The sequence below is a fragment of the Serratia sp. JSRIV002 genome, from assembly GCF_019968725.1.
Taxonomy (GTDB): domain Bacteria; phylum Pseudomonadota; class Gammaproteobacteria; order Enterobacterales; family Enterobacteriaceae; genus Chania; species Chania fonticola_B.
Genome location: NZ_CP074143.1, coordinates 5,402,572 through 5,517,914, shown reverse-complemented (window position 1 = coordinate 5,517,914; position 115,343 = coordinate 5,402,572). Strand labels below are relative to the sequence as shown.

Genomic DNA, 115,343 nt, shown 5'->3' with positions numbered 1-115,343 from the left:
AATCCACTGAATAAAATCATCGTGGAGGAGACCATCAAGCAGGGTGGTTCGATGGTGCATCACCATGGTATAGGTAAGCACCGTGTGCACTGGACCAAGGATGAACACGGCAGTGCCTACTATATCCTCAAGGCGCTGAAAGAGGTGTACGACCCGAATGGCATCATGAATACCGGCACCATTTATCCGATTGAAAAATAATGTTCCTGTCTGGCCCGGCTTGCCGGGCCTTTTGCGCTGGAATAGGGGGTAACGATGACAACACGGCTGCCTCGGCAAGTGCGCATGGATGATATTCCGCTCAACGCTTTTCACTACAAAATGGCGGGGCTGACCTTTGGCGCTCACCTCACCGATGGCTATGTACTGGGCGTGATAGGCTTTGCTCTGGCCCAGCTCAAGCCGCAGATGGGGTTGACGCCGTTTTGGGAAGGAATGATTGGCAGCTCGGCGCTGATTGGCCTGTTCCTGGGCAGCCTGGTATTGGGTTGGGTTTCCGACCATATTGGCCGTCAGAAAATTTTCAGCTTCAGTTTTGTCATCATTACGTTGGCTTCCGTGATGCAATTTTTCGCCACTACGCCGGAACAGCTGTTCTGGCTACGGGTATTGGTCGGGATCGGGCTAGGGGGCGATTACGCCGTAGGCCATACCATGCTGGCCGAGTTTGCTCCGCGTAAACATCGCGGCATCCTGCTGGGATCCTTTAGCGTGATCTGGACGTTAGGCTACGTCGCCGCTGGCTTTGCTGGCCATTTCCTTGCCGATCTGGGGCCGGAGTCCTGGCGCTGGCTGTTGACTTCCAGCGCCGTGCCTGCGTTGATGATTATGCTTTTACGCATCGGTACGCCAGAGTCGCCACGCTGGCTGATGCGCAAAGGGAGGATCGCCGAGGCTCATCTGGTAGTGCTGCGCTGTTTTGGCCCGCAGGTGATCCTCAATGACGAAATCCCGGTAGAAACCGCACGCCATATGCACACCTTATTTTCACCGCGTTACTGGCGGCGTACCGCGTTCAACAGCCTGTTCTTTGTCTGCCTGGTGATCCCTTATTTCGCCATCTATACCTTCCTCCCTTCGATCCTGACCACCCTGGGGCAGAGCCAAAGCTTTGCTACCGATCTGCTGCTTAATGGTTTGCTGATGGTGGGGGCGGTGATGGGAATTGCCCTTACCCAATGGCTGCCGCGCCGTCGCTTCCTGATCGGCGCGTTCTGGATCCTGGCTGTCAGCCTGGGGGCATTGGCCTTTGTGCCTCCAGGTCAGGGAGCCATGTTAATGCTGTTTGCTCTGTTTACGCTGACGATTTCGGCGGTCAGTAACCTGGTCGGGGTATTCCCGGCGGAAAGCTTCCCGACCGATATTCGTTCACTGGGGGTCGGTTTTGCCACCTCGATGAGCCGGCTTGGCTCGGCCATCGGCACCGCTTTGCTACCGCTGTCGATGCTTTCACTGGGTCTGCAAGGCACCATGCTGATCCTGACTGGCGTATTGGTGCTGGGGGCGGTGGTCTCGATCATGTGGGCGCCGGAAACCAAGGATATGACGCTGGTGGGCGCCTCCTCGGTAAAGCCGTTAATCGCCCACTGACAGGAGAAACGGATGAATCTGCTGTTGGCGATTAAGGTCGCACCGGATCTGGGCATGTTGGTAAAAAGCGATTGGCAACCCGATGGGCGGTTGCAGATTGATACCCGCTTTGCCCGACGTCTGTTAAGCGGCTATGACGAAAGCGCGGCGGAAATGGCGCTGATGCTGCGTGATGAGAGGGAACTTAATCTGAGCGTCGTGACGGTGGCCGATGCTATGGCCGAACCGGCGCTGAAGCAACTGATGGCGCTGGAATACCAGCAGGCGGTACGCATTGAACCTCCTGCAGAGTGGGATCTGCGTTTTAACCCTGCAACGGTTGCCGCCCTGATCGCGGCCTATCAGCAGCATATGGGATCCCAACAGGTGATCGTCATGGGCGCGCAAAGCCTGGAAGGGCAAAATAGCCAAACGCCCTTGCTGTTGGCTGAGCGCCTTGGCTGGCCCTGTATCACCGGCGTTTGCCAATTAGCTGCGGCAGAAGAAGTGGGGGCCTTAAGGGTTACCCGGCAAACCGCTTACGGGCAGGAGGTGATGACGGTGATGCCTCCTTTGGTGCTGGTGGTGGGGAACTCGCAACAGGCGAGTGCATTACGTGTTCCTACGTTGCAGCAGAAGCTGGCGGCGGGTAAACGGCAGATCCAACGTCTGTCACCTGCCGAGCTGGCGATGACCGAACAGCTTGCCGGTGATGTGCGGCTGTGTGGTTTAAGCTATCTGGAGCATCGTCGCGCCGGGATAGTGATTGAGGGGGACAGCGTGGAGCAGAAAGTGCAGCGGTTGTGCCGGGATTATCTCGGTGAAAGGTGGCCATGATGACTATTGCACTGATATTGGATGCAGATGCCCCTAACTTTGCTACGCAGGCCAGTCAGATTAATCAGTTCTTGCGGCTGAGCGAGCTTACTGCAGAGAGCCTGGAGCTGTGGTTATTCAGCAACGGGGTACCGCAGAGTCTGCCACGCCTGGGCGGTGAGGTAGTAGAAATACGTTGGGTTAGCGCTCCCCGGCTGGCAGAGACGCGATTAGCGGTATTGGAGCAGATGCGGCAAGCTTTCACACCCCGATTACTGCTGTTTGCTGGAGATGAAGGCGGCGAGTTGGCCACGCGACTGGCCTGCCGGAGTGGTGGTTCTGCCTGTTGTGCGGTAGAACAGGCGCACATTAACGGCAGCGAATGCCGGGTAACCAAAGCCGTCTATGGCAATCATCTCACCGCCAAGCTGGTGATGATGCGGGAGCCTTGGTGCCTGAGCGTGGCCCGCAGCGGTGCGGTAAGCATGAAAATACTGCCAGGCCCGGTGGTAGCCAAACGCTTTGAGCCAACCAATATTCCTGATGCCGAGTGGATACTGGCCTCGGCGTGTTCACCACAACCCGCAGCGTCACCGCTGAACCAGGCGCGCTACGTGCTGGCCATCGGGGAAGGGGTTGGCAGTGCCGGGCAGGTTGCCCATATGCAGCAGTTAGCTACCCACATAGGTGCGGAGCTGGCAGCCAGCAGACCAGTAGTAATGAACGCCTGGTGCGAGATGGATCGCTTACTGGGCATGTCCGGTGCCATCATTGCCCCTGAGGTGTGCATTGCTGCCGGGATTTCCGGTGCTCCGGCGTTCGCCATCGGTATTCGCCATAGCAAGCTGATTGTGGCGATCAACCAGGATCCACAGGCGGCTATTTTTGCCCAGGCAGACGTAGGGATTGTGGGGGACATGCACGAGGTGCTAGAGGCTCTGGCAAACGCCCTTTAACCGAAGCGGAACTCAATTCCGTTACCCGCATGCGGATAGCGCCAGCGGGTGATGGTCTCTTCCCCACACAGCAGGCGGCAGGTACCACATTCCAGGCACCCCTGTACGTCGAAACGCAGGCTGCCGTCCGGCTGGAACTGGTACAGCCCGGCGGGGCAGGCGATCACCAAACGTATCAGCATCGTACGATCCTGTGCGTCGGCCAGGATGATGTGTGGATTGGCATGATCCCCCTGATAATGGTTGTGGCTGAGATCGGGCTGGTTCATAGGCTGCGCATTCCATTGACGGTATCTTTCAGTAATTGCTTCAGGCCGATGCGGCGCGCGTGGCGCCATAGTAGCTTGTGCAACGGCGTAGGGGCATTTCCATTGACCTCAAACATCTCTTGCAGCACGTCGGCAGCCAACTGCGGGTAACGGCTAAACCAATGGGGCGACTGCAACATCATCTCCGGCAGACGCCGATACTGCTGGATCAGCGCCCAGAGCGAACTTTGCTGTAACCGCAGGGGGTAATGCTGCAACTCTTGCCCGGCAATCAAGGTTTCCGCTGCCGCCTGTGCCGATAGCATCGCCAGATCCATACCCCGCACGGTATGCCCGGTATTAATACATAACCTCGCGGCATCGCCGACCAGCAGATAGCCAGGACCAAACAGCGGTGGCATGCTTTCCACCCCGCCTTCGGGGATCAGATGGGCGCTGTATTCCCGTAACTCGGTATTTTTCAGCAATGGCCGCACGGCAGGGTGTTGTTTGAACTGTTGCAACATCTGCGGCAGGGCGATTTTACTCTCAGTGAGGCTGGAAAGATTACATACTACGCCGAGCGACAGGCTATCGCGGTTGGTGTACAGGAAACCACCGCCGACTTTCCCCTGCGTGGGCTGGCCAGCGAACAGCCAGGCGCAACCTTGGTTATCCTCCAGTGCGAAACGATCTTCCAACCGCTCGCGCGGCAGTGCCAACACCTCTTTCACGCCGATCGCCATCGTTGCTGCTGGTGGTTTTGGCTGCAATCCGGCATGCTCACCAAGCAGCGTATTGGCCCCTTCTGCCAGGATCACCGTATTGGCGTATAACGCTTCACCCGCCGCCATAACGCCGACCACCCGGCCTTGCTGCACGATCAGCTCATCGACCAAGGCACCGGTCAGGCATTGTGCCCCGGCGGCTTCCGCCTGTGCCATCAGCCAGGGATCGAAACGGGCGCGCAGCAGGCTGTAGGAACAGGGCAAGGTATGGCGATAATCTAGCGTCACCGCGCTATTGCCGCTCACCATTGAGAGCCTTTCCTGGGTGATATGGCGTTCCAGAGGGGCGGTAGCGGCAAAATTTGGCAGCAGATTGGCCAAAACATGGGTGTATAACCTGCCACCGCTAACGTTTTTACTGCCCGCCTGAGTACCCCGTTCCAGTAACAAAGTATTGATGCCCGCGCGTGCCAACAACAGCGCCGCGGTGCAGCCCGCAACGCCGCCGCCAACAATAATGGCTGCAAAACCAGGATGTTCCATCAGCTCTGTTTACCAAGGGGTGAAGTGTGACGATTAGAATAACACTCGTGTGCCAGAGTTCATTGATATTGCACAGTTTTTGCGCGCTCGTGGCCGATTTTCGCCCGAGAGCAGCCAAATTAGGCTACAATTGGAAACTGTTATATTCCGGGTAGTTGCATGATTTCACTGTCGCATTGATTGATAATGTATGGTGCGCTCTCCCTCTAGAGTATTCCTTCTTGATAGCAATAAGCGATTTGCCGCTGTCCTGCTTAACTGGCGTCTGGCAGGCGGGATAGCCTGTGGTGCCTGCCGGGCGTCAATGGAGCGAGCCTTCCGTGTTGACCCTTCTTAATCTGCTTTCCGCCATTGCCATGCTGGTGTGGGGAACCCATATCGTCCGGACCGGCATCATGCGGGTCTATGGCGCCAATTTGCGCCAGGTTCTGAGCAGCAGCATAGAGAAAAAGCCGCTGGCCTTTGTGGCAGGTATCGGTGTAACCGCGTTGGTGCAAAGCAGCAATGCGACGGCGTTGCTGGTTTCTTCTTTTGTGGCGCAAGGGCTGGTGGGCCTTGGGCCTGCGCTGGTGATTATGCTGGGGGCCGATGTTGGCACGGCGATCATGGCGCGGGTGCTGACGTTCAATCTCTCCTGGCTTTCGCCGCTGCTGATTTTTGTCGGCGTGATTTTATTCCTCAGCCGTAAGCAAACCCGCGTAGGCCAGATGGGGCGCGTCGCCATTGGTCTTGGCCTGATTGTATTGGCGCTGGAACTGATTGTGGCCGCCGCTACGCCGATCACTCAGGGCTATGGCGTCAAAGTGATCTTCTCGTCGCTGACCGGCGATGTCATGCTTGATGCGTTGATCGGCGCCCTGTTTGCCATTATCAGCTATTCCAGCCTGGCAGCTGTACTGTTGACCGCGACGTTGACCGCCTCGGGAGTGATTTCTCTACAGGTGGCGCTGTGCCTGGTGATTGGTGCCAACCTGGGCAGCGGCCTGTTGGTGATGTTGAACACCAGCGGCCAGAATGCCGCAGGCCGTCGCGTGGCGCTGGGTAGCCTGTTGTTCAAACTGCTGGGTAGTGCGCTGGTGCTGCCGTTTGTTTCCCTGATTGCGCACGGCATTGAGCGGCTGCCTGGTAATACAGAAGAGTTGGTGATCTATTTCCACATGTTCTACAACCTGGTGCGTTGTCTGCTACAGGTGCCGTTGTCAGGGCCGATGGCGCGCCTGTGCGAAACGTGGATTGTCGATGCTCCGACAGAGGATCCCCGTTTGCGGCCACGCCACCTCGACGTCAGCGCGCTGGATACGCCAAGTTTGGCACTGGCCAATGCGGCGCGGGAAACCCTGCGGATGGGGGATGTGATAGAGCATATGATGATCCTGCACCATGAGGTATTGCATGGTAAGCGCATCCAGGCCAAAGAAGTTCGTCGTCTGGACGATGACGTTCACGTGCTATACACCGCGATCAAACTTTACCTGGCGCAGATCCAGAAGGAAGACCTGGGAGAGGCGGATTCGCGCCGCTGGGCGGAGATCATCGAAATGGCCCTCAACCTGGAGCAGGCTGGCGACATCATCGAACGTATGGCTAGTGATGTGGCGGATCAATCGCATGGCGCGCGCAGTTCGTTCTCCGCCGAAGGTCTGGCTGAACTGGACCAATTGCATGAAAAGTTGACTGACAATCTGCGCCTTAGCCTATCGGTATTCCTCTCTGGGGATATCACCAGCGCCAAGCGGTTACGCCGTTCCAAACACCGTTTCCGTATTCTGGATCGTCGCTATGCCCATGCGCACGTCGATCGTCTGCATCAGCAAAACGTGCAAAGTATTGAAACCAGTTCGCTGCACCTGGCCCTGTTGGGGGATATGAAGCGGCTTAACTCGCTGTTCTGCGCGGTTGCTTATAACGCGCTGGATCAAGATGAGAAAGATGACGACCGTGATTGGGAGGAAAGCCCTAGAACGCCGTAATGAATGAAGAACAATACCTGCGTAGGGGCGCTGCACATGCCGCGCCCCTTATGAACCTATTTGCTGTTAATCCACTTTCTTGATCGGGCGGCCAGACCAATAGCCTGCCAGCAGTGAACCGGACAGATTGTGCCAAACCGAGAACAGCGCACCCGGCAGTGCGGCCAGCGGTGAGAAGTAAATCTTGCCCAGCGTTGCCGCCAGACCGGAGTTTTGCATACCGACTTCAATAGCCAGCGTACGGCAGGTAGATTCGTCGAAGCCGAGCATTTTTCCTCCCCAGTAGCCCCCGAGCAGCCCGATCCCGTTGTGCAGGATCACCGCAATAATCACCACAAACCCGACCGAAGCAATATGGCTCTGGCTACCCGCGACCACCGCACTGATGATAGCCACAATACACACCATCGACAGGGCTGGCAGATAGGGCTCAACCCGCTTGACGGTTTTGGTAAAGCTGTGGTGGACGATCAGGCCCAGCCCAATAGGGATCACCACGATCTGCAGAATGCTGAATAACATCCCCATGATATCCACGCTGATCTCGGCATCGACATACAGGCGTGTCAGCAACGGGGTGGCAAAGACACCAACCAGAGTCGAAACGGCGGAAATAGTCACCGACAGGGCAACATCGCCTTTAGCCAGATAGATCATCACGTTGGAGGCAGTGCCGCTGGCTACGCTGCCAACGAGTACCATACCGGCGGAGAGATCCGGCGGCATACGGAACAGCATCGCCAGCAGCCAGGCGGCCAGCGGCATAATCAGGTAATGCAGGAAGATCCCCGCCGCTACCGGGCCGGGGCGCGACAGCACGCGCTTGAAGTCATCCAGGCGCAGGGTGACGCCCATGGCAAACATGATCAGCATCAGCAGCGTACTGACGTAAGGGCTGATACCGGTAAAGGTCGACGGGGTGTAATAGGCCGCAATAGACAGCAGCACGGCCCATAATGGGAATAAGCGTGTGATTTTTGCCAGCATGAGAGAGGTTATCCTTTGCCAATATTGAACGGGTGTGGTGGTGTGTGTTGTGGTGGGCTCAGTTTGCTGAGCCTCTGTAGATTCAGTTAAGGCCAATCAATTTCCCTTCACCCCAGCCCTCTCCCGATATGGCGTCCAGGGATGCCTGTTGAACTGTGGTGGGGAGAGGGGGCGAGTCCGGAGCTACAGGTAGGTGCAGATAGTAACCTGTGGCACGTTCAGTCCCCTCTCCCTGTGGGAGAGGGTTAGGGTGAGGGGCTTACTCAAACAGATTGTGATGCAGCGTTTGTACCACGCGCTCCGCATCATCACCCGGTACCAGGAAGCACAGGTTATAGCTGCTGGCTCCGTAACAGATCATGCGGATATTGAACGGATCCAGCACGCCGAACACCTCTTTACCGACGCCGCAAGCTTGGGAGAGCTTGTTGCCGATCAGGGCGACCAGCGCCAGATTTTCTTCCACTTCTACCCGGCACAGCGAGGACAATTCGGTAAGTAGGGAGGTGGTTAACAGACTGCCGCCGGTGGTGGTGGAACCGGTGGTATCCATGGTTAATGCCACGCTGACTTCGGAAGTGGTGATCAGATCGACCGAGATATTATGCCGGGCCAGAATGTTGAACACTTCGGCCAGGAAGCCGCGTGCATGCAACATGTTCAGGCTGTGCAGCGTCAGTAGGGTTTGCTTGCGACGTAAGGCCAGCGCGCGGAACAGCGGCGGGTTTTCCGTGGTATTGCACACCAGCGTGCCACCCGCAGCAGGATCTTTGCTTGAGCCGACGAAGACCGGGATGTTGCTGCGCACGGCAGGTAGCAGAGTGGCCGGGTGCAGCACTTTGGCACCGAAGGTGGCCATTTCCGCCGCCTCTTCAAAGGCAATTTTATCGATACGTTTGGCGGCAGGCACCACGCGTGGGTCGGTGGTATAAATACCCGGAACATCAGTCCAGATATCCACGCGGCTGACGTTTAACGCTTCACCCAGCAGGGCCGCAGTAAAGTCACTGCCGCCACGGCCCAGCGTAGTGGTGCGGCCTTTGGGTTCGCAGCCGATAAAGCCCTGAGTGATCACCAACGCATGTTGCAAGCGGGGCTTCAACAGGGTTTGAGCCAACTCGGTCAGCGCAGCGCTATCCGGTACGGCGCGGCCGAAATGGTCGTCGGTACGCATCACTTTACGCACATCGAACCATTCTGCCTGAACCTTACGGTCGCGCAGAATTTCCACAAACAGCAGGGTAGACATCAGCTCGCCATGGCTGACCAGTTCATCGGTCAGTGCGGCAGAGGTGGCCAGCGCAGCGGCTTCCGACAGCGTGGTGATATTTTCCAGCATGCGGTCAATTTCTTCGCGGATCACCATCGGGTTATCGAGGCGATCGAGAATGGCGTATTGAATGCGGCGGATTTCGGCCAGCTGTTCGTTGCGCTTGTCGGCGTCGCAACCCTCAGCCAGGGCTACCAACAGGTTGGTGATGCCGGCAGAGGCGGACAAAACCACCAAGCGAACTTCAGGATTAGAAAGTACCACGTCGGCGCTGCGGTTCATCGCCTCGAAATCGGCCACGCTGGTGCCGCCGAATTTGGCTACTACGGTTGCGTTTTGGGGTGCTGCTTGAGTCATGTAAAACCTCGTGTCAGGGACGCCATTCAAATTGGCATTTAATTTCCATAAGCCTTGGCACAAGGGAAGAGCGGTAAACAGGGAGCAGGCGTAGAGGTTGAGGCTACGATACACCCAGAAGCGCCCCACCTTGCTGACTGCTCATACGGAGCAGCCCATGGTGACAACTCAGGGGATTCAGCCCCTGTAGCCGACGTGATGATTGCCGTAAGCATCTCGCCTCGGCGTCGCTCCCCCTCCTGTGCCGTCATCGGATAATGGCTCCTCTGACACTCTACCTGGGCGACGCGCCTCTTCTGGCTTGCACAATGGATATGCAAGTAGGCTGTTAGGAATAACGGGTTTATTGGCTACTGTCAACGGGTAGACGCTGAGGGATTTTCATCTGCGCTCTGGAAGAAGCAGAGCGACCGAATATTGCGGACTGCGCATGAAGAGAAAAGCGTGATGAGAAGGACGTTTCAGCGTCGTGATAACAGGCTGTTAGGTGAAATATCAGCAGATTGTTGTGGAAAGGTAAAAATGGAGTGCGGCGGCCTGAGAGTTAACGCCTATCGCAAGAAAAGAGATCATAATCACAGTCGAACAGGCTACAATCGGTCCATTACCTCCTATTCATTCTCAAGCATAAGAGCGCGCTATGAAAAATATCAATCCTAGTCAAACCGCTGCTTGGCAAGCCCTGCAGCAACATTTCGAACAAATCAAAGACGTCCAGATCCGTGACCTGTTTGCTCAGGATAGTGAGCGTTTCTCCAAGTTCTCTGCCACTTTCAACGATCAGATGCTGGTGGATTACTCCAAAAACCGCATCACCGCAGAAACCCTGGAGAAGCTGCAGGCACTGGCGAAAGAAACCGATCTGCAAAGTGCGATCAAATCGATGTTCTCCGGTGAGAAAATCAACCGTACTGAAGATCGCGCCGTGCTGCATGTTGCCCTGCGTAACCGCAGTAACACGCCAATCATTGTTGATGGCAAGGACGTGATGCCAGAAGTCAATGCGGTGCTGGCGAAGATGAAACAGTTCTGCGACCGTGTCATCGGTGGTGACTGGAAAGGTTATACCGGTAAACCGATTACCGACGTGGTCAACATCGGCATCGGCGGCTCAGACCTCGGCCCTTATATGGCAACCGAAGCGCTACGCCCGTATAAAAACCACCTGAACATGCACTTTGTTTCCAACGTAGACGGCACCCATATTGCCGAAACGCTAAAACCGTTGGATCCGGCGACGACCCTGTTCCTGGTGGCGTCTAAAACCTTCACGACCCAGGAAACCATGACTAACGCCCTCAGCGCGCGCGACTGGTTCCTGAGCACTGCTGGCGATCAGCAGCACGTCGCGAAACACTTCGCCGCGCTGTCTACCAATGGTAAAGCGGTAGCCGAGTTTGGTATCGACACTGACAATATGTTCGAATTCTGGGACTGGGTGGGTGGCCGTTACTCTCTGTGGTCGGCAATCGGCCTGTCTATCGCGCTGTCTCTGGGCTTTGAAAACTTCGAGCAGCTGCTGAGCGGCGCGCATGAGATGGACAAACACTTTGCCCAGACGCCTGCTGAGCAAAACCTGCCGGTGCTGTTGGCGCTGATCGGTATCTGGTACAACAATTTCTTCGGCGCAGAAACAGAAGCGATCCTGCCGTACGACCAGTATATGCACCGTTTTGCCGCTTATTTCCAACAGGGCAACATGGAGTCAAACGGCAAATACGTTGACCGTAACGGCAACCCGGTAGATTACCAGACCGGCCCGATTATCTGGGGTGAACCAGGCACCAACGGCCAGCATGCGTTCTATCAACTGATCCATCAGGGGACCAAACTGGTGCCTTGTGACTTTATCGCTCCGGCCATCAGCCATAATCCACTGAGCGACCACCACGCGAAACTGCTGTCGAACTTCTTCGCACAGACGGAAGCGCTGGCGTTTGGCAAGTCACTGGATGTGGTTGAGGAAGAGTTCGCCGCACAGGGTAAAACGCCGGAAGAGGTCAAGCACGTTGCTCCATTCAAAGTGTTTGAAGGCAACCGTCCAACCAACTCCATCCTGCTGCGCGAAATCACTCCGTTCAGCCTGGGTAGCCTGATTGCCCTGTATGAGCACAAGATCTTCACCCAAGGCGCGATCCTCAACATCTTCACCTTCGACCAATGGGGCGTAGAGCTGGGTAAACAGCTGGCTAATCGTATTCTGCCGGAACTGGCGGGTAAAGAAGCGGTGACCAGCCACGACACCTCAACCAACGGCTTGATCAATCGCTTTAAAGCCTGGCGTTAAGTTGCTCTGAATTGCAGCCAATAAAAAACCCGCCGCGGCGGGTTTTTTGACATCTGCAGGGATTACAGATTGATCGGTACTGCCAGGCTGACACCGGCACCCACGTCATCGGCGGTGCTGTTGTTGTTATCGGTGTACCACAGGCTGGTATCAAATTTCACTTGTGAAGCGAAGTTATAACCCCAACCCAATTGAATGCCTTTCAGCGTGTCAGATTTCGGGAATGCTTGATTAATGTTCTGGTTATTTGGATTCACTTTTGCGTAGACCAAGCGAGTACTCCAACGCTGGCCATCGTCCAGCACCAGCTCTACACGGCCAGATAACATCTGCCCATCACCACCCATGGCATGGCCCAGAGGGTAGCCTTGCTGATAGTAGCCATCTCTGTAAACGTAATGGTTATACATAACGTTATTAGACTTGCCATTGGCGCGAGTATCTGTCCCTTCGATATGCCAGTTAATGGTGGTTGGACCCCATTCAGGATGCCCCTCTAATCCGAGCATAGAAGCGTTGTGTGAAGGCAGCATGCCAGCTTCATCTTCGCCGATTATTTGGCCATACAAGCTGACAGGCATACCAATTAGCGGTTGTAACTTAAGTTTGAAATCGAAACCGCCTAATTGGTTACCTGGGTCATTATATTTGTCGCCGGTATTATCATTGCCTGATAAAGCATCCCAGAATGAGCTCCAGGATTGTGGGCGGCCTTCTCCCCCCCACATCATTACACGCGATGCACCTAATTCCAGAAAATTGGTTGGCATCATGGTAAAACGCCCACCAAACAGTTTTGTATCAGGAACAGCAGTATATTGTGACAGTTGACCTGCGGTGATCTGATATTGCCAACGGCCAATCCAGGACAGCCAAGGCGTTTCAAACGGGGATTGATCGGCACGTTGCAACATAAAGCCAGCCACCGGGCGTGCCGCGTCGGAACGGATCAGGCTGCCGTCATAGCCAGGGCCCCACCATTGAGAGACCTCACCGAATGACAGCCACTGGTTCCACACTTTGATGGCACCGTATGAGCCGTTCAGGTTGAATTTGGAACCATCAGAGACGCGCTGATCGCCTTCCACGGCACCTTGCAGGCGCACGTCCCAGAACTCACCGTTGGCACCGGCGCCGATGGTCAGGCTGCTGTCGGCATAGTGACTTTGGCCGAAGCCCTGCGGCGTGCCCGGTTTGTCGGTAGAGGTATAACCGGTGACGGTAATATTGGCTTTTAAGTCACCCACCCGGCGTTGTACGCGGTCAATGACGGTTTTTTCCGTGTTGGTCACCGGCTTGGCTTGCGCCAGCACCGAGTTGATCTCTTCCTGACTTAGCGGCCAGGTAGACAGGCTGACGTTAATCACACCGCGATCGGATAACCAGGCGAGGTCATTGCGCAGATCGTTATCAGGAGTCACCAGTCCGCCGGCGTAGCTGGCAAACGAACAGGTGAAAAGGCCTGCCGCGACCAGTGCGTGGAGTTTAGCTCGCATGAAAGTTCCTTTCTAGATTACGGGAATTTGGAGGCATAATGCCTGAGATTACGCCCATGATAGAGGACATTTCAATTTGCTACAAATATATACAAGCGTAATCAATTCACATAACTGATTGAAAATAGGGTGATTCGCCTGAAGATAAACCCTCAGGGCAACTTTAGGAAAAAGCCCATTAGGTATTTTCTGCACTAATAACTGGCCGAACGACGGGAGAAGTCATGGCAAAAACATCACGATCATTGATGATCGCCAAAGGGTTACAGCGGGTACTGAACGTAGGGTTGCTGCTGTTGGCGGCGATTCTGGTAGTTTTTTTGGTCAAAGAAACCTTTCATTTGGCGAAAGTATTATTCGTCAGTAACGAGGAGTCTTCTTCGTATCAGCTGATTGAAGGGATTGTGATTTATTTCCTCTACTTCGAATTTATCGCCTTGATTGTTAAATACTTTGAGTCGGGTTATCACTTCCCGCTACGCTACTTTATCTATATTGGCATTACCGCGATTATTCGTTTGATCATCGTTGATCATGAAAACCCTTTCGACACGCTGGTTTATTCCGGCGCCATATTATTACTGGTAGTGACCTTGTATCTGGCCAACACCGATCGGCTGAAGCGGGAGTAAAAATAAAAATGGCGGCCCAGCGAAGGCCGCCAAAGACACAGTTCATAGAGAGAAGCAAAGTACATCAAACGTATTGCAGTGGCATAAATTAACCTTTCACCCCTCCCGCCGTCAGGCCACCGACCAACCAGCGCTGTGCCAGCAGGAATACGGCGGTGATCGGAATGGCGGACAGCACAGCGGCGGCGGCAAAGTCACCCCACAGGTAGTTCTGTGGATTGAGGTATTGCTGCATACCCACGGCCAGCGTGTAGCTGTTCACGTCACGTAACAGCAGTGAAGCCACCGGCACCTCGGTGATCGCCGCGATAAACGACAGAATAAACACCACCGCCAGGATCGGAACTGAAAGGGGCAGCAGCACCAGGCGGAACGCTTGCCAAGGCGTGGCTCCGTCCAGGGCGGCGGCTTCTTCCAACGAGTTATCGATGGTTTCGAAGTAGCCTTTAATGGTCCAGACGTGCAGCGCAATACCGCCCATATAGGCGAATATCACACCGCCATGGGTATTGAGGCCGATAAACGGAATGTACTGCCCCAGGCGATCGAACAGGGCGTACAGCGCGACCAAAGACAGCACCGCCGGAAACATCTGGAAGATCAGCATGCTTTTCAGCAGGGTGCTTTTGCCACGAAAACGCATACGGGCAAAGGCGTAGGCACAGGTGGTAGAGAGCGTCACTATTCCCACGGCGGTGATTGCCGCGACCTTAACCGAGTTCCACAGCCATAACAGCACTGGGAAAGGCGGTGGGGTGATACTGCCATCCGCCTGGGTGACGCTCATCCCCAGCGCCAGCCGCCAGTGGTCCCAGGAGATCTGATCCGGGATCAGACTGCCGGTGGCAAAATTACCGGAGCGTAGCGAAATCGCCACTACCATCAGCAACGGGAACATGATCAGGGCAATAAAGCTCAGCATCAGAATATGGGTGATCCACAGGCGTACGCGCTGGGATTTGGGTTGCACCATGGCCATTGTCGTTCTCCCTTAGTCAAAGTTCATCTTGCTGGCTTTCAGGTTCAGGATCGCCAGTGCGCCAACCAACAGGAAAATCAGCGTGGCAATGGCCGCCGCCAGCCCGAAGTCCTGACCCCCACCGCCTTCAAACGCGATGCGATAGGTGTAGCTCACCAACAGATCGGTATAGCCGGCCGGTGTGGTGGTGCCGATCATGTCTGGCCCGCCGCGGGTCAGCAGTTGGATCAGCACGAAGTTGTTAAAGTTGAAGGCAAAGCTGGCAATCATCAGCGGCGTCAACGGCTTGATCAGCAATGGCAGGGTGATACGGAAGAAATTCTGCATCGGGCTGGCGCCGTCCATTGCCGAGGCTTCATACAGATCGTCGGGAATGGCTTTCAGCAGGCCCATGCACAGGATCATCATGTACGGATAACCCAGCCAGGTATTGACGACCAGGATCATGCTTTTGGCGGTGAGCGGATCGGTAAACCAGGCCGGTTTAATGCCGAACAGCGCGTTGAGCATCAGGTTGATTTCACCGAAGCTCTGGTTAAATAACCCTTTGAAAATCAGAATGGAAATAAACGAAGGCACCGCGTAAGGCAGGATCAGCAACACCCGATACACCGCTTTGCCTTTCAGCGCCTCCCACTGCACCACGCAGGCCAGCACCATGCCTACGGCCACGGTGAGGATCACGGTCATCACCGAGAAAATAATGGTCCAGACAAAGATGGAGATAAACGGCTTCTGGATGCCTTCATCGTTGAGCACCCGTAAGAAGTTTTTCCAGCCGATGGTGACGGTATAACCCGGGCTGAGGGTGTCGGTGGCCCAATTACCCTCGGCATTGATGGCCTGATAGAAACCGATATCCGGGTTAGGGCGATACTGTACCTGTGTCTGGTTATCGGTCAGCGTGCCGTCTTTGCCTAGCGTGTATAACGGGCTGGTGCCGGAGAACTGGCGCAGGGAACTCATGCGCAGCTCACCACCTTCCGGCAGGATGGCGACAATCTGGCTCAGCGTCTGGCGATTCTGGGTGATCACGCGCAGCGTAGCACGCTCACCCGCAGGCTCCGTGCTTTCTACCGCCAATTTCAATGTTTGTGGCTCGGTGGCGTTTAGGCTGAACGGCTCGGAAATCAGTAACTGACCGCTGTCCGGATGAGTTAACTGCAGACGCCACTGCTGGTTTTCTGCCGGATACAGCCCGAAGGTGAAGGTTTTACCGGTCTGGAACTGGCGTTGCATCAATACCGACTGAGCGCGTTCAAAGGTCAGTTGGTTGGTGCTGCTGTAGTTGGTAAAGGCGATAGCGATGGTACAGATCAGCGGGAACAGGACGAACAGCCCCATCCCGGCGACGCCTGGATAGACATAGCGCCAGGCATAGGCACGGCGGTTGGCAAACACGTAGAGCCCGGCACTGACCAGCACCAGCGTCAGGATGGCGAACAGATATTCTCCCTGTGCATACATCACCACAATCAGATAGCAGGTCACCAGGCTGAACAGGCCGACAATCAGCCATTTCAGTAGGTCACTTTGCCACCACTTCGATTTTTTTCGCGCGGGTGTTCCGGCGTGAGCAAGTTGCATAGGGCTTTCCTTTCAGGTGTTACCGCGAGAGGCCAACGGCCTCTCACACAGCAGGGCAAAGGCGGGCATCACAGCCCGCCAATGGCCAGGGTATTACTTGGTGATACGGGTATGAGCATCTTCCAGTGCGGCTTTCACCGTCTGGCGGCCAGTGATGGCGTTGATCACGGCGCTACGCATCGCATACCAGAAGGTACTCATCTGCGGGATGTTTGGCATGATTTCGCCGTTTTGCGAGTTCTGCATGGTGGCGGCAATCTTCGGATCTTTGGCCAACTGTTCCTGGAACGATTTCAGCGCCACGGCACCCAACGGTTTGTCTTTGTTAACGTCAGCCAGGCCCTGATCGGTGATCAGGTAGTTCTCCAGGAACTCGGTCGCCAGCTCTTTGTTCGGGCTGGCGGCGTTGATGCCCGCGGTCAGCACGCCAACGAACGGCTTGGACGGCTTGCCCTGGAAGGTTGGCAGCAGCGTGACGCCATAGTTGATTTTGCTTTGCTCGATGTTGGTCCAGGCCCAAGGCCCGTTGATGGTCATCGCCGTCTGGCCCTTGTTGAAAGCGGCTTCGGCAATCGAGTAATCGGTATCGGCGTTGATGTGCTTGTTCTTCACCAGATCGACGATGAACTGCAGGCCAGCCTGTGAACCGGCGTTGGCTACGCCCACGTCTTTGATGTTGTATTTGCCATCTTCAAACTTGAAGGCATAACCGCCATTGGCGGCAATGACTGGCCAGGTGAAGTAGGGTTCTTGCAGGTTCCACATGATGGCGCTTTTGCCTTTGGCGCGCAGCTCTTTATCCAACGCCGGGATCTCTTCCCAGGTTTTTGGCGCTTCTTTGATCAGGTCTTTGTTATAAATCAGCGACAGGGCTTCCACCGCGATCGGGTAACCGATCAGCTTGCCGTCAAAGCGTACCGCATCCCAGGTGAACGGATAGATTTTTTCCTGGAAGGCTTTGGAAGGGTGGATTTCTGCCAACAGGCCCGATTGCGCGTAGCCCCCGAAACGGTCGTGAGCCCAGAAGATGATGTCCGGACCGTCACCGGTAGCGGCAACCTGCGGGAACTTCTCTTCCAGTTTGTCCGGATGTTCAATGGTCACTTTGATACCGGTGTCTTTCTCAAACTTTTTACCCACCTCGGCCAGGCCGTTATAGCCTTTATCGCCGTTGATCCAGATAACCAGTTTGCCTTCTTCTATTTTGGCGAAAGCGGAGGAGGAGAGCACCAGCGTTGTTAAAGCTGAAAGCGCAAGCCGGCGTACGGTTGTTGTCATTGTGCGATTCATAAATCCAATCCTTCTGTGGGGACTGCGGTAAGGAGAGCGGTTACGCGCTAATAGTGGGTCACAACCCGCTGTGTTCTCATCCTCCCCCCGTCTACGCCCCATGCCTGAGTAGTGTGATCCAGCTAGCAAACCGCCCTATTCTGTGGTGTCGGACACGAAAAGACAGGGCTATTTTTGCAAGGAAGATCACAGATTTGCCTTATGCCGGGAACTTTCGCCGCGCATCGTCGTTCTCTCATCCTCCCATCTCCTCCCCCATGAAAAATCCTGTTACGGATGATTACCCCTTCTTGCCGTTACCCCACTATTGGCAACATTGATTTTTACCGCCTAACGCTGCAGGAACCCGGACCTATGTCACCAGTGCGTACCGCCACTCACCCCACGCTGTACCGGATCCATCCGGTCAGTTTCCGCGATGGAAACGGCGATGGTGTGGGCGACATGCACGGCATGATGGCGGCGCTGCCCTATCTGAAAGCACTGGCGGTGGATGGGCTGTTATTGCCGCAGGCGTTATCGCCAGAGGCTGGAGCGGAAGTCGCCGGGCACGGGCTGGCACTTTGGCACAGTGAAGGCACTCAGCGTATCTGCCGCAGTGCCGCTCCCGAACAGCACTATGTCCGCAGCGCGTTGGCGCTGGAAGTGGTGCCGTTCAGCTGCGAAAAGCTGGTGGAGGTGTTGCATACCCATCGTCACCAACTGGGCGAAAAAGTCTGGAGCACCGGCGAAATCGATCAGCCGCGAGTGGTCAGCCATTGGGGGCAAGGCGATCTGCGTTCTGCACAGGCTTTCCTGACCCTGTTGGCATTACTGCCCGCACCTATCTGCTTGTATCAGGGCGAAGAGCTGGGCTTGCCACACGCGGCGGATCTGCAAGAACCGCAGGGGGCACAAACCCCGATGCCTTGGCATGAAGCGCCGGAGCAGGTCACCGCAGGAGAGATCCATTGGTACCAACAGGTGGCGATAGAACACCGTGCGCTGGCCATCAGCCGCCAGCAACACGACCATCATTCAACCTTACGTTATTGCCAGGCTCTGTTAGCCCTGCGTCAGCACCCGGTGATCCAATGTGGTGTTCTGAACCAGATCAGCCAGGAAAATGGCGTTATTCGCTTACTTATTACCCATCAGGATCAATGCCTTGAAGCGCTGATCAACCTACAGCCTTATACTCAGCCGGCCGCACCGGCTGAGGCGACCAAGCCTATGGCATGGCAGTACGGTGCGCAGCAAGAGGGTCATCAATGGGTCTTGGCGGGCTTCGGTTCCGCCATCTTTACACGAAATGTTAACTGCGAAAGCAGGGGAGTTACGCATGGCTAGCGTCACACTGCGCAGCGTTTATAAGGCCTTCGGCGAGGTCGTGATTTCCAAAGACGTCAATCTGACTATCGATGACGGCGAGTTTGTGGTGTTTGTCGGGCCATCCGGCTGCGGTAAATCAACGCTGCTGCGCATGATCGCCGGGCTTGAGGATATTACCTCTGGCGATCTGTTCATCGGTGAAAAACGGATGAATGAGGTACCGCCTTCTGAGCGCGGTATCGGCATGGTGTTCCAGTCTTACGCGCTGTACCCACATCTGTCCGTGGCCGACAACATGTCGTTTGGCCTGAAGTTGGCTGGTGCTAAAAAAGCGGAAATCAATCAGCGGGTTAATCAGGTGTCTGAAGTGCTGCAATTAGCGCATTTGCTGGACCGACGCCCAAAAGCCCTGTCCGGTGGGCAGCGTCAGCGTGTGGCGATTGGCCGTACGCTGGTGGCTGAGCCGGATGTGTTCCTGCTGGACGAACCGCTTTCCAACCTGGATGCCGCACTGCGGGTGCAGATGCGCATTGAGATCTCACGTCTGCACAAGCGGCTGCAGCGCACCATGATTTACGTCACTCACGATCAGGTCGAAGCGATGACGCTGGCCGACAAAATCGTGGTGCTGGACGCCGGGCGTGTAGCCCAGATCGGTAAGCCGCTGGAACTCTATCACTACCCGGCCAACCGCTTTGTCGCGGGCTTTATCGGCTCGCCAAAAATGAATTTCCTGCCGGTGAAAGTGACCGGTGTGGAAGCACTGCGGGTACAGATCGAACTGCCGATGCCCAATCGCCAATTGGTATGGCTGCCGGTTGAGGGAGAGGGCATTGAGGTTGGGGCCAACCTGTCGTTGGGGATCCGCCCAGAACATCTGTTACCGAGTTCCGAGTCTGAAGTGACATTGATGGGTGAAGTACAGGTGGTGGAGCAGCTCGGCAACGAGACGCAAATCCATATCCAAATTCCGGCAATTCGTCAAAACCTGGTTTACCGCCAGAACGACGTGGTGCTGGTAGAAGAAGGTGCAACATTCGCCATCGGCCTGCCGCCACACCGTTGCCACCTGTTCCGCGAGGACGGGACGGCGTGTAAACGGCTGCATCAGGAACCGGGTGTTTAAAGCATCAAGGTCTGTATAACAGGAGAATAATGATGACTACTCTGCGCAAACTTCCTCTGACTCTGGCTGTCGCCGCCGGTGTCTTATCCTCATCAGCGATGGCGGTGGATTTCCACGGCTACGCACGTTCCGGTATCGGTTGGACCGGGAGCGGCGGTGAGCAACAGTGTTTCCAGACCACCGGTGCCAGCAGTAAGTACCGTCTGGGTAACGAATGTGAAACCTATGCGGAACTGAAACTGGGCCAGGAAGTGTGGAAAGAGGGCGACAAGAGCTTCTACTTCGACACCAACGTGGCCTATTCCGTGTCGCAACAGTCTGATTGGGAATCGACCAATCCGGCCTTCCGTGAAGTGAACGTGCAGGGTAAAAACCTGATCGACGCGTTGCCAGGTGCCAACATGTGGGCCGGTAAGCGCTTCTATCAACGTCATGACGTCCATATGATCGACTTCTACTACTGGGACATCTCAGGTCCTGGTGCCGGTCTGGAAAATATCGACCTGGGCTTCGGCAAGCTGTCTGCTGCCGTGACCCGTAACACCGAATCCGGTGGTTCCTTAGGTTATATCGACAATCAACGTGACGAGCGTCCAACCGTCAACGATACCTACGACCTGCGTTTGGCTGGCCTTGAGCTGAATCCTGGCGGTACGTTGGAACTGGGTGTGGATTATGGCCGTGCCAATGAGCAAGACGGTTACCACCTGGTCGACGGGGCAAGCAAAGACGGTTGGATGTTTACCGCGGAACATACCCAGAGCATCCTGGGCGGCTTCAACAAATTCACGGTACAGTACGCCACCGATTCCATGACTGCGCAGAACAACGGCCGCAGCCAAGGTTCTTCCATTGATAACAACGGCAAGATGATCCGCGTGCTGGATCACGGTGCCATCGACTTCAACGATGATTGGGCAATGATGTATGTTGCCATGTATCAGGACGTTAACCGCGACAATGACAACGGCACCACCTGGTACACCGTGGGCGTGCGCCCAATGTACAAATGGACGCCAATCATGAGCACCTTGATGGAAGTTGGCTACGACAACGTGAAGTCGCAACGTACTGGCGATCGCAACGGCCAATACAAAGTCACCCTGGCACAACAGTGGCAAGCGGGTAACAGCATCTGGTCACGTCCGGCGATCCGTGTCTTCGCGACCTACGCCAACTGGGATGAGAAGTGGGGCTACGCAAACAACGATTCCGGTGCGGGCTACAACGCAGGTACGGCTTATAACGATACCAGCATGCATACCTTCAGCCGTGGTAAAGACAGCGAAGTCACCTTCGGTGCCCAGATGGAAATCTGGTGGTAATACTGGCTTGACGGGAGGGCGCCTGTACGCCCTCCCTCTTACCGTTTAACCGGCAGTAGTGCGCTTGCCTGCCCGCTGCCGGGATACACGCTCAAAGCGAGAGGGTATAACAATGAAAAAAAATCTACTGTCACTCTGCCTGTCTCTGGCGTTGACCGTCGGCGCACCGCTGGCGACCTATGCCGATACTCCGGCCAACGTTTCCGTCGCACCGGCCATCAGTGCCACTACCCTGCAAAGTTTGCCTTGGCAGCCGTTGGTACCGCCGGTGACCCAGGATGTCCAACTCAATAATGTCAGCCCACAGATCAACCAAGGCCAGATCCAAGGAGCCGTTGCTGCGTTTGCGCTGCCGGCCGATCGAGGATCGCTGGAAATCCAACTGAGCAGTCTGGCCAATAAAAACTCAATCTATGCTCCAAGCGTATTGGTGCTGGATGAACATATGCGCCCGGCGGCCTATTACCCGAGCAGCTATTTCGCTTACCAGCCACCGGGCGTGATGTCTGCCGATCGGTTGGAGGGCACATTGAAACTGACCCCTGCGCTGGGGCAAAAACAGATCTATCTGTTGGTGTACACCACCCAGCAGGATCTGGCTAAAACCACCATCCTGACCAACCCGGCCAAAGCCTACGCCCAAGGGGTGGGTAACGCGGTACCGGACATCCCGGATCCGATCGCCAGCCACAGCACTGGCGGCACGTTGAAGCTGAAGGTGACGGCAGAACAAGGGGCCAGCAACATCATGATTGGCATGCTGCAATCGGCTCCGGCAACGCCACCGGTCGTGGTGGGTGCCACCGCTCCGGCAGTTGCGGCTCCAGCACCGGTTGCCAGCGCACCGGCAGAGCCGATGCTCAATGACACCGAGGCTTACTTCAATAACGGCATCAAACAGGCAGTCAAGGCGGGGGATATCGATAAGGCGCTGAAACTGATGAATGAGGCCGAAAAACTGGGTTCCACCACCGCTCGTGAAACGTTTATTGGCAGCGTGAAAGGCAAGGGGTAATCCCCCACGCTACCGATGCTGGCTTGATGATTGGTGCGTTTCGGCGCACCTTTTTTCATCTGCCCACCCGCGTTTCCCCACTGATACCGAGCAGAGGGGGACAGCGTGGCGCCAACAGTACGAACTCTCTCGCGTTATGACATCTTCCACTACGACAGCCTGCCGTTTTACCCCCTGATAATGGGGGATGCGTTACGTCACGAATCTGCCTGCCGCTTTTGCGTTTCTGCGTTACAATGGATTTCTGTTAACAGTTTGTATGGCTTGGCGCGGCACGCAGCCTCCGGCCTGGAGTAGCATAATGTCTGACATTAGGGAGCCTATCCTGCCGCCTATTGAGTGGCTGTCTGAACATTCCTCAATACCTGCCGCCGTTAGCGATTGGCTGATGGAGTTAGGTTCCATGACCCGCCGTTTTGAGCGCCATTGTGGCCGTGTGCAGGTAGAACCACAGCGTGAATGCTTCATCACTCGTGACCAGCTTGCCGAAGAGGCGGTTCATCTGCCACACAGCGAGCGTTATTGGCTGCGTGAAATCGTTTTACTGGGTGACGGCGAGCCTTGGCTGCTGGGGCGTACGGTGATCCCACAGGAAACACTGACCGGGCCGGATCTGGCACTGGTCGATCTGGGGACGTTGCCACTGGGCCGTTATCTGTTCAGCAGTGAAAGCCTGACTCGTGATTATATCCATGTTGGCCAGCAGAAGGATCTGTGGGCGCGGCGTTCTCGCCTCCGTCTGGCGGGAAAACCATTGTTACTGACGGAACTGTTTCTACCGGCCTCTCCACTGTATGCGGTGGAAAAGGGCACTCCGGCATAATTAGGGGAGAAAGAACTTTGGAAGGGAGCGTGATTCAAAGCAAATGGCAGGCCTATTGCCATCTGATGCGCATCGATAAGCCGATTGGCACGCTATTGTTGCTGTGGCCCACCCTGTGGGCATTGTGGTTGGCAGGGGGGGGAATTCCTTCGCCGTCGGTATTGCTGGTATTTGTGCTTGGCGTTTTCCTGATGCGTGCTGCGGGTTGCGTGGTGAATGACTATGCCGATCGCGCTTTCGATGGGCATGTGAAACGCACCGCAGGCCGCCCAATGCCGAGCGGCCGCGTCAGCGAAAAAGAGGCCAAGATCCTGTTTGTCTCGCTGGTGCTGGTTTCCTTTGCGTTGGTGCTGACGTTGAACGCCATGACCATCTGGCTGTCGCTGGCGGCTCTGGCGCTGGCCTGGGTTTACCCGTTTATGAAGCGGGTGACCAATCTGCCTCAGGTGGTGCTGGGGGCGGCGTTTGGCTGGTCGATCCCGATGGCCTATGCCGCTGTCAGCGAGTCGCTGCCACTGAGCTGCTGGTTGCTGTTTCTGGCCAATATCTGCTGGACGGTGGCTTACGATACCCTGTATGCCATGGTCGATCGTGATGACGATGTGAAGATTGGGATAAAATCCACCGCGGTGCTGTTTGGCCGCCATGACAAGCTGATCGTCGGGGTGTTGCAGTTTGCTACGCTGTTGCTGATGTTGTGGGTAGGTTATCTGATGCAACTGGGGGGCGCGTTTTACTGGTCGCTGTTGCTGGCCGGGGCGTTGTTTATCCATCAGCAAAAGCAGGTGGCTGGCCGCGATCGCGATGCCTGCTTCCGTGCCTTCCTGAATAACAACTACGTCGGCTTGGTGTTGTTCATCGGTATTGCGCTTAGCTACGTATGATTTGCCCAACGCAAAAAGTAAAAAGGCATCCATTATCGGATGCCTTTTTCGTGGTAACTGGCTTGTAAGTTACTCGTCTTCTTTTACGACTTCAGCTGTCAGCGCTGGGGTATTGGTTTCTTCCGGCATGCTGACGCTTTCGATGGTCAGCTTGATTTCCGGGGTGATCAGATCGCTCAACATGGTGTAAACCTCCATGGTGTGCTCGCGGATCGCATCGCCAATATCATTGATAAAGCCTTCTTCACGCAGCGTCGCCACCAAGGTGGAGAACACCGCCTTATCGAAGAATTCCGGCGCGTTGATGCCGTGCAGCACCGACAAACGCTGGGCCATAATGCGGCTCTCTTTCTCCAGGGCACCCCGGTTGATACTTGGGTTGGCGCTGAGGATCGACATGGTGATGGCATAGCGTTGCAGGGTTTCACGCACCCCGGCGGCCAACAGCTGCAACGGACGGATGCGCGCAGGGTTCAGCACCAGCTCATCGCCTTTGCTACAAATCAGCTGCTGGCGTATCAACTCTTCGATCAGCGGTTGCAGCACGTCGGCTAGCTGTTCTTTGTCGTAACGCAGGAACAGCTCGGCCTTCAGCATCGGATAGATCAGGCTGACCTGACGCAACAGCTCAACGCGCGACACGCGGCGGTGATGCATCACGATAGAGGCGATCAACGAAGGCAGTACCAACATATGATGGATATTGTTGCGATAGTATGTCATCAGCACCGCCTGCTCGCGCGGCAGAATGATGATGTCGCCGATGTTGTCCTTCTCCACTTCAAACTTGTTCATGTTTAAAGCGTGATCCAGCAACTGGTCTGGCGTTTGCGCTGGTACGGTGGCGTCCGGTGCATACGGCACGTTACGCATTAACTGTAAGTAGCATTCCAACTGCTCAAGCAACTGCTCACGGGTCAGCGAACGTTGGCGTGAGGCCAACAGCGCGGTGGAACACAGGTTCATGGCGTTGGCGGCGGCAGCGTTGTTGATACGCACCATGATCTGAGCCGCCAGATCGTTGACCGCAGGCGTCAGCCAGCTTGGGCGCTGTGCTTCGATCGGGTCGATAGACTCACGCCAATGCGGGACGTTGTGGTTCAGGTACGTAGTCAACGGCAGCGGTTCACCAAAGTTTACGTAGCCCTGGCCGAGGTTGCGTAGCTTGCGCAAGCCACGCACCATTTGCAGCAGGCTCTCTTTCTCTTTGGTCGCGCCACGCAGCTCTTTGGCGTAAGTACCTACTTCCATCACGTGCTCGTAACCGATATAAATCGGCACCAGGGTGATCGGACGTGTACCGCCACGCAGCATGGCCTGAATGGTCATCGACAGGGTGCCGGTTTTCGGTTCCAGCAGGCGGCCGGTACGGGAGCGCCCGCCTTCAACAAAGTATTCTACCGAGTAACCTCGAGTGAACAGCTCACCGAGGTATTCACGAAATACGGTTGAATAGAGTTTGTTGCCCTTGAAGGTGCGGCGAATAAAGAATGCGCCCAGGCGACGGAAGATCGGCCCGGCGGGCCAGAAGTTCAGGTTAATACCTGCTGCGATATGCGGTGGCACCAGCCCCTGATGGTAGAGCACATAGGACAGCAGCAGATAGTCCATATGGCTACGGTGACACGGCACATAGACGATCTCGTGGCCATCCTGCGCCAGCTGACGCACACGCTCGGCGTTGGTGACGTTGATACCCTGATACAGCCGGTTCCAGGTCCAGCTCAACACGCGGTCGGACAGGCGCACCGTTTCATAGGAGAAATCGGCGGCAATCTCTTCCATCAGCGCAATCGCGTTCTGCTGGGCCTTTTCGTGGGAGATCTTTTTGCTGCGCGCTTCATCTTCGATCGCTTTTTCAATCGCCTTGGAGGCCAGCAGCTTGTTGAACAGATCCTGACGGGCTGGCAGGCTTGGCCCAACGGCGGCCAGGCGCTGGCGTGCAAAGTGCATACGTGCGACACGGGCCAGTTTTTGCGCGATGGTCTTATCGGTGCCGTGCTCTGTCGCCATCCGGCGTAGGGACACGGTGTTGGAGAAACGGACAAAGCTGTCACGCCCCAGCCACAGTACAGCGAAGAACTTCTGTACGCCGTTCAGCAGGCGCAGGTGCGGCGTGCCGTGGCCTTCACGCCCAGGGGAGCGGCCAAACATCACCGATACCGGCAACATCTGAATATCGAGATCCGGGTTGCTGCGGTGCAGATCCAGATAATCGTGAAACAGTTTTACCGATTCTTCTTTGGGAGTGTAATAGCGGAATACGCGTGGGCCATCATGGATAAACACGTAGCTTGGCAGCACGGTGCCATCGATTTCCAACGGGTTAAGGGGATCGGGCAGATCTTGCGCCAGACACTGGGTGCGCAAGGTGAGTAAATCCGCCTTGGAATTATAAGGTAAAACATACAAAATCGGTCGTGAGGGATCCAACCCTAACTCCGTGACCGGATCTGTTGGGATAACCTTACTTCTTACCAACATTTTTAGTGGTAAGTTCAATATCTTATAATAGATTTTACGCCAACCTGACATGACAACGTGAAGCCTCTTGTTAGCAATTCGCCGCAAGCATACCAGAAACCGGGTAGCAGATCTGTGGCGTTGGGAAATCCACGGCCATTCACGGCAATGGAAGTACATAGTTGAATTATACCTGATGGATATCAAATTGGCCGCTCTAGCGCACTCATGCGCGCGCGGCATTGGTACGACATAGCTAGGTGATTAAGGTATTCCAACCTTGCTGTATACTGCGCTGCGATAAAAATGTGATTGGGCTGGCAAATCTGTCTGGAACGTTGCGGCTGCAACACGACGGGTACATGATCCATCTTGGAGAAAGGCGTTCTTAACTATGGCAAATCAAGCAACTGGCCTGACGCGTATCATTAAAGCGGCAGGCTATTCCTATAAAGGTTTAACCGCTGCCTGGCAGAACGAAGCCGCATTCCGTCAGGAACTGGTGGCGACGGTGGTGGCTATCATCGTGGCGGTTTGGCTGGATGTGGGAGCGATAGCGCGCATCTTGTTGATCGGCTCGGTGCTGCTGGTGATGATTGTCGAAATCCTCAACAGTGCGATTGAGGCCGTTGTCGATCGCGTGGGGACGGAATATCACGAGCTTTCCGGGCGGGCCAAAGATATGGGCTCGGCGGCGGTATCGCTGGCAATCATTCTGGCGCTGTTCGTTTGGGCTTCGGTACTTTGGCAGCATTTGGCGTGAAAACCAGCGGGTATCGTTGCGATCACGCTCGCTACCTGCTGATTTTTATTTATTCTTCGGTTCCCAATCCAGACTTAGCTGTATATACTCACAGCAAGACTGTATAAACAAACAGGGGGCGGAATGAAAGCACTAACTACCAGACAGCAAGAGGTCTACGACCTGATTCGCGATCATATTTCGCAAACGGGCATGCCACCGACGCGTGCCGAGATCGCAATGCGCCTGGGGTTCCGCTCACCAAATGCTGCAGAAGAGCACTTGAAAGCACTGGCTCGCAAAGGCGTTATCGAGATCATCTCCGGTGCATCACGCGGTATCCGCTTGCTGATGGAAGATGAAGAGGGGTTACCTCTGGTGGGCCGTGTGGCTGCCGGTGAACCTCTGTTGGCTCAGCAGCACATTGAAGGGCACTATAAGGTGGACCCTTCACTGTTCAAGCCTAATGCCGATTTCCTGCTGCGCGTTAGCGGCATGTCGATGCGCGACATCGGCATCCTGGATGGCGATCTGCTGGCAGTGCATAAGACTCAAGACGTACGCAACGGCCAGGTCGTCGTCGCCCGCATTGAAGACGAGGTCACGGTCAAACGCCTGAAGAAACACGGTAACGTCGTCGAACTGCTGCCAGAAAACAGCGAATTCCAACCGATCGTGGTCGATCTGCGCCAGCAGAACTTCACCATCGAAGGCCTGGCGGTGGGCGTGATCCGCAACGGCGACTGGATCTAACCGTTTTACCTCGTATTACAGCCCTTTAAAACGGCAAACCTCGCCCCAACTCTGGGGCGATGTCATTTCTAAGCTACGCTAAAATCCATGCTTGTACGGGAACATATCGCCATGCGCCTGCTTTCTGCCTTCACCAGTGACACCGACAAAGCTCTGTGGCGTCTGGCGTTGCCGATGATCTTCTCCAATATTACCGTCCCCTTGCTTGGCCTGGTGGATACCGCCGTTATCGGTCATCTCGATAGCCCTAGCTACCTTGGCGGGGTCGCGGTGGGATCAATGGCCACCAGCTTCCTGTTTATGTTGTTGTTGTTCCTGCGTATGAGCACCACCGGGCTGACGGCGCAGGCGCTGGGTGCGCAAGATCCCTACCGGCTGGCTCGCGCATTTATGCAGCCGTTATTGTTGGCGCTGGTGGCCGGGCTGGCGATTGTGCTGTTGCGAGCCCCGTTGATCACCTTGGCGCTGAACATTGTGGGGGGCGATCGGGAAGTATTGGTTCAGGCCAGGCTATTTTTGGAGATCCGCTGGCTGAGTGCCCCGGCGGCGTTGGCCAATATGGTGTTGCTCGGTTGGTTGCTGGGAGTTCAATACGTGAGGGCGCCGGTGATCCTGTTGATTGTCGGTAACCTGCTGAACATCGTGCTGGATATCTGGCTGGTAATGGGGCTGGGTTGGAACGTGCAGGGGGCTGCAACTGCCACGGTGATTGCGGAGTACGCCACGCTGTTGCTGGGTTTGTGGTTAGCATGGCGGGTACTACGCATGCGGGGGATTTCGCTGACAATGCTGCGAACCGCGTGGCGTGGGGATATGCGCCGCCTGTTGGCACTTAACCGCGACATCATGCTGCGTTCGTTATTACTGCAACTGTGTTTCGCTTCGTTGACCATTCTGGGAGCCCGCATGGGCGGAGAGGTGGTGGCGGTGAATGCGGTGCTGATGAATCTACTGACCTTTACCGCCTATGCTCTGGATGGTTTTGCCTACGCGGTGGAAGCCCATTCCGGCCACGCCTATGGTGCGCGGGACGGGCGGCAACTCCGTAAAGTATGGCGTGCCGCCTGTCGGCAGGCTTGCCTGGTTGCCTGTGGTTTTGCCGTTATTTATCTGTTCGCCGGGCAGCAGATTGTGGCGGGCTTAACCTCGCTGCCGGAGTTGCGTGCGCTGGCAAATCATTATCTGCCCTGGCAGGTGGTGCTGCCCCTGGTGGGGGTTTGGTGCTATCTGCTGGATGGCATGTTTATCGGCGCCACCCGTGGCGCAGAAATGCGTAACAGCATGGCGGTAGCCGCAGTGGGCTACGGGCTGACGTTGTTCACCCTGCCGGTATTGGGCAACCACGGTTTATGGCTGGCTCTGGCGGTATTCCTGGCACTGCGCGGGGCTGCTTTGGGCTGGGTTTGGCACCGTCATAGCGTGCAAGGCACCTGGTTTTCATCCCCTAACTAGCGATACATAGGCCAGACTAGTTGATGATTCTGGATGGGTATTCACATTTGGTTACATGTGTTGAGGGCTGTTTTGCTTCGCTTGCTTACTGTTTTAACGGCGTTTTTTGCTATTGAGACTTTTCCTAACCCTATTTTATGCTGCTTTTCGGGTGCTTTTCGTGATGGGTGACTATAGTTAATCACGTGGCTGGCGAATTAAGCCCGCGCTTAATTGGCAACGGACGCATTAGATAACCTTAAATTTGACTCAGTTAAGTCCAGCCAGATTTATCTAAAACTGACAACCAAGAGTAACGGAGAGATTATGAACAAAGATCAAGCCGACGGTAACTGGAAGCAGTTTAAAGGTAAAGTGAAGGAAAAATGGGGCAAGCTGACCGATGACGATATCACCGTGATCGAAGGGAAACGCGAACAGCTGGTCGGTAAAATCCAGGAACGCTATGGCTACCAGAAAGAGGCAGCCGAAAAAGAAGTCAAAGCCTGGGAAGAACACAGCAAGTATCGTTGGTAGCGCGATGAGCCGCTGAGTATTGCGGCGCTACGACACCATCCGGCCTGGCAGATTTCCCCCCTGCCACGGCCACGGGAACAAGGATGTACCCGCTCCCTCCTGCAACCCAATCCGCTTATTTTTTCTTCACCACAATGCTGTGGTCATGATCGCAATCGTGTTGGTTTTCACAATTTTCTACCACCACACAGGCAGAACACAGACCGTGGGCTTCCACTACGCTGTGGCGCAGCACAAACCCTGATTCTTGAGCCAGTTTCTGCAAGGTTTCTTCCACCCCTTCGGTAGTACGCTCCGTGACCTGTCCGCAGCGATCGCAGATAAACAGGGCGGAGGTATGCATTGGCTGTTCGAAGTGGTGGCACAGCACATAGCTGTTTGCCGATTCAACGCGGTGGATAAATCCCTGTTCCAGCAAGAAATCCAGTGCACGATAGACCGTAGGTGGTTTGGCCTGCGGCTCTGCCACACGCAGTAAATCCAGCAAATCGTAAGCGCTGATGGCGCCGGGTTGCTCAGCCATCAGGCGTAACACTTCCAGCCGTTGCGGGGTCAGTCGCACGTTGCGTTGCTGACAGAGTTGTTCAGCCTGCGCGAGCAGCTTTTCCTGGTTGGTTGAGTTCATGGCAATTATCCGGCTATGCAAAGAAGCCGATTTTATCATGTTTCAACGCAATCGCCGAGGGTTGCCCCGCTTTCCCTGGATAACGCAGCAAATCGGGCGATTTTGCGCAGCAAGACTAGGCACAATGAGATGTGGATCACGATTTGCCGCTTTATGTCATAGGCTCCACTCGGGCACGGCGGTATAACCCGTAAGGTGTCAAACCTTTCAGGAGCCTGGGATGTCAGAAAGAGAGAAATTGCTGCGTGGTGAGGTATATAACAGCCGTGATGATGAGCTGATTGCCATGTACCATCGGGCGAGGAGCCTGACTAAACAGCTCGCAGCATTGGACTCACCTCAGTCTGAAGAGAAACAGCGTCTGTTGCGTGAGTTGTTTGCAGCATGGGGTGATGACAGCTGGATTGAATTACCGTTCTGGTGCGACTATGGCCAGCATATCAGCATTGGCAGGAATTGCTTTATCAACGTCAATGCGGTGTTTCTTGACTGCAACACCATCACCATTGGTGATAACACGCTGATTGGCCCAAACGCGCAAATCTACACGCCAAGCCACCCGCTCAAGGCCAGCGAGCGGTTTACCGGCAATGCCGATTTTCCGTTCCATACCTCAGCCAAGCCGGTGGTGATTGGCAGTAACGTCTGGATTGGCGGCAACGTGGTGATCCTGCCTGGCGTCACCATTGGTGATGGCACTACCATCGGCGCAGGCAGCGTGGTGACCGAGGATATTCCGGCTAACGTGTTGGCGCTTGGGCAGCCGTGTCGCGTGATCCGACAATTGGAATAGGGCCGAGAGAAAACGTTACCGCTCTGAGATCCTAATCAGAATGAACGACGGTTTCCCCAAGACCGTCGATTGCCGTTATAATAGCCATTTGCGGCATCGGCACAACGCGCTGATTGTCGAGTCCCGGACTTATCAGGTAGCCAGTAACTCAGCATGACGAAAGATATTAATAATACCCAATACGCCGCCAATCGTTTTTCCATTGCCCCTATGCTGGACTGGACCGATCGCCATTGCCGTTACTTCCATCGCCTGCTGAGTAAGGAAACGCTGCTGTACACCGAAATGGTGACCACCGGCGCGATCATCCACGGTAAAGGTGACTACCTGGCATACAGCGAGGAAGAGCACCCCGTGGCTTTGCAGCTAGGGGGCAGCGATCCGGCAGCACTGGCGCACTGTGCCAAACTGGCGGAACAGCGTGGCTATGACGAGATCAACCTTAATGTCGGTTGCCCGTCGGATCGGGTACAAAACGGCATGTTTGGTGCTTGTCTGATGGGGCAGGCGACCTTGGTGGCCGACTGTATCAAGGCGATGCGCGACGTGGTGTCGATCCCGGTGACGGTAAAAACCCGTATTGGCATTGATGATCAGGACAGCTATGAGTTCCTGTGCGATTTTATCTCTACCGTTGCCGGGCGTGGGGAATGCGATATGTTCACCATTCATGCCCGTAAAGCCTGGCTTTCCGGCCTGAGCCCGAAAGAAAACCGTGAAGTCCCTCCGTTGGACTATCCGCGTGTTTATCAGTTGAAACGTGACTTCCCGGCGTTGACCATTGCGATCAACGGCGGCGTGAAAACGCTGGAAGAAGCCCAACAGCACCTGCAGCATCTGGACGGTGTGATGATGGGGCGCGAGGCGTACCAAAATCCTGGCATTCTGGCGCGGGTGGACAGCGAGATTTTCGGCCGCCAGAGCGAGGTGATGGACAGCGTGGCGATTATCGAATCGCTGTATCCGTACATCGAGCGCGAGCTAGCGAACGGAACCTATCTGGGTCACATCACTCGCCATATTCTTGGCCTGTTCCAGGGCATTCCTGGCGCGCGGCAGTGGCGCCGCCATCTGAGTGAAAATGCCCATAAGCCAGGGGCCGATGTGCGCACCGTCGAACAGGCTTTGGCATTGGTGCGCTCACCTCGCACTGAAATGGCATAATCGGCAAAAAATTTGACTAAAAGTTGGTTTTTTTGACCAATGGCGCCACCGGTTGTGGCGCTATTTTTATATAATTTCAATAAGTTATCATTGACTTCAAGTTGGCACGTTTCTTGTAAAGAACAAGACAGACCTATTGTTTTGCCAAGGAGCAACCCATGTTAGAACTGTTCTTTCTGATCGGCTTTGTCGCCATGCTGCTGGTAACGGGTATTTCACTGCTGGGCGTGATGGCTGCGTTATTTGTGGCCGCGGCTTTTATGCTGCTGGGCGGGCTGTTTGCCATGGTGTTTAAACTGCTGCCGTGGCTGATCCTGGCGGTGGTTGGCGTGTGGATATACCGTTCTATGCAGAAACCACAGATACGGCGCTATTAATATTTTTTGCCTAAATATCAGTCAGTCACGCTGAAACTCACTAGGCAGATTGCTTGCCAGTGTGGCGGGGATCACAGCTTGATGTTTTAAAAGCGAATGCGGCACATTAATCATATTTTTTACTTATCGAGGCTGCTAGGATGGCTCTGCAGCAGTGATGCTAATCATTTTCATCACCGCGAGAGCTGACAAGAGTGTTGCTTGAAGCAACCCCCATCTCTGGCGGACTCTGCTCTACCCCTACAAAGCGCTGTAAACTAGAAAGGGCCCCTTATAGGGCCCTTTCTTTTTGCTGCTACAGGCCAGGGATCAGCAGGCTGGAACCGCTGGTCTGGCCGCTTTCCAGGACCTGGTGTGCCCTCTGGGCATCTGCCAATGCAAACTTCTGTGTCGCTTTCACATCAACTTTAATCGCACCGCTGCCAATCAGCGAAAACAGCTCGTTACTGGCAAACTGCAATTCCTGACGGTTGGTGATGTAACCATTGAGCGAAGGGCGGGTGACGTAAAGTGAGCCTTTCTGATTGAGTAACGCCAGATCGACACCGGTAACCGGGCCAGAGGCATTACCAAAGCTTACCATCAGCCCGCGGCGCTTCAGGCTGTTCAATGAGTCCTGCCAGGTACTTTGCCCTACGGAGTCATAGACCACGTTAACCTTTTCGCCGTTGGTCAGTTCAGCTACGCGCTGTGCGATGTTTTCCTGGCGATAGTTGATGGTGGCCCAGGCGCCGGCACGCAATGCCTGCTCGGCTTTCTCGTCAGAACTCACGCTGCCGATCAGTTTGGCACCCAACGCTTTGGCCCACTGGCAGGCGATCAGCCCAACCCCCCCGGCGGCGGCATGGAACAGGAATACCTCGCCCGGCTTGATCTCATAGGTTTGTCGCAGCAGATAATGTACGGTCACCCCTTTGAGGAACGAGGCAGCACCCTGTTCGAAAGTGAGGTTATCCGGCAGGATAGCTACCTTTTCCAGCGGGACGTTGTGAACTTCGCTGTAGGCACCGAGTGCGGACTGGGCATAAACCACGCGATCGCCCGGTTTGACCGCGCTGACACCTGCCCCGACCTTGATGACTACCCCAGCCGCTTCGGTACCTAACCCGCTAGGGAAGTTTGCCGGTGGGTACAGGCCGCTACGTACGTAGGTATCGATATAGTTGATACCGATCGCCTTGTTCTCGACCTGAACCTCCCCCGCAGCGGGATCGACAGGAGTAAAATCAACATACTGCAGCACTTCTGGGCCGCCGGTGGCGGAGAATTGGATGCGTTTTGACATGTCGCTACCTCGTTTAAATGGCTGTTTTCACCCTACGCTTATCAGCCCACACTATCTAGCTCGTTGCGCAGTGATTAATCCTTTTTTGCGCAGGGAATCATGACTGAAAATCACGTATACTCTTGCGTCAGCTACCCCCATTCGCAACTGAATAAAGAATAGGCTTCATGGCAGGCAAAAAACCAACCAACAAGACAAACACGTACGAACCCAGAGACCGCCAGATGGAAGGGCTGAAGATGCCGCCACATTCGCTGGAGGCGGAGCAGTCCGTGTTGGGCGGTTTGATGCTGGATAACGAACGCTGGGATAACGTGGCGGAGCGCGTGGTCGCCAACGACTTCTTCAGCCGTCCACACCGCCTGATCTTTACCGAAATGCAGCGTCTGCTGGAGATGAGCCGGCCCATCGACCTGATCACGCTGTCCGAATCGTTGGAACAGAGAGGCGATCTGGAAACGGTGGGCGGTTTTGCCTATCTGGCAGAATTATCGAAAAACACCCCAAGTGCGGCCAACATTGGTGCATATGCCGACATCGTACGTGAACGTGCGGTAGTTCGTGAAATGATCTCCGTCGCCAACGAAATCGCCGATGCGGGTTACGATCCGCAAGGGCGCAGTAGCGAAGATCTGCTCGATCTGGCGGAATCCCGGGTATTTCAGATCGCGGAAAACCGTGCCAGCAAAGATGAAGGCCCCAAAGGTATCGAACGTATTCTGGAAGATACCGTCGCCCGCATTGAACAGCTCTATCAGCAGCCGCACGACGGTGTTACCGGCGTAGACACCGGCTATCACGATCTCAACAAGAAAACCGCCGGTCTGCAAAAGTCTGACCTGATCATCGTCGCGGCCCGTCCGGCAATGGGTAAAACCACCTTCGCGATGAACCTGTGCGAACATGCCGCGATGACGCAGGATAAACCGGTGCTGATCTTCAGCCTGGAGATGCCCTGCAACCAGATTATGATGCGTATGCTGGCCTCGCTGTCGCGCGTGGATCAGACCCGTATCCGTACCGGCCAACTGGATGACGAGGATTGGGCGCGGATCTCGAGCACCATGGGGATCCTGCTGGAGAAGCGCAATATGTATATTGACGACTCCTCTGGCCTGACGCCTACCGAAGTGCGCTCCCGCGCGCGGCGTATTTTCCGTGAACATGACGGGATCAGCCTGATCATGATCGACTACCTGCAGTTGATGCGCGTGCCGTCACTCTCCGACAACCGTACCTTGGAGATTGCTGAAATTTCCCGCTCGCTCAAAGCGTTGGCGAAAGAGCTGCAGGTGCCGGTGGTGGCACTGTCGCAGTTGAACCGTAGCCTGGAACAGCGCGCCGATAAGCGCCCGGTTAACTCCGACCTGCGTGAATCTGGCTCCATCGAGCAGGATGCCGACCTGATTATGTTCATCTACCGTGATGAGGTTTATCACGAGAACAGCGATCTGAAAGGGATTGCCGAAATTATTCTGGGTAAGCAGCGTAACGGCCCGATTGGTACCGTACGCCTGACCTTTAACGGCCAGTGGTCACGCTTCGATAACTATGCGGGGCCACAATATGATGACGAATAATCAGCTAAGGAATTGAAATGAAAGCGGCAACTGCTGTTATCGATCGCCGCGCCCTGCGACACAACCTGCAACAGATCCGTCGCCTGGCGCCGCAAAGCCGCCTGATTGCCGTGGTGAAAGCCAACGCCTATGGACATGGCCTGTTGGAAACGGCTCATACCTTGCAAGATGCCGACTGTTACGGCGTAGCGCGTATCGGCGAAGCATTGATGCTGCGTGCCGGTGGCATCGTTAAACCGATCCTGCTGCTGGAAGGTTTTTTCTGTGCTGAAGATTTGCCCGCGCTGGTGGCGAATAATATCGAAACCGCCGTTCACAGCATCGAACAGCTTGAAGCGCTGGAGCAGGTTGAACTGGCGCACCCGGTATCGGTATGGATGAAGCTCGATAGCGGTATGCATCGTCTGGGCGTGCGTCCGGAACAGGCAGAGGCGTTCTACCAGCGTTTGAGCGCCTGTCGCAACGTGGTTCAGCCTGTCAATATCATGAGCCACTTCAGCCGCGCCGACGAGCCCTTGGTGGATGCTACCGAAAAGCAAATCAGCTGCTTTGAGCATTTCGCCAACGATAAGCCGGGCCTGAAGTCGATCGCGGCTTCCGGTGGGATCTTGCTGTGGCCACAGGCTCATCGTGACTGGGTACGCCCGGGGATTATCCTGTATGGCGTATCCCCGTTGGAGAAGCCCTACGCCGATCATTTTGGGCTGCAACCAGCCATGACGCTGAAATCCAGCCTGATCGCGGTGCGTGAGCATCGAGCTGGTGAACCGGTGGGCTACGGCGGGCTATGGGTGAGTGAACGAGATACCCGCCTGGGCGTAGTGGCGATGGGCTATGGCGACGGTTATCCACGCAGTGCGCCTTCTGGCACGCCGGTATGGCTGAACGGACGTGAAGTACCGATCGTCGGCCGCGTCTCCATGGATATGATTTCCGTCGATCTGGGGCCGGATGCCAGCGATAAGGTGGGTGATGAAGTGGTTTTGTGGGGCAATGAGCTGCCGGTTGAACGGGTGGCTGCCTTTAGCGGCATCAGCGCCTATGAGCTGATCACCAAGCTTACCCAGCGCGTCACGATGGAATATATAGGCGAGTAACTTCCCCAAGTCTCACACTACTGCGTAAGGGCGCCGCATGTGCGCCCGCTTAACGTATTAGGTGAGGAGGAGCTTTACTTCTTCACTGCCAGCCACTGGCCGATAATCTTCTGATACTCCCCGCTGGCCTTGCTCAAGTGCAGCCACTGATCGACATACAGCTTCCAACTCATATCATCACGCGGCAACATATAGGCCTTCTCACCGTACTGCATCGGCTTATCCGGGTTCACCGCACACAGCTTGGGATAACGTTTCTGCTGGTACAGGGCTTCGGAGGCATCGGTGATCATCACGTCGGCCTTGCGATCCACCAACTGTTGGAAAATGCCCATATTATCGTGGGACAGCGTCAGGTTGGCCTTGGGCAGATGAGCACGGACAAAGGCTTCGTTAGTGCCACCGGCAGGCTCGATCAGCCGCACCGCAGGTTTGTTAATCTGCTCAATGGTGCGGTATTTTTTCACGTCGGTACAACGTACCAGCGGGATCTTGCCGTCGGTATCAAGCCGCTCGGCAAAAAACACCTGCTTCTGGCGTTCCAGCGTCACTGAGATCCCCCCCATGGCGATATCACATTTCCCGGCCACGAAGTCAGGCGTCAGGGTTTTCCAGGTGGTTTTTACCCATTTCACTTTGGCCCCCAGACTGTTGGCCAGCGACTCGGCCATAGCGATATCAATGCCTTCGTAGCTGCCATCCTCTTTCAGGAAGGTGTAGGGCTTGTAATCGCCGGTGGTACAGACCGTCAGCGTTTTTTGCTGCAATACCTTGTCCAGATTGGATTGTGCGTTGGCGCTCCCGGTGGCGACCAGCAAGGCGAGAGGCAATAGTTTTTTCATCAAATTTCCTTTTCATGTCGACAAATACATTTGTGGTTTTATGCGCGGTTTTGCCGTTAATTGTTGTTGGTTTGCGTAATTTGGCCGTTTTTTATGCCATTTCTGAGCAAGGAAGCTGGCTTTGCTGCTATGTCTCTCACAACCCGCCAGCACCGATGGTTGCAAGGCTAAAAAAGCTGCTAGTCTGTAGCGTCAATATTTATTAACACATTTTACAGGTGGCTATGTACAACATTGACGATTTTGATATGAAAATCCTGACGCTGTTACAGGCCAATGGCCGTCTGACCAATCAGGAACTGAGCGAACTGGTCGGGCTTTCGGCCTCGCAATGCTCGCGCCGCCGTATCAGCCTGGAGCAGGCCCAGTTGATCAAAGGGTATCACGCCAGGTTGGCACCGGAGGCGATGGGATTAGGACTGGTGGGGCTGATAGAGGTAAGCCTGCTGACCCATACCCAAGAGCAGATCGACAGTTTCCATCAGATGCTGGCAGAAGTGGACGCAATTGTTGACGTTTATAAAACTACCGGCGATGCCGACTACCTGCTGAAAGTGGCGGTAGCAGACCTGCCAGCGTTAAGTGAGTTTATCAGCCAGAAGCTTTCCCGCCATAAAAGCGTCGGGCATATCAAAACGGCGGTGGTGCTGGAACGGATCAAAGAAAACGGTTTGCTTCCGGTGACCAGATAAAGCTAAAACCCAACGCCGATTTGTGGCTATATTAGGGACTGTGCCCGAACAACCAAAATCAGGAGAACCAACCCGTGTTCCAGAATGTTGAAGCCTATGCAGGTGACCCGATCCTGTCGCTGATGGAAAAATTCAAAAAAGATCCCCGTGCGCACAAGGTGAACCTGAGTATTGGCCTTTACTACAATGAGCAAGGCATCATCCCACAGATGAAGGCCGTTGCCGCTGCTGAAGCCCAACTTAACAGCGTTGAACAGGGGGCCTCGGTCTACCTGCCGATGGAAGGCCTACAGCCTTACCGTAGCGCAATCCAGCAACTGTTATTTGGTGCTGAACACCCCATGCTGCAACAAGGGCGCATTGCCACCGTTCAAACCGTGGGCGGTTCTGGTGCGTTGAAAGTGGGGGCTGACTTCCTGAAAAGCTATTTCCCGGACTCTCAGGTTTGGGTCAGCGATCCGACTTGGGAAAACCACGTGGCCATCTTTGGTGGCGCCGGTTTCAAAGTGAATACTTACCCCTATTTCGACGGTGAAAAACTGGGGGTGAAATTTGATGCCATGCTGAGCACGCTGCAACAGCTGCCGGCCAAGAGCATTGCCCTGCTGCATCCTTGCTGTCATAACCCGACCGGTTCCGATCTCACCAATGCCCAGTGGGATCAGGTGGTTAACGTGATCGCCGAACGTGAACTGATCCCGTTCCTCGACATCGCCTATCAAGGCTTTGGCGGCGGAATGGATCAGGATGCCTACGCCATTCGCGCCATTGCTGCTGCCGGTTTGCCGTGCCTGGTGAGCAACTCATTCTCGAAAATCTTCTCACTGTACGGTGAGCGCGTGGGTGGGCTTTCTGTGGTGTGTGAAAGCAGCGAAGCCGCCGAGCGTGTGCTGGGGCAGCTGAAAGCGACCGTGCGCCGTAACTACTCCAGCCCACCGAACTTCGGTGCTCAGGTGGTGGCAAAAGTGCTGAACGATGCGCAGTTGAAAGCGCAATGGTTGGCCGAAGTGGAGTCCATGCGCAACCGTATTCTGGAGATGCGTAAAGCGCTGGTCGAAACGCTCAAGGGCGCGTTGCCACAGCGTAACTTCGATTACCTGCTCGAGCAGCGCGGCATGTTCAGCTACACCGGCTTCAGCGCGGCTCAGGTTGACCGGCTGCGTGAAGAGTTCGGTGTCTATCTGATCCACAGCGGTCGTATGTGTGTGGCGGGCCTGAACCACAATAACGTTCGTCAAGTGGCCGAGGCCTTTGCCGCGGTGCAGTAACGAGCTGAATGCATTGATTTTAGGGGCGATAGCGATATCGCCCCTTGTTGTTTCTGCGTGCTGGCGGTTGCCGCCAACTGGATAAAGAATATACTGACTGAGGGCGCTGAGATTTTTCTCATGCGCCATCAAGCCTTGCTTTCAGCGACCAGGCGCGGTTCTCTATCTGATTGGCAGGGTATCTGGCTGGTAACAGCATACTCACAGTGGTTCGCGCCGCATTGTGTCTTTCGGGAAATAACCCAATGAATAACTCAGCACTGCTGGAATACTGCATGGCGAAACCTGGCGCACACCAAAGCGATCAAAACCAATGGCAGGCCAGCCAGATCAAGGTGGGTGATGTCATGTTCGCTATGGTGTGTGAAGTGCAGGGTCGCCCAGCGTTGGCGATCAAAAGCAGCCCGGAGCTGGCGGAAAGCCTACGTGAGCAGCATCCGGAAATCGTCCCCTGCGAACATTTGAATAAAGCCCATTGGAACGCGGTATTTCTGGACGGCAACTTGCCCAATTCGCAGTTTTATCATTTGATCGACAGCTCATATCGTTTGGTGCTGGAAGGGTTGCCCGATCAGGTGCGCCAAGAGCTGCGCATTTGAATTTATAGGTGGCCAGGCCTGTTGGCTCAGAGTGGCGACAGGCCAGAGGACTACGCCCCCGATACCTATGGGGAAATTTTATTTTGTAGGCCAATATCGTTTACTGCGTTATTTAGTTCTGAGAAACAGGATTGGCAAGGTTTTTTTTTGGTTTAATTCCACTAATTAGTTTATTTTCTATTAATTGGTGCATATTTTAATATTGATAAAAATAGGGTGATAATTTATTTTCAATACACGGAGCTGTTAATTAAGAGAGTTCTCATTGGAATTTAAATTATGACTGTGTTATTAATGCGTCTATATCAATCTGCTTAAAGGCAAATAAGGATAAGGGATCCGTAGGGGAACCTACTAAAAGGAAATTTAATTATGAAACTGCATCATTCAATATTTCTCGTACTGCCACTGCTCGTTTATTCCTCATTATCATTGGCGGCGCCAAATTGTGCAATAAAAGAACAAAAACTGCGAGAGCAGCTCGAGTACGCGACGCGTTATGGCAATGTCCATCGTGTTGAGGGGCTGAATCGGGCCTTGGCCAATGTGCAGACCTACTGCCACGGTGGTTACAAAGGCCGTTATAATAGATACGATTATGCACCTGCCACTCAGCCGTTCGAATTCGATCGCCAGTATGATATTGCCAAGAAGCAACGTAAGGTAGAGAAAAGAAAACAAGAGCTATATGAAGCACAGCTCAAAGGCAAACCGAGCAAAATTGCTAAGCGACAGAGAAAATTAGCTGAGGCCGAATTTGAACTGAAGCAGGTGGAGTCATGGGGAAGGTAGCCTTGCCGATATGAGTATATTTTAGCTGCAGATAAATAATGCTGAATTTGGGTGGTGAGAGTTATTTCACCACTGCGCGGCACTTACATATCCGTGTGATAGTTAAAACCCCAAATCCGCTCCTGCCATTCTAAGGTGGAAACTTATTGCTGTCCCTAGGTTGCGCCGTAATAACGGCCAACATGCCGAGCTTGGTGTTCGGCATGTTGGCCACGGTGTTATCTCTGCAACATCGGTTTCAGGAACCGCGCGGTATGAGACTCTTTACAGTTGGCCACGGTTTCCGGCGTGCCGGACACCAGGATCTCACCGCCGCCGCTGCCGCCTTCCGGCCCCAGATCGACGATCCAGTCCGCCGTCTTGATGACGTCCAGGTTGTGTTCAATCACCACGATGGTGTTGCCCTGATCGCGTAACTGATGCAGTACCGCCAGCAACTGCTGGATATCGGCGAAGTGTAGGCCAGTAGTAGGCTCATCGAGGATATACAGCGTCTGACCAGTACCCCGCTTCGACAGCTCACGCGCCAGTTTCACACGCTGCGCCTCACCACCGGAAAGGGTGGTGGCAGACTGCCCGAGACGGATATAGGAAAGCCCAACCTCCATCAACGTTTGCAGCTTACGCGCCAAGGCGGGCACGGCATCGAAGAAGTCACGGGCTTCCTCAATGGTCATTTCCAGCACTTCGTGGATGTTTTTACCCTTGTACTTCACTTCCAACGTTTCGCGGTTATAGCGTTTGCCTTTGCACTGGTCGCAAGGCACGTAGATATCCGGCAGGAAGTGCATCTCAACCTTGATCACGCCGTCGCCCTGGCAGGCTTCGCAGCGGCCGCCCTTGACGTTAAAGCTGAAACGGCCCGGCGTGTAGCCACGGGTACGGGATTCAGGTACCCCGGCAAACAGTTCACGCACCGGGGTGAAGATCCCGGTATAGGTGGCCGGGTTAGAGCGTGGCGTACGGCCAATGGGGCTCTGATCGATATCGATCACCTTGTCGAAATGTTCCAGGCCGGTCACTTCGCGGTAAGGAGCCGCTTCGGCAATGGTTGCACCGTTGAGCTGGCGTTGGGCGATCGGGAACAGCGTATCGTTGATCAGCGTCGACTTGCCGGAACCGGAAACGCCGGTAATGCAGGTAAACAGCCCGACAGGCAGCGTAAGCGTCACGTCTTTCAGGTTGTTGCCGCGTGCGCCGCTGAGTTTCAGCACTTTGGTCGGATCCGCGGGCACGCGTTCGGCCGGAATGGCGATTGAGCGCTTGCCGCTAAGGAACTGGCCGGTCAGTGAATCCGGTTGGGCCATGATGTCATCGACGGTGCCTTCCGCTACCACCTGGCCGCCGTGAACACCGGCACCAGGGCCGATATCGATCACGTGGTCGGCTGCGCGGATCGCGTCTTCATCGTGTTCTACCACGATCACCGTGTTACCCAGGTTACGCAGGTGGATCAGGGTTTCCAGCAAGCGTTCGTTATCGCGCTGGTGCAGGCCAATAGATGGCTCATCCAGCACGTACATCACGCCTACCAGACCAGCACCGATCTGGCTTGCCAGGCGAATACGCTGGGCTTCACCGCCGGACAGCGTTTCCGCAGAGCGTGACAGTGAAAGGTAGTTCAGCCCGACGTTAACCAGGAACTTCAGACGATCGCCGATCTCTTTCAACACCTTCTCGGCGATCTGGGCACGTTGACCGCTCAGCTTCATATTCTGGAAGAAGGTCATGGCATGGCCGATGCTGAGCTCAGAGATCTCCGGCAGCGTAGTATCTTCCACGAACACGTTACGGGCTTCTTCACGCAGGCGGGTGCCACGGCACGAGGCGCAAGGACGGTTGCTGATAAATTTGGCCAGCTCTTCACGCACCGCGCTGGATTCGGTTTCTTTGTAGCGGCGCTCCATATTATGCAGCACGCCTTCAAACGGATGGCGGCGCACGGTGGTGTCACCGCGATCGTTGATGTATTTGAATTCGATCGACTCTTTGCCCGAACCGCTCAGTACCGCTTTCTGCACGTTGGCATCCAGGCTGCTGAACGGGGCTTCCACATCAAAGCTATAGTGCTCCGCCAGCGAGCGCAGCATCTGGAAATAATAGAAATTACGGCGGTCCCAACCGCGGATAGCCCCACCGGCCAGAGAAAGCTCGGGGTTCTGAACCACACGCTCAGGATCGAAGAACTGCTGCACGCCCAGTCCGTCACAGGTTGGGCAGGCGCCGGCCGGGTTGTTGAACGAGAACAGCCGGGGTTCCAGCTCGCGCATGCTGTAGCCGCAGATGGGGCAGGCAAAGTTGGCGGAGAACAGCAGTTCATCGGCCTTTTCGTCATCCATATCGGCGACCACGGCGGTACCGCCGGACAGTTCCAATGCGGTTTCAAACGATTCGGCCAAACGCTGTGCCAGATCGTCACGCACTTTGAAACGGTCCACTACCACTTCAATAGTGTGTTTCTTTTGCAGCTCCAGTTTTGGCGGATCGGAGAGATCGCACACTTCACCGTCGATACGCGCGCGGATATAGCCCTGGGTTGCCAGGTTTTCCAGCGTTTTGGTGTGTTCGCCCTTACGATCTTTCACCACCGGGGCCAACAGCATCAGGCGTTTGCCTTCCGGCTGGTTGAGCACGTTATCCACCATCTGGCTGACGGTTTGTGCTGCCAGCGGAACGTGGTGATCCGGACAACGCGGTTCGCCGACGCGGGCAAACAGCAGGCGCAGGTAATCGTGGATCTCGGTGATGGTCCCGACCGTGGAGCGCGGGTTATGCGAGGTCGATTTCTGTTCGATGGAGATCGCCGGGGACAGACCTTCAATATGGTCGACGTCCGGTTTTTCCATCAGCGAAAGAAACTGGCGAGCGTAGGCAGAGAGCGACTCAACGTAGCGCCGCTGCCCCTCGGCATACAGGGTATCAAAAGCCAGTGAGGACTTGCCTGAACCTGATAAACCGGTGACGACGATCAGCTTGTCGCGCGGGATAATCAGGTTGATGTTTTTGAGATTGTGGGTTCGAGCACCACGAACTTCGATATTGTCCATTTACACTTCCCGTCTTGATGATACACCGCGCCTGTCTGCGTTCTTTTGTGGGCGATTATGTGATCTATTGCGCAAAAAAACGGCTCGGCCAGTACGAAACGCATAATTATGGCACAAAAAAACCTGAATGAATATCCAGTATACGAATGCAACAAGGTCGATCGCCGGGACATTTTTGGAAGGCACTTCGCAGGTATAATCTAAGCAGGTGGCATGCTACAATTTGTGGTTTAGACTATCCAAAATGTGGTCTGAATCCACTTAAATGACTCATCGGGAGATCGAACATGGCCAGCAGAGGCGTAAACAAAGTAATTTTGGTCGGGAATCTGGGTCAAGACCCTGAGGTCCGTTACATGCCTAATGGCGGCGCAGTTGCCAACATTACCCTGGCGACCTCCGAGAGCTGGCGTGACAAGGCTACTGGCGAGCAGAAAGAAAAAACGGAATGGCACCGCGTGGTGTTGTTCGGCAAGCTGGCAGAAGTGGCGGGTGAATACCTGCGTAAAGGTTCCCAGGTTTACATCGAGGGTGCATTGCAGACCCGTAAATGGACCGATCAGGCGGGCGTAGAAAAATACACCACCGAAATCGTGGTCAACGTGGGTGGCACCATGCAGATGTTGGGCGGCCGCCAAGGTGGTGGTGCTCCAGCAGGCGGCGGCGCTCCAGCGGGTGGCCAGCAGGGCGGTTGGGGTCAACCTCAGCAGCCACAGGGTGGCAACCAGTTCAGCGGTGGTCAACAGCAGCAGGCTCGCCCAGCGCAAAACAGCGCACCAGCGGCCAGCAACGAACCGCCAATGGACTTTGACGACGATATTCCGTTCTGATTGCGCCGTTTTGTTGAAAAATACCAGCAGCCTTTGGCTGCTGGTATTTCAGTGTTAGCCACATCGCCATCTATCTCTTCGAGTTCAACTTGCTTACCTAAATGCTCTCACCGCGCGCTCGTTTAATGTCTTGGTAAGCTGCGTTTGCCTCGGGGTCATCTGCTTTATAAACGATATCGGGCAAACTTGTCCTATTTCGACCATCCAGCCCAGATAGTGACATTAAGTGTTGCAGTAGATCCTTGTGTCGAGTCTTGGAGCAAAAAGGAAGGAGATAGTTATCGAGATGTTTTCCTTGAGGATTCTCAATCTCTAATGTGAGTGCTTTTAGGTAAGCATTTTTTTGTGATGCGCCCCAGTCAATCGAAAAGCCAGCTCGGTGGCAAAGTTCGCTATGAACCAGCAGCATTGTTCTGCCGTTTCCATCAAGAAAAGGATGGCCCCAGGCAAAGATACCCATCACCGTTCCCGGTTGTCGCCTTAGGATGGCAGCATCGTTGCCCTTGGATAAGCCCCACTCGATTGCGTGTTGGCAACGCTCGGAGACTTCGAATTGTATTCGCTTGCCTTTGCTCACCAATCGGCCGACCCCTAACATTAGCCTATCCTGACCGGCCCAAGGGTAAAACTCGCCGAAAAGTAAGCGATGAACTTGCAGGAAATTCGAATAGGTGAGTTTACCTTTGATCGCGTGAAGATATGAGAGCGCCTCTTCAAGATTGGCTTCGAAGAATACATGTTCCTGACGTTTCAGCTCATCAAGATCTTTAATACCCTCAATGTTCCTGAGATATCCTGCCGTTTCATAGTCGCCGAACGGATCGAACATTTTTCACTTCCCTCATATAATTGGTCATTAGACGGGCAAGCTGTCGCCCGCTAATCAAGTCCTTTTTCTTCAGTGCGATAAGCAGCTTCTCTGTTATGTCGAGCTCTATTTCGTCACCGGCCAATCGAGTAACGGATTCGGCAAAGTCATCCAAGCCTGTACGTTGATATTGAATGCCATGTGCAGCGGCAAGTTTTTCGATAAACTTTCGTACACCTTTGGTTGGTAAATCATCGACATCTTGTGATAATAAATAATCCCCGTTAGATATTTTTTGATTATTACTATAGCGGATGGGGATCCCGTTTATTTCCAGCTTGCGTGAAACTCGCTGAGCGCCGATATCAACAATGCAAATATCTTGCCCGGCAATATGGTCTATTTTGATATCTTTGACCGGAGTGTCGAGTTTTTTAAATATCTCTTTGACTACTGTGATACAACGATCTGAATTGTATAGACCCTTATACTGCCGGTGCTCGTTTTTAACGTAAATACCTAAGCCAGGCTTAGTCAGGAAGCCGGAAGCAACCAGATCCCTCAGACTATCTGTGACTTGCGTACGTCCGCCAAGGGCTGAAAGCTCATGGCGCAAAACAATGCTGTCTGGGCTGTTTTCTAACGCTTTTATTAATTTGTCTTTGATTGACATCTCCACACTCCAGTGGTGTGTATATTTTGACCATTTTAGTGCTTTTTAAACCTTTTTTCAAGTTGACTTCAGTTCGTGAGGTCGTGGCCTACATTGGCTCAGCTAGGATGAGTGACTTTATTATTAAAATTTATTTGCAGCGTTCCAGGTCCTCTTGAAAGTACTGAAATATAATTCATCGGGTTTTACTCTATCTGATGATAAGAATATTATAGCGGCAGCGGGGATCTACAAACTGGTAATTAAGTACTTAACTAAACTGCCCCTTTTTAGTAGGAGCAGTTTGTCTAGGGCATTACGCTGAGAAGCCACCGTCAATCGTCAGGCTGGCACCGGTGATATATCCCGCCTCCGGCCCCGCCAGATAAGCCACAAAGCTGGCAATCTCTTCATCCTTACCATAACGGCCAACGGCCATCATCGGTTTCAACTGTTCGGCAAAATCGCCATCTGCCGGGTTCATATCGGTATCTACCGGGCCGGGCTGGACGTTATTGACGGTAATGCCGCGTGAACCCAGATCGCGAGCCATGCCCTTGGTTAAGCCGACCAGCGCCGACTTGCTCATGGCGTAGATCGCTCCACCGGCAAACGGCATACGCTCGGCGTTGGTGCTGCCGATATTGATAATGCGACCATTATCATTCATATGGCGGGCGGCCTCCTGGCTGGCAACAAATACGCTGCGGACGTTAACGGCCAGCGTGCGATCCAGATCTGCTAACGACAATTCCTCCAGGTTACCCATTGCCAGTACGCCCGCGTTATTCACCAGAATATCCAGCTTGCCGAAGCTGTTTACCGTCTGGCGTATAGCCTGTTGCAGAGCCTCTGCGTCGGCACTGTCTGCACGGATGGCAATGGCTTGACCGCCAGCCGCCGTAATGGCTTCAACCACCTCATCGGCTTTATCGGGGGAGGAAACGTAGGTGAATGCGACGGTAGCGCCTTCACGTGCCAGGCGTTTAACGATGGCGGCACCGATACCGCGTGAACCACCTTGGACAAAAGCTACTCGGCCAGACAGAAGTTGGGTTACCGACATGATATCTCTCCAAAAGTTGTAATGGTTATAAATAGCAACTGCAGTATCTGGGAAAACGCAGGCAGGGGATTGCCAAAATGGGCCATGTGCCGGTTGGCTGGCGGGGATGGGTTACATTATAGAGTAGTCTGGTTGTTCCGGTTTGTATTACCGGTTAAAACGCGAAAAGCCCCTTGCGGGGCTCATAATCTGACGATTAGTTAAAAATTTCTGCTGTGCCGTAAAGCTTGTTCTGGCCACCGGCGGAAACGATACGGTAAGAGTTGGCACCGGATGCGGCCGCTTTGCTTGCCAGTTCGGCTTCCAGAGCGCTCAGGTTGCTGGCACCGCTTACGGAAACCACACCGATTTTCTGTGAGTCGGCAGTTGGCTGGCTGGTGACCTGGTCAGCGGCAATGCTGGCGAAAGAAGCGGAAGTTAACAGTACAGCGGTAGCAAAAATTTTGATGCTTTTCATAATTCAATCCTCAGGGGTTTTGTTAGGTGAGAGGCCGTTGTCTCTCGATGTGTTGAATGATAGGCCACTTGGCGGTAATGGAAAATCGGAGAGTTTTGAGTATCTACATCAAATAAATTGAATTATACGTAGGGTTGGCGATAGTTGAAATCACAACTACCTTTTAACCTGGGCGTCAAGGGAGCGAATGTGATGACAACGAATCAGTTTATTGGCAGTTGGCCACTATCGGATTGATGAAGATAAACAGTGCGTCATTCATCGGGTCGAGGGGGGTTCGTTCCCCAACTGGCTGGGTAGCCAGCAGATCCGCTTCTACAGTTTCACTGGCGAGACACTCACATTACGCACCGTACCGTTGCAGCTGGATAACCGCGTGCAAATTGGCGAATTGGTGTGGCAACGGCTCCAGGCCGCTGAGGGAGAAAAATCATGATTATCGTGCATCATCTGAACAACTCGCGTTCGCAGCGCATTTTATGGTTTCTGGAGGAGCTCGGTGTTCCCTATCAGGTTCTGCGTTATCAACGCGATAAAACCACCATGCTGGCACCGCCCGAATTGAAAAAGATCCACCCGTTGGGCAAATCGCCGGTAGTGGTAGACGGCGATCTGACACTGGCCGAGTCGGGCGCCATTATTGAATACCTGCAGGAAGCCTATGACGCACAAGGGTTATTCACGCCCACGGATTTTCACGCTCGCCAGGAGTATCGCTATTGGCTGCACTATGCAGAAGGGTCGTTGATGCCGCTGCTGGTAATGAAACTGGTGTTTAGCCGTTTAGGACACCCGCCGATCCCATGGGTGATACGCCCGATTGCCGGGGCGATCGGTAAAGGGGTACAGAGAGAGTATCTGGATAAGCAGATTGTCACGCATCGCGATTATCTGGAGCAACACCTGAATAAAAGTACCTGGTTTGTAGGCAATGAATTCAGCGCTGCGGATATCCAGATGAGTTTCCCTGTGGAGGCGCTAGCTGGGCGAGGCGGGCTGGAGGGGTGCCCGAAACTGCAAGACTACCTGCAACGCATTCACGCGCGTCCTGCATATCAACGGGCTCTGGAACAGGGGGGGCCGTTTAGCGTGCTGGGGTGAAGGCTTGAACTATACTCGATAGGGTCACTTTCATAGGAGGTAGCCCATGGCTACGCAAATTTTTGTTAACCTGCCCGTCAGCAATTTGCCCGCTTCTATCGAGTTCTTCCGCCAACTGGGGTTTATCTTCAACCCGCAGTTTACCGATGACACTGCCGCCTGCATGGTCGTGAGTGAGAGTATTTACGTGATGTTGCTGACTCACGAGAAATTCCAACTGTTTACCCCCAATCCCGTCAGCGATGCCAACAAAGCGACGGAAGTGCTGATTTGCCTGTCGCAACCCAGCCGTGCTGCGGTAGACGCGTTGGTACGCAAAGCCATTGCCGCCGGTGGCAATACCTATAATCAGCCACAGGATTACGGCACTATGTATGGCCATGGCTTCCAGGATTTGGACGGTCATATCTGGGAGTTGATGTACATGGATGAGCAGGCGATGCAATCGCAATAATCTTTTCCGCCCCAAGCTGTCGGGGCGATCTCTCCTCTTCAAGTCGTAATGTGATAAACCTCACATCTTCAACAATGAGCGATCCCAATACGTTTTCGCATAAATTGTCGCGATCTTTAGTTGATCAGACGGCATAGAAGGCTAGATAATCGTTTGCCTTGAAAATCCCACCCGGTAGCGTTTGGGATTTTTGGGGATAAGACCATCATAAATCACCCGCTGCATGCGATGAGAGTTAAACGTTTGCCTTTTACACGGCGTCTGTTGCCGCGTTCCTGAAGGGTAAGGAAGCGAACGTGACGGAAACGGTTTCGTAATGACCATGCATCAGTGGGATAACAAGCCACTTCATCCAGGCTGGCAGCAATGAAAAACAGGGGACAGCAACATGTCGAATTCTCAAGCAAATAACGCCGTGACACCCAAAGGCGGGCTTGATGCGTATTTTAAACTTACAGCACGGGGTACCAACGTGCGTCAGGAAGTGGTGGCAGGGTTAACCACCTTCCTGGCGATGGTCTACTCGGTGATCGTGGTTCCCAGCATGCTGGGTAAAGCCGGTTTCCCACCGACTGCGGTATTCGTTGCCACCTGCCTGGTTGCCGGTTTGGGGTCGTTGCTGATGGGCTTGTGGGCCAACCTGCCGATGGCGATTGGTTGTGCCATTTCACTGACGGCGTTCACCGCCTTTAGTCTGGTGCTGGGTCAGCAGATCAGCATTCCCGTGGCGCTGGGCGCGGTATTCCTGATGGGGATCCTGTTTACCATTATCTCGATTACCGGTATCCGTTCCTGGATCCTGCGTAACCTGCCAATGGGAGTAGCGCACGGCACCGGCATTGGTATCGGTCTGTTCCTGCTGTTGATCGCGGCTAACGGTGTCGGCCTGGTGGTGAAAAATCCGCTGGATGGTTTGCCTGTAGCGCTGGGAGCATTTACCTCGTTTCCGGTGGTGATGACGTTAATCGGCTTGGCGGTGATCTTCGGCCTGGAAAAACTGCGTGTACCTGGCGGCATCTTGCTGGTCATTATTGCCATTTCGGTTATCGGCCTGATTTTCGACCCGGCGGTGAAATACCAAGGGTTGTTCGCCATGCCTAGCCTGGCGGGGCCGGATGGCAAATCGCTGATCTTCAGCCTGGATATCATGGGGGCGTTACAGCCGGTGGTGTTGCCAAGCGTGTTGGCATTGGTAATGACTGCGGTGTTTGACGCCACTGGCACCATCCGTGCGGTCGCCGGGCAGGCCAATCTGCTGGATAAAGATGGCCAGATCATTAACGGTGGCAAAGCGCTGACCTCTGATTCCCTGAGCAGCATTTTCTCCGGGCTGGTTGGGGCTGCACCTGCCGCGGTTTATATCGAATCTGCCGCAGGTACGGCGGCGGGCGGTAAAACCGGCCTGACGGCCACCGTGGTTGGGCTGTTATTCCTGCTGATCCTGTTCCTGTCGCCGCTGTCCTATCTGGTGCCAGTGTACGCTACCGCTCCTGCGCTGATGTACGTTGGCCTGCTGATGTTGAGCAACGTCACCAAGCTGGATTTCGACGACTTTGTCGACGCCATGGCCGGTTTGCTGTGCGCGGTGTTTATCGTGCTGACCTGTAACATTGTGACGGGCATCATGCTGGGCTTCAGCTCGCTGGTGATTGGCCGCGTGTTCTCCGGTGAATGGCGTAGGCTGAACATCGGTACCGTGTTAATCGCGGTGGCGCTGGTGGCATTCTATGCGGGTGGTTGGGCAATTTAAGCCTTTCTTCTACGGGGCCATCCTCTGGCCCCGTCGTTCATTTCCTTAAGACTATTCTTCCCCTTTTCTGCGACGTGTTTTGAAAGGCACAACAAGCTTTATAACTGAGAAAAAAAGTGATCTACTATTCGGACACTGTTACCCGCGCGCTTTGGTGATCTGAACTTAAGAGTCTAAGGAAAGCATGGAAATATTTTTTACAATCCTCATTTTGATCCTGGTGGTCTCCCTGTCTGGGGTGGTAACACGCATGTTGCCGTTCCAGATCCCGTTACCCTTGATGCAAATTGCCATTGGGGCCTTGCTGGCCTGGCCGCATTTCGGGTTGCACGTTGATTTTGACCCCGAACTGTTTTTAGTGCTGTTTATTCCACCGTTGCTGTTTGCCGACGGATGGAAAACGCCTACCCGTGAATTCTTGCACCACGGGCGTGAAATCCTGGGGTTGGCCCTGGTGTTGGTGTTGATCACCGTTGTCGGCGTGGGTTATCTCATTTACCTGATGGTACCAGGGATCCCGCTGGTCGCCGCGTTTGCGCTGGCGGCAGTATTGTCTCCTACCGATGCCGTGGCTCTGGGCGGTATCGTCGGTAAAGGGCGTATCCCAAGAAGTATCATGAGTGTGCTGGAAGGTGAGGCGTTGATGAATGACGCTTCTGGCCTGGTATCGTTAAAATTTGCCATCGCGGTGGCAATGGGGACCATGGTGTTTACCGTCGGTGGCGCCACTATGGAGTTCCTGAAGGTGGCAATCGGTGGCCTGCTGGCCGGTGTGGCGGTGACGTGGACCTACAGTAAATCGCTGCGCGTGATGAGCCGTTGGAGCGGAGACGATCCGGCCACGCAGATTGTGCTGCTGTTGCTGTTACCCTTTGCCTCCTATTTGATTGCCGAACATATCGGCGTGTCCGGCATCCTGGCTGCCGTCGCGGCGGGGATGACCATCAGCCAGTCTGGCGTGATCCGTAACGCACCGCTGGCCATGCGTTTGCGCGCTAACAGCGTCTGGGCGATGCTGGAGTTCGTGTTCAACGGCATGGTGTTCATCATGTTGGGGCTGCAACTGCCGGGGATCTTGGAAACCTCGATTGTGCAGGCTGAACTGGATCCGACTATCGAGACCTGGTATCTGTTCACCGACGTGGCGATTATCTACGCCGCGCTGCTGGTGCTGCGTTTCAGCTGGCTGTGGGTAATGAAAAAGGCCAGTAATCGCTTTATGAAAAAGCGCCCTCTACAGTTTGGCGATTACAGCATACGTGAGCTGTGGGTTGCTTCTTTCGCTGGCGTGCGTGGGGCGATTACGCTGGCTGGTGTGCTCTCTATCCCGCTGTTACTTAGCGATGGCACCGCCTTCCCGGCGCGCTATCAGCTGGTGTTTATCGCCGCCGGGGTGATCTTGCTGTCACTGATCGTTGGCGTACTGGCGTTGCCGTTATTGCTGCGCGGGGTGCATGTCGCAGACAAGAGCGCCAGCAAGACCGAAGAGCGCATGGCGATTGCCATGGCTGCCGAGGTGGCGATTGAGAGCATCAACAAGATGGAAGAGCGGCTGGTGGCCGACACCGAGGAAAACCTCGATCCGCAGGTGCTCAAAGAGGTCAGTTCCAGGGTGACCGGAATGTTGCGGCGGCGTATTGCCAGTAAAGACGATATCGAAAATGCGCTGGCGTTGGAAAATCTCGAGCGGCGTTTTCGTTTGACCGCCTTGCGGGCGGAGCGTGGTGAGCTTTATCACCTACGCGCTACGCAAAAAATCAGCAACGAGACGCTGCAAAAACTGCTGCACGATCTCGATCTGCTGGAAGCCTTACTGGTTGAGCGAGAAGGCTAACCACATCTTTACGGGGGCCGCTATGCGGCCCCTATCTTATTCAGCCAAGGCTTCGGCATCTCGATCCCCTTGCGCTTTACTCTCCTTGCTTTGGATCAGCTTCAACGCCAGATACAGATCGGGAACCAGGATCAGTTTATTCTCCTTGCTGCCGGAGCGATCCAGGCGAAACCAGCGTGTCAGCTCGGTACGGCGGCCTGCGAGCACCAGGCCGATCCCCCGTAGTTGCAAATCCCGCTTCAATTCCTCGATAGCGGCTAACACGCTAATATCCGCATGGGTGAAGCTGGCCACCGCGTCAATAACCACCCAACGTGGATGGCCCGGAGCTCCATTTACCAGAGTGGTGATCCGCCGCTTGAAGTAGGCAACGTTAAAATAGGTCAACGGCGAATTAAAGCGGTACATAATGACGCCATCGACAGGCTGGACGCCGTTGCTCTTACCCAGCGAATGGATCATACCGTCTGCATTGACCCCCAGTAGCTGTTCGGTTGGCCGGAAAACCGTCTGTAGAAACTGCAACAGACCCAGCAACACCGCCAGCCCAATGCCGGGAATGATCCCTACCAGCAGCACGCTCAAGAAAGTAAACAGCGCCAGATAGAACGCGGGGCGGTTGCGTTTGCGCAACCGGAAAATGCTGCGCATATCCAGCAGTGACCAAGAGGCGTAAATCAGCACCACGCCGAGCACCGGGATGGGGATAAACTGCAGCGGCTCGCTAAAAAATGCCACTACCAAAGCGATCGCCAGCGCGGCAATCACCGAGACCAACTGACTTTTTCCGCCGTTGGCATCATTAACGGCGGTACGAGAGTTGGCACCGCTGATGGCAAACCCCTGCGAAAGCCCGGAGACGATATTCACCAGCCCCAGTGCGCGAAACTCGCTGTCGGCGTCAACCTCGTAGCCATTCTTTGCCGCAAAGCTCCTGGTGGTCAGCATCATGCTGACAAAGCTGACTACGGCAAGGTTGAGCGCCGGGATCACCAGATCGCGCAGCAGCCCGGGTTTAAAATCAGGCCATGACACCATGGGCAAACCGCCACCGGTATAGCCCCCAACCGTTTCAATGCCAAAATGCGGCAAATTAGCCGCCCAGGTCAACGCCGTTGTCAGCAATACGGCGAATAGCGGTGCAGGCCAGTTAGGCCGGGTGTAGTGGACGCCAATCAGGATCAGCAGCGTCAGCAGTGACATAAGCACCGTGGGCCAATGGCTGTTGAGTAAGTTAACCGGCAGTGCGTAAATACGTTCAATCAGCTCGCTGGAGGACGAGGCAAACCCGAATATCTTGCTGATCTGATTGACGATAATCGTAAGCGCCACGCCGTTGAGCAATCCATTGAGGATCGGGCGTGACAGCAGGTCTGCAATGGCTCCCAGCTTGAAGCGGCTGGCAATCAGGCACCAGGTTCCCATCATCAGGGTCATTACGATGGTCAATTGCCAGTGCAGCTCGGTATGGCCAGCCGCTAGAGGAGTGACTACTGCGGCGATGACCGCGCAGGTGGCTGCATCAGGCCCGACGATCAACTGACGCGATGAGCCAAAAATGGCGTAGGCGATCATCGGTAGAATACAGGAGTAAAGCCCGACGATGGCGCTCACGCCAGCCAGCTCGGCGTAGGCAATCGCCACCGGTAATGCCACTGCCGCCACCGAGAGGCCAGCGCGGATATCAGGTTTCAACCAGCTACGCTCGTAAGCGAGCAGGTTCATCAGGCCAGGCGCGATACTTTGGAGGGATTTCCGCTGCATATCTTTTCCATCCGGCTGAATAAAGGGGCATGCTGTCTCTTTCGTTGGCCGGAAGAGTAAATCAGCGGTTTTTTTGTGACTTTGGGTGAGCATTAGCCGAAGTATAGCAGGGGATTATGACGTGAATTTGCTGCCGTTATGCAATGAGAGGGACTTTACGGGCCACAGATTGATCACGCTACTTGATAGGCGCTCTGAATCGGCTCCCTCGCCCTTTGGGAGAGGGTTGGGGTGAGGGAAAACAGAAGACTATCAAGGCTGAGGCCAGTACTCCCGGCAGCAGGCAATCCAGGCCTGGGCGCTGTGAGAAAGGTAGCTGCCCTGGCGCCAGATCAGCCCCACTTGCCACTCCATACGTGGCTCCAGCGGCAGCCAGATCAGGTTTTCTTTATCCAGCCATTGGCAGACTGGCTCCGGTAAGGTGGCAATTCCCACTCCGGCCTGCACCATCGCTGCCAGAAAATCCCACTGGCCGCTGCGTACGGCAATCTTGGGTTCGAAGCCCGCCTGCTGAAAGGCTGCCATCAGCATTTTATACAGCGTGAAGTCTTCGTTATAAATCAGGATTGGCCACTCGGCCAGCTCATTGATCGCGATGCTGGTGCGGTTGAGCCAGTGTGCCGTCTTTGGCACAACTACGCACATCGGGTGGCTTAGCAGGGGCAAAAAGGTCAACGGCTGGTCAGAGACTGCGGGCAGTATCGTCATCGCCAGATCCAATTCTCCGGTTAACACCGCCTGTTCGACCGAAAGGCCGCCCAGTTCGGAGATCTTCAGTTCGATCCCCGGATAGGTCTGGCGGAACTGACGGATCAAACCGGCGATCTGCCTGCCGACCATCGGTGGAATACCCAGCCGCAGCACCCCCTTTTTCACCGAGCTGATGTCCTCCAGTTCGGCCTCCAACTGGCGGAACTCATCGAGGATCGCCAGGCCGCGCTGATAAACCGCCTGCCCGCTGTCGGTGAGGTGCAGCTTGCGCCCTTCACGTACCAGCAGTGTGCACTCCAACTCATCTTCCAGATGGCGCAACATCTTGCTGATGGTGGGTTGGGTAACAAACAGCTTCTCGGCCGCGCGGGTGAAACTTTGCTGGCGGACCACTTCCACAAAATAACGCAGGGTGCGGACATCCACTTTGGGCTCTCCTGAAGGCGGTGCCGCCGGGAAACTATTCCCTTACGGCATGATGTTGATAATTTTAATTCATTTCAGGCAGGGTTTCCCGGCTGCGTATACTGTAAGCCTTGATTTTTTCTGAGGTTGCTTTCATGTCTCTGGCGTTACGCCGTGCTGCGCCTGCTTTGCTGACTCGCTTACAGGTGCCGATCCAGGTAGTGCTATATGCCTTGTTATTCCTGCTTGCCGATCGGCTGGTGCAACTGTTTCATCTGCCTTTGCCCGCCAATATCGTGGGGATGTTGATGATGTTGGCGCTGATCCTGCTGCGCATTTTGCCGCTCAACTGGGTAAAAGCGGGATCGCGTTGGTTACTGGCCGAAATGCTGCTGTTTTTTGTGCCAGCGGTGGTGGCGGTGGTGAACTATGCCCAACTGTTGATGGTGGAAGGCTGGAAGATTTTTCTGGTGATTGCCATCAGCACCATGCTGACGCTGGGAGCGACCGGGTTGGTGGTGGATCGGGTTTATCGCTTCGAGATCTGGCTGCAACGGCGGAAAATGCGTAATGAATGACGTGATCCTCAGCATCACCTGCCTGGTGGTGACATTGGTACTCTACTTTGCCAATAAACGGCTCTATCGCCGTCGCCGTAGCCTGCTGTTGATGCCATTGGTGCTGACGCCGATGGTATTGGTGCTATTGCTGGTGGTGACGCATATCTCGTATCAGAGCTATATCGGTGAAACGCACTGGCTGCTGTGGCTGCTTGGCCCAGCAACCATCGCTTTTGCCGTGCCGGTATATGAAAACCTGCATATTATCCGCCGCCATTGGCTTTCTCTCAGCGCCGGGGTGCTTACCGCAGTGGTGGTAGCCGTTTACAGCTCGGTGTGGCTGGCCCGTTGGTTGACGTTACCGGATGAAGTGCAGCGCAGCCTGGCGGTGCGTTCTATCACTACGCCGTTCGCGCTGGAAGCGGCGAAGCAGATGGGGGGGCAACCCGATTTGGTGGCACTGTTTGTGGTGATCACCGGCGTGTTTGGCATGGCGGTAGGCGATATTCTGTTCCTGCGCCTGTCGGTGCGCAGCGGTCTGGCGAAAGGGGCGGGGTTTGGTGCTTCTTCCCACGGTGCCGGTACCGCCAGAGCCTATGAGATAGGCCAGCAGGAAGGGGTGGTGTCTAGCCTGGTGATGATGTTGGCGGGGATTATCACGGTGATCGGGGCACCCTTGATTGGCCGGTTAATGTGGTAATCAGGGGGCTGGGTTAGCCCCCGGCAAGGCTTATCGAGCGGCCTGGATCAGGGCCACAATCAGTGGGGAAAGATCCCCACGTAACGCTGCACGTTCTGACTGGAATAGGGTAGCGGCATAAAAACGGTGCCCTGGCAGTTCCACCGAGCGCACATCGCCTTCAATGTCATGCCCACTAATGATCAGTGGGTGTTGCTCCAAATCCGCCACAAATTCAGGGTTAACACCAAAGTTACAGTGATAGCCTTCGTGAGTCTCCAGCTTGCCATAGGCGCGGGCGATCAGCGTGTTTGGCTGAAACAGGATGGTGCCGGTTTTCTCAACCAGTGAACAGCTCAGCGGTGCGATCACCAAGCGGCCCCCGCTATCGGTCTCCGCGTGGCCAGCATCGTGCCAACCCATCACATTGCGTGCATATTCCACCACCGCATATTGAAACCCACCGCAAGACCCTAGAAAGGGGATGTTCTGCTCGCGAGCATGGCGGATCGTCATAAAGACGCCGCCATCGTTGCGATAGGGGCTGCCAGGGACCACCCAGATAGCATCATAATCCTGCAGGACAGAGACATCGGTCAAAGATTCTGTGGGGAGCCACTGGGATTGGATATCAATATCGAGGTGTGAGGCGGTAAGTTGGAGAGCGACGGGGATGGCCTGGTGGGCAACGGCTTCGCTGCGGTAATCACCAATCAGAGCAAGACGAACCTGCGTTTTCATCATTTCTTTTCCTGAGCGGGTAAAAAAGGATGTTACAGCAGAGTTAAAAACGGGTCTGTGAATTTTTCAAAGGAGAGCACAAAATGCGCGAGGGATTGATAGGGGCTACAGATTGACTGCCGTACCTGATTTCGGCTCCGTACGGCTCCCTCTCCCTGTGGGAGAGGGTTGGGGTGAGGGGGGATTGCCGACCACGACTGATCAACATCACCTTCCAGAAAGCGAATTTAATACAGTGAAGGCGAACCTGTCGGGCGCGTTTTGAAGCGGCGGTGCAGCCACAGATATTGCTCCGGAGCGCGCATGATCTCTTTTTCTACCACTTTATTCATGTAGGCGGCGGCGGCCACTTCATCGTCGATTGGGTAGTCTTCTAACGCCGGTTGGATCAGCAGATCGTAGCCACAGCCTTTCGGGCGGCGGATGAGTACGACCGGTACCAGGGCCGGTTTAGCCATGCGGGCCAGCATAAATGTCCCGCTGGTGGTGGCGGCCTGATCGACGGCAAATAGCGGGGCAAACACGCTGCCACGTGGGCCGTAATCCTGATCGGGAGCGAACCATACGGCTTCGCCGCGCTTCAGGGCTTGCACCATGCCGCGCAAATCCTTGCGATCCAGCATGGCTTTGTTAGAGCGCATGCGGCCTTTGGTTTGTGCCCATTCCATCGCCTTGTTGTTGTGTGGGCGATACATGGCCATCATCGGCTGACACAGGCCCATCGCCCGGCCGCCCAACTCCAGCGACATGAAATGCACGCCAATCACCAGCACGCCACGGCCATTTTGCTGAGCTTGTTTCAGGTGGTTGATGCCGCTCACGTTGAACCAGCGTTTCACGCGTTTGTCTGACCAGAACCAGGCCATGCCGGTTTCCAGCAGGCCCATGCCGAGGGATTCGAAATTACCGATAATTTGACGTTCGCGCTGTGCTTCGTCCATCTCCGGGAAGCACAGTTCAAGATTGCGGCGGGTGATCGACACGCGGCGTTTCAGGAAGCGCATAGAGGTGCGGCCCATCCAGCCACCGAGCTTGTGCAGCAGGGGATAGGGTAGTTGAACCAGCAGGAACAGTACCGCCAGACCAAACCAGGTAAGCCAGTAGCGAGGGTGCAGTAATGCACGTTTAAAAGTTTGTGGACGCTTCATATCAACTCTGTATGCGAAATGGGGTAGAAACCTGTAGCGCATAAAGAAGCGACTCAATAGCGATACCATACTCTGACACCCAGTCATGACGATCGTTTAGCCGTTGACTAAACCTTTACATTCGAAGGGCGGTTCGCACTGCTATCAGACTTCGGAAGGACGGCTGCTCGCCAGCGAAGGGGGCTCTCGTACTCACGATTATACCACACAAAACGTGGGCGTGAGAGTGGGGGGGTGATACGTCCACAAAGGGTTATCCGGGGGCTATTTGGGTATTTCTTGTTAGTTATGTTGATTCTTTGTTTAAACGAGGTATGTCCTTCTATACTGGAAGGAAATATTTCCTTTCATTTGTACACAAGGATGGTTAATTTGAAAAAGCTTTTGATCACCGCGGCGTTAACCAGTTTTTTCGCCAGTCACCCTAGCTACGCCGCAGACAGTTACCTGGTTTATAACACGAATAATGTTGCCGTCTTCCAGGTACGTTTCTTTGATGTGGGTGATGGCCCTTTTATGCCGGACTATCCACAGCCAATTGAGTCCACCTGGGATCTGAATTACCAGCAGAAAGCCAAAATACTGGATGCCATGCGGTATTGGGCTGAAGTCATTACCCCCAGACCCGATCAATTGCCTGCCATCATCAACGTAGGTACTTTTGATGAGGTGAACGCTGCAGGCTCCAGCGAATCGGTCACCGATGGTGTAATCACCATTACCCAATTGCAGGGGGCTTTGAACGGTATTGATACCGGCGAGTTAACCTTCGGTTCTCATGGCCAATTTATCATGGGAAAAATGGATTTTGACCATATTCCCTATGTCCCTGCGCAATTACCTCGCTCCGGAAAAACGGATCTGGTCAGCGTTGCCGTTCATGAACTGGCTCATGGGCTGGGTATTTCTAATATGGCCACCGATTGGGCTGGGGAAGGGACATTTACCCCAGCTTTTGACACCGATATGCCTTTCGGTTCCTGGACTGCACATCTGCGCGATGACAATGGAAATCCGGCACGCCCCGGTCAGGTCATACTTTGCGAAGGGTGCAATAACGCCTGGGATCCGCAAGGTTTTGATGTGCGCCTTGATAAGGGGTATTTCGCAGGTAAACACGTGGATGAAGTGCTGGCGGGGGCCATGCCTGGTATTCCGGTGAGAATGTTGGCTGACGATGGCTCGGTTGACGATAACTATATGAGCCACATTGAGCTGAAAAACAGCATGATGAGCCATCAGAATTACCGCAACTACACCACGTTTATGGAAGCCGAGTTGGCGTTATTGCAGGACATGGATTATCAGATCGATCGGCGTAATTTCTTCGGCTTTTCGCTCTACGGTGATGGGCAGACGCTGGTTAATCGACACGGTTACTTTTTACGTAACAAGCAGGGCGATGGCTACATCACGGGGAAGTATAATACCGCGACATTGGGCGTTGGCTTACATGTTTACGGCAGTAGCAATCACATCTCCCAGCAAGCGGATCTGTTAACGCAGGGCGCCGGTGGGGCAGGTATTCGTATCGATGGGCAAAACAACACGCTGAACGTTGAGCCTGGCACTCGCGTCTACGCCGACGGGATGAATGGCCGCGGCGTGATGTTTGCTTATGGTAAGAACCATAATCTAATTCAGCGAGGCGATGTTCAAGCGCTAGGCGCTAATGGCGTTGCCCTCAGTTTTGATTTTGGCAACAACCTGCTGGGCAACGATGTGGATTACCGGGGCTCCTGGATACATTATGTTGGCGGGGAGGCTGCAACATTATTGCCAGAGCTACAGGGGGCGCTGGTCAATAATGCGGATATTAGCGGCCGGGTTGCCGCTAAAGGTGCGGCGATGTATATCTCGCAAAACGCGTTGGTCAACCATATCAATCTGTTAAATGGTGCCCAGTTGGAAGGGAATATCTACTCGGATTATAACCAGTTGGATGATCATGGCCAGCAGCGCCTGACCCAGTTTACCTTTGGGCGCCTGGCCAATTTGCAAGGGCAGGCCACCGATCAGGCAGACCCCAGTTTCCGGTTCAACTATCGGGGAAATATTGAAGGTATCGACAATCTGGCGCTGAGCACTCGCGGGGGGATAACTTCGCTTAATGGCCACCACCAGATTTACAGCATGTCTATCGCACCAGGCTCCACGCTGGCTGGCAACAGCGATTATACCTTGAACCCGGCGGGCCGCTTTGTGAATGACGGTATCCTCGCGCCAGGTAATTCGCTAGGGCAAATCGAGGTCACGGGTCTCTATCAACAGGGCGAGAATGGGCAGTTGCTGTTAGAGGTCGATGGCCGTGGTGGACACGATACCTTGGTGGTCAATGGCCATGCTGAATTCAACGGTCAACTGACGTTCGCACCGCAGCCAGACTGGTATGCGGCAGACTGGCGGCTGGATTCGGGCGAGATGCTGAAAGCCACCTCGCATAGCGGAGAGTTCAGCACGGTGGACGGGTTACTCAGTTCGCCTACGCTGGCCTTGCAGGCAACGCCGCAGGGTGAGGATCGTTGGCAACTCGCGATGTTGCGTGCAGACAACGCCTACAGCCAGTATGCCCAGGACAGCAATGCGCGGCAGGTTGGCCAGGCGCTGGACCACATTGTGTCTGGCGCGGGTGCAGACATCCAGCCGTTGTACCGCACATTGGACTTCTCTGCTGTCGACGGACGGAGCATCAGCAGCGCTTTGCAGCAACTTTCGCCCGCAGCCTACAGTGCGATGTTCGCCAGTTCTCTTAATCGCGAACAACAGATTACGCGGATCGTCAGCGGATCTCATCCCACCACGCCAGAGCAGCAGGTTGCAGGCGAATGGCATAGTTTTGCCATACCCTTTGGTGGCGGTTTCTGGCAGCAGCGCCAGGGTAGTCAGGTTGGCTATGATGCCAGCAGCTACGGCATAGTCTTTGGTGCAGACAAGCGCAGCGAACAGAATAGCGACTGGGTTTATGGCTTCCATGGTGCGGTCAGTGGACAATCGGTAACGGTCAAATCACCGGAGAACGCCAGCGGTAAAACCACGGCTTTCGATCTGGGTATCCAGGCTCGTTATGCCGCCGATCGGCAAGCGGGGATGTATTTATTCGGCAATGGCCGGTTTGGCATTGAAGATAGCCGTTTGGATCGCAGCATCAGCGTCGAGACTTATCAAGCGAGCCAACATGCCAGTTGGACCGGCCTGGCGGGTTCTGTTGCTGCTGGTGGCGGTTATCGTTGGGCGTTGAATGACCAATGGAGCGCTGGCCCTGTGGCCGCACTGAATTACACAACCCTGCATCGCCCAAGCGTGACGGAAGCGGGCAACGACAGTAGCCGCCTGGCGCTAGGTTCGAGCACTTATGATTCTCTGCGCTCCAGCATTGGGGTCAACAGCAGTTGGGAGCTTCCGCTCTCTTCGGGCGCGGCTATTGCTGCCGATCTGCAACTTACCTGGGATCATGAGTTGTTGGATGGCGATGTGTCGCAAGAAGCCTCTTTCGCCAACTATCGGGCGGCAAGCTTCAGCAACAAGAATCAGGTGACTGGGCGTGACTCCATGGGGGTGAAAGCCGGGGTTCGTTACCAAATCAATAGGGATGTGGAGCTGGGCTTGGGGGTAGAGAGCGATCTGTTCCGTTCTGGCTATGACTCGGTAGCAGGTAACCTGTCGGCCACCTGGCGTTTCTGACAGGCCAGTATGATAAAAGAAAAAGGCGCTTACCGAATGAGGTAAAAGCGCCTTTTTTCAACATCTTAACTGATTGTTATCAGTTCATGCCGTATTTTTTCAATTTCTTACGCAGTGTACCGCGGTTGATCCCCATCATCAGGGCAGCGCGGGTCTGGTTGCCACGGGTGTACTGCATCACCATGTCCAACAGTGGCTGTTCAACTTCAGCCAGTACCAGCTCATACAGATCGTTAACGTCTTGACCGTTCAGTTGAGCAAAATAGTTCTTCAGTGCTTGCTTAACCGAGTCACGCAGAGGCTTTTGAGTCACTTGGTCCTGTGAGTTCACGGTTGAAACGGTCAGTACGTCAGAATTTACGCGTTGTTCGAACATAGTTCTGTCAGCTCTTTTTTTACGCTAAGATTTTCGAAATATGCCTCCAACGCCTCCAGCTGTTCGCTGGCATCCTCTATGGCGTTGAATGTGCGCCGAAACTGGTCATTAGGGGCATGCTCCTGTAAGTACCAAGAGACGTGCTTTCGAGCAATCCGGAATCCCTTGCCTTGGCCGTAAAAGCCGTGCAATTCCCGAATATGCCCTATTAACAAGCGCTTCACTTCGCCAAGTGGCATCGGTGGCAGCAGCTCCCCAGTGTCCAGATAATGCTGGATTTCCCGGAAGATCCAGGGTCTCCCCTGAGCAGCACGGCCTATCATCAGGGCATCAGCCCCAGTGTAGTCGAGCACTGCTCTGGCTTTATGCGGGTCAGTAATGTCGCCATTCGCGATAATCGGAATGGAAACATTCTGCTTAACTGCCCGAATGCTGTCGTACTCCGCGTTGCCGTTGAACAGGCAGGCACGGGTTCGGCCATGAATCGTCAGGGCCTGTATACCACAATCTTCGGCCAGTTGGGCAATTTCTACACAGTTACGGTTCTCTGGTTCCCAGCCGGTTCGGATCTTAAGTGTTACCGGCACATCCACCGCGTTAACCACCGCGAGGAGGATCTGTCTAACCAGATCCGGGTACTGCAGTAACGCAGACCCTGCAAGCTTCCGGTTCACTTTCTTGGCTGGGCACCCCATATTGATGTCGATGATCTGTGCACCGCTGGCCACATTAATGCGCGCCGCGGCGGCCATATCATCAGGATCACATCCGGCTATTTGCACGGAACGGATCCCTGGTTCATCGCTATGTACCATACGTAGACGTGACTTATCCGTGCGCCACACCTCCGGGTTGGAGGAGAGCATTTCGGATACAGCCATCCCAGCACCCATTGCATGACATAAGGTTCTGAATGGGCGATCTGTGATGCCGGCCATCGGGGCCGCAATCAGGCAATTTGTTAACTGGTGGTGTCCAATGCGCATAGACAAAGACTGACCATACTGTGTCCGCAAGGGCGCGTATATTACGCATTTTTTCATTCAGATGAAAGGCCAAACTTTAACCAATCGACAGTTATTGGGCAATAAAAGTGCGCTTATCCTCCATTGGTAAAAATATTATGTTTATTTAACAATTGGTTGTGTGATTTTGCTTGATTTTTGTGCGCTAAAATATTCCACTAACGACAGGATTTTATCTTTACGCGCCGGTAATAACAGATCGTAACATCAGGTTATTTGTAACATTCTCAGCTTAATACTTTGACAAATCGGCAAGAATGATGCTGGGAATTACCGCCACCCCAGTGAGGGCAGCGGCAGTTGACGCAGGCAAGAATCAATCGACGATGACGCGGCCGTTGAGCGGCTGTACCGGACGATTGTTGTTATGGTGCACTACCGAGTGGAATTGACTGATTTGTTCGGCAGAAGCGCTTACAGGCTGATCTAGCACCAACCAACTGACCCCTTCGGAGCAGGGGGGCGTCGTCAGTGAACCGCTGAAGCGGTAGAAGTTAAACTGTTTCGGCAGCAGCGCTTTGATATCCAACGGCTTGTTCAGCACGGCGGTCTGATCGACGGCGGTAGGCATTTGTTGCCAGGCCTGCGCCAGTTGCGGATTGGCTTTACCTTGCTGGAACATCAGGGCCAGCACCGCCAGGGCACCGTCTTTGTCCTTGTAGACAAAGTGCGCTTCCAGTGGGAACTGCTTGCCGTCGATCTCGTTTTCGCTCGGGGCGTGGAAATGGAACTGCTGCAGCGTGAAGGTGTCGTTATCCAGCCGTAGGGTGTTACCTTCGCTGACGTTGACTTGAATGGTGTGCCCGTTGTTGACGATTTGCTGTTTGCCCGGCTGGAAAGCCAGCTCAAGTTTGCCGTGCTGGGTTTTCAGCGCGCCCTGGATGTTGACCGGGGACTGGTTTTTACCGGTTTCACACAGTGAAAAATCGGGTGAAAGCTTGCCCCAATGCGCCGGGTCTTCCTGGCCTTCATAGCCCCAATGAGCATGCTCTGCGGCACCGATAGAGAAGCTGGCGGCCAACAGGGCGGCAAGCAACATTTTTCCTTTCATTTCCTAATCCTTGTCCAATGAAAATACCAATTATCCTGGGTGGGCGGCTCATATGCTGCGGGCTACCTTCACTCCGAGCAGGAGAATACCCCCAGCAAGTGCCGGGATAAACTGGCGGATCCTTAGGAAAAGAACAAAACCACCGGAACTGATTAAATTTCCGATGGTTTTTGGCAGGCGGGGAAAATGTAACTAGTTGCGTTGGCCGGTGATGCGGCACCACTCTTCGCGCTCGGCCACCGGATCGAGGTTGAACTTATCCTGGTAGGCTTCGGCTACGCTGGCGGCTTGAGTCGCCAGTACGCCTGACAGGCCCAGATAGCCGCCGGATTTTGGCAGGTCGCTGATTAACGGTGCCAGTTCACGCAGCGGGCCAGCGAGAATGTTCGCCACCACCACATCGGCCAACAGATCGGCCGGTTGGTCTTTTGGCAGACACAGCTCCAGACGCTCTGAAACGCCGTTACGCTGTGCGTTGTCGCGGCTGGCCTGAATGGCCTGGGGATCGATGTCGATGCCAATGGCGCGGGCGGCACCAAGTTTTAATGCGGCAATCGCCAGGATGCCGGAGCCACAGCCGAAGTCGATGACGGTTTTACCAGCCAGATCCAATCCATCCAGCCATTGCAGGCAAAGCGCGGTGGTCGGGTGTGTGCCGGTACCAAACGCCAGGCCTGGGTCTAACATGACGTTCACCGCGTCTGGATCGGGCACGTCACGCCAGCTTGGGCAAATCCACAGGCGCTCGCCAAAACGCATTGGGTGGAAGTTATCCATCCACTCGCGTTCCCAGTCTTTATCTTCCAACTGTTCGATTTTGTGGCGGAAACCGTTGCCCAGCAACGGGTGTTGTTCCAGTATGGCGACCACTTCGGCCATATCGGTTTCGGCATCATACAGGCCGATCACATCGGTATCGCCCCACAGCAGGGTTTCACCCGGCAGCGGTTCAAATACCGGATTATCGTGGGTGTCCTGAAAGGTGACCGACACCGCGCCGCTTTCAACCAACGCATCGCTCAGGTCTTCTGCCTGGCTGCCGGTGGTGTTCAGTTTTAGTTGGATCCAAGGCATAACAATTCTCTCAAGAAGATAAGGACGACGCCAACTGGCGTTTTTCGCCGTAGACGTTACCGAGATAAAACGCCAACAGGCTGAGTAACAGCGAAGGCACAATAGGATGCAATCCGGCCAGTTGCAGGCCGAAGCTGGCTAATAGCGTATAGCATAACGCACCGGTGACCATTGAGCTAAGGGCACCTTGCGCGTTGGCACGTTCCCAGTACAGGCCCAACACCAACGGCCACAGGAATACGGCCTCCAGGCCGCCGAATGCCAGCAGGTTCAGCCAGATGATCATTTCTGGCGGACGCCATGCGGCCAGCAGCACCAGCAATCCGAGGATCAGCGTAGTCAGGCTGGAGAAGCGTTTGATCATCTTCTCATTGTTCATTTGCAGAGGACGTACGCCCAGATAGAGGTCTTTGATGATGGTGGCAGAGGATTGCAGCAGTTGCGCATTAATGGTCGACATGATCGCTGCCATCGGTGCGGCCAGGAAGATCCCTGCGGCGTACGGCGGCAGCACGGTGATCATCAACGTTGGGATCACCTGATCGGGGATCTTCAGATCTGGCAGTACCGCACGGCCCAGGGCGCCAGCAAGGTGCATACCAAACATCAGAATTGCCACCACGATGGTGCCGAGGATAATGCCACGGTGCACGGCTTTGCTGTCCTTATACGAGATACAGCGCACGGCGGTGTGCGGCAGGCCAATTACGCCAAAGCACACCAGGATCCAGAACGAAGCCATAAACGGCAGGCTGAGGATCTGATCGCCGCCTTGCGGTGAGACCAACGCCGGATCGATCTGTTGCAGCTTATCAACCGCGCTGTGCAAGCCGCCCGCCGCGTGGATCACCGCAACCAGCAGTAATATCGTGCCTATCAGCATCACCAGCCCCTGCATGGCATCGTTCAGTACGCTGGCACGAAAGCCGCCAAACGCGGTGTACAGCGCAATGCTGATACCAAATATCAGCAGGCCGGTGTCGTAAGGAATGCCCGCCGCAGTCTCGAGCAGACGTGCGCCGCCGATAAACTGGACCGTCATCGCCCCAAGGAAGGCGACCAACAGACTTAGACTGGCTAGCCACACCAGCAAACGGCTCTTATAGCGAGCGAACAGCATATCGTTAAGGGTGATGGCATTGTAGCGCCGTGCCAGAATGGCAAACTTTTTCCCCAGCACGCCAAGTGAAAGCCACACGGCGGGCAGTTGGATCATCGCCAGCAGCACCCAGCCAAGGCCGTATTTATAGGCGGCACCCGGTCCACCAATAAACGAGCTGGCGCTGATATAGGTGGCGGTCAGCGTCATGGCCAGCACAAAGCCGCCCATCGAACGGTTACCGAGGAAATATTCACTCAGGAAGTTACCGCTTTGGCGACGGGTATAGGCATACACCGAAAGGCCAAACACCAGCAACAGGTAGGCAACCAGCGGCAGAATGACCTCAGTTTGCATCGCTATCCTCCAGGGGGATATCGCGGAAGATGCCGCGTACCATCAGCCAGCACAGGCCAATAAACAGCAGCGGCACCAGCAGGCAGGCCATTTCGAACCAGTGTGGCAGCCCGGTGATCCCGGCATTGTTGTCCGGCAGGTAGGCCGCCAGCGACCAGGCCAGCAGGTAAAGCAGCGTCAGGCCCAGTGCCCAGCGTGCTTCGCGGTTAGCTTGAACAAAGCGTTGTTCCATCCGTGCCTCCAAGGGGTTTACGGTTATGGATTGGCAAAGGAGGGGATTTTACGACAAGGGACGGTTTTGCCAAGCCGTTATGTGGGCAATCGGGATAAAAAAACCGGCCAAAGGCTGGCCGGTTGATGGGATTTACGCCTGTTGTGCAATAAAGTGCTCGATCTGCGCCAGGCTGGATAACCCTTCCATCGGCCCCTTATGGGACACCGCCAGGGCACCGCTGGCATTGGCATACTGCAACGCTTTTTCTGCGCTGAAGCCGGACAGGAACAGGCTGACAAAGGTAGCGCCAAAGCAGTCGCCTGCTCCGGTCGGATCGACCATCTTGCTGCTATAGCCTGGAGTGTGTAGCTCCTGCGTCTGGCCGTTCTGTTGCTGGTAATGGCTGGCCCCTTTCTGGCCCCGCTTGATCACGATATGGCTCACGCCGCTGGCCAACAGTTCCTGCACGATATCCGCTTCCTGCTGATTTTTGCTGCTGGCAAAGTGGTGCACTTCTCCCTCGCTCGGCAGGAAGATATCGGTATATTCGAGGATGTAATCGAAGGCCTGGCTCATCTCCGGGATATTGAGCATCTCTTTGCGAATATTGGGATCGAACGACACCGTCCCCTTATTGGCCTTGACGATCTGGATCGCCCGGCGCATGGCATCGATGATGCGGAATGAGAACAGCGAAGAACCCATAATGTGGAAATGCTGGCACTGGTTCAGCAAGCCCAGATCGATATGGTCGGCGGTAAAGAAGCCGCAGGCGCTGTTGGGGATATTGAAGATAAAATCGCGTTCCAACGGGTTGCGATAGCTGACAAACGCCGTGCCGGTCGGGGCCTTGTCGATCACGCTGATGCCGTCGGTGATCACGCCTTCCAGACGCAGGCGCTCGATATTCAGGCGGCCAAAATCGTCGTTGCCCACGCAGCCAAACAGCGTGGAGCCAAAGCCAAGCCGCGCCACCTGAGCGGCATAGATAGCCGGTGCCCCGCTGGGGAACGGCCCAAGAAACTCGCCTGGCTGAGTGAATCCCTGATTATAATTTTTTGAAAGGAATTCAACCAGTAACTCACCCATCGTGCAGATGCTAACTGACATAAGTGCCCCTTTATTCCCCGATCGTTTCCCGGTTGGCCCAGGTAAAACATTCGTTATTGGTGTAGCGGATGCTGAAGTCGGATTCGAATAATTGCTGCTGATAATGTTCATTCACGCCACGGTTGGTCACCAGATTATCCACCTGGCTGAGGTGGCCGATAGTCCCGATCGCACTGGCCTGAATGGGCAAATGGGTAATGATGGCGGTTTTATTCTGCGCCTTGTCCAGGCAGCGCTGGTAGTGGGACGCCAACAGCGGCTGGTCGATATTCAGGATGCCGGAGCTGTCCGTAATGCTGGCCTCGAGAATGCAGTGGTTGATGGTGAACTGTTGGATCACATTATCCAGCGCTTTACCGCTGAGCGCGGTATGTGAGCGGATCAACTCCCCACCTGCGACGATAATTTCACCGTCCAAAAACTGATCGGCCAGGATCGCATGCTGTAGGTCATTGACGATCAGCCGCAGCTTTTTCAGGCCGCTCAGGAACGGGATGATTTTGCGGCAGATGTCGCCGTGGCCGAGAAACAGCGTATCGCGATCGGCAATCATCCTGGCGCAGTGGCGGGCGATTTCCAACTGGTTAGCCAGCGTGAGCGGGGCTACTGCGAGCCCTGGCTCGATCGGTGCCGCCAACGGCTGTATTGGGGTTGCAATGGCTCCGCCAAAGGATCGCTTGAGGTAGCCTTGTTGTTCAAGGTAGCTGAGATCGCCACGGATCGTCACGCCGGAAACCCCCAACTGGGCAGAAAGATCTTCGACCTTGATCTCCCCCTGCAGGCCGACGATTTCAGCAATTTTCAATCTGCGTTTCAGCAGGTTAGATGACTTTCTGGGCACATTCGCCCCCATCGTTAAACGGTAATAGGGGCTACTATATCCTTCATACTTTCTAATTGAAAGTAATACCCACGCAGGCTTTCGTTATTTTGAAAGTCTGCGATGGATGGGCGTGAAAGCATATATTTTTACTATTATTCATATTGTTATCTGCTATTCGTAGATGGGGGTATACCCGTGGCATGGCGATCTTAAGCGCGCAAATACCGGAACATGCCTTATGTTTCGTAATTGCCATCTGGTTAAGTTACGTTTTGAAAGTTATTTGATAATCTTCGATCCTTGTCACGCTTTTTTGCGCATTTTATCTCTATATTCGGTTTCACTTGAAAAGTTTATCTAACTAAATTTTCATTTTGTAATTACCGACTGCGGTATCAGGTGCGGGATCGAGGAGAATCGATGTACATCATTTCAAGCAAAAACATGCTGCAGAAAGCGCAGCAGCAAGGGTACGCGGTGCCGGCATTCAACATCCACAACCTGGAAACCTTGCAGGTGGTGGTCGAAACCGCTGCACAGTATCGTTCGCCGGTGATCCTGGCGGGAACGACCGGCACTTACCGCTACGGCGGGCTGGAAAACATCATCATGATCGTCAAGGCGCTGGCGCACGAGTATCAGATCCCGCTGGCGCTGCATTTGGATCATCACGAAGAACCCGCCGATATCTTCCATAAGATCAACGCCGGGATCCGTTCCGTAATGATCGACGGCTCTCACTTTCCTTTTGAAGAAAACGTGGCACTGGTCAAACAAATCGTAGAGTACAGCCACCGCTACGACGCTAGCGTTGAGGCAGAGTTAGGCCGCCTGGGAGGGCAGGAAGATGACCTGATCGTGGAAGGGAAAGACGCTATCTATACCTCTCCAGAGGCGGCGGTGGAGTTTGTTGCCCGTACCGGGATCGATTCGCTGGCGGTGGCTATCGGTACCGCGCATGGCCTGTACCAGTCCGAACCCAAGCTGGATTTTGCCCGCCTGGAACAGATACGCGATCGCGTTGAAGTGCCGCTGGTGTTGCACGGGGCTTCCGGCCTGAGCGATAGCGATATCCGCCGCTGTATCAGTTTAGGCATCTGCAAGGTCAACGTGGCGACCGAGCTGAAAATCGCTTTCTCGGATGCCCTGAAAGCGTATTTCCACCAGCATCCTGATGCCAATGACCCGCGCCATTATATGCAGCCAGCGAAAAGCGCCATGCAACGGGTGGTGGAAAAAGTGATTGGCGTATGTGGTTGTGAAGGTCAGCTGTAAATATTAATAAGTTCCCTACAAAACAGTAAGAAAAACCAAGCGGCAATAATAAAAACTGAGGATAGATCATGCATAAATTAAAGGTATTAGGCTCCGTGCTGGCCATCGGTCTGGCCGTATTTTCGCAGGCAACGTTAGCCAAGGAATATAAAATTGGCGCATCGCTGCTGACGCAACAGCATCCATTCTATATTGATCTGGCCGACGCAATGAAAGCGGAAGCCAAGAAAGACGACGTGGTGCTGAATATTTCCATTGCCAATCAGGACCTGAATAAACAACTCTCCGACGTAGAAGACTTTATTACCAAGAAGGTCGACGCCATTATTATTTCCCCGGTGGATTCCAAAGGCGTACAGGCGGCGATTATCAAAGCGGAGAAAGCCGGTATTCCGGTGATTACCGTTGATGTGGCCGCCGAGGGCGTGCCGGTGGTCACTCACGTGGCTACCGACAACTACGCCGGTGGTGTCGAAGCGGGCAAGCTGATGGGCAAACTGCTCAACGGTAAAGGCAAGGTAGCGATTATCGATTACCCAGCGCTGCAATCGGTAGTGGCACGTGTGGACGGCTTCAAGAAAGGGCTGGCCGATACGCCTGACGTGAAGATTGTGGCGATCCAAACCGGCATCACCCGGGCGGAAGCGTTAACCGTGGCGCAGAACATGATGCAGGCACACCCGGATCTGAACGGCCTGTTTGGTTTTGGTGATGATGCCGCGCTGGCTGCGGTGATCGCCGCCAAATCCGCGCGTAACGACAATATCAAGATCATCGGTTTCGACGGGATGAAAGAGGCTCGCGACGCCGTCGACAGCGACAAGACCTTCGTGGCAGTTATCCGCCAATACCCAGACCAAATGGGAGCCAAGGCAATTGATGCCGCCGTCGACCATTTGAATGGTAAACCTGTAGCGAAAATGATCCCGGTCGCACCTGGTGTTTACACCGGTAAATAGCCCCTCACCCCAGCCCTCTCCCACAGGGAGAGGGCGCTGTCCGGAGTATGCAGTTAGCCCATACAGCTTCGGAAAGTAGGGAGTAATAAGAAAGGCAGGGTATTACGCAGAGAAATCAGCGAACTCGATCGGTCCCCTCTCCCTGTGGGAGAGGGTTAGGGTGAGGGCTATTTGGGTGGAGGAAATCATGACGGATACGGTGCTGGCGGTAACGGAAATAGCCAAAAGTTTCGGCCATGTTCATGCATTAAAAAATGTCAGCCTGAAAATACGCAAAGGTAAAGTCCATACGCTGCTCGGCGAAAATGGCGCCGGTAAATCCACGTTAATGAAAATATTGGCAGGCATTTATCCGCCGACCAAAGGAGAAATACGACTCAAAGGGCAGAGCGTCACTATTGCCAACCCCCAGCATTCCAGAAAGTTGGGTATCGCGATTATTTTTCAGGAGCTGAGCCTGAGCAATAATATGAGCGTAGCAGAGAATATCTATGCCAATAATGAGCCAACCCGTTTTGGTTTTATTAACGATGGTCAGATGGTGAATGATTGCCAGCGCCTGCTGGCGGACTTGGCCATTCCGCTCGATCCGCAGCAAATTGTCGGCACCATGTCGATGGCCCAGCGCCAACTGGTAGAGATTGCCAAGGCGCTGAGTTACCCGGCGGATGTCGTGATCATGGATGAACCCACGTCGTCCCTGAGCGATAACGAGGCGGACATCCTGTTTGGCATTATCGACAAGCTGAAACAGCGCGGCTGCGCGGTGATTTATATCTCGCACCGCATGGATGAGATCATGCGGGTATCTGACGATATCTCGGTGCTGCGTGACGGCGAGTTCATCGCCACCCATGATAAACACCAAACCGATATTCACCGGCTGATTGCCCAGATGGTTGGCCGCGAAATGACCAATATCTACCCGCCACGCATCGGCGAACCTCCTTCAGCGGAGCAAGTGCCGGTGCTGGAAGTCAGGCAATTTTCGCAGGACAAACTGTTTCACGATATCCATTTCTCACTGCGTGCAGGTGAAGTGCTGGGCTTTTTTGGGCTGGTGGGATCGGGGCGTTCAGACGTGATGAAGGCAATTTTTGGCCTGACTGGCTATCAAGGTGAAATTCGCATCGATGAGGCGGTAGTCACTATTCGCAATCCAAAGCAGGCGATAGAGCATGGCATCGCCTTCGTGACGGAAAACCGCAAGGAGGAGGGGTTGGTGCTGATGCATGACGTCAGCATGAACACCCATCACGTGGCCTTTCAGTATGCGGGCTCCAGCCTGATCAACCATAAGCACGAAGAGGCGAAAACCCAGCAGGCAATCCGGCGGATGAACATCAAGGTCAGCTCGCCACATCAACTGGTCAGCACCCTGAGCGGGGGCAATCAGCAAAAGATCGTGCTGTCGAAATGGTTGGAAAAGGTGCCACGCATCTTAATTCTCGACGAGCCAACGCGCGGCGTGGATGTTGGCGCCAAGTTCGAGATTTATAACGTCATACGCCAGCTTGCTGCACAGGGCACTGCCATTATCTTGATCTCTTCCGAACTGCCGGAAGTCATGGCGCTCAGCGATCGGCTGGTGGTGATGCGCGCCAAGCAGATCGCCGACGTTTTTGCCACCGATGGACTCACGCAAACCCAGGTCATGACCGCAGCAACAGGAGTGAAATAATGAGCGATAAAGTGCTGGCCGCCGAGGGCCATTCGGCGTTCAACGGGCCAGGGAAACTGGCAAAAGCCGCCAAACAGTACGGCGGCATACTGGCGGGCCTGGTGGCCTTGGTGATCCTGTTCAGCGTGATCAACGACAGTTTCCTGAGCGTAAATAATATTACCAATATTATTTTGCAGGTCTCGATCATTGCCATCACCGCCTATGGCATGACTTACGTGCTGTTGCTGGGGGATATCGATCTTTCGGTGGGGTCAACCATTGCACTGGTGGGGACCTTTGCCGCACTCGGCCTGTCGTTTGGCATCCCGTTTATTCTGGTGATCCCGCTGTCGATTATGGCCGCGCTGGTGTTGGGCCTGGTTAACGGTAGCCTGACTGCGATGGCCGGTATCCCGTCGTTTATCGTTACCGTCGCGACGATGGGCATTTTCCGGGGCATCGCCTATATCGTCACCGACGGCACGCCGATCATGATCAAAAACGAGGCGTTTCTGGCGCTGGGTAACGGCGAGTTCCTCTATATCCCGATCCCCATCTGGATCCTGTTGGTGTTGCTGATCGTCAACCACTTCATCCTGTCGAAAACCACCTTTGGCCGCAAAATTTATATCACCGGCGGCAATAAAGAGGCCGCGATCTATTCGGGGATTAACGTTTCTGCGCTGAAAATAAAGGTCTTTATGATCACCGCCGTGATGGCGGGCATCAGCGGCATGATCCTGGCTTCACGGCTGTATTCAGGCCAGCCTAACGCCGCGCTGAGCTATGAGCTGGATGCCATTGCCGCCGCCGTGTTGGGGGGCACCAGCCTGAATGGCGGCTACGGCACGGTGATCGGCACCATGATCGGCGCGCTGACCATCGGGGTCATCAACAACGGTATGAATTTAATGAACGTGCCTTATTTCTATCAAATGGTGGTGAAGGGGCTGGTGATCCTTATCGCGGTGTATGTCGACGTCAGAAACAAGAAGAAACGTGGCTAACGATCACAGGCAGATTTGTATAAGGAACGGGACAATGAGAAAAATTTATACCATCGGCGAGATCCTGGTTGAGATCATGGCCGATAAGGTTGGCCAATCTTTTACCCATCCAGGCTTATGGAATGGTCCTTTCCCCAGCGGTGCCCCGGCGATTTTTATCGACCAGGTGACCAAGCTGGGCGGGCAGTGCGGCATTATCAGCTGCGTGGGTAACGACGGCTTCGGCACGCTGAATATCGAACGCCTAAAGGCTGACGGAGTGGACACGCGCGGCATCCGTGTGTTGCCGCATGAGACGACCGGCAGCGCCTTTGTTACTTACCACTCCAACGGCGATCGCGATTTTATTTTCAATATCAAGAACGCAGCCTGTGGGAAATTATCGGCCGAGCATGTGAACGCCGAACTGCTGCAGGACTGCCAGCACTTCCACATCATGGGTTCATCGCTGTTTTCCTTCCATATGGTGGATGCGGTGAAGAAGGCGGCGGGGATCGTCAAAGCGAACGGCGGCACCTTGTCTTTCGATCCGAATATCCGCAAGGAAATGCTCAATATCCCCGAGATGCGTGATGCGCTGCATTACGTGCTGGAGCTGACCGATATCTATATGCCGAGTGAAGGCGAAGTGATGCTGCTGTCCTCCCAAACCACGCTGGATGAGGCGATTGCTCGCTACCTGAAGGACGGCATTAAAGAAGTGGTGGTGAAACGCGGCAGTAAAGGGGCGAGCTATTATTCGGCGGATGAAACCCTGCATGTCGACAGCTATGCCGTAGACGAGGTTGATCCGACCGGGGCAGGCGACTGCTTTGGCGGCGCTTATATTGCTTGCCGGTTGCAGGGGCACGGCGTTTCCCAGGCGCTGCGCTATGCCAATGCCTGCGGCGCGCTGGCGGTGACCCGGCGTGGGCCAATGGAAGGCACCTCCACTTTCGCCGAGATCGACGCATTTTTGCAGCAACAACGGACCGTGCCGGTCGGCGCGCTGTAAATAACATTCCAACGTCCTGAATATTCAGTTCAGGACATTGCTTACCCTGTGACTTGAAAGGCGACGGGTAAATGAGGCCAAAAGTATGAAATCTATTATTAAGCAGCATAAAAGCGGCAAGCATATTGGCATCTGTTCGGTTTGCTCGGCACATCCGTTGGTGATCGAGGCCACGTTGCGTTTTGACCTGGCTAGCCAGCGTAAGGTATTGATTGAGGCCACCTCCAACCAGGTGAACCAATTCGGCGGTTACACCGGAATGAAACCGGCGGATTTCCGCGAGTTTGTGTATGCCATTGCCGCCAAGGTGGGTTTCCCACAATCACGGTTGATATTGGGGGGTGACCATCTTGGGCCTAACTGTTGGCAGGATGAACCGGCTGGGCTGGCGATGGAGAAAGCTGAACGCCTGATTACCGATTACGTTCAGGCCGGGTTCAGTAAAATTCATCTGGATGCTTCCATGTCCTGCGCGGACGATCCGGTTCCTCTGCCGCCAACGGTGGTGGCAGAGCGTGCGGCACGGCTATGTGCGGTGGCTGAAGCTGTGGCCACTCCTGAGCAGCGGCAGGCGTTGAGCTACGTGATAGGTACGGAAGTGCCGGTTCCTGGTGGTGAAAGCCACGCTATCGCTCAGGTGCACGTCACGCGGCCACAGGATGCCGCCGAGACCATCGAGACGCATCGGCAGGCGTTTGCTCGCTTAGGTTTGGATCAGGCCATGGGAAGGGTGGTGGGGCTGGTGGTACAGCCGGGAGTCGAGTTCGACCATTCCACGGTGATCCACTACCAGCCGGAACAGGCGCGCCAGCTTTCCGCCATGATTGAGTCAACGCCGTTGGTGTTTGAGGCCCATTCTACGGATTATCAAACCCCGAAAGCGTTCCGCCAGTTGGTGCGCGATCACTTTGCGATCCTGAAAGTCGGCCCGGCGCTGACCTTTGCCCTGCGTGAGGCGATCTTCAGCCTGGCGCTGATCGAGAAGGAGCTGATCGCCGCAGAACAGCAGAGCCACGTGCTGGCGGTGATCGACAGCGTGATGCAGGATGAGCCCAAGTATTGGAAGAAGTATTACGATCCGCGTCATTCGAAGGCGATGATCGATCTGCACTACAGCCTGTCCGATCGGATCCGCTATTACTGGCCTGAAGCGCGCATCAGCGCGGCCATCGACAAGCTGGTGGCAAACCTGAGCGGGGTAACCATTCCGTTGGGTATGCTGAGCCAGTATTTTCCGCTGCAATTTCCACGCCTGATGGCTGGCGAGTGTGCTGGTGACCCACATAGCCTGATGATCGACAAGATCCAGGAAGTATTGCGTGCGTATGCCTATGGGTGTAATGAGCGGCAGGAAGAGGCGCTAAACGTGCTTTGAGGCAGAGACCCCAGCCCCAATAAAAAAACACCGCAGAAGTTCTCATGCGGTGTTTTTTATTAGCCCGATATCGTTAACCGATAATCAGGTTTCCTGCAGACCCAGCTTCTTCTCCAGATAGTGGATGTTGGTGCCACCATGCTGGAAGTTTTCGTCGGTCATGATCTTCTGCTGCAGTTCAACGTTGGTTTTGATGCCATCGATGATCAGCTCAGCCAGGGCGTTCTTCATGCGGGCAATTGCCACGTCACGGTTTTCACCGTAGGTGATCAGCTTGCCAATCATGGAGTCATAGTACGGCGGCACGGTATAGCCAGCGTAGATATGAGATTCCCAACGCACGCCGAAACCACCAGGAGCGTGGAAGCGGGTGATCTTGCCTGGGCTTGGCAGGAAGGTGTTCGGGTCTTCGGCGTTGATACGGCATTCCACCGCATGACCTTGTACCTTCACTTCGTCCTGTTTGATCGACAGCGGTTGACCGGCAGCGATACGCAGCTGCTCTTTGATCAGATCCACGCCGGTGATCATTTCGGTAACCGGGTGTTCCACCTGGATACGGGTGTTCATTTCAATGAAATAGAACTCGCCGTTCTCATACAGGAACTCAAAGGTACCCGCACCGCGGTAGCCGATTTCCACACAGGCTTTTGAGCAGCGCTCGCCGATGTAGCGGCGCAGCTCTGGGGTGATCCCCGGTGCTGGTGCCTCTTCGACCACTTTCTGGTGGCGGCGCTGCATGGAGCAGTCACGTTCAGCCAGATAGATGGCGTTGCCCTGACCGTCTGCCAACACCTGAATTTCGATGTGGCGTGGGTTTTCCAGGTACTTCTCCATATACACCATGTCGTTGTTGAAAGCCGCTTTGGCTTCCGCTTTGGTCATGGAGATGGATTGCTCGAGATCTTTGTCGCCGCGCACAACGCGCATGCCGCGACCGCCGCCGCCACCGGAAGCCTTGATGATCACCGGATAACCGATGCGCTTGGCGAAGGCACGGTTTTTGTCCATGTCATCGGTCAGCGGGCCGTCGGAGCCTGGTACGCAAGGTACGCCGGCTTTTTTCATCGCGCTGATGGCAGAAACCTTGTCACCCATCAGGCGAATGGTTTCGGCGCGTGGGCCGATGAAGATAAAGCCAGAGCGCTCTACCTGCTCGGCAAAGTCGGCGTTCTCGGACAAGAAGCCATAACCCGGGTGGATCGCCACGGCGCCGGTAATTTCGGCGGCGGAGATGATGGCCGGGATGTTCAGATAGCTTTTAACTGACGGTGCAGGGCCGATACAAACGGTCTCATCCGCCAGCAGAACGTGTTTCAGATCGCGGTCGGCACTTGAGTGAACGGCAACGGTTTTGATGCCCAGTTCTTTACAAGCGCGCAGGATACGTAGCGCGATCTCGCCACGGTTGGCGATAACAATTTTATCTAGCATGGTGCGCCTCGTTATTCGATGACGACCAGTGGCTCGTCAAATTCAACCGGTTGGCCGTTTTCTACCAGGATCGCTTTAACCACACCGGATTTGTCAGCTTCAATCTGGTTCATCATTTTCATGGCTTCAACGATGCACAGAGTATCACCAGCATTCACTTTCTGGCCCACTTCCACGAAGGCTTTCGCGTCCGGGCTTGGGGTGCGGTAGAAGGTCCCTACCATTGGTGAACGAACGGTATGGCCACTCATGGCCGCTGGTGCTGCTGGGGTTTCTGCTGCAGCAGGGGCAACGGCGTTGGCCAGAGCAGGTTGCTGCTGCTGGGCTGGCATTGCGTACTGTTGCATCATTGGGTAAGCCTGCACCGGTGCGGCACGGCTGATGCGAACCGACTCTTCGCCTTCAGAGATTTCCAGTTCAGAAATGCCTGATTCTTCAACCAGTTCGATCAGTTTCTTGATTTTACGAATATCCATGAGTGTGATTCCGTACTCTTTTTGTGTAGCAATTAGTGGGTTTTTGACAAACGGCGAACCGCTGCCTGTAAAGCAAATGTGTAGCCATCCGCGCCGAGGCCACAGATCACGCCTACCGCGATATCAGACAGGTAGGAGTGATGACGGAAAGGCTCACGAGCGTACACGTTGGACAGGTGGATCTCGATAAACGGGATCTGTACTGCCAACAGTGCATCGCGCAACGCCACGCTGGTGTGCGTGAATGCGGCAGCGTTAATCAGGATAAAATCCGTATTGCCGCGTGCCTGATGAATGCGTTCGATGAGCGCATGCTCGGCGTTGGACTGCAGATGACTCAGGGTGATATCTAGCGCGAGCGCCTGGTTTTCCAATCCGTTAACAATCTCTGCCAGCGTAGCGCTGCCGTACTTTTCCGGCTCACGCGCCCCCAGCAGATTGAGATTGGGGCCGTTCAGAAGCAAAATGTGAAACTTATCCGCCATTGTGCTGGTATCTCCGGCAATAAAACCATCATCGTAGAAAATAACCCGATGTCACCGATTTGTCACCTGTTACGCGCAGATTTTACAGCTGCGACAGGGACAAGGTCGGGCATTATAACGATATCGTGGCAATTCGCAGCTAAATACTGGTCTTATCAGCGAAGATATTCAACCCTAAATCAGCAAACACCAAGTGCCGCTATTGGATTATGAGGGGTAGAACACAGAAAAGTTCCGCTCCCCGACCTGGGATTTTTACCGTCAATCTTGCCGGTTTTAGCGCGGTTTACGCCACCACGAGCGGAATTTCTTGTAACGCAGAGCTAACAGCAGCAGCGCCAGCGACGCATAAATAAAAGGCTGCGGTGACAACGTTTTTACCGACCAAAGGTAGTGGATCGGTGCCAGGATCGCCACCAGATAGACGAAGTTGTGCAACTTCTGCCAGTTGGCCCCCAATTTACGCTGCGCCCATAGCGTTGAGGTGGCCGCCAGAGCCAGCAAAATCAACCAGCAGAGGATACCTAGCGTCAGATAGGGGCGGGTTACCAGTTCGCGCCCCAGCAAGCCAATGTTGCTCAGCCCCAGTTCCAGCGTCGAGTAGCTTACCAGATGCAAGGTTCCCCAGGCAAAACACCACAAACCCAGCAGGCGTCGGCAACGGATCAGCAACGGCTGGCGTGCGTAGCGGGCCAATGGAGTGACGAGCAGGGTGGCCAGCAGCAATTTCAACGTCATCCTGCCGGTAAAATGCTGGATATCCTTGGCCGGATCGGCGCTCAACCAGCCCTGATCGACGGACAACACCAGCCACAGAAAGGGCAGGAATGCCGCCAGGTAGATGGCAACTTTTAGCCAGGTGATCTGCTTGGGGGTTAAGCGCACTCAGAAGTTCTCCCGTAAATCGAGGCCGCGATAGAGCGAAGCCACCTGATCGGCATAACCGTTAAACAGCAGCGTCGGCTGGCGTTTCACATCCAGAATGCCGCCGGAACCGATAAAGCGTTCGGTGGCCTGCGACCAGCGCGGATGATCGACATGGGGATTCACGTTGGCGTAAAAACCATATTCGTTGGGCGCAGACAAATTCCAGGTGGTTGGCGGTTGTTCGCGGGTCAGGGTGATCTGTACGATAGACTTGATGCCTTTGAAGCCGTACTTCCATGGGGTGATCAGGCGCACCGGAGCACCGTTTTGCGGTGGCAGCATCTTGCCATACACGCCCACGGTCAACAGAGCCAGTGGATGCATGGCTTCATCAAGGCGCAAACCTTCGACATAGGGATACTTGAGGCCACCACCAATAAAGCGATCTTTCTGGCCTGGCATCTGCTCTGGATCGTACAGCGTTTGAAAAGCCACGTAACGCGCATTGCTGTTGGGTTCCGCCAGCTTAAGCAGTTTGCCCAGCTCAAAGCCGATCCACGGCACCACCATCGACCAGGCTTCGACGCAGCGCATGCGATAAATGCGTTGCTCCAGCGGGAAACGCTTGAGTAAATCGTCGATGTCCAGCGTTATAGGCTTGCCGACTTCGCCGTCGATTTTCACCTTCCAGTCCGTCGTTTTCAGGGAGCCTGCGTTGGCCGCGGGATCGGCCTTATCCAGGCCAAATTCGTAAAAATTATTGTACCCCATGACTTTTTCTTCCGGTGTCAGCTCCAGCTTGGCTTGCCAGGCTTCGGGCTTGCTGAAGTCCAGCGGTTTGCCTGCTGGAGCCGGGGGCCGATCGTTACCTTTGAACCAGGAAAGCAAGTCGGCCTGTGCCTGGATGGGCAAAGCCAGTGAGGCTGCCGTGATCCCTAGCGCCTGGAGCACCTTGCGCCGCTGATAGAACACGCTTTCCGGCGTGACATCGGCTTCGGTCAGTTTTCGCTGTTGTTTCATTTTTTATCTCCGCAAGTGATGGTGTAAGCATGGCGTGAAAGCCAACTTTCTGCGAGAGGGGGGATGTAAAGAGAGGTAAACGAGAGGTAATTTCTTGTGGGGAAAAAGCGGGCGCCGGATGCGGCGCCCCACAGATTATGAACGGATTTTTACCAGGGTGCGGCCAGTGATCTGATTGTTCATCAGCGCGGTAGCCGCGGCAGGCACGTCTTCCAGCTGAATTTCCTGGGTGGCTTGATCATAGAAACTTTCTGGCAGAATACCGGCCAGACGTTCCCAGGCGGTTTGGCGACGATGCAGCGGCGTCAGCACCGAATCAACGCCTTGCAGACGCACGTTACGCAAGATAAACGGCATCACGGTAGTCGGCAACTGATAGCCTCCCGCCAGGCCGCAGGCGGCAACGGTGCCGTTATAATTCATCTGCGCCAGCACGCGAGCCAGCAATTTGTCGCCGACGGTGTCGATGGCGCCGGCCCACAGCTGTTTCTCCAGCGGGCGCGGTGTTTCAATATATTCGCTACGGGGCAGCACGGTTTTGGCACCGAGGGATTTCAGATAGTCGGTATTGCTGTCGCGCCCGCTGATGGCGGTGACGCTATAGCCCAGTGCGGACAGTAGGGCGACCGCCGTGCTCCCCACGCCGCCGCTGGCTCCGGTGACCAGCACGTCGCCGTCCTCCGGTTTCACTCCGCCTTCTTCCAGTGCCATCACGCACAGCATGGCGGTAAAGCCGGCGGTGCCGAGGATCATCGCTTTGCGTTCACACAGCCCTTTTGGCAGTGGTACCAGCCATTCGCCGCTAACGCGGGCCTGTTCGCCCAACCCGCCCCAGTGATTTTCGCCAACGCCCCAGCCGGTGAGTACTACGCTCTGGCCTGGTTTAAAACGCGGATCTTTGCTGCTGTGTACCAGGCCTGCAAAATCGATACCAGGCACCATTGGGAAGTGACGAATGATTTTCCCCGTGCCGGTGATCGCCAGGGCATCCTTATAGTTGAGGCTGGACCAGTTGACGTCGACCGTCACATCCCCTTCTGGCAACTGCTCACTATCAATATTCTTGACTTGTGCCAGGGTTTTTTCGCCATCTTGTTCCAATAATAATACGCGCATGCATCGCTCCCCGCTTTTTCATATATTATATGAATGTATGGTTCAGTATTGTCTGACTATATGCATAATAAAAAAGCCTGTCCTGATAAAGGACAAAAAAAGAGTGTTTAATGGTTTTCTTCGTCGGTCAGGCTTGATAGCTTTGTATGAGCTAACCTGATGCTTGGCAAAGAAATTGAAGTCGCTTCATGATTTTTAATATCAGGGTATTGCGTTGTTTTCAATCGAGCAGGAACGGGGCCTTGGAACTTCAAAAGGTGGCTCTTCATTTTATCATCGCGCAGAAGGCACAGGGATGAGATTTACAACCAAACTCTCTGCACTAATCACCCTGCTCGTCGCATTGGCTATGTTTTTGATGCTGATGGGGTGTTCATACAGTTTCTTTTACGTGACTCAGGAGCGCCTAGAGCGTCGTTTTGAAGCCCTGGCCACCTCCATCGATCAGGCAATGCTGCTGCAACCGCTGCAGGCTCAGGATAACTGGCTGCCCCTGGTGATGCGGCCGCTAGGCATCGTGGCGATTAATGTCGATACCGAAACCAGCAACCTTTTCTCCTACAGCCTACCGACCATCAAAGCCCCCTGGGCATCGCTGGCTGGCTACCGCCAAACCTCGTTGACCATGATGCATCACCCCGGCACCCGGGTAAGTGTCACCTACCTCGATCCGTTCGCCAGCGACGTGCGTTCATTGCAGTCCACGGCGGCGGTCACGCTGTCGATCGTCATCATGGTGGTGATACTGCTGTTCAGTTTACGCTGGCTGCGTGAACAGGCGGTAGGTGAAGATCGCCTGGAACGCCGGGCGCGGCGCATTCTCAACGGCGAACGTGAACAGGTGCTGAAGGGAGACGTTCGCGAATGGCCCGCCAGCGTCAGCGGTGCGTTGGATCGGCTGCTGGCCGATCTGGCCGAAGCGCGTGAGGAGCGCAGCCGGGTAGATACCCTGATCCGTGCTTTTGCCGCTCAGGATGCGAAAACCGGCCTCAATAACCGGTTGTTCTTTGATAACCAGCTCACCACTCAGTTGGAAGATGTCGGGTCACACGGCATCGTCATGATGGTGCGCCTGCCAGATTTCGATACCCTGCGTGAAATTCACGGCAATGCCGCGGTGCAGGAGCTGATGTATTCGTTGGTCAACCTGCTGTCCACCTTTGTCATGCGTTACCCTGCCGCCTTGCTGGCCCGTTATTTCCACAGTGATTTTACCGTTCTGCTGCCACACCGCACGCTGAAGGAAGCGGACGGCATCGCGGCGCAACTGGTCAACGCGATCGACTCCTTGCCCTCAACGGCGCTGATTGACCGTGAGGCTTTCCTGCATATCGGTATTGTGGCCTATCGCAGCGGGCAGACCCCGGAAGAGATCATCGATTACGCCGAACAGGCAACCCGTCATGCCGTACTGCAAGGCGAAAACGGCTGGTACGTCTATGACAGTAATGTGCCGGAGAAAGGGCGCGGCAGCGTTAAATGGCGCACTCTGCTGGAACAGGTGCTGGCGCGCGGTGGCCCTCGTTTATATCAAAAACCGGCGGTGACGGTGGAAGGCGATGTGCATCACCGCGAAATCATGAGCCGGATTTATGATGGCGCACAGGAACTGTTGCCTGCCGAGTACATGCCGCTGGTCAATCAGCTTGGCTTGGCGGAAAGCTATGACCGCCAGCAGATGAATCGGATTATTCCTTTATTGGCGCTGTGGCCGGAAGAGACGCTGGCGTTTCCACTATGCGTTGATTCATTATTGCAGCGCAGTTTCCAACGTTGGCTGCGCGATACCCTGTTACAGTGTGAAAAAAGTCACCGCAGGCGAATTCTGATTGAACTTGCAGAGGCAGATGTGTGTCAACATATCGACCGTTTGCGTCCGGTGCTGCGATTGCTGACCGGATTGGGCTGTCGTCTGGCGGTTTCTCAGGCCGGGTTGACGGTGGTGAGTACCTCTTATATCAAGTCGTTACCGGTGGAGATCGTCAAGCTTCACCCAGGGTTGGTACGGAGTATTGACCGGCGGGATGAGAATCAGCTGTTCGTTCAGAGCTTGACCGGTGCCTGCGAAGGTACTCAAGCGAAGGTTTTTGCTGCCAGCGTGCGTACGCGCAATGAATGGCAGACGCTGAAAGAGCGCGGGATCCTTGGTGGGCAGGGGGACTTTTTCGCTTCGCCAGAGCCGATCGATATAGCTCGCAAAAAATATTCGCGTCGATATCGTGTTTAACCTGATGACCGGGCAAAAATTAACGTAGAATGGCCCGTCTTTTCCTGTGGGCGTCAGTAGGTGCTTACCACCGGTGACAATCAGGAAAAATGTTAGATTTTATGAGCTGTGTTACTGCCGTTTGGTACGTTGATTTGGTGGCTAGCTGAGCCTTTGTTGAGGGATATCAGGCCCCATTCGCTTTCCGTGCATTCGGTCACAAATAACGCAGACTAATTTTCACCGAAGTAGGACGTTTTTGCGCCTTGTCGCTGCTTCGTGTGGTTGGTAAAGTAGGCGGATTTTATTTTCCGCCCCCAGCTTGCAGGATTATCCTTTCGTTATGTTTAAGAAATTTCGTGGCATGTTTTCTAATGACTTGTCCATCGACTTGGGTACCGCCAATACCCTGATTTATGTTAAAGGACAAGGCATTGTACTGAATGAACCGTCGGTGGTTGCCATTCGTCAGGATCGTGCCGGCTCACCCAAGAGCGTTGCGGCCGTAGGTCATGACGCCAAGCAAATGCTGGGGCGTACGCCTGGCAATATCGCGGCTATTCGCCCAATGAAAGACGGCGTGATCGCCGACTTCTTTGTCACCGAAAAAATGCTGCAGCATTTCATCAAGCAGGTTCACAGCAACAGCTTTATGCGCCCAAGCCCGCGCGTACTGGTTTGCGTACCTGTTGGTGCCACCCAGGTTGAACGCCGTGCGATCCGTGAGTCCGCTCAGGGCGCAGGCGCGCGTGAAGTCTTCCTGATTGAAGAGCCTATGGCTGCGGCGATCGGTGCGGGTCTGCCAGTATCGGAAGCCACTGGCTCCATGGTGGTTGATATCGGTGGTGGTACTACTGAAGTGGCGGTGATCTCGCTTAACGGTGTGGTGTACTCCTCTTCCGTGCGTATCGGCGGTGACCGCTTTGACGAAGCCATCATTAATTATGTGCGCCGTAACTACGGTTCACTGATCGGTGAAGCTACCGCAGAACGTATCAAGCACGGTATCGGCTCGGCCTATCCGGATGACGAAGTGCGTGAAATTGAAGTGCGTGGCCGTAACCTGGCAGAAGGTGTGCCGCGTGGCTTCACCATGAACTCCAATGAAATTCTCGAAGCTTTGCAGGAACCTCTGACCGGCATCGTCAGCGCGGTCATGGTTGCGCTTGAACAGTGCCCGCCGGAACTGGCTTCCGACATCTCCGAACGCGGTATGGTGCTGACCGGTGGTGGCGCATTGCTGCGTAACCTGGATCGCCTGCTGATGGAAGAGACCGGTATCCCGGTAGTGGTGGCTGAAGATCCTCTCACCTGCGTGGCTCGCGGTGGTGGCAAGGCGTTGGAAATGATCGACATGCATGGCGGCGATTTGTTCAGCGAAGAATAGTGAGCAGCCCCAGAATGGAGGGATCGTAGCGGATGACGGCATTAACCTGGCATCTGGTGCGTTCCCCTTTCTGTTGTCGAGGAACGTGCATAATTTATGAAGCCGATTTTTAGCAGGGGGCCTTCCCTGCAACTACGACTTTTCCTGGCAGTGATCGTGGCGATTGCGTTGATCGTTGCCGACAGCCGGCTCGGTACGTTCGTTAAAATACGAAACTACATGGACACCGCCGTCAGCCCTTTTTACTTCTTGGCTAACGGGCCGCGTAAAGTTTTGGACAGCGTATCGGAAACGCTGGCTACCCGCCAACAGCTAGAGCTGGAAAACCGTGCTCTGCGGCAGGAACTGTTACTCAAAAACAGCGATAATCTTCTTCTTGGCCAATTCAAACAGGAAAATGCCCGTTTGCGTGAGCTGTTAGGCTCGCCGTTGCGCCAGGACGAACACAAAATGGTCACTCAGGTGATCTCTACCGGTTCAGACCCCTATAGCGATCAGGTCGTGATTGATAAAGGGTCGGACAACGGGGTTTATGAAGGCCAGCCGGTTATCAGTGATAAAGGCGTGGTCGGGCAGGTGGTGGCGGTGGCTAAAATGACCAGCCGCGTCCTGCTGATCTGTGATGCTTCCCATGCGTTGCCGATCCAGGTATTGCGCAATGATATCCGGGTGATTGCCGCAGGCAGTGGCTGTACGGATGACCTGCAGTTGGAACATCTGCCGGGCAATACCGATATCCGCGTCGGGGATGTGCTGGTCACCTCCGGTTTGGGCGGGCGCTTCCCGGAAGGGTATCCGGTAGCCGTGGTGTCTTCGGTAAAAGTGGATAACCAACGCGCCTATACCGTGATCCAGGCGCGGCCAACCGCTGGCCTGCAACGCTTGCGCTATCTGTTGTTACTATGGGGCGCCGATCGCAACGGCACCATGCCGCTGCCGCCGGAGGAAGTTCACCGCGTTGCCAATGAACGCCTGATGCAGATGATGCCGCAGGTATTGCCACCGGCTGATGCCATGGGCCCACCGGCTCCGCTGCCGGCTCCCGCTACCGGCACCGTTCAGCCGCCACCGGTGGGGGCAACCCGATGAATCGCTATCGCAGCAACGGGCGCTGGATTATCTGGCTGTCATTCCTGGTAGCATTAGTGCTGCAAATCATGCCGTGGCCGGACCAAATCTACATGTTCCGGCCATCCTGGCTGCTGCTGATCCTCACTTACTGGGTGATGGCGTTACCCCATCGGGTTAACGTCGGCACCGGCTTTATCCTGGGGTTGATCATGGATCTGATCCTGGGTTCCACGCTCGGCGTGCGTGCGCTGGCCATGGGCATCATCGCCTATCTCGTCGCGTTCAAATTCCAATTATTCCGCAATATGGCCCTGTGGCAGCAAGCGCTGATCGTCGTGCTGCTATCATTGGCCATGGACGTGGTGGTGTTCTGGGCGGAGTTTTTAGTGATCAACGTCTCTTTCCGCCCCGAGGTGTTCTGGAGTAGTGTGGTCAACGGCGTGCTTTGGCCGTGGTTATTCCTGCTGATGCGCAAGATCCGCCGTCAGTTTGCCGTACAATGAGGTTATAACGATGTTTTCGCTCTATCTTGCTTCCGGTTCTCCCCGTCGCCATGAACTGCTGACTCTGCTCGGCGTACCGTTTGAAGTGATTCTGACGCATACTGAAGAGCAGCGGCAGGAAGGGGAAGCGGCGGAAAATTACGTTCGCCGTCTGGCGCAGGATAAGGCCAGGGCAGGTGTAACTCTGGCGCAACAGGATTGGCCCGTGCTGGGTGCAGATACTATCGTGGTGTTGAACGGCCAGGTGTTGGAAAAACCGCGGGATGAAGAGCATGCGGCGCAGATGCTGGCAGCCTTGTCCGGGAAACAGCATCAGGTGATGACCGCCGTGGCGATTGCCGATAAACAGGGCGTTTTATGCCAACTGGTGGTCACCGACGTGACGTTCCGCAATCTGTCACCACAGGATATCTGCGACTATATCGCCACAGGCGAACCGATGGATAAAGCGGGCGCTTACGGAATTCAAGGTAAGGGTGGTTGTTTCGTCAGAACGATAACCGGAAGTTATCACGCGGTGATGGGGTTGCCGCTGGTCGAAACACATGAGCTGCTCAGTCATTTTGTCGCATTACGAGAGGTAAGAGCCGGCTGATGCCACCACTAGATTTCCCGTCGCCGCCATAGCGTGAGCACAGGAAAGATAAGGGCAGGCGCTACACCGGCTCTGAGGAGAAAGCATGACAGCTGAGCTACTGGTAAATATTACGCCGTCGGAAACGCGGGTTGCCTATATTGACGGCGGCATTCTGCAAGAGATCCATATTGAGCGCGAAGCCAAGCGTGGCATCGTTGGCAATATCTACAAAGGGCGTGTCAGCCGCGTGTTACCCGGCATGCAGGCGGCCTTTGTCGATATTGGCCTGGATAAAGCGGCCTTCCTGCACGCCTCCGATATCATGCCGCACACCGAGTGTGTTGCCGGTGATGAACAAAAGAATTTCTCCGTGCGCGATATCGCCGAACTGGTGCGCCAAGGGCAGGATCTGATGGTTCAGGTGGTGAAAGATCCGCTTGGCACCAAAGGGGCACGCCTGACTACCGATATTACTCTACCTTCGCGCTACCTGGTCTTTATGCCGGGCGCAGCACACGTGGGTGTTTCCCAACGTATTGAAAGCGAAGCCGAACGCGAGCGTCTCAAGCGTGCCGTGGCGGGATATTGCGACGATCTGGGCGGCTTTATCATCCGCACTGCGGCTGAAGGGGTAGGTGAAGAAGAGCTGGCGCAGGATGCCGCCTTCCTCAAGCGCTTGTGGACCAAGGTCATGGAGCGCAAAAAGCGCAACCAGACCAAGTACAAACTGTATGGCGAACTGGCGTTGGCGCACCGTATCCTGCGCGACTTTGCCGGGGCGGCGCTGGATCGTATCCGCGTCGACTCGCGCCTGACGCATGACCAATTGGTGGAATTTACCGGCGAGTACATCCCGGATATCACCAATAAGCTGGAGCTGTATACCGGCAGCCAGCCGATCTTCGATCTGTACGACGTCGAGAACGAGATCCAGCGGGCGCTTGAACGCAAGGTTGAATTGAAGTCCGGCGGTTACCTGATCATTGATCAAACCGAAGCCATGACCACCGTGGATATCAACACCGGGGCCTTTGTCGGCCACCGCAATCTTGATGAGACCATCTTCAATACCAACATCGAAGCGACGCAGGCCATTGCCCGCCAGCTGCGGCTGCGCAACCTGGGCGGCATCATCATCATTGATTTCATCGATATGAACAATGATGAGCACCGCCGCCGGGTATTGCACTCGTTGGAACTGGCGTTGAGTAAAGATCGGGTAAAAACCACAATCAATGGTTTCTCTCAGCTAGGCTTAGTGGAGATGACGCGTAAACGCACGCGTGAAAGTATTGAGCATGTGCTGTGTAACGACTGCCCGACCTGCCAAGGGCGCGGAACGGTGAAAACGGTGGAAACCGTCTGCTATGAGATTATGCGTGAGATCGTGCGCGTGCATCATGCTTACGATTCCGATCGTTTCCTGGTCTATGCCTCTGCGGCCGTGGGTGAAGCGCTGAAAAGTGAAGAGTCACACGCGCTGGCGGAAGTGGAAATCTTCGTTGGCAAACAGGTCAAGGTGCAGATCGAACCTTTATACAGCCAGGAACAGTTTGACGTTGTGATGATGTAATACCCCTCACCCCAACCCTCTCCCATGGGGAGAGGGAGCTGTTAGTTCCTGCTCTTCTGGAGGTAAAGAAGTGATTTGGGCACCGTGATCGCCCCCTCATGCAGGTGGAATAGCCGGTGCTTATGAAGGGTCACAACCCTCTTTCGCGGGGAGAGGGAGCTGTTAGTTCCTGCTCTTTTGGAGGTAAAGAAGTGATTTGGGCACCGTGATCGCCCCCTCATGCAGGTGGAATAGCCGGTGCTTATGAAGGATCACAACCCTCTTTCGCGGGGAGAGGGAGCTGTTAGTTCCTGCTCTTTTGGAGGTAAAGAAGTGATTTGGGCACCGTGTTCGCCCCCTCATGCAGGTGGAATAGCCGGTGCTTATGAAGGATCACAACCCTCTTTCGCGGGGAGAGGGAGCTGTTAGTTCCTGCTCTTTTGGAGGTAAAGAAGTCATCTAGGCAACCGTGATCGGCTCCGCATCCAAGGTGGATCATCCGGTGCTCATGAAGGATCACAATACTTTCAGCCTAACTCGATCGGTCCCCTCTCCCTGTGGGAGAGGGTTAGGGTGAGGGGCACAAGCGTTAGGTTATATATTTGGTCATTAAGGAGAAATGCGTGAGGCGACTGCCCGGGATCCTGTTAGCCACAGGCGCCATTTTGATTGTTGTTGTGGCGTTGCTGATCAGCGGGTTGCGTCTGGTGCTGCCTGAGCTTAACCACTATCGCCCGCAATTGCTGGAGAAGGTGCAGGCGATCGCCGGGGTGCCCGTCGAGGCCGACTTTATCCAGGGCAGTTGGGAAACCTTTGGCCCCACGCTGGAGGCCCGCAACATCCGTTTGGCCCTGCCAACAAGCAAAATCCAGATCGAGCGCGTCACGCTGGCGCTGGACGTGTGGCAATCCCTGCTGCATTGGCGCTGGCAGTTCCGCGATCTCACCTTCTATCAGTTGCAGCTTGATCTTGACGCGACGCTCGGGGGGGAAGGTAGCAATGGCCTTACCCCGAACGGAGTCAGCGATCTGTTCCTGTATCAGTTGGATCACTTTGATCTGCGCAACAGCCGCCTCTCGTTCCTTACCCCATCAGGCTCGCGTGCTGAATTTCATATCCCGCAAATGACCTGGCTCAACAGCTATAACCGCCATCGCGCGGAAGGTCAAATCAGCCTGACCAGCCTGAATGGCCAGCACGGTGCGGTACAGTTACGCCTGGATCTGCGGGATGAGCAGGGGTTGCTCAATACCGGCACCATCTATATGCAGGCCGACGAAATCGACATGAAGCCCTGGTTCAGCCGCTGGCTGAAAACCAATACCGGTCTCGAAAGTGCCGATTTCAGCCTGGCCGCCTGGCTCAATATCAAAAATGGCGCAATCTACAGCGGTAATGCCCTGCTTAATAAAGGCACCGCCAGTTGGTTGGCGGGTGGCGATCAACACCGGTTGGACGTCGATAATCTGGCGCTGGCACTGAGCCGTGAGGGCAACGGCTGGCAGGTGTATGCACCTGCCCTGAACCTGAAAACCGATGGCCAAGCCTGGGCACCCGGAACCCTTACTGCGCTGTGGTTGCCGGAAAATACCCAATTTATCGGGCCAAACCAGAGTGAAGAACTCCGTATCCGTGCCACCGGCATCCAGTTGGAACGTTTGGAAGCGTTGCTGCCTACCTTCTCGTTCCTCAGCCCGGAAGTGCTGGAGCACTGGAAAGACTTACAACCTCGCGGCATGCTTAGGGCGCTGGCGTTGGATATCCCGCTGCAACAGCCGGAAAAAACCCGTTTTCAGGCGTGGTGGCAGGATCTGAGCTGGCAACACTGGAAACTGTTGCCGGGCGTCGATCACTTTTCCGGCGCGTTAACCGGGGGCGTGGAAAACGGCCGTCTGACGCTGGGGCTGAATAACAGCACGCTGCCTTATGGCGATATGTTCCGGGCACCGTTGGAGATCGGCCGTGCGAGCGGAGCGTTGACCTGGCAAAACAACGCTCAAGGCTGGCAATTGGCAAGCCAAAGTCTGGATGTACAGTCCAAATCCCTGTGGATTAACGGTGATTTCCGCTATCAGCAACCGGCCAACGGCGAGCCTTGGCTGGATATTCTGGCTGGCATCCGTTTGTATGATGCCGCCGATGCCTGGCGTTATTTCCCTGAACCGCTGATGGGTAAACATTTGGTGGATTATCTCAGCGAGGCGATCCAGGGTGGGCAGGTTGATAATGCTTCCCTGATTTATGCGGGCGATCCGCAGCACTTCCCGTATGAGAAGAACGAAGGGCAGTTTCAGGTGTTTGTCCCACTACGCCACGCTACCTTCCAGTTCCAGCCGGAATGGCCAGCGCTGGACGATCTGGCGATCGACCTCGACTTTGCCAACAATGGCCTGTGGATGAATGCGCCGCAAACCAAACTGGGCACTGCGACGGGCAGAAATATTAGCGCCGTCATTCCGGACTATAGCAAACAACGCCTGTTGATTGATGCCGACGTTGCGGGCACCGGGCAAGCTATCCACGACTATTTCATGCAGACCCCACTGGATGACTCTGTCGGGGCGGCGTTAGATGAGCTGCAGGTGGGTGGCAATGTAAGTGGGCGCTTACATCTGAATATTCCGTTGGACGGTGAGCTGGTTAACGCCAGCGGTGAAGTGACGCTGAATAACAACTCGTTGTTGGTCAAGCCGCTGGAGAGCCAGCTAGAGAGAGTAAGCGGCAAGTTCCGTTTCGACAACGGCAACCTGCAGAGCGATACCCTGACGGCCAACTGGTTTGGGCAGCCGCTGACGGTCAACTTCGATACGCTGGAAGGCAAACAGGATTATAAGGTTAACGTTGGGCTGAAAGGCGATTGGCAACCGGCCAAGGTTGAAGGCCTGCCGCCAGAGTTTGCCAAAAAGCTGGCAGGCAGCGCCGCCTGGCAGGGTAAAGTGGCCATCAACCTGCCGCATAAAGGCGAGCCGAACTATGAGATTGGTGTGAATGCCGATCTGAAAAAAGTAAGCAGTCACTTACCTTCTCCCCTGAATAAAGCCGCAGGGGAAGCGTTACCCGTTAACGTAAAAGTGAACGGCGGCCTGCAAGGATTGATGCTCAATGGCAGTGCGGGCAAGCAAAACCACTTCAACAGCGAATGGCTGTTGGCCAAACAGCAGGTTACGCTGGCACGTGCCGCTTGGCAAACCGGCGGTTCCGCTACCCCAACGTTACCCAAAGATAAATCCCTGGTGCTCAATCTGCCCGCGTTGGATGGCGAGCAGTGGCTGGGGCTATTGGCACCGGCGATGAAGCAAAGCAGCGGTGCAGGTAAGGTGGGCAGCTTTGTGTTCCCAACCAGCGTAACGCTCGAAACCCCACAGCTGACGCTGGGCGGACAGGCGTGGCATAACCTTCAGCTGGCGGTCGTGCAGCAGTTGGCGGGAACGACCGTCACCGCCAAGGGTAAAGAGATTGATGGTAGCCTGTCGATGCCGGATAAGGGCGTGTGGCGTGCGGATCTCGGCTATCTTTACTACAACCCGCAGTTTGCCAGCGGCGACGGCAGTGCTGGTGGAACCAACCCGTTGGACTCGAAGGAGCGGATCTCGTTCCAGGATTGGCCTTCGCTGATGTTGCGTTGTAAATCCTGCTGGGTGATGGGGCAGAATCTTGGCACGGTGGAGGCCGATCTCAAACGTGAGGGGGATTCTCTGGTGCTAAGCCATGGCCTGGTAGATACCGGCTATGGCCGTATGAGCGCCACCGGCCTGTGGAAACAAAACGCTCAGGAAGAGCGCAGTGCGTTAAAGGGCAAACTGCTGGGCAGCAAAATCGATCGCACCGCCAGTTTCTTCGGCGTGATCATTCCATTAAAAGACGCGCCTTACGATATCGATTTTGATCTGCACTGGCATGGGCAGCCATGGAAACCGCAGATCAACACGCTCAATGGCACCATGAAGGTCGATCTGGGCAAAGGCGAGATTGACAACGTCGGCGGTGGCCGGGCTGGGCAGTTGTTACGCCTGGTCAGCTTTGATGCCCTGCTGCGCAAATTACAGTTCGACTTCCGTGATACCTTCGGTAATGGATTTTACTTTGACTCCATACGCGGCACTATCTGGGCGAAAGATGGCATAATGCATACAGATAACTTTTTGGTGGATGGGCTGGCGGCGGATATCGCCATGAGCGGCCAGATCGACCTGGTGAAACGCCAGATTGATATGCAGGCCGTGATAGCGCCAGAGATCTCGGCGACGGTCGGAGTGGCGACCGCGTTTGTAATCAACCCGATTGTGGGGGCGGCGGTGTTTGCGGCCTCGAAAGTGCTGGGGCCGTTGTGGAGCAAGATCTCGTTTATCCGCTATGACATTACCGGCAGCCTGGACCACCCAAGTATTCATGAGGTGTTGCGTAAGCCAAAAGAGGATAAATCGCCATGAAAAATGCTAACGTTGCGTTATTACAGCTGTGTAGCGGTGAGCAGATACGGGACAACCTGGCCCAGATTGAGCAGCAGATCAAGCAGCTCAATCCCGGGATAAAACTGGTGATGACTCCGGAGAACGCCTTACTGTTTGCCAACTCGGCCGCCTACCGTGAACATGCGGAAACGGAAGGTCACGGGCCGCTGCAGCAGGCGGTGCGCGATATGGCTCGCCGTTATGGGGTATGGTTGCTGGTTGGCTCTATGCCATTGATCAGCCGCGAAGATCCGACGCGCATCACCACCAGCAGCCTGCTGTTTGACGATCAGGGCGAAATCCGTGGCCGTTACGACAAACTGCACATGTTCGACGTAGATATCAATGATATCCACGCCCATTACCGCGAGTCAGATACCTATCAGCATGGCCAGCAATTAACGGTGGTTGATACGCCGGTTGGCCGCTTGGGGATGACGATATGCTACGACCTGCGCTTCCCTGGCCTGTATCAGGCGCTGCGTGCGAAAGGTGCGGAGCTGATCTCGGTTCCCGCCGCATTTACCCGCGTGACCGGTGAGGCACACTGGGAAATTTTGCTGCGTGCCCGCGCTATCGAGAACCAGTGTGTGATCTTGGCTCCCGCGCAGGTAGGCCGCCACGGGGCAACCCGCCGTACCTGGGGACATTCCATGGTGGTAGACAGCTGGGGCAATGTGCTGGCAGAAAACCCCGACGCCGTGTCCGCGCTGAAAGTGCGCGTAAATACCGGCAAGTTGCATACGGTACGCAAGCAGATGCCGGTAATGCAACATAACCGATTCCAGCCGACGCTGATTGCGCCGGTTGAAAACTCCGCCAATAAAGAGTGAAAAAATTATGAGCCTGTCGTTTGTCAGTGAGCAGTTACTCGCTGTGAATAAGCTGAGTCATCAAGACCTGTTCTCCGTATTGGGTCAACTGGCCGAACGCCGCCTCGATTACGCCGACCTCTATTTTCAGTCCAGCTACCACGAAGCCTGGGTGATTGAGGATGGCATCATCAAAGATGGCTCGTACAATATCGACCAGGGCGTTGGCGTGCGCGCGGTCAGCGGTGAAAAGACCGGCTTTGCCTATGCGGACCAAATCACCCTGAACGCCCTGAACCAAAGTGCACAGGCTGCTCGTAGCATTGTGCGTGACAGCGGCAATGGCAAAGTCCATACGCTGGGTGAGATCGGCTATCAGGCGCTGTATCCTTTGCTCGATCCGCTGCAAAGCCTGCCGCGGGAAGAGAAGATCGCGCTGTTGCATCGGGTAGACAAGGTCGCGCGTGCTGAAGACAAGCGCGTGCAGGAAGTGACGGCCAGCATTACCGGCGTGTATGAGCAGATACTGGTTGCGGCAACGGACGGCACCCTGGCGGCGGACGTTCGACCGCTGGTGCGTTTCTCCGTCAGCGTGCTGGTGGAAGAAGACGGCAAGCGTGAGCGCGGAGCCAGCGGTGGCGGTGGCCGTTTTGGCTATGACTACTTTCTGGAAGTGGTGGACGGTGAAGTGCGTGCCGATGCTTTTGCCAAAGAAGCGGTGCGTATGGCGCTGGTCAACCTCTCTGCCGTGGCTGCCCCTGCGGGCACCATGCCTGTGGTACTGGGCGCGGGTTGGCCGGGCGTGTTGCTGCATGAAGCGGTCGGTCACGGGCTGGAAGGCGACTTCAACCGCCGTGGCACCTCGGTATTCAGCGGCCAGATGGGCCAGCTAGTGGCTTCTGAGCTGTGCACCGTGGTGGATGATGGCACCTTGCAAGGCCGCCGTGGTTCACTGGCGATCGATGACGAAGGCGTACCGGGCCAATACAACGTGCTGATTGAGAACGGCATCCTGAAAGGCTACATGCAGGATAAACTCAACGCACGGCTGATGGGCGTTGCGCCTACCGGCAACGGCCGCCGCGAGTCTTATGCTCACCTGCCGATGCCGCGTATGACCAACACCTACATGCTGGCGGGCAAATCGACGCCGGAAGATATTATCGCCAGCGTGGAGTATGGCCTTTATGCGCCAAACTTCGGCGGTGGTCAGGTTGATATCACCTCCGGGAAATTTGTCTTCTCCACCTCTGAAGCCTATCTGATCGAAAATGGCCGCGTCACCAAACCGGTGAAGGGTGCCACGTTGATTGGTTCAGGTATTGAGGCGATGCAGCAGATTTCGATGGTGGGTAACGATCTGGCGCTGGATAAGGGCGTAGGCGTGTGCGGTAAAGAAGGGCAGAGCCTGCCGGTAGGCGTTGGCCAACCGACGCTGAAGCTGGATTCACTTACCGTGGGCGGAACGGCGTAATAAGCGCGGTTTAATGTATCAAGCCCTGACCCTCGCGGGTTGGGGTCAAAGCTAATAGCTAAATGTGATAGTCAACTAAGAGCGATAAGTGGACGTTGATAACATCACGCGGTGTTAATCAATTGGGAACAGGTCACTTCGTTTGCGTATACTAATCACTACATTCTCTATTGGAGAAAGTGCTCCAGCAATCAGAAATTGCAATGCTCTTTTCAGGCCGGAGCTACCGACCACGGGAGCTTTCCCTTCAATTATCCTGAGACGCCATCACAGAACTAGTGCTGACGCCCTCTTTATCTGAAGACACATGGCAGTAGACCTTTAAACAGACTGATTTTCAACAACGCTTCATTGACCTCAGCTGGTCTGCGGGTGAACGATGTGAGTAACAAACCTCCCTTCATTCTCCCTGATGCGACTCAATCGAAAATTTTTCTTGCTTTATTTTTTTAGAAAAAACATTATCGTCCTTAGTCCCGGGACAAGGGACGGAAGGGGAGGGGTGTTATGAAAGGTCAAGATATTGTGTTGTTACTGAAGCTAGTATCGCTAGAACGCAAGGAAAAGCATCTAAACGGTGCCGAAAACTTAAGGCCACGTAGGCTATGGCAGGACTGGGACATCACGGAAGAAGAAGAGTTGAAGCAGAAAGGAATCATCGAATTTAGTGGGATTGAGGCTTACAGAGAGAGTCTTTATACCGTTCGTGGCCTAGAAAAAACTACGGGTATAAGTAAAACTCAAATAGCAGATTCTATTAAGAGATGCACGGATATTGGCCTGGCCAAGAAAGACCGTAAATATGGTGTGCCGAGAACAAATAAGAGATCACTGCTCGAATTTGTCATCTACGGGATAAAGTATGTCTTCCCCGTCAGGATGGGAGAATTGACGCGTGGGATAGCCACTTCTTTTTCTGCTCCTGTGTTAAATGAAAAATTGTTCAGTTCGGGTGAGTTAATCGCCGTCTGGCCTGATGAAAGAGCAAAAAGTAAAGGATTGAAAGTAATGCCTTTATTTCACACCGTTCCTTATGCTGTCCGGCAGGATGGTGATTTATACGCAATGCTTGCCCTAGTGGATGCCATCAGGCTCGGAAATCAGCGTGAAGCGGGTTTAGCCGCAAATATGCTGGAAAAGATGTTTACGGAGATATGATCTTGGAAGCTAAACAACAACACCGAATGCTGGTCGAAGTGGCTCGTGCATTAGGGCCTGATTTGGTGAAGCAGGTCACTTTTGTCGGAGGATGTACAACTGCACTTTTACTCACGGATGAGGTTACTGTAGAACAAGTCCGGCATACAGATGATGTGGACTTAATTGTTCATGTAATTAGTTATGCAAATTATCATGCCCTTCAGGAAGAATTAAACAAGAGGGGGTTCAAAATTGTCGCCCCAAATAACGATGACGACATTCCCATTTGCGCAATGCAACTGAATGAACTACGTGTAGATATTATGCCAGATGATGAATCTATTCTGGGGTTCAGCAACAGATGGTATAAAGAAGCTATGGAGAATTCATTTGATTATCAACTTAATGAAAACATCACTATAAAGCTTGTTTCTCCGGACTACTTTGTTGCCACTAAACTTGAAGCCTGGCTTGGTAGAGGTATGGGAGATGCATTAACAAGCCGCGACATTGAGGACATCATAAACTTAATCGATGGGCGTGAGGAGTTAATTAGTGAGCTAAGTAATTCATCAGGTGCAGTTAAGGCATTTATCTCAAAGCAACTTGGCCATCTGCTGAAAGACAGTAATTTTGAATATGCAGTAAGCAGTCAAAGCAACAACAGTCCCGAGCGTGAGAACATTATTTTTGAGCGCATTGAAGAGATAGTTAAACGGACTTCATGCTAATGGATATATCATGGGAAAGTCAAAAAGGCTCATCACGTAAGAATAATAATGACTATGTGGCCATCAGAGCGAATAATGACCATTTTTCTGCGGTTATTGTTGATGCATCCGAAAAAGGTAATGCACCCAGTCGCTTGGCTGAATATTGGGCAAGAACATTATTAACGAGCTACATAAAGCAAGAACATGAATCAGTTGTGTCGCTTTTGAAAGACATTCACAGGACGCTGATCCCTGACTATCTTACCGAGAGTGCCAGTTATACTCTGATTGATATTGACTTAAAGGATCGTAGCGGAGAGGTCGTTTATGTCGGCGATTGCCGATTAGGCATAAGTAATCACAACGACATTAACTGGGTTAACGAGCCCCATATTATTGTTAACACTTTTCCTGAGTTAGATGATAGCTACGCTAGTTTCCTCACCCGAGCTCTAAAAGCCCGTCGATTTACCCTGCCAGACCAAGTAAATTTTAACTGGCAAGACGGAGAGATGTTGCTGCTTTGTACCGATGGCTACTGGTGTCCTCATATCGATAATCAAGGGTTAAACCCTGATGATGCCAGTGTACTCAAACTCAGGCCTGACGATTCTGACTGTACTTTTACTACCAATTCAGATTGCGACAACTTTTTCTTCATTACTCTATAAGCGCGCATAGCCAATTGAAATAGTCATCTAGAGGCCCTACTGAACCACCTCCTTTAAAAAGCGACTTAATTTTTTCTGCAGGGAACACCTGACCTATTCCACATAGTCTAACGCACCGATACTTGAGAAACGTCCGCTCCAGGTACTGAGCAGACTATCGGAACCAGAGCCGTTGCAGGAGATTATGCCTAGTGGCAACACCCACCCAACCCGTGGTATCAAAAGACAAGGGAAAGGATTAAAAAAATCCCCGGGCAAAATGCCGGGGATTTGTGTAGAAGAGATAGAGCATGTGGAGGGAGAGCGCCGCGCATAATTAAATATCGCTTACCCAAGCATAAGAGGAGCTACTGAAATGATGAATCTGATGCATTGGCGCCTGTTGGTTGCGGTCGCTGACTCGAAAAATGTGTCCCGCGCAGCGGAGCGTTATGGCATTACCCAATCGGGTGCCAGCCAGGCTCTGACCCAAATGGAGGAGAGCCTCGGAGTTAAGGTATTTGTCCGAGATCGACGTGAGACTACCGTGACGGCGATAGGAGAGCAGATTATCGAGCGGGCGCGGCGGATGCTGAGTGAATTTGAGTCGATACAGAACCTGGTAGATATCTCTCGCGGGTGCCATTTGGGCCGAATTAAGTTGGCTAGTTTCCCCTCCGTGTTCGCGTCCTTTCTGCCAGATTTACTTCAGACTTTCAGCCGCATGCATCCCAGTGTTGAAATCGTTTCCCTGGAAGGAACCGACGAGGAGGTAGAGCAGTGGCTAGCCAGCGACAGCATCGATCTGGGCGTGGTGATGAACCCTGATGAAAAGCGTCAGGCGCTGTCGCTAGGGCGGGACACTTGGGTAGCCGTAGTTCCAGTGACTCATAAGCTAGCCAGAAGATCCTCGCTCAGTACCGTCTCGCTTAGGGAGTTGGTTGAGGAACCTTTCATTCTCGCTACTGGTGGCTGTTATCTTAACGGGCAGTCGCTGGTAGAACGAGAAGGATTGGCACTGAAGGATATAAAGATCACGGTGCGTGACTGGACTACTGCGTTCGCGTTGATCGGCGAAGGTATGGGCATCTCGATCGTTCCTGCCTCGACTTTGCCCTTAGATCGCCAAGGTATGCGGGTATTTGAACTCAGTAAGCCAATCTACCGCGAATTTGGTTTGGTCTGCTCGCAGACCGGTCAAAACTCGCCTTCTGCACAAACCTTGCTAAATGAAATCAGGAAGTCGACCCTGGGTTTGAATATCCCTATGACGATACGCGGCGCCGAAACAAAGCCGCTTGTGCCGACATAAGAATAGCTAATGATGGAGGTACAGAATTGTAATTTTACCAAAGGGTAGCGGGTTGCCAATATGCCTTCACAAGCTCTACGAACCTGGAAAAGCGACACGTTCGGGGAGTAGTAGTCGTTACCCAGTTAGAAAGGAGATTACATGAAACTGTACTTTGCCCCAATGACTTGCTCATTGTCCCCACATATTGTATTGCGTGAATTGGGCCTCGATTTTGAGTTGATTCGGGTTAACAACAAGACTAAGCAAACTGCTGATGGGCGCAGCTTTTTAGACATCAACCCTAAAGGGTACGTGGCAGCTTTAGAGTTGGATAATGGCAATGTGCTGACCGAAGGGCCTGCCATCGTGCAGTACTTGGTCGATCTTGTCCCTGACAACACGCTGGCACCGAGCAATGGTAGTTGGGAACGGGTTCGTCTACAGGAATGGCTGAACTTTATTTCATCTGAGATCCATAGCGGTTGTGCACCTTTGTTCAACGATGATATTCCAGAGACCACTAAGGCCATTTTCAAACAAAAGCTATTTAAACGATTTAACTATCTGGGTCAGATCCTATCGAAACAGAACTACCTGATTGGGACCTTTGGTCTAGCAGATGTGTATCTGTTCACCGTTCTGAAATGGTTGCCGTTTTTCAATATCGAGATCAAAGACTGGCCAGTACTGATGTCGTTCATGGAACGGATTGGATCTCGCTCCCATGTCCAGGCCGCGATTGCTGCAGAAGAGGCAACGCAGCCAGTTTAACTGCGGGGGAACAGAAGTTGAGTGGTCTGGACTTCTGTCCCTTCTACCTGGATTACGCCTCCGTATACTCCATATCCTTATGGGGTATGCCATCATCAAGGTATTCGCCGGATACCGTTTTGAAACCGAATCCTTCATAGAATTTGACGAGGTGAGATTGTGCCGAGAGCTTTATCGCTTTGCCTGGTTCATCGCCGTGGATTAAGAACATCGTTTTTTCCATCAGCCTGACCCCCAGCTTCTGACCCCTGACGGAATCATCAACAATCACTCGCGTGATTTTGGCCGCATCCGGAGAATCATCCACGTGCAGCACTCTCGCGTAGGCGACAAGCTTACCGTCGCTGTATCCGGCAACGTGAAGGGTGCTATTAAGCAAATCCTGTCCATCAATATCCTGAAACGGGCACGTCTGCTCGACGACAAACACCGCCATGCGCAGCGCCAGAATATCATGCAACTGCTGCGCACTGAGGACGTTGCCTTTCAATGCCTGCCAGCTTATTTCCATCTTTAACCCTTACTTTTTTTGTTAACCATGAAATGACGGCCCTGGGCTGATGACGGCCAGAATGGTGATAACAGCTAGTCATTCAGTCATAATATCACTCCATAACTTAATGAATATACTGAATTTTACTATGCGATTAGCTGGATGAATCATGACGTTTTCTGACAAAGAGGGTGAGTCTGGATCGTAGCAACCTCTCCAGACACATCATTGGGGATCGTTGGTGACAGCCGTCGCATTAGACAGCGGGGTCCCCTGATGATAGTAAAGTGCAATCATCAGTTGGCTAAGTTCCTTGAAATTAAAGGGATCCAACGACGTCGCTTCTTTTATCTGGTTAAGCCGGTAGGTGAGCGTGTTGCGATGTACCCCAAGTTCCCGCGCAGCGTTTGCCAGTTCGGCATTGTGTGCGATATAGGTACTTAACGTGTTGAGCAGCATTTGACCCGTGCTCAGCATCAGTAATTTATCGATTCTCTGTTTGAAATAAAGGGTAAATGAGCTGCTGCTGGCTTCATTCAACAACCCGCTGAAGGCAAATTGCTGGCCGTTAATGACCCGCGGTTGTGGTAACGACTCCCGAGCATGTTCTATCATCTCTTTGATCATAAATACCGATTGGCGGAAAATCCCGGCAGAGCCAGACTCTACCCCAATGCCAATAGTGTAATGGCTCAGCTGAGTTTCCATAAAGGCGTTCATAGCTTTAACCGTGGCTTCGGTCTGTTCGATCGCGGTAATAATTAACAGGATCTCATCATTGCTGAGCAATATTACCCGTTGGGATTTTAAAATATGTGAGAGTTTATTGAGGATGTGATCGATGGTTTGTCCCAATAAATGCCCGCCGGTTTCAATATTGATCAATACCGGCAACAGGGGTTGTGACAGGTCGATCTCTTGCTGTACCAACTGGTGAAGTATTTCCTTACCTTTGTCAGTATCGCCCACTTCAAGATACTGTTTTAGCAACAGATCTCTGATGCGGTATTGCCAGTTCATTTCCCGGATAGCTAAAGACTGTTTGATCAACAGCTCCGCCGCCAGAATCGCCAGCTCGGCATAACGCGCAATCGCGGCAGGATTGCCACTGATACCTATCACCATAACCACCTGATCATCCACGATAATTGGATGATTGATACCGGGTTGCACATTTCGGTACCTGGCCGCCTGCTGAGCATTTTCTATCGTCATCCGCTGGCGGCTCTTTATCACCTCAAATGCCACTTCATGACGTTCACCGATCCTATGTGGTTCGCCCGAAGCGATAATTACGCCCTGATGGTCAATAACATTAACGTTATAATGGATAATACTCATCGCTCGTTTCACAATGGTATTAGCCAGCTCTAAGGTGATCAGCATACTCATACCTTTATGATATAAAACCTCTATTGTAGTGAGGGGGGATAAATATAATATCGAATGTTTCTTGCCAATTTCACGGTAAGCTTATTGACCCATCAACCGATCTACGTAGTAAACTTAATACAATTCAGGTAACTCAATGCGTAAGCCGATGTTTGCCATCCGACCCTCTCTTTGTCAGAGGGCCGGAAATATCTATTGCGCTAACTTAAGAGACTACCTTTCCCGCTCAAACAGCATTGAGATCCCTTGCCCTCCACCGATACACATGGTGGCTAAACCGCTATTGACGCCACGGCGCTCCATCTCATACATCAGTTTTACAGCGATGATGGCACCGCTGGCCCCAACAGGATGCCCCAGCGCAATGGCTCCCCCGTTGACGTTCACTTTCGCCGGATCCAACTCCAGATCGTTAATCACCGCCAATGATTGGGCGGCAAAGGCCTCATTAAGCTCGATAAGGTCGATATCGTGCACCGACATATTCAACTTTTGCATCAGTTTACGAGTTGCCGGTGCCGGGCCAAAGCCCATGATTTCTGCCTCACAACCTGCCACTGCCCAGCCTCGGATCACCATCCGGATGGGTAGCCCCAGTTTTTCCGCGTTGGCACGGGTAGTGACAACCAGTGCGGCTGCTCCATCATTGATACCTGATGACGTTGCTGCTGTGACCGTGCCGTCTTTTTTAAACGCCGGCTTCAACTGCGCATACTTTTCTTTCGGCGTATCCCTTGGGTGTTCATCGATGGCAAACAGACGGCTGTTCTTGCCTTCACGAACCTCCAGCGGCAGGATTTGCGAGGTAAAATGCCCCTCTTTGATGGCTGCCAAGGCTTTTTGCTGACTGCACCAGGCAAACTCGTCCATCGCCTCACGGCTGATGTTAAAACGTTCCGCGACGAACTCGGCGGTCATACCGTTGTGATAAGGTCCTTCCGGCCAGGTCAAGATAGAGACAATGCCATCTTCCAATTCTCCGTGCCCAAGACGATAACCATAACGAGCCTTGCGAATATAGTGGGGCAGTTGGGTCATATTCTCTGTCCCACAGGCGACGGTGATCTGGGCGTTACCGGTTTGCAGTTCCAGCATGCAATCGACAATCGCTTGCAGACCCGAACCGCACTGGCGGTTTACCGAATAGGACGTTGTTTCGTTCGGTAACCCCGCGCGCAGCTGACAAATACGGGCGATAAAACCACTCTCCGCGATTTGCCCTACGTTACCTACCACCACTTCATCAATTTGTGCGGGTTGCAGCCCGGCACGGGCCACGGCCTCACGGATCACCGCTGCGCCCAAATCATGCTGGTGCGTATCTTTAAAGCTACCGCCCATGGTACCGATCGCCGTGCGTACGCCGCTGACGACGACAATGTCATTTGCATTTTTCATTCTATTCTCCTTACAGCACCATGCCGCCGCCGACGTTGATCACTTCGCCATTGATATAGCGTGCCTCGTCGGAAGCCAGGAAGGCGACGCAATGGCCGACATCAACCGGATCGCCAGCGAAACCTGCGGGAATTTTGCCGATCATGATGTCCCAGACTTTTTCCGGCACCCCACGAGTCATATCGGTTTCGATAAATCCTGGGCAGATGGCGTTAACGGTAACCCCTTTTTTTGCCAGCTCCCGGCAGGCCGTTTTGGTCAGGCCGATCACCCCGGCTTTTGAAGCGGCATAGTTGGCTTGCCCAACATTGCCTAACCAACTGGCCGACGAGATATTGATGATCCGCCCGCTGGCACGCTCGCGCATCCGCACGGCGGCTTCTTGCATGCAGTGGAAGGTTCCTTTCAGGTTGATATCCATCACCAGATCCCAATTCTCTTCCGTTAGCTTGTGCAACATGGCATCACGGTTAATCCCGGCGTTATTGACCAGAATATCTATCGGCCCCAGCTGCTGCTCAGCCGCAATAAATAACTGGTTAACCTCTTCGCGGTTGGCAATATTACAGGCGATGAAAATGGCTTTACGGCCCGCGTTCAGCAATTCGGCGGCAGTTTTATTGCCACCTTCCTGGTCGACATCACAAATGACTATCGCGGCCCCTTTCTCAGCCAATACCTGGGCAATGCCTCGCCCAAGACCACGGCTGGCCCCGGTGACGATAGCTACTTTATTCGTTAAACACATAGGGTACTCCTTATTATTTTAATTCCTGACCACGCTGAATTAGCGCAGAGATAACAAATATGTTTTTACTGCCTGGCCAGCATTTCCTTCAGGCCAAAAGGGGCGTCACAAAATAGTGCCGCGTCCATTTGTTTTAATGAGGGGGAAATAAGTGGCATAAATTCCATTTGTTGCAGGATGTCCCGCTCAAGATCGACGCCGGGGGCGATTTCTATCAGCATCGGGCCCTGCGCCGTCAGTTCAAATACTGCTCGTTCAGTCACCAAATGCATTTTTTGTTTTTTCTGGCGGGCTATTTCGCCGTTATAGGAAATCTGGTTAATCGACCGTACCAGTTTTTTAACCGAGCCTTCCTGCAGGATGGTTAATTGCCCTTGCTGGAATGCCACCTCCAACCCCTTGGCGGTAAAGGTGGAGCAAAACACCACGTGGTGTGCATTTTGGGTTATATCGATAAACCCTCCCGCCCCGGTACAGCGGTCCCCCATGCGGGTGGCGTTGATATGCCCGTTGGCGTCCATCTCGCCTGCACCCATATAAGTAATATCCACACCGGCCCCGTTGTAATACAGCATCTGTTCCTGATGGTTAATCATGGCGGTCAGGTTTTTACCGATGCCAAAATCAACGCCACCGGCCTGTACGCCGCCGTAGATACCTGATTCAACGGTGATGGTGACCGCTTCGCTCACCCCCTCTTCATGGATGATGGTGCCAATAACATCGTTGGGAATACCGGTGCCCAGATTGATCACACAGTCCGGGGATAGGAATTGGCAAGCGCGGCGGCCAATCACCTTGCGGATGTTCAGCGGCAGCGTTTCCACTTCGCTGGCAGGAGTCACCAGGTTGCCGCAATAGGCCGGGTCATAGAACCAGGAGGAGGTCTGACGGTGGTCTTGCTCGGGGTCTTCACATACCACAATGGCATCAATAAAATTCCCCGGCACCACGATCTGTTTTGGGTGCAGACTCCCTTTTTCCGCCAGATTTTTCACCTGGGCTATCACCTTGCCACCAAAGCGTTTCGCCGCCAGTACCGCCTGCAGGATCTCCAGCTTCATGGCCTCTTCCTCACAGGTGAGGTTGCCAGCGGTATCCGCCGTAGTGCCACGAATGATCACCGTATCCAGCGGGAGTGCCGGATAGAACAGATATTCCTCCTCGCGCAGGCTGACCACTTCCACCAAATCTGGCAGGGCGCGGGTCAACGCATTCATTTTGCCGCCTTCCAGGCGGGGATCGATAAAGGTACCCAGCCCCACTTTGGACAGATACCCGGCCTGACCTGCCGCCATGGCTGTATACAGATGGACAATCTGCCCCTGCGGTAAACAGAAGGCTTCAACCTCGTTGGCGGCAATCTTTTCCATCCACTTGGGTGCCAGCCCCCAGTGCGAACCAATAATGCGTTTTACCATCCCTGGGGGAGTAAAATGCTGATTGCCGCGCTCACGATTCGACTGCCCCGCAGAGTGAATATAGGTCAGCCCGTGCGGTGCCCCTGTTGCAAGAAAGCGATTTTCCAGGGCCTTCAAGATCGACTCCGCGGCCCCGATCAATGTCATGCCGATGGTGCACAGGGTCGAGCCGTTATTCACTAACTCTGCGGCCTGCTGAGCCGAAATGACTTTATTTCTCATATTGCTACCTTACGTCTGTGCGGCGGTGCACCATGGCACCGCGTTTAGGCTTTATTTCTCAATCACGCTATTCATTGCTGCCGGGGGGCATTGATTGGCCGGTTTATCTTTACTGCCTGCGGGTTGTTTCACCCTCGCAGCCCCGATGATGGCAAGGGTCTGCAGCACGATGGCAAACCACAGGCCTGCACTAGGTGACCCCGTTCTATCCTCCAGGAGACCGAACACATATGGCCCGAAGAACCCGCCGGTGATGCCAAGGCAAGCCAGTAATCCCAGCCCACCAGCGAGCATAGGGCCGCTCATCAGCGTGGCCGGGTAGGTAAAGATGATGGATTGCACGACGAAGAACATCGAGGCACCGATACAGAAGCCGATCAGCCCTAATACTGGGCCACCCAGCACGCCAATCAGGAAACCGACGGCCATCGACATAAAGCCGGACACCAGCATGATGCGTGAACGAGAGGCGGTATTGGCATATTTGGGCAGGAAGAAGCCACCCAAGGCTGCCGCGATCCACGGAATGGCAGTTAACAGGCCGAGCATCAAGGTGCTCATTTTGCCGTAGCTGTTAATAATGCTTGGCAGGAAATAGGTCAGGCTGTAGACCGAAATCTGATGGGTGAAATAAATCGCCACGATCAGCATGAAGGTTTTATTGGTAAACGCTGTTTTAAAGGAAAACTTCTGGTTCTTATCCACCCCAACCGGTTGCTCCGCGGCCAGCTTGTTTTCAATATACTCAATGTCGGTTTGGGTCAGCCATTTGGCATCACGGGGTTTATTGGGCAGTACGGCATACACATAAAACGCCAGCAGCACCGCCGGGAGCCCTTCTATGATAAACATCCATTGCCAGCCGTGCAGTCCACCCAGGCCATCCAGCATCAGCAATGCGCCGCCCAATGGCGCCCCGACAATATTGGCGATACAGACACCGAGCAGGAACATGCCGACGGCTCTGGCGCGATCTTCACGGCCAAACCAGTAGGTAAGGTACAGGATGATACCGGGGTACAATCCGGCTTCTGCCGCCCCTAGTAACAGGCGCATGACATAGAAAGAGGTGGGACCGGTGACGAAGGCCATACCGGCGGAAATCACCCCCCAGGTGAACATGATGCGGGTGATCCAGAAGCGGGCCCCGACCCGCGCCATGATCAGATTGCTGGGGATCTCCATGGTGGAATAAGTCAGAAAGAACAGACCTGCTCCCAACCCATAGGCGGTAGCGGAAAGCCCAAGATCGATGGACATCGAGGCTCGGGCAATGCCGATATTGGTTCTGTCAATGAAGCTGATGATATAAACAATGATCAGTAACGGCATCAGGTGTTTATATATTTTTGCATTCGTTATTGCCGCCTGGCTTTTCGATGCAATATCTAACGGTCGATTTGACATAATAAGGACTCCTCCTCATGATGAGGCGATTAAACAGGGCAGAGCTGTTCTGTATTGTTAGAGGTACAGGTGCTCTATTATTTTAATGATTGCGCTTTAGGTTTCCTGACGTTGGCGCGTTTATTGGATAACGCTTGTTTTTATATTGGTGGTGTCAATTTTTGTCGTAAAGCTAATTTGTCTATTTTGCCATTGGCATTTTTCGGTAATTCTGCTGTAAAGACGATCTTTGAGGGTATTTTAAATTTGGCAATTTTATTGGAGAGCCAATGAGTAATATTATCGCTCACCAAGGGTTTATTCCGGTGTGCCACAATAAAAGCGACGGCTTCTTCTCCGTAGATTTCGCTGCTGCTGGGAACTATGGCAATTTCCTTGACGCCAGGGTAATTCGAGATCAGGTTTTCCACTTCAATGCAGTATATTTTTTCACCACCGCGGTTGATCATGTCCTTGCTGCGATCTTTGATATACAGGTAGTTATCCTGATCGAGGCAGGCGATATCGCCGGTGTAGAACCAGCCGTCGTGGAAGAACTGCTGATTGGCCGCCGGGTTCTTCCAGTACTGGCTCATCACCACTGGCCCTTTCAGCCATAGATGACCAATCTCACCGGCAGCAAGCACCTGGTGATTATCGTCGCGAATTTGGCAGCTTAGGCCGGGAATGGGTAAGCCAGAACTGCCTATCTTATCGCTGCTGCGTACATCGACCGGGAAAATGCTGGCCGGTGAAGAGGTTTCTGTCAGCCCATAGATCGGCCTGATTTCCGTGGCTGGGAACAACTGCGCGAGCCTTTCGATAATGCCCACGTTCAAATGCCCGGCACCGCAAGCGATCATCCGCAAGCTGGCGTAGTTGCCCACCTGTGGATACTTTTCCGCTTCTTGCAACAGTAGGATAAACACCGTTGGCGAACCATGCAGGAAGGTAATGTTATGGCTGCTGACGGTTTTCAAAATCTCTTCTGCATTGAATCTTTGCTGCAAATGCAACGTACCGCCAAGGTGAATAAACAGGCAGAGTAAAGCTGACAGGCCGGTAATATGGCAGATAGGGATCGGCAAGATGGCGCTGTCTTGCTCGGTTAACTTGAGAGCCTGTTGGTAAGCCGTGATAGCCGCAATAAAGTTACCGTGAGTGAGCGCTGCTCCTTTCGGTGAGCCAGTGGTGCCGGAAGTATAAATAATTGCGGCAATGTCATCCGCTACGATGGCGGCAGGCTCTACGGGTTGGATCACATTTTGGTCATCTGCATTACTGAGCATCAGTTGCCAATCGGCAAGCGACACCACATGGCTTTGCTTCACGGGTTCCAGCGTCGCCATCCACGGCTGGCTGTTGGGATCGTAAAAAACCGCCTTGGCATTAACACTGGACAGGATGATATGGCTGTCTTGCGATTTTAACTTGGTGCTTAACGGCACCACGATAATCCCCAGCGCCATTGCTGCATAAAACAGCGAGCAGAATTCAGGCCGGTTACCCAAGGCCAAGACGATCACATCGCCTTTGACGAGGTTAAAACTTTCTTTCAGGCAGGCGGAAGATAAATTAACGTTATGATTTAACTGATTATAACTGTATTTATGGCCTTCAAAGAACAGGGCGGTATGCTCAGCCCGGCGGTTAACGCTCCGCTGTAAACTCTGATAGAGGTGTGTGATTTTTGCCTGCTGCATAGGTTGCCCCTTCACCGACATTTACTGATGGTGGTGAGTATAGGGAAAGGCAACGGTGCAAGAATGCGCAAAATTTCACATCTTTCTTCGGCAAACAGGGCTGACGCTTTGTATAAAATGCCAACCCTGGGAGGACAAAAAAATCGATGTTATGACGAGTTGGTTAGCAAATGTTATCGAAAATGATAAAAATTATGGTGAAAAAGGTGAGTAAGGGGTTTTGCTTTTATGCAGATGCATAAAAAGATGACGTTCGGGCCAATCCCCATCGGCACCTTACGCACCGCCATCACGTTGGGATGGATCACATAGGTAAACGCACAAGGATCCTACACTGGCGGAAAAGAGCCTCCCCTGAGCCAACGAAAAACCTATGGCCGAAAAAATCGAGCAGTTCGGCCACGAATCATACGCACTTAATTAACCATTAGCCGCAAAGCCAAATTATGCGGATAGGGGTCAAAGTATTTTTGCGTCAGCAGGTAGCTGTCTGGGTATTCGCCCAGGTAATGCTTCAGCAGCGTCAAAGGCGCGAGTATTGGCAGCAGCCCCTCGCGATAATGGAGGATCACGTCATTCAGCTCGCCGCGCTGACGTGAGTTCAGCTGGTTACGAAAGTACCCCTGAATGTGCATCAGCACGTTGGTGTGGTTCTTGCGCGAGGCGGGTTTTTTCAAGATCGTCATCAGTTTTTCGCGATAAGCCACGAAGAATGCATCCAGGTCTTCCCACTCATGCAACGAAGCGACAAAGGGGCCAATTTCGCGGTAGCCCGCTTGGTGGTGCGCCAGCAACTGCAATTTATACCGGCTGTGGAAGTCCAGCAGCGCATGGCGGGTGAGGCCGTTGGCCTTCAGGGTGTTCAACTCGTGCAGGGCGAAGATGCGCTCGACAAAGTTTTCCCGCAGCACCGGGTCGTGCAGGCGGCCATCTTCTTCCACCGGTAACCACGGGTATTTCTCCAACAGCGCTCTGGTAAAGATGCCTACGCCCTCTTTACGCCCGCGATTGCCCTTTTCATCGTACAACCGTACGCGTTCCATACCGCAGCTCGGCGATTTGGCGCAGACGATAAAGCCCGACAGTTCGTCAAGACGTGAGAGATAGGAATCCGTGAATGCGGTCATTTTCTCCGTCACATCGTCGTGCGGCGCTTGGCTGAAGTGCATCCGGAAATCCCCTTCGGCGGTCTGAACCAGGCGTAGTGCCGGACGAGGAGAGGGCAGTCCGATGGCCATCTCCGGGCAGACGGGTTTGAAGGTCACCCACTGCGCCAGCCCGTCCATGACAAAGCCCATGCGTTTATGTCCGCCGTCAAACCGAACGGTCGCGCCGGTTAAACATCCGCTGATCCCAATGACGGGTTGCTTATTCATATCGCGATCCTCTTACTGTTCTTTTCGGGTGAAGAAAAGCGTTACCTGGCCGACGGTGATGCCGAACTTCTTCATCTCTGTTTTATTAAAAAGATGCGTGTCATCTTGCAGATACATCCAGTCATCAAAGTGAAGTAGCCAGGTACTGCCATTGGCTTTCACGTTCATGCTGTAACGCCAGTTAAAGGCGTTGCCTTCTGCCACGCCGCTGGCCACACCTTCAATATCGCCTGCGGTGCCTTCGTAGCGATTGGTGCCGACGCGCCGGATATGCCACACCCGTTGCTGTTTCTCGCCATCGTCATAGACAAAGTGTTCATTTAGCGTCAGCGTGTCGCCGATGACGTTGCCACTGATTTCCACGTGGAAGCGGCGCAGCTGTTTTCCGCTGCGGTCCTGTACCATACCCCATGCCTCGGTTTTCCCCTGGAAGTAGTGGAAGATATCGAGCGGCGGTTGTTGATGCCGGTAGTCGCTGATGTCTGTGCTACAACCCACCAGAAGCATCATCAGCGCCAGGCCAAGTGTCAGAATGCGTTTCATTTTTCACCTCCGAGCAACTGCTGACGCAGTTCGGGATATTGCGTGCGTGGATCGAGCCAGATGGCCAGAAAGTTTGTACTGAAGGCGGCAGACTGGCTGGGGCCGAGCGGGGTAAAGCTTTTTTCTGCCCCTGAGGCGCGATACCAGAACTGCCCCTGCTTACCCTTAACAACAAAGGTAAGCTGTGAGCCGGGCGTGACGTCCGGCCAGAGTGACTGCAGCATGCGCAGCCAGGCTTCGCTCTGTGGTTCTCGCTCCATGATCCCCTGAGCCTGCCACTGGTCACGGGTGGCTTCGACCAACTGGTCACGATCGATGTCGCGTTTGTAGGTAATAATCAGCGCCTGATCCTGTTCCGGCCCGTGATACCGACCGTCCGGCGTGCTCAGTTGGGAGGTATAAACGGTAAACGGCCCCCATGTCAGGCTGGCATCACCCACTTTGCGCCAGCTTAACCAGTCGGCGGCATGGGCGACGGGCGTGATAGCCGCCAACCACAGCAGCATCAGTAAAGAGGTTCTCATTGTCGTCTCCCCGTCAGAATATGGAACAACAGCATCAGAACCAGCCAACCCAGAGCCATCCAACTGACGACGATAAAGGTCGGCTCCCGGAAAGTCATGGCGCCCAGACGTTCGCCAATCACATACGCTACGGGACCGCCAGCGGTTGCCAGCAAAGCCAGCATCCACCCCGGCAGCGTGGTCGTGAGGGTCAAGTGGGTCCAGACGGTAGCGAACATCAGCCACAGCGCCATCATCCACAGGGGCAGCAGCGCGTCACTGTTAAAGCCGATCAGCCCCGTCAGCACCCAGAGGGCATCCAGACCGCTGCCCGCTGCGGCCAGCAGCAGGGCGTAAACACGGTGTGCAGGCGACAGCATCAGACAGGCCAGGATCGCCAGGGCGAGCCACAGGAACAGGCCGCGTTCGCGAAACAACACTACCAGCGTCCAGTAGAGATCGAACGCGAGAGCCATCAGCACGACCTGCACAGAGCGGTTCATACGCGCTCTGCGGTCAGTTGCACCACGCTGATGGTGCGTGCGTTAAAACCGGCTTCGCAGTAGCCAAAGTAGTAGAGCCACATACGGCGAAACCTTTCATCGAAACCGAGCTTTTCAATGTCCTGCCAGGCGTGCAGAAAACGCTGCCGCCAGTGCGCCAGCGTGTGGGCGTAGTCTGGCCCCATATCGAACAGATTACGGACGACAAAATCGGTGTGACGCGTCATCAGTTCACTCATTGCCGTGATGCTCGGTAGGAACCCGCCGGGGAAGATGTAACGCTGGATAAAATCGACGCTTTTGCTGTAGTCGCGGTAGCGCTGATCCTGAATGGTGATAGCCTGAATCGCCATTTTGCCGCCCGGGCGCAGGCGCGCCTGACAGGTTCGGAAGAAATCCGGCAGGTAGCGTTTACCCACGGCTTCAATCATCTCAACCGATACCAGTTTGTCGAATTGCCCGGTCAGGTCGCGGTAGTCGCACAGCAGAACCTGAACTCTGTCCTGTAATCCCGCGCGGGCAATACGCTCTGTAGCCCAGATGTACTGCTCCCGCGACAGCGTCGTGGTAGTGACGCGGCAGCCGTAGTGACGGGCGGCGTATTCCGCCATTGCCCCCCAGCCGGTGCCGATTTCCAGCAGGTGATCGCTTGCGGTCAACGCCAGTTGTTCGCACAGGCGCGCCATTTTTGCCTGCTGGGCTTGAGAGAGAGCCTGGTCGTCGGCGGTGAACAGCGCGCTGGAGTAGAGCAGATCTTCATCGAGAAAGTGCGCATAGAATTCGTTACCCAGATCGTAATGGGCGGAGATGTTTTCCCGCGCCTGTTTGCGGTAGTTACGCCGCGTCCAGTGGCGAAGCCGCTCCATAGGATTGCCCAGCAGGCGAAAGCCACTTTCCAGCCTTCCCAGTACCTTGCCGTTGAGGGCCAGGATCTGCAAAAGCGGGGTTAACTGATGCGTCTCCCACTCACCCTCCATCCAGGATTCGGCCGCGGCGAGGCTGCCGCCGGTGAGCAGACGCCAGTAAACACCCGGCGCGAGGATCTGCACTTCAGCACGCAGCGCAGAGGACTCATCGCCAAAATGGAGGGTCTGCTGTCCTTCACGCACGGTGAGCGAGCCCTCGCGGATACCGCTCAGCAAACGAAAGAGTAGCCAGCGCGCGATACGGGCGTTACGAGGGATATCGGATTCAAGCGCAAAGGCAGGATCGGTCATGAGCGCTAACTCCTTCTGACGGGATGGTTGTACAACGGCACGCGTTTAAGCCACAGCCGTAACGCTTGCCAGTAAATTGCCAGGACGGTTTTCAGGGTCATCATCGGTATGCGCAGCAATATCGATCTCAGGGTCGCGCGCGTTAGGTGCTCACGGCGAAGCGCGAGCGTGGCGTCGAACACCTTCGACTCCTGATGATTTTCGATATGCATATGCAGCGTTTTACCGGGGGCGTTGAAGCGCCAGTGATAGACCATATCCATCGGATTAAACGGGGAGACATGGAAGGCTTTCGGCTGCGGGCGAGCCGCCTGGCCATCCACCGCATAGTAATGGCGCTCGTTCCACGGGGTGTTGCGCACTTCGGCCAGAACCCAGCGCAGCATGCCCGTACTGTCATAGCAGTAGTAGAGATTGATCGGATTAAAATGGAAGCCGAAATAACGAAGCTGGGTCAGGAGCATGACGCGGCCATCGGGACGTTCCCCGGTCAGGGTTTGCAGCCGGTCGAGGGCGTTCTCTTTTAGCGGTGTGCCGAGTGGGTAATCCGCATCATGGAAGGCGGCCGCGGCAAATCGATTACGGCGGATACCCGCCGACGGCAGCGCATCCAGCTCGTCCAGATCGATCCAGGCCATAAACACGTTATAGCGAAAATGGTGTGATTTCGGCTGGAAGCGACGATGGCGTAACACACCCTGGTAAAGGCAGCTGTTCATCTTACAGGTCCTCCCCTGCAGCGATCCCTTTCACCACGTCCAACGCGCTGCGTACCCCATCCTCGTGAAAACCGTTGTACCAGTAAGCTCCGCAGAACCAGCTCCGTTGGTGGCCGTTAATCTCGCCGCGGCGCGACTGGGCGCGCCAGCTTTGCGGGTTAAACATCGGGTGCTCGTAGACAAAGCGTTTCCAGACGTAGCGATCGTCTACCGGCGTTTCCGGGTTCAGGGTGACGCAGAACAAGGGGCTACCCTCAGGTAATCCTTGTAAGATATTCATGTTGTAGGTGACGCAGGCGCTGGCCTGGTCCCGTTCGCTCAGGCGATAGTTCCAGCTTGCCCAGGCACGCTCGCGCACCGGTAGCCAGCGTGGATCGCTGTGCAAAACCAC

104 protein-coding genes and 1 riboswitch (2 of these 105 only partly in view) are annotated in these 115,343 nt (G+C 54.3%); of the genes, 55 read left to right on the top strand and 49 right to left on the bottom strand.

The window, feature by feature from the left end:
* The 4 genes in view from KGP26_RS25825 to KGP26_RS25810 are tightly spaced (at most 54 nt apart) and all read left to right on the top strand, a layout consistent with a single transcriptional unit that may run on beyond the window.
* Positions 1-201: the end of an FAD-binding oxidoreductase gene (locus KGP26_RS25825; protein ID WP_094982857.1), read on the top strand. Its footprint begins 1,254 nt before the window's first position; only the last 201 of its 1,455 coding nucleotides appear in the window; its start codon lies beyond the left edge, outside the window; the stop codon is at positions 199-201.
* Positions 202-255: 54 nt separating this feature from the next.
* Positions 256-1,590: an MFS transporter gene (locus KGP26_RS25820; protein WP_115159956.1), complete on the top strand. Its 1,335-nt coding sequence runs from the start codon at positions 256-258 to the stop codon at positions 1,588-1,590.
* A 12-nt stretch (positions 1,591-1,602) separates the two neighbouring features.
* On the top strand, positions 1,603-2,406 hold the full coding sequence (locus KGP26_RS25815) for a hypothetical protein (protein WP_223664750.1): 804 nt from the start codon (positions 1,603-1,605) through the stop codon (positions 2,404-2,406).
* Positions 2,403-3,341, top strand: coding sequence for an electron transfer flavoprotein subunit alpha/FixB family protein (locus tag KGP26_RS25810; RefSeq protein ID WP_223664749.1), 939 nt, complete (start codon positions 2,403-2,405; stop codon positions 3,339-3,341). Before KGP26_RS25815 ends, KGP26_RS25810 begins: the two co-directional genes overlap by 4 nt.
* Here the strand turns inward: KGP26_RS25810 and KGP26_RS25805 are convergent.
* Together KGP26_RS25805 and KGP26_RS25800 are read right to left on the bottom strand one after the other, a co-directional pair.
* Entirely contained in the window at positions 3,338-3,610 is a 273-nt protein-coding gene (locus tag KGP26_RS25805; protein ID WP_115159953.1) for a 4Fe-4S dicluster domain-containing protein, read from the bottom strand. The genes KGP26_RS25810 and KGP26_RS25805 overlap by 4 nt on opposite strands.
* Positions 3,607-4,860 (bottom strand): FAD-dependent oxidoreductase, encoded by a 1,254-nt coding sequence (locus tag KGP26_RS25800; protein ID WP_223664748.1) that lies wholly within the window; start codon positions 4,858-4,860, stop codon positions 3,607-3,609. Before KGP26_RS25800 ends, KGP26_RS25805 begins: the two co-directional genes overlap by 4 nt.
* A 320-nt stretch (positions 4,861-5,180) precedes the next feature.
* Here KGP26_RS25800 and KGP26_RS25795 point away from each other — a divergent pair, with 320 nt between their 5' ends.
* Positions 5,181-6,830 carry a Na/Pi cotransporter family protein gene (locus KGP26_RS25795; RefSeq protein WP_094982851.1) on the top strand — a complete coding sequence of 550 codons (1,650 nt, stop codon included), beginning with the start codon at positions 5,181-5,183 and terminating at the stop codon, positions 6,828-6,830.
* A gap of 66 nt (positions 6,831-6,896) precedes the next feature.
* Here KGP26_RS25795 and panS read toward each other — a convergent pair whose 3' ends face one another.
* Complete coding sequence (gene panS, locus KGP26_RS25790) at positions 6,897-7,817, bottom strand: ketopantoate/pantoate/pantothenate transporter PanS (RefSeq protein WP_024483999.1); 921 nt, start codon at positions 7,815-7,817, stop codon at positions 6,897-6,899.
* Positions 7,818-8,076: 259 nt separating this feature from the next.
* A complete protein-coding gene (gene lysC, locus KGP26_RS25785; RefSeq protein WP_021180830.1) occupies positions 8,077-9,444 on the bottom strand; it encodes a lysine-sensitive aspartokinase 3 in 1,368 nt (455 codons plus the stop codon).
* 110 nt (positions 9,445-9,554) lie between these two features.
* Positions 9,555-9,748: riboswitch (Lysine riboswitch) on the bottom strand.
* A gap of 336 nt (positions 9,749-10,084) precedes the next feature.
* On the opposite strand from lysC, the gene pgi reads away from it, so the two are divergent.
* A complete protein-coding gene (gene pgi, locus KGP26_RS25780) occupies positions 10,085-11,731 on the top strand; it encodes a glucose-6-phosphate isomerase (RefSeq protein WP_059199036.1) in 1,647 nt (548 codons plus the stop codon).
* Positions 11,732-11,793: 62 nt separating this feature from the next.
* Here pgi and KGP26_RS25775 read toward each other — a convergent pair whose 3' ends face one another.
* On the bottom strand, positions 11,794-13,227 hold the full coding sequence (locus KGP26_RS25775) for a capsule assembly Wzi family protein (RefSeq protein WP_094982850.1): 1,434 nt from the start codon (positions 13,225-13,227) through the stop codon (positions 11,794-11,796).
* Positions 13,228-13,451: 224 nt separating this feature from the next.
* Between KGP26_RS25775 and psiE the strand changes: the two genes are divergently transcribed.
* Entirely contained in the window at positions 13,452-13,859 is a 408-nt protein-coding gene (gene psiE, locus KGP26_RS25770; protein ID WP_021180827.1) for a phosphate-starvation-inducible protein PsiE, read from the top strand.
* An 88-nt stretch (positions 13,860-13,947) separates the two neighbouring features.
* Here the strand turns inward: psiE and malG are convergent, their stop codons facing one another.
* From malG to malE, 3 genes are all read right to left on the bottom strand, one after another.
* Positions 13,948-14,838: a maltose ABC transporter permease MalG gene (gene malG / locus KGP26_RS25765; RefSeq protein WP_021180826.1), complete on the bottom strand. Its 891-nt coding sequence runs from the start codon at positions 14,836-14,838 to the stop codon at positions 13,948-13,950.
* A gap of 12 nt (positions 14,839-14,850) precedes the next feature.
* Complete coding sequence (malF, locus tag KGP26_RS25760) at positions 14,851-16,425, bottom strand: maltose ABC transporter permease MalF (protein WP_223664747.1); 1,575 nt, start codon at positions 16,423-16,425, stop codon at positions 14,851-14,853.
* A gap of 93 nt (positions 16,426-16,518) precedes the next feature.
* Complete coding sequence (gene malE / locus KGP26_RS25755; protein ID WP_021180824.1) at positions 16,519-17,715, bottom strand: maltose/maltodextrin ABC transporter substrate-binding protein MalE; 1,197 nt, start codon at positions 17,713-17,715, stop codon at positions 16,519-16,521.
* A gap of 354 nt (positions 17,716-18,069) precedes the next feature.
* Here malE and KGP26_RS25750 point away from each other — a divergent pair, with 354 nt between their 5' ends.
* From KGP26_RS25750 to ubiA, 6 genes are all read left to right on the top strand, one after another.
* A complete protein-coding gene (locus tag KGP26_RS25750; protein WP_179253862.1) occupies positions 18,070-19,044 on the top strand; it encodes an alpha-amylase family glycosyl hydrolase in 975 nt (324 codons plus the stop codon).
* Complete coding sequence (gene malK / locus KGP26_RS25745) at positions 19,037-20,152, top strand: maltose/maltodextrin ABC transporter ATP-binding protein MalK (protein WP_059199032.1); 1,116 nt, start codon at positions 19,037-19,039, stop codon at positions 20,150-20,152. The genes KGP26_RS25750 and malK overlap by 8 nt, the downstream gene beginning before the upstream one ends.
* 29 nt (positions 20,153-20,181) lie before the next feature.
* On the top strand, positions 20,182-21,477 hold the full coding sequence (locus tag KGP26_RS25740) for a maltoporin (protein ID WP_141234374.1): 1,296 nt from the start codon (positions 20,182-20,184) through the stop codon (positions 21,475-21,477).
* Positions 21,478-21,589: 112 nt separating this feature from the next.
* Positions 21,590-22,492: a maltose operon protein MalM gene (gene malM / locus KGP26_RS25735; RefSeq protein ID WP_094982846.1), complete on the top strand. Its 903-nt coding sequence runs from the start codon at positions 21,590-21,592 to the stop codon at positions 22,490-22,492.
* 301 nt (positions 22,493-22,793) lie between these two features.
* On the top strand, positions 22,794-23,315 hold the full coding sequence (ubiC, locus tag KGP26_RS25730) for a chorismate lyase (protein WP_021180819.1): 522 nt from the start codon (positions 22,794-22,796) through the stop codon (positions 23,313-23,315).
* 17 nt (positions 23,316-23,332) lie between these two features.
* Positions 23,333-24,199 carry a 4-hydroxybenzoate octaprenyltransferase gene (gene ubiA, locus KGP26_RS25725; RefSeq protein WP_218520214.1) on the top strand — a complete coding sequence of 289 codons (867 nt, stop codon included), beginning with the start codon at positions 23,333-23,335 and terminating at the stop codon, positions 24,197-24,199.
* Between the two features lie 69 nt (positions 24,200-24,268).
* On the opposite strand, the gene plsB is transcribed toward ubiA, so the two are convergent.
* Positions 24,269-26,734 (bottom strand): glycerol-3-phosphate 1-O-acyltransferase PlsB, encoded by a 2,466-nt coding sequence (gene plsB / locus KGP26_RS25720; protein WP_179249249.1) that lies wholly within the window; start codon positions 26,732-26,734, stop codon positions 24,269-24,271.
* A 322-nt stretch (positions 26,735-27,056) separates the two neighbouring features.
* On the opposite strand from plsB, the gene KGP26_RS25715 reads away from it, so the two are divergent.
* The 4 genes from KGP26_RS25715 (at position 27,057) to KGP26_RS25700 (ending at position 30,125) form a co-directional block, all read left to right on the top strand.
* The gene (locus KGP26_RS25715) at positions 27,057-27,425 is read left to right on the top strand and encodes a diacylglycerol kinase (RefSeq protein ID WP_021180816.1); all 369 of its coding nucleotides are present in this window, start codon (positions 27,057-27,059) and stop codon (positions 27,423-27,425) included.
* Between the two features lie 123 nt (positions 27,426-27,548).
* Positions 27,549-28,157, top strand: a complete 609-nt coding sequence (gene lexA, locus KGP26_RS25710) for a transcriptional repressor LexA (protein WP_021180815.1) — start codon at positions 27,549-27,551, stop codon at positions 28,155-28,157.
* Positions 28,158-28,268: 111 nt separating this feature from the next.
* Complete coding sequence (gene dinF / locus KGP26_RS25705) at positions 28,269-29,609, top strand: MATE family efflux transporter DinF (protein WP_179244418.1); 1,341 nt, start codon at positions 28,269-28,271, stop codon at positions 29,607-29,609.
* A gap of 306 nt (positions 29,610-29,915) precedes the next feature.
* Positions 29,916-30,125, top strand: a complete 210-nt coding sequence (locus KGP26_RS25700; RefSeq protein ID WP_024483982.1) for a CsbD family protein — start codon at positions 29,916-29,918, stop codon at positions 30,123-30,125.
* Between the two features lie 115 nt (positions 30,126-30,240).
* Here the strand turns inward: KGP26_RS25700 and zur are convergent, their stop codons facing one another.
* Positions 30,241-30,750 carry a zinc uptake transcriptional repressor Zur gene (gene zur, locus KGP26_RS25695; protein ID WP_024483981.1) on the bottom strand — a complete coding sequence of 170 codons (510 nt, stop codon included), beginning with the start codon at positions 30,748-30,750 and terminating at the stop codon, positions 30,241-30,243.
* Between the two features lie 220 nt (positions 30,751-30,970).
* Here zur and KGP26_RS25690 point away from each other — a divergent pair, with 220 nt between their 5' ends.
* The 3 genes from KGP26_RS25690 (at position 30,971) to pspG (ending at position 33,084) form a co-directional block, all read left to right on the top strand.
* Positions 30,971-31,543 (top strand): sugar O-acetyltransferase, encoded by a 573-nt coding sequence (locus KGP26_RS25690; protein ID WP_059199028.1) that lies wholly within the window; start codon positions 30,971-30,973, stop codon positions 31,541-31,543.
* A gap of 153 nt (positions 31,544-31,696) precedes the next feature.
* Positions 31,697-32,707, top strand: coding sequence for a tRNA dihydrouridine(20/20a) synthase DusA (dusA, locus tag KGP26_RS25685; RefSeq protein ID WP_024528008.1), 1,011 nt, complete (start codon positions 31,697-31,699; stop codon positions 32,705-32,707).
* A gap of 158 nt (positions 32,708-32,865) precedes the next feature.
* The gene (gene pspG / locus KGP26_RS25680; RefSeq protein ID WP_021180810.1) at positions 32,866-33,084 is read left to right on the top strand and encodes an envelope stress response protein PspG; all 219 of its coding nucleotides are present in this window, start codon (positions 32,866-32,868) and stop codon (positions 33,082-33,084) included.
* 295 nt (positions 33,085-33,379) lie between these two features.
* On the opposite strand, the gene KGP26_RS25675 is transcribed toward pspG, so the two are convergent.
* Positions 33,380-34,369, bottom strand: coding sequence for a quinone oxidoreductase (locus KGP26_RS25675; RefSeq protein ID WP_094982843.1), 990 nt, complete (start codon positions 34,367-34,369; stop codon positions 33,380-33,382).
* Positions 34,370-34,536: 167 nt separating this feature from the next.
* Between KGP26_RS25675 and dnaB the strand changes: the two genes are divergently transcribed.
* Entirely contained in the window at positions 34,537-35,949 is a 1,413-nt protein-coding gene (gene dnaB, locus KGP26_RS25670) for a replicative DNA helicase (RefSeq protein WP_024483977.1), read from the top strand.
* A 17-nt stretch (positions 35,950-35,966) separates the two neighbouring features.
* The gene (gene alr / locus KGP26_RS25665; protein WP_094982842.1) at positions 35,967-37,046 is read left to right on the top strand and encodes an alanine racemase; all 1,080 of its coding nucleotides are present in this window, start codon (positions 35,967-35,969) and stop codon (positions 37,044-37,046) included.
* 74 nt (positions 37,047-37,120) lie between these two features.
* On the opposite strand, the gene KGP26_RS25660 is transcribed toward alr, so the two are convergent.
* Positions 37,121-37,888, bottom strand: a complete 768-nt coding sequence (locus KGP26_RS25660; RefSeq protein ID WP_223664746.1) for a transporter substrate-binding domain-containing protein — start codon at positions 37,886-37,888, stop codon at positions 37,121-37,123.
* A gap of 224 nt (positions 37,889-38,112) precedes the next feature.
* On the opposite strand from KGP26_RS25660, the gene KGP26_RS25655 reads away from it, so the two are divergent.
* The 4 genes from KGP26_RS25655 (at position 38,113) to KGP26_RS25640 (ending at position 41,239) form a co-directional block, all read left to right on the top strand.
* Complete coding sequence (locus KGP26_RS25655) at positions 38,113-38,580, top strand: Lrp/AsnC family transcriptional regulator (RefSeq protein WP_161739182.1); 468 nt, start codon at positions 38,113-38,115, stop codon at positions 38,578-38,580.
* A 74-nt stretch (positions 38,581-38,654) separates the two neighbouring features.
* Positions 38,655-39,848, top strand: coding sequence for an amino acid aminotransferase (locus KGP26_RS25650; RefSeq protein WP_223664745.1), 1,194 nt, complete (start codon positions 38,655-38,657; stop codon positions 39,846-39,848).
* A gap of 245 nt (positions 39,849-40,093) precedes the next feature.
* Complete coding sequence (locus tag KGP26_RS25645) at positions 40,094-40,447, top strand: MmcQ/YjbR family DNA-binding protein (protein ID WP_021180803.1); 354 nt, start codon at positions 40,094-40,096, stop codon at positions 40,445-40,447.
* Between the two features lie 372 nt (positions 40,448-40,819).
* Entirely contained in the window at positions 40,820-41,239 is a 420-nt protein-coding gene (locus KGP26_RS25640) for a DUF1090 domain-containing protein (protein ID WP_094982840.1), read from the top strand.
* A gap of 218 nt (positions 41,240-41,457) precedes the next feature.
* Here KGP26_RS25640 and uvrA read toward each other — a convergent pair whose 3' ends face one another.
* Entirely contained in the window at positions 41,458-44,286 is a 2,829-nt protein-coding gene (uvrA, locus tag KGP26_RS25635; protein WP_024528000.1) for an excinuclease ABC subunit UvrA, read from the bottom strand.
* Positions 44,287-44,573: 287 nt separating this feature from the next.
* Between uvrA and ssb1 the strand changes: the two genes are divergently transcribed.
* Entirely contained in the window at positions 44,574-45,116 is a 543-nt protein-coding gene (ssb1, locus tag KGP26_RS25630; protein ID WP_024483970.1) for a single-stranded DNA-binding protein SSB1, read from the top strand.
* 97 nt (positions 45,117-45,213) lie between these two features.
* Here the strand turns inward: ssb1 and KGP26_RS25625 are convergent, their stop codons facing one another.
* From KGP26_RS25625 to KGP26_RS25610, 4 genes are all read right to left on the bottom strand, one after another.
* A complete protein-coding gene (locus tag KGP26_RS25625; RefSeq protein WP_094982838.1) occupies positions 45,214-45,945 on the bottom strand; it encodes a Fic family protein in 732 nt (243 codons plus the stop codon).
* Positions 45,920-46,597, bottom strand: a complete 678-nt coding sequence (locus tag KGP26_RS25620) for a hypothetical protein (RefSeq protein ID WP_094982837.1) — start codon at positions 46,595-46,597, stop codon at positions 45,920-45,922. The genes KGP26_RS25625 and KGP26_RS25620 overlap by 26 nt, the downstream gene beginning before the upstream one ends.
* 295 nt (positions 46,598-46,892) lie before the next feature.
* Complete coding sequence (locus KGP26_RS25615; protein WP_223664744.1) at positions 46,893-47,642, bottom strand: 3-oxoacyl-ACP reductase family protein; 750 nt, start codon at positions 47,640-47,642, stop codon at positions 46,893-46,895.
* A gap of 196 nt (positions 47,643-47,838) precedes the next feature.
* Complete coding sequence (locus KGP26_RS25610; protein ID WP_021180798.1) at positions 47,839-48,099, bottom strand: YdgH/BhsA/McbA-like domain containing protein; 261 nt, start codon at positions 48,097-48,099, stop codon at positions 47,839-47,841.
* Positions 48,100-48,310: 211 nt separating this feature from the next.
* On the opposite strand from KGP26_RS25610, the gene KGP26_RS25605 reads away from it, so the two are divergent.
* The 5 genes from KGP26_RS25605 to KGP26_RS25585 all read left to right on the top strand — a co-directional run bounded on the left by KGP26_RS25605 (position 48,311) and on the right by KGP26_RS25585 (position 53,238).
* Positions 48,311-48,535, top strand: coding sequence for a lipocalin-like domain-containing protein (locus KGP26_RS25605; protein WP_223664743.1), 225 nt, complete (start codon positions 48,311-48,313; stop codon positions 48,533-48,535).
* The gene (locus KGP26_RS25600; RefSeq protein WP_059199019.1) at positions 48,532-49,200 is read left to right on the top strand and encodes a glutathione S-transferase family protein; all 669 of its coding nucleotides are present in this window, start codon (positions 48,532-48,534) and stop codon (positions 49,198-49,200) included. The genes KGP26_RS25605 and KGP26_RS25600 overlap by 4 nt, the downstream gene beginning before the upstream one ends.
* Before the next feature lie 46 nt (positions 49,201-49,246).
* Entirely contained in the window at positions 49,247-49,654 is a 408-nt protein-coding gene (locus KGP26_RS25595) for a VOC family protein (RefSeq protein ID WP_021180795.1), read from the top strand.
* A gap of 388 nt (positions 49,655-50,042) precedes the next feature.
* A complete protein-coding gene (locus tag KGP26_RS25590) occupies positions 50,043-51,404 on the top strand; it encodes an NCS2 family permease (protein ID WP_039995975.1) in 1,362 nt (453 codons plus the stop codon).
* 184 nt (positions 51,405-51,588) lie between these two features.
* Entirely contained in the window at positions 51,589-53,238 is a 1,650-nt protein-coding gene (locus tag KGP26_RS25585; RefSeq protein ID WP_021180793.1) for a Na+/H+ antiporter, read from the top strand.
* Between the two features lie 36 nt (positions 53,239-53,274).
* Here KGP26_RS25585 and KGP26_RS25580 read toward each other — a convergent pair whose 3' ends face one another.
* On the bottom strand, positions 53,275-55,002 hold the full coding sequence (locus tag KGP26_RS25580) for a SulP family inorganic anion transporter (protein ID WP_223664742.1): 1,728 nt from the start codon (positions 55,000-55,002) through the stop codon (positions 53,275-53,277).
* Between the two features lie 252 nt (positions 55,003-55,254).
* A complete protein-coding gene (locus KGP26_RS25575) occupies positions 55,255-56,139 on the bottom strand; it encodes a LysR family transcriptional regulator (protein WP_094981540.1) in 885 nt (294 codons plus the stop codon).
* Positions 56,140-56,273: 134 nt separating this feature from the next.
* On the opposite strand from KGP26_RS25575, the gene KGP26_RS25570 reads away from it, so the two are divergent.
* Complete coding sequence (locus KGP26_RS25570; RefSeq protein ID WP_059199016.1) at positions 56,274-56,696, top strand: CidA/LrgA family protein; 423 nt, start codon at positions 56,274-56,276, stop codon at positions 56,694-56,696.
* The gene (locus KGP26_RS25565) at positions 56,689-57,378 is read left to right on the top strand and encodes an LrgB family protein (protein ID WP_021180789.1); all 690 of its coding nucleotides are present in this window, start codon (positions 56,689-56,691) and stop codon (positions 57,376-57,378) included. Before KGP26_RS25570 ends, KGP26_RS25565 begins: the two co-directional genes overlap by 8 nt.
* A 30-nt stretch (positions 57,379-57,408) precedes the next feature.
* On the opposite strand, the gene KGP26_RS25560 is transcribed toward KGP26_RS25565, so the two are convergent.
* Together KGP26_RS25560 and lpxP are read right to left on the bottom strand one after the other, a co-directional pair.
* The gene (locus KGP26_RS25560; protein WP_094981542.1) at positions 57,409-58,098 is read right to left on the bottom strand and encodes a CTP synthase; all 690 of its coding nucleotides are present in this window, start codon (positions 58,096-58,098) and stop codon (positions 57,409-57,411) included.
* 227 nt (positions 58,099-58,325) lie between these two features.
* Positions 58,326-59,246, bottom strand: a complete 921-nt coding sequence (gene lpxP / locus KGP26_RS25555; RefSeq protein WP_059199014.1) for a kdo(2)-lipid IV(A) palmitoleoyltransferase — start codon at positions 59,244-59,246, stop codon at positions 58,326-58,328.
* A 363-nt stretch (positions 59,247-59,609) separates the two neighbouring features.
* Between lpxP and KGP26_RS25550 the strand changes: the two genes are divergently transcribed.
* Positions 59,610-62,927 (top strand): autotransporter domain-containing protein, encoded by a 3,318-nt coding sequence (locus KGP26_RS25550; RefSeq protein ID WP_223664741.1) that lies wholly within the window; start codon positions 59,610-59,612, stop codon positions 62,925-62,927.
* 79 nt (positions 62,928-63,006) lie between these two features.
* On the opposite strand, the gene fis is transcribed toward KGP26_RS25550, so the two are convergent.
* From fis to KGP26_RS25510, 8 genes are all read right to left on the bottom strand, one after another.
* A complete protein-coding gene (gene fis / locus KGP26_RS25545) occupies positions 63,007-63,303 on the bottom strand; it encodes a DNA-binding transcriptional regulator Fis (RefSeq protein ID WP_000462905.1) in 297 nt (98 codons plus the stop codon).
* Positions 63,285-64,289 carry a tRNA dihydrouridine synthase DusB gene (gene dusB, locus KGP26_RS25540; RefSeq protein ID WP_059199012.1) on the bottom strand — a complete coding sequence of 335 codons (1,005 nt, stop codon included), beginning with the start codon at positions 64,287-64,289 and terminating at the stop codon, positions 63,285-63,287. The genes fis and dusB overlap by 19 nt, the downstream gene beginning before the upstream one ends.
* A 355-nt stretch (positions 64,290-64,644) precedes the next feature.
* Entirely contained in the window at positions 64,645-65,379 is a 735-nt protein-coding gene (locus KGP26_RS25535; RefSeq protein ID WP_059199011.1) for a carbonic anhydrase, read from the bottom strand.
* A gap of 192 nt (positions 65,380-65,571) precedes the next feature.
* Entirely contained in the window at positions 65,572-66,453 is an 882-nt protein-coding gene (gene prmA / locus KGP26_RS25530) for a 50S ribosomal protein L11 methyltransferase (protein WP_223664740.1), read from the bottom strand.
* Positions 66,454-66,463: 10 nt separating this feature from the next.
* Entirely contained in the window at positions 66,464-67,909 is a 1,446-nt protein-coding gene (gene panF, locus KGP26_RS25525) for a sodium/pantothenate symporter (RefSeq protein ID WP_094981536.1), read from the bottom strand.
* Positions 67,899-68,141, bottom strand: a complete 243-nt coding sequence (locus KGP26_RS25520) for a YhdT family protein (RefSeq protein WP_223664739.1) — start codon at positions 68,139-68,141, stop codon at positions 67,899-67,901. Before KGP26_RS25520 ends, panF begins: the two co-directional genes overlap by 11 nt.
* Positions 68,142-68,273: 132 nt before the next feature.
* On the bottom strand, positions 68,274-69,233 hold the full coding sequence (locus tag KGP26_RS25515) for a sugar kinase (RefSeq protein WP_071681558.1): 960 nt from the start codon (positions 69,231-69,233) through the stop codon (positions 68,274-68,276).
* 10 nt (positions 69,234-69,243) lie between these two features.
* On the bottom strand, positions 69,244-70,074 hold the full coding sequence (locus KGP26_RS25510) for a DeoR/GlpR family DNA-binding transcription regulator (RefSeq protein WP_223664738.1): 831 nt from the start codon (positions 70,072-70,074) through the stop codon (positions 69,244-69,246).
* 402 nt (positions 70,075-70,476) lie between these two features.
* Between KGP26_RS25510 and KGP26_RS25505 the strand changes: the two genes are divergently transcribed.
* The 6 genes from KGP26_RS25505 (at position 70,477) to gatZ (ending at position 77,329) form a co-directional block, all read left to right on the top strand.
* Complete coding sequence (locus KGP26_RS25505; RefSeq protein WP_021180778.1) at positions 70,477-71,331, top strand: tagatose bisphosphate family class II aldolase; 855 nt, start codon at positions 70,477-70,479, stop codon at positions 71,329-71,331.
* A 68-nt stretch (positions 71,332-71,399) separates the two neighbouring features.
* Positions 71,400-72,290, top strand: a complete 891-nt coding sequence (locus KGP26_RS25500) for a substrate-binding domain-containing protein (RefSeq protein ID WP_098929671.1) — start codon at positions 71,400-71,402, stop codon at positions 72,288-72,290.
* Between the two features lie 187 nt (positions 72,291-72,477).
* Positions 72,478-73,971, top strand: coding sequence for a sugar ABC transporter ATP-binding protein (locus KGP26_RS25495; RefSeq protein WP_166733521.1), 1,494 nt, complete (start codon positions 72,478-72,480; stop codon positions 73,969-73,971).
* A complete protein-coding gene (locus KGP26_RS25490) occupies positions 73,971-74,960 on the top strand; it encodes an ABC transporter permease (RefSeq protein ID WP_059199005.1) in 990 nt (329 codons plus the stop codon). Before KGP26_RS25495 ends, KGP26_RS25490 begins: the two co-directional genes overlap by 1 nt.
* A 34-nt stretch (positions 74,961-74,994) precedes the next feature.
* Positions 74,995-75,954 (top strand): sugar kinase, encoded by a 960-nt coding sequence (locus KGP26_RS25485; protein ID WP_115159786.1) that lies wholly within the window; start codon positions 74,995-74,997, stop codon positions 75,952-75,954.
* A gap of 85 nt (positions 75,955-76,039) precedes the next feature.
* Positions 76,040-77,329, top strand: a complete 1,290-nt coding sequence (gene gatZ, locus KGP26_RS25480; protein ID WP_223664737.1) for a tagatose-bisphosphate aldolase subunit GatZ — start codon at positions 76,040-76,042, stop codon at positions 77,327-77,329.
* A gap of 84 nt (positions 77,330-77,413) precedes the next feature.
* Here gatZ and accC read toward each other — a convergent pair whose 3' ends face one another.
* The 6 genes from accC to KGP26_RS25450 all read right to left on the bottom strand — a co-directional run bounded on the left by accC (position 77,414) and on the right by KGP26_RS25450 (position 82,727).
* The gene (accC, locus tag KGP26_RS25475; protein WP_021180772.1) at positions 77,414-78,763 is read right to left on the bottom strand and encodes an acetyl-CoA carboxylase biotin carboxylase subunit; all 1,350 of its coding nucleotides are present in this window, start codon (positions 78,761-78,763) and stop codon (positions 77,414-77,416) included.
* Positions 78,764-78,774: 11 nt separating this feature from the next.
* Positions 78,775-79,239, bottom strand: a complete 465-nt coding sequence (accB, locus tag KGP26_RS25470) for an acetyl-CoA carboxylase biotin carboxyl carrier protein (RefSeq protein WP_059199002.1) — start codon at positions 79,237-79,239, stop codon at positions 78,775-78,777.
* Positions 79,240-79,271: 32 nt separating this feature from the next.
* Entirely contained in the window at positions 79,272-79,724 is a 453-nt protein-coding gene (gene aroQ, locus KGP26_RS25465; protein ID WP_021180770.1) for a type II 3-dehydroquinate dehydratase, read from the bottom strand.
* 276 nt (positions 79,725-80,000) lie between these two features.
* Positions 80,001-80,609, bottom strand: a complete 609-nt coding sequence (msrQ, locus tag KGP26_RS25460; protein ID WP_059199001.1) for a protein-methionine-sulfoxide reductase heme-binding subunit MsrQ — start codon at positions 80,607-80,609, stop codon at positions 80,001-80,003.
* Positions 80,610-81,611 (bottom strand): protein-methionine-sulfoxide reductase catalytic subunit MsrP, encoded by a 1,002-nt coding sequence (gene msrP / locus KGP26_RS25455; RefSeq protein WP_021180768.1) that lies wholly within the window; start codon positions 81,609-81,611, stop codon positions 80,610-80,612.
* Positions 81,612-81,746: 135 nt separating this feature from the next.
* Positions 81,747-82,727: an MDR family oxidoreductase gene (locus KGP26_RS25450; protein ID WP_059199000.1), complete on the bottom strand. Its 981-nt coding sequence runs from the start codon at positions 82,725-82,727 to the stop codon at positions 81,747-81,749.
* 295 nt (positions 82,728-83,022) lie between these two features.
* Here KGP26_RS25450 and csrD point away from each other — a divergent pair, with 295 nt between their 5' ends.
* From csrD to gstA, 14 genes are all read left to right on the top strand, one after another.
* Positions 83,023-84,954 (top strand): RNase E specificity factor CsrD, encoded by a 1,932-nt coding sequence (csrD, locus tag KGP26_RS25445; RefSeq protein WP_021807014.1) that lies wholly within the window; start codon positions 83,023-83,025, stop codon positions 84,952-84,954.
* Between the two features lie 322 nt (positions 84,955-85,276).
* Positions 85,277-86,320, top strand: coding sequence for a rod shape-determining protein MreB (mreB, locus tag KGP26_RS25440; RefSeq protein WP_021180765.1), 1,044 nt, complete (start codon positions 85,277-85,279; stop codon positions 86,318-86,320).
* Between the two features lie 96 nt (positions 86,321-86,416).
* Positions 86,417-87,409, top strand: a complete 993-nt coding sequence (gene mreC, locus KGP26_RS25435; RefSeq protein ID WP_021180764.1) for a rod shape-determining protein MreC — start codon at positions 86,417-86,419, stop codon at positions 87,407-87,409.
* Positions 87,406-87,894: a rod shape-determining protein MreD gene (gene mreD, locus KGP26_RS25430; protein ID WP_021180763.1), complete on the top strand. Its 489-nt coding sequence runs from the start codon at positions 87,406-87,408 to the stop codon at positions 87,892-87,894. The genes mreC and mreD overlap by 4 nt, the downstream gene beginning before the upstream one ends.
* A gap of 10 nt (positions 87,895-87,904) precedes the next feature.
* The gene (locus KGP26_RS25425; protein ID WP_021180762.1) at positions 87,905-88,489 is read left to right on the top strand and encodes a nucleoside triphosphate pyrophosphatase; all 585 of its coding nucleotides are present in this window, start codon (positions 87,905-87,907) and stop codon (positions 88,487-88,489) included.
* An 85-nt stretch (positions 88,490-88,574) separates the two neighbouring features.
* On the top strand, positions 88,575-90,044 hold the full coding sequence (gene rng, locus KGP26_RS25420) for a ribonuclease G (protein ID WP_021807013.1): 1,470 nt from the start codon (positions 88,575-88,577) through the stop codon (positions 90,042-90,044).
* A 602-nt stretch (positions 90,045-90,646) separates the two neighbouring features.
* A complete protein-coding gene (gene yhdP / locus KGP26_RS25415; RefSeq protein ID WP_223664736.1) occupies positions 90,647-94,453 on the top strand; it encodes an AsmA2 domain-containing protein YhdP in 3,807 nt (1,268 codons plus the stop codon).
* Entirely contained in the window at positions 94,450-95,307 is an 858-nt protein-coding gene (nit1, locus tag KGP26_RS25410) for a deaminated glutathione amidase (RefSeq protein WP_094981526.1), read from the top strand. Before yhdP ends, nit1 begins: the two co-directional genes overlap by 4 nt.
* 7 nt (positions 95,308-95,314) lie before the next feature.
* Positions 95,315-96,760: a metalloprotease TldD gene (gene tldD, locus KGP26_RS25405; RefSeq protein WP_021807011.1), complete on the top strand. Its 1,446-nt coding sequence runs from the start codon at positions 95,315-95,317 to the stop codon at positions 96,758-96,760.
* A gap of 507 nt (positions 96,761-97,267) precedes the next feature.
* Positions 97,268-97,918 (top strand): hypothetical protein, encoded by a 651-nt coding sequence (locus tag KGP26_RS25400; RefSeq protein ID WP_179250595.1) that lies wholly within the window; start codon positions 97,268-97,270, stop codon positions 97,916-97,918.
* Positions 97,915-98,631: a hypothetical protein gene (locus tag KGP26_RS25395; protein WP_371824927.1), complete on the top strand. Its 717-nt coding sequence runs from the start codon at positions 97,915-97,917 to the stop codon at positions 98,629-98,631. Before KGP26_RS25400 ends, KGP26_RS25395 begins: the two co-directional genes overlap by 4 nt.
* The gene (locus tag KGP26_RS25390; RefSeq protein ID WP_179250594.1) at positions 98,631-99,284 is read left to right on the top strand and encodes a hypothetical protein; all 654 of its coding nucleotides are present in this window, start codon (positions 98,631-98,633) and stop codon (positions 99,282-99,284) included. The genes KGP26_RS25395 and KGP26_RS25390 overlap by 1 nt, the downstream gene beginning before the upstream one ends.
* Positions 99,285-99,639: 355 nt before the next feature.
* Positions 99,640-100,575 carry a LysR family transcriptional regulator gene (locus tag KGP26_RS25385; RefSeq protein ID WP_223664734.1) on the top strand — a complete coding sequence of 312 codons (936 nt, stop codon included), beginning with the start codon at positions 99,640-99,642 and terminating at the stop codon, positions 100,573-100,575.
* 141 nt (positions 100,576-100,716) lie between these two features.
* Positions 100,717-101,328, top strand: coding sequence for a glutathione transferase GstA (gene gstA / locus KGP26_RS25380; protein WP_021807003.1), 612 nt, complete (start codon positions 100,717-100,719; stop codon positions 101,326-101,328).
* Positions 101,329-101,380: 52 nt separating this feature from the next.
* Here gstA and KGP26_RS25375 read toward each other — a convergent pair whose 3' ends face one another.
* From KGP26_RS25375 to KGP26_RS25310, 14 genes are all read right to left on the bottom strand, one after another.
* Positions 101,381-101,839, bottom strand: a complete 459-nt coding sequence (locus KGP26_RS25375; RefSeq protein WP_223664733.1) for a GNAT family N-acetyltransferase — start codon at positions 101,837-101,839, stop codon at positions 101,381-101,383.
* 207 nt (positions 101,840-102,046) lie between these two features.
* Positions 102,047-103,207 (bottom strand): sugar diacid recognition domain-containing protein, encoded by a 1,161-nt coding sequence (locus tag KGP26_RS25370; RefSeq protein ID WP_172413920.1) that lies wholly within the window; start codon positions 103,205-103,207, stop codon positions 102,047-102,049.
* A gap of 219 nt (positions 103,208-103,426) precedes the next feature.
* Positions 103,427-104,611 (bottom strand): thiolase family protein, encoded by a 1,185-nt coding sequence (locus KGP26_RS25365; protein ID WP_223664732.1) that lies wholly within the window; start codon positions 104,609-104,611, stop codon positions 103,427-103,429.
* Between the two features lie 10 nt (positions 104,612-104,621).
* The gene (gene fabG / locus KGP26_RS25360) at positions 104,622-105,359 is read right to left on the bottom strand and encodes a 3-oxoacyl-ACP reductase FabG (protein ID WP_223664731.1); all 738 of its coding nucleotides are present in this window, start codon (positions 105,357-105,359) and stop codon (positions 104,622-104,624) included.
* Between the two features lie 65 nt (positions 105,360-105,424).
* Positions 105,425-107,002, bottom strand: coding sequence for an acyl CoA:acetate/3-ketoacid CoA transferase (locus tag KGP26_RS25355; protein WP_223664730.1), 1,578 nt, complete (start codon positions 107,000-107,002; stop codon positions 105,425-105,427).
* A gap of 51 nt (positions 107,003-107,053) precedes the next feature.
* Positions 107,054-108,409: an MFS transporter gene (locus KGP26_RS25350; protein ID WP_179244374.1), complete on the bottom strand. Its 1,356-nt coding sequence runs from the start codon at positions 108,407-108,409 to the stop codon at positions 107,054-107,056.
* Between the two features lie 140 nt (positions 108,410-108,549).
* Positions 108,550-110,091, bottom strand: coding sequence for a class I adenylate-forming enzyme family protein (locus KGP26_RS25345; protein ID WP_223664729.1), 1,542 nt, complete (start codon positions 110,089-110,091; stop codon positions 108,550-108,552).
* Positions 110,092-110,507: 416 nt separating this feature from the next.
* Complete coding sequence (locus KGP26_RS25340) at positions 110,508-111,467, bottom strand: DUF523 and DUF1722 domain-containing protein (RefSeq protein ID WP_021806994.1); 960 nt, start codon at positions 111,465-111,467, stop codon at positions 110,508-110,510.
* Between the two features lie 12 nt (positions 111,468-111,479).
* A complete protein-coding gene (locus KGP26_RS25335; protein ID WP_059198995.1) occupies positions 111,480-112,010 on the bottom strand; it encodes a DUF3833 domain-containing protein in 531 nt (176 codons plus the stop codon).
* On the bottom strand, positions 112,007-112,534 hold the full coding sequence (locus KGP26_RS25330) for a YajG family lipoprotein (RefSeq protein ID WP_223664728.1): 528 nt from the start codon (positions 112,532-112,534) through the stop codon (positions 112,007-112,009). Before KGP26_RS25330 ends, KGP26_RS25335 begins: the two co-directional genes overlap by 4 nt.
* Entirely contained in the window at positions 112,531-113,016 is a 486-nt protein-coding gene (locus tag KGP26_RS25325) for a DUF2878 domain-containing protein (RefSeq protein ID WP_223664727.1), read from the bottom strand. The genes KGP26_RS25330 and KGP26_RS25325 overlap by 4 nt, the downstream gene beginning before the upstream one ends.
* On the bottom strand, positions 113,013-114,233 hold the full coding sequence (locus KGP26_RS25320; protein ID WP_094981514.1) for a cyclopropane-fatty-acyl-phospholipid synthase family protein: 1,221 nt from the start codon (positions 114,231-114,233) through the stop codon (positions 113,013-113,015). The genes KGP26_RS25325 and KGP26_RS25320 overlap by 4 nt, the downstream gene beginning before the upstream one ends.
* Positions 114,234-114,238: 5 nt before the next feature.
* Positions 114,239-114,952 carry a DUF1365 domain-containing protein gene (locus tag KGP26_RS25315; protein WP_021806989.1) on the bottom strand — a complete coding sequence of 238 codons (714 nt, stop codon included), beginning with the start codon at positions 114,950-114,952 and terminating at the stop codon, positions 114,239-114,241.
* A 1-nt stretch (position 114,953) separates the two neighbouring features.
* On the bottom strand, positions 114,954-115,343 hold the end of the coding sequence (locus tag KGP26_RS25310; RefSeq protein ID WP_223664726.1) for an NAD(P)/FAD-dependent oxidoreductase. It continues 870 nt past the right edge of the window; 390 of the gene's 1,260 nt are visible here — the last part of the coding sequence; its start codon lies beyond the right edge, outside the window; the stop codon is at positions 114,954-114,956.

Bases quoted from the DNA above. Each gene is read 5' to 3' on its own strand.
- KGP26_RS25820 (WP_115159956.1), top strand. From the start codon at position 256: ATGACAACACGGCTGCCTCGGCAAGTGCGCATGGATGATATTCCGCTC.
- KGP26_RS25815 (WP_223664750.1), top strand. From the start codon at position 1,603: ATGAATCTGCTGTTGGCGATTAAGGTCGCACCGGATCTGGGCATGTTG.
- KGP26_RS25810 (WP_223664749.1), top strand. From the start codon at position 2,403: ATGATGACTATTGCACTGATATTGGATGCAGATGCCCCTAACTTTGCT.
- KGP26_RS25805 (WP_115159953.1), bottom strand. From the start codon at position 3,610: ATGAACCAGCCCGATCTCAGCCACAACCATTATCAGGGGGATCATGCC.
- KGP26_RS25800 (WP_223664748.1), bottom strand. From the start codon at position 4,860: ATGGAACATCCTGGTTTTGCAGCCATTATTGTTGGCGGCGGCGTTGCG.
- panS (WP_024483999.1), bottom strand. From the start codon at position 7,817: ATGCTGGCAAAAATCACACGCTTATTCCCATTATGGGCCGTGCTGCTG.
- lysC (WP_021180830.1), bottom strand. From the start codon at position 9,444: ATGACTCAAGCAGCACCCCAAAACGCAACCGTAGTAGCCAAATTCGGC.
- pgi (WP_059199036.1), top strand. From the start codon at position 10,085: ATGAAAAATATCAATCCTAGTCAAACCGCTGCTTGGCAAGCCCTGCAG.
- KGP26_RS25775 (WP_094982850.1), bottom strand. From the start codon at position 13,227: ATGCGAGCTAAACTCCACGCACTGGTCGCGGCAGGCCTTTTCACCTGT.
- psiE (WP_021180827.1), top strand. From the start codon at position 13,452: ATGGCAAAAACATCACGATCATTGATGATCGCCAAAGGGTTACAGCGG.
- malG (WP_021180826.1), bottom strand. From the start codon at position 14,838: ATGGCCATGGTGCAACCCAAATCCCAGCGCGTACGCCTGTGGATCACC.
- malF (WP_223664747.1), bottom strand. From the start codon at position 16,425: ATGCAACTTGCTCACGCCGGAACACCCGCGCGAAAAAAATCGAAGTGG.
- malE (WP_021180824.1), bottom strand. From the start codon at position 17,715: ATGAATCGCACAATGACAACAACCGTACGCCGGCTTGCGCTTTCAGCT.
- KGP26_RS25750 (WP_179253862.1), top strand. From the start codon at position 18,070: ATGTCACCAGTGCGTACCGCCACTCACCCCACGCTGTACCGGATCCAT.
- malK (WP_059199032.1), top strand. From the start codon at position 19,037: ATGGCTAGCGTCACACTGCGCAGCGTTTATAAGGCCTTCGGCGAGGTC.
- KGP26_RS25740 (WP_141234374.1), top strand. From the start codon at position 20,182: ATGATGACTACTCTGCGCAAACTTCCTCTGACTCTGGCTGTCGCCGCC.
- malM (WP_094982846.1), top strand. From the start codon at position 21,590: ATGAAAAAAAATCTACTGTCACTCTGCCTGTCTCTGGCGTTGACCGTC.
- ubiC (WP_021180819.1), top strand. From the start codon at position 22,794: ATGTCTGACATTAGGGAGCCTATCCTGCCGCCTATTGAGTGGCTGTCT.
- plsB (WP_179249249.1), bottom strand. From the start codon at position 26,734: ATGTCAGGTTGGCGTAAAATCTATTATAAGATATTGAACTTACCACTA.
- KGP26_RS25715 (WP_021180816.1), top strand. From the start codon at position 27,057: ATGGCAAATCAAGCAACTGGCCTGACGCGTATCATTAAAGCGGCAGGC.
- lexA (WP_021180815.1), top strand. From the start codon at position 27,549: ATGAAAGCACTAACTACCAGACAGCAAGAGGTCTACGACCTGATTCGC.
- dinF (WP_179244418.1), top strand. From the start codon at position 28,269: ATGCGCCTGCTTTCTGCCTTCACCAGTGACACCGACAAAGCTCTGTGG.
- KGP26_RS25700 (WP_024483982.1), top strand. From the start codon at position 29,916: ATGAACAAAGATCAAGCCGACGGTAACTGGAAGCAGTTTAAAGGTAAA.
- zur (WP_024483981.1), bottom strand. From the start codon at position 30,750: ATGAACTCAACCAACCAGGAAAAGCTGCTCGCGCAGGCTGAACAACTC.
- KGP26_RS25690 (WP_059199028.1), top strand. From the start codon at position 30,971: ATGTCAGAAAGAGAGAAATTGCTGCGTGGTGAGGTATATAACAGCCGT.
- dusA (WP_024528008.1), top strand. From the start codon at position 31,697: ATGACGAAAGATATTAATAATACCCAATACGCCGCCAATCGTTTTTCC.
- pspG (WP_021180810.1), top strand. From the start codon at position 32,866: ATGTTAGAACTGTTCTTTCTGATCGGCTTTGTCGCCATGCTGCTGGTA.
- KGP26_RS25675 (WP_094982843.1), bottom strand. From the start codon at position 34,369: ATGTCAAAACGCATCCAATTCTCCGCCACCGGCGGCCCAGAAGTGCTG.
- dnaB (WP_024483977.1), top strand. From the start codon at position 34,537: ATGGCAGGCAAAAAACCAACCAACAAGACAAACACGTACGAACCCAGA.
- alr (WP_094982842.1), top strand. From the start codon at position 35,967: ATGAAAGCGGCAACTGCTGTTATCGATCGCCGCGCCCTGCGACACAAC.
- KGP26_RS25660 (WP_223664746.1), bottom strand. From the start codon at position 37,888: ATGAAAAAACTATTGCCTCTCGCCTTGCTGGTCGCCACCGGGAGCGCC.
- KGP26_RS25655 (WP_161739182.1), top strand. From the start codon at position 38,113: ATGTACAACATTGACGATTTTGATATGAAAATCCTGACGCTGTTACAG.
- KGP26_RS25645 (WP_021180803.1), top strand. From the start codon at position 40,094: ATGAATAACTCAGCACTGCTGGAATACTGCATGGCGAAACCTGGCGCA.
- KGP26_RS25640 (WP_094982840.1), top strand. From the start codon at position 40,820: ATGAAACTGCATCATTCAATATTTCTCGTACTGCCACTGCTCGTTTAT.
- uvrA (WP_024528000.1), bottom strand. From the start codon at position 44,286: ATGGACAATATCGAAGTTCGTGGTGCTCGAACCCACAATCTCAAAAAC.
- ssb1 (WP_024483970.1), top strand. From the start codon at position 44,574: ATGGCCAGCAGAGGCGTAAACAAAGTAATTTTGGTCGGGAATCTGGGT.
- KGP26_RS25625 (WP_094982838.1), bottom strand. From the start codon at position 45,945: ATGTTCGATCCGTTCGGCGACTATGAAACGGCAGGATATCTCAGGAAC.
- KGP26_RS25620 (WP_094982837.1), bottom strand. From the start codon at position 46,597: ATGTCAATCAAAGACAAATTAATAAAAGCGTTAGAAAACAGCCCAGAC.
- KGP26_RS25615 (WP_223664744.1), bottom strand. From the start codon at position 47,642: ATGTCGGTAACCCAACTTCTGTCTGGCCGAGTAGCTTTTGTCCAAGGT.
- KGP26_RS25610 (WP_021180798.1), bottom strand. From the start codon at position 48,099: ATGAAAAGCATCAAAATTTTTGCTACCGCTGTACTGTTAACTTCCGCT.
- KGP26_RS25600 (WP_059199019.1), top strand. From the start codon at position 48,532: ATGATTATCGTGCATCATCTGAACAACTCGCGTTCGCAGCGCATTTTA.
- KGP26_RS25595 (WP_021180795.1), top strand. From the start codon at position 49,247: ATGGCTACGCAAATTTTTGTTAACCTGCCCGTCAGCAATTTGCCCGCT.
- KGP26_RS25590 (WP_039995975.1), top strand. From the start codon at position 50,043: ATGTCGAATTCTCAAGCAAATAACGCCGTGACACCCAAAGGCGGGCTT.
- KGP26_RS25585 (WP_021180793.1), top strand. From the start codon at position 51,589: ATGGAAATATTTTTTACAATCCTCATTTTGATCCTGGTGGTCTCCCTG.
- KGP26_RS25580 (WP_223664742.1), bottom strand. From the start codon at position 55,002: ATGCAGCGGAAATCCCTCCAAAGTATCGCGCCTGGCCTGATGAACCTG.
- KGP26_RS25570 (WP_059199016.1), top strand. From the start codon at position 56,274: ATGTCTCTGGCGTTACGCCGTGCTGCGCCTGCTTTGCTGACTCGCTTA.
- KGP26_RS25565 (WP_021180789.1), top strand. From the start codon at position 56,689: ATGAATGACGTGATCCTCAGCATCACCTGCCTGGTGGTGACATTGGTA.
- KGP26_RS25560 (WP_094981542.1), bottom strand. From the start codon at position 58,098: ATGAAAACGCAGGTTCGTCTTGCTCTGATTGGTGATTACCGCAGCGAA.
- lpxP (WP_059199014.1), bottom strand. From the start codon at position 59,246: ATGAAGCGTCCACAAACTTTTAAACGTGCATTACTGCACCCTCGCTAC.
- KGP26_RS25550 (WP_223664741.1), top strand. From the start codon at position 59,610: ATGGTTAATTTGAAAAAGCTTTTGATCACCGCGGCGTTAACCAGTTTT.
- fis (WP_000462905.1), bottom strand. From the start codon at position 63,303: ATGTTCGAACAACGCGTAAATTCTGACGTACTGACCGTTTCAACCGTG.
- dusB (WP_059199012.1), bottom strand. From the start codon at position 64,289: ATGCGCATTGGACACCACCAGTTAACAAATTGCCTGATTGCGGCCCCG.
- KGP26_RS25535 (WP_059199011.1), bottom strand. From the start codon at position 65,379: ATGAAAGGAAAAATGTTGCTTGCCGCCCTGTTGGCCGCCAGCTTCTCT.
- prmA (WP_223664740.1), bottom strand. From the start codon at position 66,453: ATGCCTTGGATCCAACTAAAACTGAACACCACCGGCAGCCAGGCAGAA.
- panF (WP_094981536.1), bottom strand. From the start codon at position 67,909: ATGCAAACTGAGGTCATTCTGCCGCTGGTTGCCTACCTGTTGCTGGTG.
- KGP26_RS25520 (WP_223664739.1), bottom strand. From the start codon at position 68,141: ATGGAACAACGCTTTGTTCAAGCTAACCGCGAAGCACGCTGGGCACTG.
- KGP26_RS25515 (WP_071681558.1), bottom strand. From the start codon at position 69,233: ATGTCAGTTAGCATCTGCACGATGGGTGAGTTACTGGTTGAATTCCTT.
- KGP26_RS25505 (WP_021180778.1), top strand. From the start codon at position 70,477: ATGTACATCATTTCAAGCAAAAACATGCTGCAGAAAGCGCAGCAGCAA.
- KGP26_RS25500 (WP_098929671.1), top strand. From the start codon at position 71,400: ATGCATAAATTAAAGGTATTAGGCTCCGTGCTGGCCATCGGTCTGGCC.
- KGP26_RS25495 (WP_166733521.1), top strand. From the start codon at position 72,478: ATGACGGATACGGTGCTGGCGGTAACGGAAATAGCCAAAAGTTTCGGC.
- KGP26_RS25490 (WP_059199005.1), top strand. From the start codon at position 73,971: ATGAGCGATAAAGTGCTGGCCGCCGAGGGCCATTCGGCGTTCAACGGG.
- KGP26_RS25485 (WP_115159786.1), top strand. From the start codon at position 74,995: ATGAGAAAAATTTATACCATCGGCGAGATCCTGGTTGAGATCATGGCC.
- gatZ (WP_223664737.1), top strand. From the start codon at position 76,040: ATGAAATCTATTATTAAGCAGCATAAAAGCGGCAAGCATATTGGCATC.
- accC (WP_021180772.1), bottom strand. From the start codon at position 78,763: ATGCTAGATAAAATTGTTATCGCCAACCGTGGCGAGATCGCGCTACGT.
- accB (WP_059199002.1), bottom strand. From the start codon at position 79,239: ATGGATATTCGTAAAATCAAGAAACTGATCGAACTGGTTGAAGAATCA.
- aroQ (WP_021180770.1), bottom strand. From the start codon at position 79,724: ATGGCGGATAAGTTTCACATTTTGCTTCTGAACGGCCCCAATCTCAAT.
- msrP (WP_021180768.1), bottom strand. From the start codon at position 81,611: ATGAAACAACAGCGAAAACTGACCGAAGCCGATGTCACGCCGGAAAGC.
- KGP26_RS25450 (WP_059199000.1), bottom strand. From the start codon at position 82,727: ATGCGCGTATTATTATTGGAACAAGATGGCGAAAAAACCCTGGCACAA.
- csrD (WP_021807014.1), top strand. From the start codon at position 83,023: ATGAGATTTACAACCAAACTCTCTGCACTAATCACCCTGCTCGTCGCA.
- mreB (WP_021180765.1), top strand. From the start codon at position 85,277: ATGTTTAAGAAATTTCGTGGCATGTTTTCTAATGACTTGTCCATCGAC.
- mreC (WP_021180764.1), top strand. From the start codon at position 86,417: ATGAAGCCGATTTTTAGCAGGGGGCCTTCCCTGCAACTACGACTTTTC.
- mreD (WP_021180763.1), top strand. From the start codon at position 87,406: ATGAATCGCTATCGCAGCAACGGGCGCTGGATTATCTGGCTGTCATTC.
- KGP26_RS25425 (WP_021180762.1), top strand. From the start codon at position 87,905: ATGTTTTCGCTCTATCTTGCTTCCGGTTCTCCCCGTCGCCATGAACTG.
- rng (WP_021807013.1), top strand. From the start codon at position 88,575: ATGACAGCTGAGCTACTGGTAAATATTACGCCGTCGGAAACGCGGGTT.
- nit1 (WP_094981526.1), top strand. From the start codon at position 94,450: ATGAAAAATGCTAACGTTGCGTTATTACAGCTGTGTAGCGGTGAGCAG.
- tldD (WP_021807011.1), top strand. From the start codon at position 95,315: ATGAGCCTGTCGTTTGTCAGTGAGCAGTTACTCGCTGTGAATAAGCTG.
- KGP26_RS25400 (WP_179250595.1), top strand. From the start codon at position 97,268: ATGAAAGGTCAAGATATTGTGTTGTTACTGAAGCTAGTATCGCTAGAA.
- KGP26_RS25395 (WP_371824927.1), top strand. From the start codon at position 97,915: ATGATCTTGGAAGCTAAACAACAACACCGAATGCTGGTCGAAGTGGCT.
- KGP26_RS25390 (WP_179250594.1), top strand. From the start codon at position 98,631: ATGGATATATCATGGGAAAGTCAAAAAGGCTCATCACGTAAGAATAAT.
- KGP26_RS25385 (WP_223664734.1), top strand. From the start codon at position 99,640: ATGATGAATCTGATGCATTGGCGCCTGTTGGTTGCGGTCGCTGACTCG.
- gstA (WP_021807003.1), top strand. From the start codon at position 100,717: ATGAAACTGTACTTTGCCCCAATGACTTGCTCATTGTCCCCACATATT.
- KGP26_RS25375 (WP_223664733.1), bottom strand. From the start codon at position 101,839: ATGGAAATAAGCTGGCAGGCATTGAAAGGCAACGTCCTCAGTGCGCAG.
- KGP26_RS25370 (WP_172413920.1), bottom strand. From the start codon at position 103,207: ATGCTGATCACCTTAGAGCTGGCTAATACCATTGTGAAACGAGCGATG.
- KGP26_RS25365 (WP_223664732.1), bottom strand. From the start codon at position 104,611: ATGAAAAATGCAAATGACATTGTCGTCGTCAGCGGCGTACGCACGGCG.
- fabG (WP_223664731.1), bottom strand. From the start codon at position 105,359: ATGTGTTTAACGAATAAAGTAGCTATCGTCACCGGGGCCAGCCGTGGT.
- KGP26_RS25355 (WP_223664730.1), bottom strand. From the start codon at position 107,002: ATGAGAAATAAAGTCATTTCGGCTCAGCAGGCCGCAGAGTTAGTGAAT.
- KGP26_RS25350 (WP_179244374.1), bottom strand. From the start codon at position 108,409: ATGTCAAATCGACCGTTAGATATTGCATCGAAAAGCCAGGCGGCAATA.
- KGP26_RS25345 (WP_223664729.1), bottom strand. From the start codon at position 110,091: ATGCAGCAGGCAAAAATCACACACCTCTATCAGAGTTTACAGCGGAGC.
- KGP26_RS25340 (WP_021806994.1), bottom strand. From the start codon at position 111,467: ATGAATAAGCAACCCGTCATTGGGATCAGCGGATGTTTAACCGGCGCG.
- KGP26_RS25335 (WP_059198995.1), bottom strand. From the start codon at position 112,010: ATGAAACGCATTCTGACACTTGGCCTGGCGCTGATGATGCTTCTGGTG.
- KGP26_RS25330 (WP_223664728.1), bottom strand. From the start codon at position 112,534: ATGAGAACCTCTTTACTGATGCTGCTGTGGTTGGCGGCTATCACGCCC.
- KGP26_RS25325 (WP_223664727.1), bottom strand. From the start codon at position 113,016: ATGAACCGCTCTGTGCAGGTCGTGCTGATGGCTCTCGCGTTCGATCTC.
- KGP26_RS25320 (WP_094981514.1), bottom strand. From the start codon at position 114,233: ATGACCGATCCTGCCTTTGCGCTTGAATCCGATATCCCTCGTAACGCC.
- KGP26_RS25315 (WP_021806989.1), bottom strand. From the start codon at position 114,952: ATGAACAGCTGCCTTTACCAGGGTGTGTTACGCCATCGTCGCTTCCAG.